At 46.0% G+C, this 115,343-nt stretch carries 107 protein-coding genes (2 of these 107 running past the window's edge); 20 read left to right on the top strand and 87 right to left on the bottom strand.

Annotated elements, in window-relative coordinates:
* The 11 genes from era to rpsU form a co-directional block, all read right to left on the bottom strand.
* Nucleotides 1-430, bottom strand: the start of a protein-coding gene (era, locus tag KNP88_RS06845; RefSeq protein ID WP_029332941.1) for a GTPase Era. The gene continues 479 nt to the left of window position 1, outside the view; 430 of the gene's 909 nt are visible here — the first part of the coding sequence; the start codon lies at nt 428-430; its stop codon lies off the left edge, out of view.
* Complete coding sequence (locus KNP88_RS06840; RefSeq protein ID WP_029332940.1) at nt 423-821, bottom strand: cytidine deaminase; 399 nt, start codon at nt 819-821, stop codon at nt 423-425. The genes era and KNP88_RS06840 overlap by 8 nt, the downstream gene beginning before the upstream one ends.
* A gap of 49 nt (nt 822-870) precedes the next feature.
* The gene (locus tag KNP88_RS06835; RefSeq protein ID WP_088836557.1) at nt 871-1,221 is read right to left on the bottom strand and encodes a diacylglycerol kinase family protein; all 351 of its coding nucleotides are present in this window, start codon (nt 1,219-1,221) and stop codon (nt 871-873) included.
* Nucleotides 1,218-1,694: an rRNA maturation RNase YbeY gene (gene ybeY / locus KNP88_RS06830; protein ID WP_029332938.1), complete on the bottom strand. Its 477-nt coding sequence runs from the start codon at nt 1,692-1,694 to the stop codon at nt 1,218-1,220. Before ybeY ends, KNP88_RS06835 begins: the two co-directional genes overlap by 4 nt.
* Nucleotides 1,691-3,748 carry an HD family phosphohydrolase gene (locus KNP88_RS06825; RefSeq protein ID WP_214765424.1) on the bottom strand — a complete coding sequence of 686 codons (2,058 nt, stop codon included), beginning with the start codon at nt 3,746-3,748 and terminating at the stop codon, nt 1,691-1,693. Before KNP88_RS06825 ends, ybeY begins: the two co-directional genes overlap by 4 nt.
* Before the next feature lie 37 nt (nt 3,749-3,785).
* Nucleotides 3,786-4,748 carry a PhoH family protein gene (locus KNP88_RS06820; protein WP_214765426.1) on the bottom strand — a complete coding sequence of 321 codons (963 nt, stop codon included), beginning with the start codon at nt 4,746-4,748 and terminating at the stop codon, nt 3,786-3,788.
* Between the two features lie 160 nt (nt 4,749-4,908).
* Nucleotides 4,909-5,352: a hypothetical protein gene (locus KNP88_RS06815; RefSeq protein WP_214769899.1), complete on the bottom strand. Its 444-nt coding sequence runs from the start codon at nt 5,350-5,352 to the stop codon at nt 4,909-4,911.
* A gap of 13 nt (nt 5,353-5,365) precedes the next feature.
* Entirely contained in the window at nt 5,366-6,349 is a 984-nt protein-coding gene (floA, locus tag KNP88_RS06810) for a flotillin-like protein FloA (RefSeq protein WP_029332934.1), read from the bottom strand.
* Entirely contained in the window at nt 6,346-6,855 is a 510-nt protein-coding gene (locus tag KNP88_RS06805) for an NfeD family protein (protein ID WP_034801219.1), read from the bottom strand. Before KNP88_RS06805 ends, floA begins: the two co-directional genes overlap by 4 nt.
* Before the next feature lie 192 nt (nt 6,856-7,047).
* Entirely contained in the window at nt 7,048-7,494 is a 447-nt protein-coding gene (locus KNP88_RS06800; RefSeq protein ID WP_029332932.1) for a GatB/YqeY domain-containing protein, read from the bottom strand.
* A gap of 21 nt (nt 7,495-7,515) precedes the next feature.
* Entirely contained in the window at nt 7,516-7,689 is a 174-nt protein-coding gene (rpsU, locus tag KNP88_RS06795) for a 30S ribosomal protein S21 (protein WP_012369719.1), read from the bottom strand.
* A 311-nt stretch (nt 7,690-8,000) separates the two neighbouring features.
* On the opposite strand from rpsU, the gene KNP88_RS06790 reads away from it, so the two are divergent.
* The gene (locus KNP88_RS06790) at nt 8,001-9,254 is read left to right on the top strand and encodes a dicarboxylate/amino acid:cation symporter (protein WP_214893005.1); all 1,254 of its coding nucleotides are present in this window, start codon (nt 8,001-8,003) and stop codon (nt 9,252-9,254) included.
* A gap of 73 nt (nt 9,255-9,327) precedes the next feature.
* Here the strand turns inward: KNP88_RS06790 and pulA are convergent, their stop codons facing one another.
* From pulA to KNP88_RS15815, 13 genes are all read right to left on the bottom strand, one after another.
* Nucleotides 9,328-12,240 carry a type I pullulanase gene (pulA, locus tag KNP88_RS06785; RefSeq protein ID WP_214893003.1) on the bottom strand — a complete coding sequence of 971 codons (2,913 nt, stop codon included), beginning with the start codon at nt 12,238-12,240 and terminating at the stop codon, nt 9,328-9,330.
* 384 nt (nt 12,241-12,624) lie between these two features.
* On the bottom strand, nt 12,625-13,548 hold the full coding sequence (locus tag KNP88_RS06780) for an LCP family protein (protein ID WP_214893000.1): 924 nt from the start codon (nt 13,546-13,548) through the stop codon (nt 12,625-12,627).
* Between the two features lie 11 nt (nt 13,549-13,559).
* Nucleotides 13,560-14,747, bottom strand: a complete 1,188-nt coding sequence (locus KNP88_RS06775) for a DHHW family protein (RefSeq protein ID WP_214892997.1) — start codon at nt 14,745-14,747, stop codon at nt 13,560-13,562.
* Between the two features lie 16 nt (nt 14,748-14,763).
* Nucleotides 14,764-16,152 (bottom strand): MBOAT family O-acyltransferase, encoded by a 1,389-nt coding sequence (locus KNP88_RS06770; RefSeq protein WP_214892994.1) that lies wholly within the window; start codon nt 16,150-16,152, stop codon nt 14,764-14,766.
* Nucleotides 16,142-16,639 (bottom strand): hypothetical protein, encoded by a 498-nt coding sequence (locus KNP88_RS06765; RefSeq protein WP_214892991.1) that lies wholly within the window; start codon nt 16,637-16,639, stop codon nt 16,142-16,144. Before KNP88_RS06765 ends, KNP88_RS06770 begins: the two co-directional genes overlap by 11 nt.
* On the bottom strand, nt 16,636-17,736 hold the full coding sequence (wecB, locus tag KNP88_RS06760) for a non-hydrolyzing UDP-N-acetylglucosamine 2-epimerase (protein WP_214892989.1): 1,101 nt from the start codon (nt 17,734-17,736) through the stop codon (nt 16,636-16,638). The genes KNP88_RS06765 and wecB overlap by 4 nt, the downstream gene beginning before the upstream one ends.
* Nucleotides 17,737-17,759: 23 nt before the next feature.
* On the bottom strand, nt 17,760-18,590 hold the full coding sequence (locus KNP88_RS06755; protein ID WP_214892987.1) for an ABC transporter ATP-binding protein: 831 nt from the start codon (nt 18,588-18,590) through the stop codon (nt 17,760-17,762).
* 11 nt (nt 18,591-18,601) lie between these two features.
* The gene (locus KNP88_RS06750) at nt 18,602-19,402 is read right to left on the bottom strand and encodes an ABC transporter permease (protein ID WP_214892985.1); all 801 of its coding nucleotides are present in this window, start codon (nt 19,400-19,402) and stop codon (nt 18,602-18,604) included.
* The gene (locus KNP88_RS06745; RefSeq protein ID WP_214892983.1) at nt 19,399-20,691 is read right to left on the bottom strand and encodes a nucleotide sugar dehydrogenase; all 1,293 of its coding nucleotides are present in this window, start codon (nt 20,689-20,691) and stop codon (nt 19,399-19,401) included. The genes KNP88_RS06750 and KNP88_RS06745 overlap by 4 nt, the downstream gene beginning before the upstream one ends.
* 276 nt (nt 20,692-20,967) lie before the next feature.
* On the bottom strand, nt 20,968-22,227 hold the full coding sequence (locus tag KNP88_RS06740; protein WP_214892981.1) for a glycosyltransferase: 1,260 nt from the start codon (nt 22,225-22,227) through the stop codon (nt 20,968-20,970).
* Complete coding sequence (locus KNP88_RS06735; RefSeq protein ID WP_251137154.1) at nt 22,224-23,546, bottom strand: glycosyltransferase family 4 protein; 1,323 nt, start codon at nt 23,544-23,546, stop codon at nt 22,224-22,226. Before KNP88_RS06735 ends, KNP88_RS06740 begins: the two co-directional genes overlap by 4 nt.
* On the bottom strand, nt 23,438-24,445 hold the full coding sequence (locus KNP88_RS06730) for a class I SAM-dependent methyltransferase (RefSeq protein WP_214892979.1): 1,008 nt from the start codon (nt 24,443-24,445) through the stop codon (nt 23,438-23,440). Before KNP88_RS06730 ends, KNP88_RS06735 begins: the two co-directional genes overlap by 109 nt.
* Nucleotides 24,442-27,087 (bottom strand): glycosyltransferase, encoded by a 2,646-nt coding sequence (locus KNP88_RS15815; RefSeq protein ID WP_214892976.1) that lies wholly within the window; start codon nt 27,085-27,087, stop codon nt 24,442-24,444. The genes KNP88_RS06730 and KNP88_RS15815 overlap by 4 nt, the downstream gene beginning before the upstream one ends.
* 283 nt (nt 27,088-27,370) lie before the next feature.
* Here KNP88_RS15815 and KNP88_RS06720 point away from each other — a divergent pair, with 283 nt between their 5' ends.
* Entirely contained in the window at nt 27,371-27,532 is a 162-nt protein-coding gene (locus KNP88_RS06720) for a hypothetical protein (RefSeq protein WP_167331095.1), read from the top strand.
* Nucleotides 27,533-27,634: 102 nt separating this feature from the next.
* Here the strand turns inward: KNP88_RS06720 and KNP88_RS06715 are convergent, their stop codons facing one another.
* Complete coding sequence (locus KNP88_RS06715; RefSeq protein ID WP_214892973.1) at nt 27,635-28,627, bottom strand: NADP-dependent oxidoreductase; 993 nt, start codon at nt 28,625-28,627, stop codon at nt 27,635-27,637.
* 155 nt (nt 28,628-28,782) lie between these two features.
* On the opposite strand from KNP88_RS06715, the gene KNP88_RS06710 reads away from it, so the two are divergent.
* Complete coding sequence (locus KNP88_RS06710; RefSeq protein WP_251137153.1) at nt 28,783-29,886, top strand: PTS sugar transporter subunit IIC; 1,104 nt, start codon at nt 28,783-28,785, stop codon at nt 29,884-29,886.
* A gap of 54 nt (nt 29,887-29,940) precedes the next feature.
* Here KNP88_RS06710 and KNP88_RS06705 read toward each other — a convergent pair whose 3' ends face one another.
* The 3 genes from KNP88_RS06705 to KNP88_RS06695 all read right to left on the bottom strand — a co-directional run bounded on the left by KNP88_RS06705 (nt 29,941) and on the right by KNP88_RS06695 (nt 31,720).
* Complete coding sequence (locus KNP88_RS06705; RefSeq protein ID WP_214765444.1) at nt 29,941-30,567, bottom strand: HAD family hydrolase; 627 nt, start codon at nt 30,565-30,567, stop codon at nt 29,941-29,943.
* Between the two features lie 12 nt (nt 30,568-30,579).
* Nucleotides 30,580-31,146, bottom strand: a complete 567-nt coding sequence (locus KNP88_RS06700; RefSeq protein WP_088836538.1) for a DedA family protein — start codon at nt 31,144-31,146, stop codon at nt 30,580-30,582.
* A 139-nt stretch (nt 31,147-31,285) separates the two neighbouring features.
* The gene (locus KNP88_RS06695) at nt 31,286-31,720 is read right to left on the bottom strand and encodes a YkvA family protein (protein ID WP_088836537.1); all 435 of its coding nucleotides are present in this window, start codon (nt 31,718-31,720) and stop codon (nt 31,286-31,288) included.
* Nucleotides 31,721-31,882: 162 nt separating this feature from the next.
* Here KNP88_RS06695 and KNP88_RS06690 point away from each other — a divergent pair, with 162 nt between their 5' ends.
* Nucleotides 31,883-32,623 carry an SDR family NAD(P)-dependent oxidoreductase gene (locus tag KNP88_RS06690; protein ID WP_088836536.1) on the top strand — a complete coding sequence of 247 codons (741 nt, stop codon included), beginning with the start codon at nt 31,883-31,885 and terminating at the stop codon, nt 32,621-32,623.
* Between the two features lie 524 nt (nt 32,624-33,147).
* Nucleotides 33,148-34,341 carry a murein hydrolase activator EnvC family protein gene (locus tag KNP88_RS06685; RefSeq protein WP_239456840.1) on the top strand — a complete coding sequence of 398 codons (1,194 nt, stop codon included), beginning with the start codon at nt 33,148-33,150 and terminating at the stop codon, nt 34,339-34,341.
* Between the two features lie 70 nt (nt 34,342-34,411).
* Here the strand turns inward: KNP88_RS06685 and KNP88_RS06680 are convergent, their stop codons facing one another.
* The 13 genes from KNP88_RS06680 to hrcA form a co-directional block, all read right to left on the bottom strand.
* Nucleotides 34,412-36,061: a methyl-accepting chemotaxis protein gene (locus tag KNP88_RS06680; protein WP_088836534.1), complete on the bottom strand. Its 1,650-nt coding sequence runs from the start codon at nt 36,059-36,061 to the stop codon at nt 34,412-34,414.
* Nucleotides 36,058-37,035, bottom strand: coding sequence for a BMP family lipoprotein (locus tag KNP88_RS06675; RefSeq protein WP_088836533.1), 978 nt, complete (start codon nt 37,033-37,035; stop codon nt 36,058-36,060). Before KNP88_RS06675 ends, KNP88_RS06680 begins: the two co-directional genes overlap by 4 nt.
* A gap of 151 nt (nt 37,036-37,186) precedes the next feature.
* On the bottom strand, nt 37,187-37,852 hold the full coding sequence (gene deoC, locus KNP88_RS06670) for a deoxyribose-phosphate aldolase (RefSeq protein ID WP_029332908.1): 666 nt from the start codon (nt 37,850-37,852) through the stop codon (nt 37,187-37,189).
* A 77-nt stretch (nt 37,853-37,929) separates the two neighbouring features.
* Complete coding sequence (rarD, locus tag KNP88_RS06665; RefSeq protein ID WP_088836531.1) at nt 37,930-38,814, bottom strand: EamA family transporter RarD; 885 nt, start codon at nt 38,812-38,814, stop codon at nt 37,930-37,932.
* A gap of 22 nt (nt 38,815-38,836) precedes the next feature.
* Nucleotides 38,837-39,712 (bottom strand): EamA family transporter RarD, encoded by an 876-nt coding sequence (rarD, locus tag KNP88_RS06660; protein WP_029332906.1) that lies wholly within the window; start codon nt 39,710-39,712, stop codon nt 38,837-38,839.
* 55 nt (nt 39,713-39,767) lie between these two features.
* On the bottom strand, nt 39,768-40,463 hold the full coding sequence (rluF, locus tag KNP88_RS06655; RefSeq protein ID WP_088836530.1) for a 23S rRNA pseudouridine(2604) synthase RluF: 696 nt from the start codon (nt 40,461-40,463) through the stop codon (nt 39,768-39,770).
* A 430-nt stretch (nt 40,464-40,893) separates the two neighbouring features.
* Nucleotides 40,894-42,228 (bottom strand): tRNA (N(6)-L-threonylcarbamoyladenosine(37)-C(2))-methylthiotransferase MtaB, encoded by a 1,335-nt coding sequence (mtaB, locus tag KNP88_RS06650; protein ID WP_088836529.1) that lies wholly within the window; start codon nt 42,226-42,228, stop codon nt 40,894-40,896.
* 5 nt (nt 42,229-42,233) lie between these two features.
* Nucleotides 42,234-42,980: a 16S rRNA (uracil(1498)-N(3))-methyltransferase gene (locus KNP88_RS06645; protein WP_214892970.1), complete on the bottom strand. Its 747-nt coding sequence runs from the start codon at nt 42,978-42,980 to the stop codon at nt 42,234-42,236.
* Nucleotides 42,981-42,984: 4 nt separating this feature from the next.
* Nucleotides 42,985-43,932 carry a 50S ribosomal protein L11 methyltransferase gene (prmA, locus tag KNP88_RS06640; protein ID WP_029332902.1) on the bottom strand — a complete coding sequence of 316 codons (948 nt, stop codon included), beginning with the start codon at nt 43,930-43,932 and terminating at the stop codon, nt 42,985-42,987.
* A 24-nt stretch (nt 43,933-43,956) separates the two neighbouring features.
* Nucleotides 43,957-45,066 carry a molecular chaperone DnaJ gene (gene dnaJ, locus KNP88_RS06635; RefSeq protein ID WP_088836526.1) on the bottom strand — a complete coding sequence of 370 codons (1,110 nt, stop codon included), beginning with the start codon at nt 45,064-45,066 and terminating at the stop codon, nt 43,957-43,959.
* A gap of 135 nt (nt 45,067-45,201) precedes the next feature.
* The gene (gene dnaK, locus KNP88_RS06630) at nt 45,202-47,028 is read right to left on the bottom strand and encodes a molecular chaperone DnaK (RefSeq protein ID WP_088836525.1); all 1,827 of its coding nucleotides are present in this window, start codon (nt 47,026-47,028) and stop codon (nt 45,202-45,204) included.
* 53 nt (nt 47,029-47,081) lie between these two features.
* Nucleotides 47,082-47,642, bottom strand: coding sequence for a nucleotide exchange factor GrpE (gene grpE, locus KNP88_RS06625; protein WP_029332899.1), 561 nt, complete (start codon nt 47,640-47,642; stop codon nt 47,082-47,084).
* Nucleotides 47,643-47,666: 24 nt separating this feature from the next.
* The gene (gene hrcA / locus KNP88_RS06620; protein WP_029332898.1) at nt 47,667-48,704 is read right to left on the bottom strand and encodes a heat-inducible transcriptional repressor HrcA; all 1,038 of its coding nucleotides are present in this window, start codon (nt 48,702-48,704) and stop codon (nt 47,667-47,669) included.
* A gap of 77 nt (nt 48,705-48,781) precedes the next feature.
* Here hrcA and KNP88_RS06615 point away from each other — a divergent pair, with 77 nt between their 5' ends.
* On the top strand, nt 48,782-48,961 hold the full coding sequence (locus tag KNP88_RS06615; RefSeq protein WP_088836524.1) for a hypothetical protein: 180 nt from the start codon (nt 48,782-48,784) through the stop codon (nt 48,959-48,961).
* Between the two features lie 112 nt (nt 48,962-49,073).
* Here the strand turns inward: KNP88_RS06615 and hemW are convergent, their stop codons facing one another.
* Entirely contained in the window at nt 49,074-50,219 is a 1,146-nt protein-coding gene (gene hemW, locus KNP88_RS06610; RefSeq protein ID WP_214892967.1) for a radical SAM family heme chaperone HemW, read from the bottom strand.
* Between the two features lie 60 nt (nt 50,220-50,279).
* Nucleotides 50,280-52,103, bottom strand: a complete 1,824-nt coding sequence (gene lepA, locus KNP88_RS06605; protein WP_214892963.1) for a translation elongation factor 4 — start codon at nt 52,101-52,103, stop codon at nt 50,280-50,282.
* Nucleotides 52,104-52,336: 233 nt separating this feature from the next.
* Between lepA and rpsT the strand changes: the two genes are divergently transcribed.
* Nucleotides 52,337-52,597 carry a 30S ribosomal protein S20 gene (gene rpsT / locus KNP88_RS06600; protein WP_014969761.1) on the top strand — a complete coding sequence of 87 codons (261 nt, stop codon included), beginning with the start codon at nt 52,337-52,339 and terminating at the stop codon, nt 52,595-52,597.
* Nucleotides 52,598-52,732: 135 nt separating this feature from the next.
* On the opposite strand, the gene KNP88_RS06595 is transcribed toward rpsT, so the two are convergent.
* Nucleotides 52,733-53,170, bottom strand: coding sequence for a GNAT family N-acetyltransferase (locus tag KNP88_RS06595; RefSeq protein ID WP_088836521.1), 438 nt, complete (start codon nt 53,168-53,170; stop codon nt 52,733-52,735).
* 15 nt (nt 53,171-53,185) lie between these two features.
* Nucleotides 53,186-54,187, bottom strand: coding sequence for a DNA polymerase III subunit delta (gene holA, locus KNP88_RS06590; protein ID WP_029332893.1), 1,002 nt, complete (start codon nt 54,185-54,187; stop codon nt 53,186-53,188).
* Nucleotides 54,188-54,287: 100 nt separating this feature from the next.
* Between holA and KNP88_RS06585 the strand changes: the two genes are divergently transcribed.
* Nucleotides 54,288-54,449, top strand: a complete 162-nt coding sequence (locus KNP88_RS06585) for a YqzM family protein (RefSeq protein WP_029332892.1) — start codon at nt 54,288-54,290, stop codon at nt 54,447-54,449.
* 35 nt (nt 54,450-54,484) lie between these two features.
* Here KNP88_RS06585 and KNP88_RS06580 read toward each other — a convergent pair whose 3' ends face one another.
* From KNP88_RS06580 to KNP88_RS06515, 14 genes are all read right to left on the bottom strand, one after another.
* Nucleotides 54,485-56,647, bottom strand: a complete 2,163-nt coding sequence (locus KNP88_RS06580) for a DNA internalization-related competence protein ComEC/Rec2 (RefSeq protein WP_214807468.1) — start codon at nt 56,645-56,647, stop codon at nt 54,485-54,487.
* Nucleotides 56,647-57,261, bottom strand: coding sequence for a helix-hairpin-helix domain-containing protein (locus KNP88_RS06575; RefSeq protein WP_214765462.1), 615 nt, complete (start codon nt 57,259-57,261; stop codon nt 56,647-56,649). Before KNP88_RS06575 ends, KNP88_RS06580 begins: the two co-directional genes overlap by 1 nt.
* Before the next feature lie 191 nt (nt 57,262-57,452).
* Nucleotides 57,453-58,181 (bottom strand): class I SAM-dependent DNA methyltransferase, encoded by a 729-nt coding sequence (locus KNP88_RS06570; protein WP_214892961.1) that lies wholly within the window; start codon nt 58,179-58,181, stop codon nt 57,453-57,455.
* Nucleotides 58,181-58,528 carry a ribosome silencing factor gene (gene rsfS / locus KNP88_RS06565; protein ID WP_029332888.1) on the bottom strand — a complete coding sequence of 116 codons (348 nt, stop codon included), beginning with the start codon at nt 58,526-58,528 and terminating at the stop codon, nt 58,181-58,183. Before rsfS ends, KNP88_RS06570 begins: the two co-directional genes overlap by 1 nt.
* The gene (gene yqeK, locus KNP88_RS06560) at nt 58,525-59,100 is read right to left on the bottom strand and encodes a bis(5'-nucleosyl)-tetraphosphatase (symmetrical) YqeK (protein ID WP_214892958.1); all 576 of its coding nucleotides are present in this window, start codon (nt 59,098-59,100) and stop codon (nt 58,525-58,527) included. The genes rsfS and yqeK overlap by 4 nt, the downstream gene beginning before the upstream one ends.
* The gene (locus KNP88_RS06555) at nt 59,090-59,659 is read right to left on the bottom strand and encodes a nicotinate-nucleotide adenylyltransferase (protein WP_088836514.1); all 570 of its coding nucleotides are present in this window, start codon (nt 59,657-59,659) and stop codon (nt 59,090-59,092) included. Before KNP88_RS06555 ends, yqeK begins: the two co-directional genes overlap by 11 nt.
* Nucleotides 59,656-59,949 (bottom strand): ribosome assembly RNA-binding protein YhbY, encoded by a 294-nt coding sequence (yhbY, locus tag KNP88_RS06550; protein WP_088836513.1) that lies wholly within the window; start codon nt 59,947-59,949, stop codon nt 59,656-59,658. The genes KNP88_RS06555 and yhbY overlap by 4 nt, the downstream gene beginning before the upstream one ends.
* A gap of 1 nt (nt 59,950) precedes the next feature.
* The gene (gene aroE / locus KNP88_RS06545; protein WP_214765469.1) at nt 59,951-60,736 is read right to left on the bottom strand and encodes a shikimate dehydrogenase; all 786 of its coding nucleotides are present in this window, start codon (nt 60,734-60,736) and stop codon (nt 59,951-59,953) included.
* Entirely contained in the window at nt 60,736-61,845 is a 1,110-nt protein-coding gene (yqeH, locus tag KNP88_RS06540) for a ribosome biogenesis GTPase YqeH (protein WP_029332883.1), read from the bottom strand. Before yqeH ends, aroE begins: the two co-directional genes overlap by 1 nt.
* A gap of 141 nt (nt 61,846-61,986) precedes the next feature.
* Nucleotides 61,987-62,571: a YqeG family HAD IIIA-type phosphatase gene (locus tag KNP88_RS06535; protein WP_088836511.1), complete on the bottom strand. Its 585-nt coding sequence runs from the start codon at nt 62,569-62,571 to the stop codon at nt 61,987-61,989.
* A 143-nt stretch (nt 62,572-62,714) separates the two neighbouring features.
* The gene (locus tag KNP88_RS06530) at nt 62,715-63,494 is read right to left on the bottom strand and encodes a phosphatidylserine decarboxylase (protein WP_214845804.1); all 780 of its coding nucleotides are present in this window, start codon (nt 63,492-63,494) and stop codon (nt 62,715-62,717) included.
* Nucleotides 63,487-63,978 carry a thioredoxin family protein gene (locus KNP88_RS06525; RefSeq protein WP_214892956.1) on the bottom strand — a complete coding sequence of 164 codons (492 nt, stop codon included), beginning with the start codon at nt 63,976-63,978 and terminating at the stop codon, nt 63,487-63,489. The genes KNP88_RS06530 and KNP88_RS06525 overlap by 8 nt, the downstream gene beginning before the upstream one ends.
* 13 nt (nt 63,979-63,991) lie before the next feature.
* A complete protein-coding gene (iadA, locus tag KNP88_RS06520) occupies nt 63,992-65,125 on the bottom strand; it encodes a beta-aspartyl-peptidase (RefSeq protein WP_214892954.1) in 1,134 nt (377 codons plus the stop codon).
* Between the two features lie 69 nt (nt 65,126-65,194).
* Nucleotides 65,195-65,389, bottom strand: coding sequence for a YjzD family protein (locus KNP88_RS06515; protein WP_012369663.1), 195 nt, complete (start codon nt 65,387-65,389; stop codon nt 65,195-65,197).
* Between the two features lie 196 nt (nt 65,390-65,585).
* Here KNP88_RS06515 and KNP88_RS06510 point away from each other — a divergent pair, with 196 nt between their 5' ends.
* Entirely contained in the window at nt 65,586-66,395 is an 810-nt protein-coding gene (locus tag KNP88_RS06510; protein ID WP_214892952.1) for a Cof-type HAD-IIB family hydrolase, read from the top strand.
* Nucleotides 66,396-66,458: 63 nt separating this feature from the next.
* Here KNP88_RS06510 and KNP88_RS06505 read toward each other — a convergent pair whose 3' ends face one another.
* From KNP88_RS06505 to KNP88_RS06475, 7 genes are all read right to left on the bottom strand, one after another.
* Nucleotides 66,459-67,310 (bottom strand): YitT family protein, encoded by an 852-nt coding sequence (locus KNP88_RS06505; protein WP_029332877.1) that lies wholly within the window; start codon nt 67,308-67,310, stop codon nt 66,459-66,461.
* Between the two features lie 236 nt (nt 67,311-67,546).
* A complete protein-coding gene (locus KNP88_RS06500; protein WP_214892950.1) occupies nt 67,547-69,847 on the bottom strand; it encodes a glycoside hydrolase family 65 protein in 2,301 nt (766 codons plus the stop codon).
* 255 nt (nt 69,848-70,102) lie between these two features.
* The gene (locus KNP88_RS06495; RefSeq protein WP_088836505.1) at nt 70,103-71,134 is read right to left on the bottom strand and encodes a LacI family DNA-binding transcriptional regulator; all 1,032 of its coding nucleotides are present in this window, start codon (nt 71,132-71,134) and stop codon (nt 70,103-70,105) included.
* Between the two features lie 34 nt (nt 71,135-71,168).
* Nucleotides 71,169-72,698 (bottom strand): alpha-amylase family glycosyl hydrolase, encoded by a 1,530-nt coding sequence (locus tag KNP88_RS06490; RefSeq protein ID WP_088836504.1) that lies wholly within the window; start codon nt 72,696-72,698, stop codon nt 71,169-71,171.
* 19 nt (nt 72,699-72,717) lie between these two features.
* A complete protein-coding gene (locus KNP88_RS06485; RefSeq protein ID WP_029332873.1) occupies nt 72,718-73,551 on the bottom strand; it encodes a sugar ABC transporter permease in 834 nt (277 codons plus the stop codon).
* A complete protein-coding gene (locus KNP88_RS06480; protein ID WP_088836503.1) occupies nt 73,551-74,906 on the bottom strand; it encodes a carbohydrate ABC transporter permease in 1,356 nt (451 codons plus the stop codon). Before KNP88_RS06480 ends, KNP88_RS06485 begins: the two co-directional genes overlap by 1 nt.
* Before the next feature lie 126 nt (nt 74,907-75,032).
* A complete protein-coding gene (locus tag KNP88_RS06475; RefSeq protein WP_214893139.1) occupies nt 75,033-76,292 on the bottom strand; it encodes an extracellular solute-binding protein in 1,260 nt (419 codons plus the stop codon).
* A 455-nt stretch (nt 76,293-76,747) separates the two neighbouring features.
* Between KNP88_RS06475 and KNP88_RS06470 the strand changes: the two genes are divergently transcribed.
* Both KNP88_RS06470 and KNP88_RS06465 read left to right on the top strand, forming a co-directional pair.
* Complete coding sequence (locus KNP88_RS06470; RefSeq protein ID WP_214892948.1) at nt 76,748-78,535, top strand: glycoside hydrolase family 13 protein; 1,788 nt, start codon at nt 76,748-76,750, stop codon at nt 78,533-78,535.
* A 303-nt stretch (nt 78,536-78,838) separates the two neighbouring features.
* Complete coding sequence (locus tag KNP88_RS06465) at nt 78,839-79,990, top strand: cation:proton antiporter (RefSeq protein WP_214892946.1); 1,152 nt, start codon at nt 78,839-78,841, stop codon at nt 79,988-79,990.
* A 71-nt stretch (nt 79,991-80,061) separates the two neighbouring features.
* Here the strand turns inward: KNP88_RS06465 and KNP88_RS06460 are convergent, their stop codons facing one another.
* Nucleotides 80,062-80,835, bottom strand: coding sequence for an enoyl-CoA hydratase/isomerase family protein (locus KNP88_RS06460; protein WP_214765482.1), 774 nt, complete (start codon nt 80,833-80,835; stop codon nt 80,062-80,064).
* A 198-nt stretch (nt 80,836-81,033) separates the two neighbouring features.
* Here KNP88_RS06460 and KNP88_RS06455 point away from each other — a divergent pair, with 198 nt between their 5' ends.
* The 7 genes from KNP88_RS06455 (at nt 81,034) to KNP88_RS06425 (ending at nt 88,139) form a co-directional block, all read left to right on the top strand.
* On the top strand, nt 81,034-82,416 hold the full coding sequence (locus tag KNP88_RS06455) for an MATE family efflux transporter (protein ID WP_214892944.1): 1,383 nt from the start codon (nt 81,034-81,036) through the stop codon (nt 82,414-82,416).
* Entirely contained in the window at nt 82,376-82,843 is a 468-nt protein-coding gene (gene ybaK, locus KNP88_RS06450; RefSeq protein WP_214765488.1) for a Cys-tRNA(Pro) deacylase, read from the top strand. The genes KNP88_RS06455 and ybaK overlap by 41 nt, the downstream gene beginning before the upstream one ends.
* 20 nt (nt 82,844-82,863) lie before the next feature.
* The gene (gene pssA / locus KNP88_RS06445; RefSeq protein WP_200872399.1) at nt 82,864-83,601 is read left to right on the top strand and encodes a CDP-diacylglycerol--serine O-phosphatidyltransferase; all 738 of its coding nucleotides are present in this window, start codon (nt 82,864-82,866) and stop codon (nt 83,599-83,601) included.
* Between the two features lie 553 nt (nt 83,602-84,154).
* Entirely contained in the window at nt 84,155-84,910 is a 756-nt protein-coding gene (locus KNP88_RS06440) for a carotenoid biosynthesis protein (protein WP_214892941.1), read from the top strand.
* The gene (locus tag KNP88_RS06435) at nt 84,879-85,577 is read left to right on the top strand and encodes a lysophospholipid acyltransferase family protein (protein WP_088836495.1); all 699 of its coding nucleotides are present in this window, start codon (nt 84,879-84,881) and stop codon (nt 85,575-85,577) included. Before KNP88_RS06440 ends, KNP88_RS06435 begins: the two co-directional genes overlap by 32 nt.
* The gene (locus tag KNP88_RS06430) at nt 85,574-86,650 is read left to right on the top strand and encodes a glycosyltransferase family 2 protein (protein WP_214892938.1); all 1,077 of its coding nucleotides are present in this window, start codon (nt 85,574-85,576) and stop codon (nt 86,648-86,650) included. Before KNP88_RS06435 ends, KNP88_RS06430 begins: the two co-directional genes overlap by 4 nt.
* A 16-nt stretch (nt 86,651-86,666) precedes the next feature.
* On the top strand, nt 86,667-88,139 hold the full coding sequence (locus KNP88_RS06425) for a phytoene desaturase family protein (RefSeq protein WP_214892935.1): 1,473 nt from the start codon (nt 86,667-86,669) through the stop codon (nt 88,137-88,139).
* Between the two features lie 433 nt (nt 88,140-88,572).
* Here KNP88_RS06425 and KNP88_RS06420 read toward each other — a convergent pair whose 3' ends face one another.
* From KNP88_RS06420 to addB, 9 genes are all read right to left on the bottom strand, one after another.
* Nucleotides 88,573-89,400, bottom strand: a complete 828-nt coding sequence (locus tag KNP88_RS06420) for a phytoene/squalene synthase family protein (RefSeq protein ID WP_214892932.1) — start codon at nt 89,398-89,400, stop codon at nt 88,573-88,575.
* Nucleotides 89,366-90,838 carry a phytoene desaturase family protein gene (locus KNP88_RS06415; protein ID WP_214892930.1) on the bottom strand — a complete coding sequence of 491 codons (1,473 nt, stop codon included), beginning with the start codon at nt 90,836-90,838 and terminating at the stop codon, nt 89,366-89,368. Before KNP88_RS06415 ends, KNP88_RS06420 begins: the two co-directional genes overlap by 35 nt.
* Complete coding sequence (locus tag KNP88_RS06410; RefSeq protein ID WP_214892928.1) at nt 90,835-92,325, bottom strand: phytoene desaturase family protein; 1,491 nt, start codon at nt 92,323-92,325, stop codon at nt 90,835-90,837. The genes KNP88_RS06415 and KNP88_RS06410 overlap by 4 nt, the downstream gene beginning before the upstream one ends.
* Before the next feature lie 106 nt (nt 92,326-92,431).
* Nucleotides 92,432-93,430, bottom strand: coding sequence for a class I SAM-dependent methyltransferase (locus KNP88_RS06405; protein WP_088836489.1), 999 nt, complete (start codon nt 93,428-93,430; stop codon nt 92,432-92,434).
* 230 nt (nt 93,431-93,660) lie between these two features.
* A complete protein-coding gene (locus KNP88_RS06400; RefSeq protein WP_088836487.1) occupies nt 93,661-94,041 on the bottom strand; it encodes a DUF1516 family protein in 381 nt (126 codons plus the stop codon).
* Nucleotides 94,042-94,129: 88 nt separating this feature from the next.
* On the bottom strand, nt 94,130-96,670 hold the full coding sequence (locus KNP88_RS06395) for a HAMP domain-containing sensor histidine kinase (protein WP_214892927.1): 2,541 nt from the start codon (nt 96,668-96,670) through the stop codon (nt 94,130-94,132).
* Complete coding sequence (locus KNP88_RS06390) at nt 96,651-97,028, bottom strand: response regulator (RefSeq protein ID WP_029332854.1); 378 nt, start codon at nt 97,026-97,028, stop codon at nt 96,651-96,653. The genes KNP88_RS06395 and KNP88_RS06390 overlap by 20 nt, the downstream gene beginning before the upstream one ends.
* A 454-nt stretch (nt 97,029-97,482) precedes the next feature.
* Complete coding sequence (addA, locus tag KNP88_RS06385) at nt 97,483-101,034, bottom strand: helicase-exonuclease AddAB subunit AddA (protein ID WP_214892926.1); 3,552 nt, start codon at nt 101,032-101,034, stop codon at nt 97,483-97,485.
* Nucleotides 101,031-104,468 carry a helicase-exonuclease AddAB subunit AddB gene (addB, locus tag KNP88_RS06380; protein WP_251137152.1) on the bottom strand — a complete coding sequence of 1,146 codons (3,438 nt, stop codon included), beginning with the start codon at nt 104,466-104,468 and terminating at the stop codon, nt 101,031-101,033. Before addB ends, addA begins: the two co-directional genes overlap by 4 nt.
* 138 nt (nt 104,469-104,606) lie before the next feature.
* Between addB and KNP88_RS06375 the strand changes: the two genes are divergently transcribed.
* Complete coding sequence (locus KNP88_RS06375) at nt 104,607-104,987, top strand: truncated hemoglobin (RefSeq protein ID WP_088836484.1); 381 nt, start codon at nt 104,607-104,609, stop codon at nt 104,985-104,987.
* 59 nt (nt 104,988-105,046) lie between these two features.
* Nucleotides 105,047-105,385 (top strand): hypothetical protein, encoded by a 339-nt coding sequence (locus KNP88_RS06370; RefSeq protein ID WP_029332850.1) that lies wholly within the window; start codon nt 105,047-105,049, stop codon nt 105,383-105,385.
* A 72-nt stretch (nt 105,386-105,457) separates the two neighbouring features.
* Here the strand turns inward: KNP88_RS06370 and KNP88_RS06365 are convergent, their stop codons facing one another.
* The 11 genes from KNP88_RS06365 to KNP88_RS06315 all read right to left on the bottom strand — a co-directional run.
* Nucleotides 105,458-105,868, bottom strand: a complete 411-nt coding sequence (locus tag KNP88_RS06365) for a hypothetical protein (protein ID WP_214892925.1) — start codon at nt 105,866-105,868, stop codon at nt 105,458-105,460.
* Nucleotides 105,869-105,988: 120 nt separating this feature from the next.
* Entirely contained in the window at nt 105,989-106,462 is a 474-nt protein-coding gene (locus tag KNP88_RS06360; protein WP_034801199.1) for a competence protein ComK, read from the bottom strand.
* Between the two features lie 110 nt (nt 106,463-106,572).
* The gene (locus KNP88_RS06355; RefSeq protein WP_251137151.1) at nt 106,573-107,940 is read right to left on the bottom strand and encodes a HAMP domain-containing sensor histidine kinase; all 1,368 of its coding nucleotides are present in this window, start codon (nt 107,938-107,940) and stop codon (nt 106,573-106,575) included.
* Nucleotides 107,941-107,951: 11 nt separating this feature from the next.
* Nucleotides 107,952-108,617, bottom strand: a complete 666-nt coding sequence (locus KNP88_RS06350; RefSeq protein ID WP_088836482.1) for a response regulator transcription factor — start codon at nt 108,615-108,617, stop codon at nt 107,952-107,954.
* Nucleotides 108,618-108,748: 131 nt separating this feature from the next.
* A complete protein-coding gene (locus KNP88_RS06345) occupies nt 108,749-108,904 on the bottom strand; it encodes a hypothetical protein (RefSeq protein WP_167331094.1) in 156 nt (51 codons plus the stop codon).
* 101 nt (nt 108,905-109,005) lie between these two features.
* The gene (locus tag KNP88_RS06340) at nt 109,006-109,437 is read right to left on the bottom strand and encodes a methylglyoxal synthase (protein ID WP_214892923.1); all 432 of its coding nucleotides are present in this window, start codon (nt 109,435-109,437) and stop codon (nt 109,006-109,008) included.
* A 121-nt stretch (nt 109,438-109,558) separates the two neighbouring features.
* On the bottom strand, nt 109,559-111,103 hold the full coding sequence (locus KNP88_RS06335; RefSeq protein ID WP_214845846.1) for a fatty acid--CoA ligase family protein: 1,545 nt from the start codon (nt 111,101-111,103) through the stop codon (nt 109,559-109,561).
* Between the two features lie 125 nt (nt 111,104-111,228).
* Nucleotides 111,229-112,116 carry an SDR family oxidoreductase gene (locus tag KNP88_RS06330; protein WP_159172707.1) on the bottom strand — a complete coding sequence of 296 codons (888 nt, stop codon included), beginning with the start codon at nt 112,114-112,116 and terminating at the stop codon, nt 111,229-111,231.
* Between the two features lie 51 nt (nt 112,117-112,167).
* Nucleotides 112,168-113,157: a lipoate--protein ligase gene (lplA, locus tag KNP88_RS06325; protein WP_029332843.1), complete on the bottom strand. Its 990-nt coding sequence runs from the start codon at nt 113,155-113,157 to the stop codon at nt 112,168-112,170.
* A 33-nt stretch (nt 113,158-113,190) separates the two neighbouring features.
* Nucleotides 113,191-113,874 (bottom strand): DsbA family oxidoreductase, encoded by a 684-nt coding sequence (locus KNP88_RS06320; protein ID WP_214892922.1) that lies wholly within the window; start codon nt 113,872-113,874, stop codon nt 113,191-113,193.
* Between the two features lie 558 nt (nt 113,875-114,432).
* Nucleotides 114,433-115,343, bottom strand: the 3' portion of a protein-coding gene (locus tag KNP88_RS06315) for a glycerol-3-phosphate dehydrogenase/oxidase (protein WP_214892920.1). It continues 763 nt past the right edge of the window; 911 of the gene's 1,674 nt are visible here — the last part of the coding sequence; its start codon lies off the right edge, out of view; its stop codon occupies nt 114,433-114,435.

Below are 115,343 nucleotides of genomic sequence, written 5' to 3'. Positions count from 1 at the left end.
CGTCTTTATACGACTCAATGATTGGCGGAATGTCATTCGGATGAATCAAGTCGACCTTGTTCATGACGAGAATGATTGGCGTATCAAGGCCTTTCAACTTCTCGATGATGAAGTCGTCGCCTTTTCCTTTTGGCTCCGTCACGTTGATCATGAAGAGAATCGCATCGACTTCACGCAAAGCGTTTGTCGCAACTTTCATCATGAAGTCACCGAGCTTATGCTTTGGTTTATGAATTCCTGGCGTATCGATGAAGACCGTCTGCACATCATCCGTTGTGTAAACACCTTGAATCTTGTTTCGTGTCGTCTGTGGCTTATCTGACATGATTGCAATTTTTTGACCGATGACACGGTTCAAAAACGTCGATTTCCCGACATTCGGACGACCGATGATCGAGACGAATCCCGATTTAAATCCTTCTTTAAACATTGAGATCTCCCTTCGTGAACGCACCTGGTAACAATGCGCCAACGGTTGTTTCTGTGACATCACCTGTTAAGTTCGTCAAATAGATTGGCATATCTGCATCACACATTTCGAACAGGACTTGGCGGCATTGTCCGCATGGTGCTACTGGACCTTCCGTGTCTGCTACGACAGCCATCGCTGCATATTCACGTGCATCTTGTGCCCATGCTGAGAAGACGGCTGTCCGCTCTGCACAGTTGCAGAGACCGTAAGCAGCGTTTTCGATGTTACACCCGTGGAAGACTTGTCCGTCTTTTGTTAAGAGAGCAGCTCCGACTTGGAACTTCGAATATGGAACGTACGCTTTTTCGCGTGCAATTTTAGCTTGTTCGAGTAATTGTTCTGTTTTCATGTCATTTTTCCCCTTTTAGCAACTTTGTTGGCCAAAAAAGGCCGGATTCTTATTGTACCAAATATGGGACGAAGATGCATAGTGCAATCACAATTGATGTAAGCGCCAACACTAAAACTGCACCGCTCGCGATGTCTTTTGCCGCCTTGGCTAACGGATGCCACTCTTTCGTCACTAAATCGACCGTTCTTTCAAAAGCTGTATTCAGCATTTCCGCACCTAGAACGGTACCGATCGTTAAAAATAAGATGGCACGTTCAACGGACGAAAGTGGGAAATAAAATGCTGCAATCGTGACGACTAGTCCGAGAACAAAATGAACTTTCATATGTCGTTCTTCTCGAACGGCTTGTCGGATGCCCGCTAGCGCATGGACAAACGGAACCCACCAGGACTTCACAACTCGCCTCGATACAACTCGAAGTGATGTAGAATTTCCTCCTGACGTTTTGTCATGACTTCTTCATCTGCCTTTTCGATGTGGTCATACCCTAACAGATGTAAAAAACCATGGACGGCTAGAAAACCAAGTTCCCGCTCAAACCGATTTCCATATTCAGCCGCTTGTTCCCGACACCGTTCGACGGAAATGATTAAATCACCCAGTACAACGGGTTCGTCTTCTAGTAATTGAAAGTCAATTTCATCTTCTCCGAGCTCATCCATCGCAAACGAAATGACGTCCGTCGCTTGATCTTTCCCACGCCAGTCGCGATTGATTTCTCTGATTTCTTCATTCGTCACGAATGTGACGGACAGCTCACTATTGACTTCGACTTCTTCTTGTTTCGCAGTATAAATAAGAATCGATTCGACTAAGCGCTGCTGTTCCTCGCTCAATAAGTTTCCCTCGTCTGTCATATAAGTATTCATTTCGTTTCCTCTTTCTTTAATTCAGGATATTCAATCCGTTCGTGGAACAATCCCGAAAGCGTATGACACGCACTTTCCCCGACACGATAAATGTCACGTGTCGTAATGTCACATTCCGCGAATTGATCGTCGAGCATCTTCTCTCGAATGATTTTCGAGACAAGATCACGAATCCCCTCTTCAGTCGGAGACTTCATCGAGCGGACAGCTGCTTCAATCGAATCCACAATCATGATGACTGCCGCTTCTCGTGTCTGTGGTTTCGGTCCACTGTAACGGAATTCCGCTTCGTTGACTTCACCTTGCTCCGTTGCTTTTACATAGAAGTAGCGGAGTAACGACGTACCGTGGTGTTCTTGGCAAATCGCGACGATTGCCCCCGGGATTTTTGCTTCTTGTAAGAGTTCTACTCCATCATCCGTATGCGCTAAAATAACACGCGCCGACTCGATTGGTGTCAATCGATCGTGCGGATTACGGCCATGTTGATTTTCGATGAAATAAAGCGGACGGCGGGTTTTCCCAAGGTCATGATAATAAGCACCAACTCGCGCAAGTAACCCATCTGCCCCGATTGCTTCACATGCCGTTTCAGCTAAGTTCGCGACCATCATACTATGATGATACGTTCCTGGTGCTTCGACCAGTAATTTCTTTAATAACGGATGTGTAGGATTTAACAGTTCTAATAACCGTGTCGGAGCCAAGATTCCGAAAGTCATTTCTAAAAATGGTAACAAACCAATCGCGAAGATAGCACTCAATACGCCGCTCGCGATCGCAAATGCCGTTAACGTTAGCGTTTCCTGAAGTTCAAGTTGCCCACTGCGCATCAATAAGAAGGTAAAGAAGACAACGATGTTCGCAGCAGAAATCATTAAACTACTCAAGAAAATCCGTCGTCGTGACAAACTCGATTGTAAAAAGAAGGTCGCGACGAGTCCGCCCACCACTAAGTAAATCGCAATGTTAAAACTAAAGTTTTGGTTCGTGCTATAGAAAAATGTGCCGGCAAGCGCCATAAAGAGTGTGCTGGACAAGGCGATTCGTTCATTCAGCAAATTTCGTAAAACGAGTGCCGCGAATGCCGTCGGTGTCAACAAGTACAGTACAGGATTGATATCCTCTGCCAAAAACGCCATTCCGTATGTCACGACAAGTTGCAAAATCACGACAAGATAGACAAGACCGAACAAACGTACTTTACCCATCTTCGCGTATCGAAGATTTGAACGAGCGATGAATCCATATAACAGCAACGTCATTAAACCACTCAAAAGTAACGTTCCTAACAATGGTTTGAACGACTTCCGGTCAGAGATCAATCCGACAAGCTTAAGCTGACGGTATTCATCTTGCGAAATCACTTCACCACGCTTAACGATAACCTCCCCTTCAGAAATGATGACAGGTTCGACTTTATCGCTCGTTTGATTTCGTAATTGCTCCGTCTTCTCAGGGTCATACACGTAGTTCGTGACAATCAATTGATCGGTCAATGCCTTACTGACCGCTTTTAATGAAAAAGATAATGGTGTTCGGTCGATGTCGAGCCGTGCATTCTCACGCGCTTCTGCTAACTCTCCGTCCTCAGAAGAAATCCGCTGTTTCATTGCTTCTTCAATTGCCGTAATCACCGCGTCACGTGTCGTGCTTCGAACGGACGAAGAAGACGTCGCAAGCAAACGCAATTCATCATCTTTCAATAAATCAGCCGCCTCTGTATTTCGAAGCCGCTGCTTAATCCGTCCGATGTCTTCTGCCTTCGTTATACCTTTTAAGCTCGCAAAGAGTTGTTCCACCTTATCAATTTGTTGCGATGCATATTCTTTTTTGACCGTATACTGACTGTCAATCGCAGCTACGGTATTTTCTTTAATCTGTCTGGTCGCTTCACGGTCTTCGATGGTCAAAGGAGATCGGATATCTTCTTCCGCGATAGAGAAGGCTTCTGCCGCCAAAGCTTCCGGACGAACGGACACATACATCATCGTTGACACGATGATGTAAAATCCAATCGTCAGCAAGCTGATCCACAGTCCTATTTTCCGCATGTCTTAGTCCCCTTCCCCTTACTTTCATGGTTGAGTTTCAGCCGATTTCTTGGCTGTACGCATCAATGATTTTCCGGACAAGTGGATGACGAACGACATCAGCAGAACTGAAGTGTTCAAAATGAATGCCTCGAACATCACCTAACAAATTCAAGGCTTCTTGCAATCCAGAGGCTTTTCCCCGAGGCAAGTCGACTTGCGTCAAATCTCCTGTAACAATCATTTTCGAATGAAATCCGAGTCGCGTCAAAAACATTTTCATTTGTTCTTTTGTCGTATTTTGAGCTTCATCCAAGATGACGAAGGCATGTTCGAGCGTTCGTCCACGCATGTAGGCAAGTGGAGCAATTTCAATCACACCGCGCTCTAATAAGCGCGCCGTATGTTCGACACCTAACACATCATGGAGCGCATCGTATAACGGACGAAGGTAAGGATCGACTTTTTCTTTTAAGTCCCCCGGTAAGAAACCTAGACTTTCACCAGCTTCAACAGCAGGACGTGTAAGGACAAGCCGTTTCACATGCCCCTCTTTCAGGGCTTTCGCCGCCATGACGACAGCTAAATACGTTTTCCCTGTCCCAGCAGGTCCGATTCCGAACGTTAAATCGTATTTCTCAATCCCGCGTACATAACGTGCTTGACCTAGTGTTTTTGCACGTAATGGTTTTCCTTTATGATTCGTATGAACGACGGTGTCATATAATTCAAGTAATTCATCGACTCGATTTTGTCGTGCCAATTGAATTGCACTTGTTGCGTCACGCTCCGTTAAAACTGCCCCACGATTCACGAGCTGTGTGAGAACGCCGATGACTTGCGTCGCCAGTCTAATCGAGTCCTCCATTTCTGCTTGAACAATCAATTCATCACCTCGATGAACGAGCTGAACATCAAGTTCTGCCTCCATTGTTTTAAGCACCGCATCATTTGGTCCAACGAATGCTTGCGTCTGATCTGAATTCGAGAATGCGAATGGAATTCTTTCATTAAATATCACGTTATGATTGGCCTCCTAATGATGGACAACAGTATGTCATCGCCACAAATCTATTCTCTTCTACTTTAGCATTTCCTAATAATAGATGGAAAGAAAAACCCATCTTGTTGAAACACCTAAAAAGGTCAGCTCCCCTTAAAATTAGGAAGCTGACCTGTTCTTATGAATGGGGTGTTTTCGTTTTACGTTTTGAAACGGGTGGACCGAGGACTTCGCTCCAGATGATGGCACGACGTGCTTCTTCTTGCGTCGTTTGCATCCCTGTTTTCTTGACCGCTTTCGTCCCGATTGCTCCTTCGGCGATTGACCCCTTGATTTCTCCGATATTCGTACTCGTTTTAGAAACCAGCTGACGATCCGTATGCCGTTGCATGTCCGTTCGACGATCTTCTAACAACGGACGTTGCTGTTTCTTTTTTACAGCCGGCGGTGCATCATCATTCGTCATCGCTTCCGCCTGCCCCACCATGTTCTTCACATAATCCCCAAACTCTTTTGATGGCGTCCTTGTCGGTTGGTTAGCTTTACTTTTATCTGCCGCTTTAGAAATGACAGAGATGACGCCAAATGCCACCATTAAACCGACCCAGATTAAACTTCCCATCCTACATCATCCTTTATTGTGAGTCATTCGGCGAAGACTGACCACCAATTGCCTGGCGCATCTTCGTATCTGCTGTCACGTTGAGGTAATTCGCATAATCCATCACGCTGAAGTTTCCGTCACGAAGCGCTTCCGAAATCGCAAGTGGGACTTCCGCTTCGGCTGCAACAACTTTCGCACGCATTTCTTCGACACGTGATTTCATTTCTTGTTCGCTCGCAATCGCCATCGCACGACGCTCTTCCGCTTTCGCTTGGGCGATGTTTTTATCCGCTTCCGCTTGATCCGTTTGAAGAACAGCACCGATATTTTTCCCGATATCGATGTCCGCGATATCGATTGATAGAATTTCGAACGCCGTACCGGAATCAAGGCCTTTCGCAAGAACCGTTCGTGAAATCATTTCCGGATTTTCAAGCACTTCTTTTTGATCGTGACACGAACCGATTGTCGAAATGACACCTTCGCCGACACGGGCGATGACTGTTTCTTCACCCGCACCACCGACAAGACGGTCAATGTTAGCCCGGACTGTGATTCTTGCTTTTGCTTTTACTTCAATCCCGTTCATCGCAACACCTGCGATGAATGGTGTTTCGATGACTTTTGGGTTAACTGACATCTGTACTGCTTCAAGCACGTTTCGTCCTGCCAAATCAATCGCGGCCGCACGTTCGAAACTAAGTTCGATGTTTGCACGATGCGCGGCAATCAACGCATTGACAACACGGTCGACGTTACCACCGGCAAGAAAATGACTTTCAAGTTGGTTCGTATTCAAGTTTAAGCCAGCTTTGACGGCTTTGATTAACGGATTGACGATTTTAGATGGTGTGACGCGACGTAAACGCATTCCAACGAGTGTGAAAATCGAGACGCGGACGCCGGCCGCCAAAGAACTAATCCACAGTGGGATTGGAACGAGCGTAAAGAAAATTGCGAGGAAGATTAAGACTCCTCCGGATATGAGTAGGACCGTTAACAGTTCAGGTGTCATGTGATTGACTCCTCCTTCGTAGTTTGGACTCGAACGACGACGCGTCCGTGTGTCACTTCTTTGACGATAATTCGCTCACCAGAGCCGATAAAATTCCCTTCAGTCACTGCATCGATCCGATTCCCATCGATTTCAATCGTTCCAGCAGGTCGTAAAGGCGTCAAACTGATACCTTCCTTGCCATTGAGTTGAACTTTCTCTTCATGTGACAAATATCCTTTTTCCGACGATGTCGAATCCGTCAAAATCAAACCTCTCCATAACAATGACTGGTTGGATTTGATTCTTCGGTATGCCCAGTATCCTGCCGCCAGCGACAAAAATACGGATAGACCTATCGCAAGGCCGACTTGACCGACCGTCGCACCCGCCATGATCAGGCTCGCGAGGACAGCACCGATACCCACAACTCCAAAGATACCGAATCCTGTGACGAATATTTCGATCAGCAACATGACGACACCGACCAAGAAGACCGCTAAAATCATCCCTAAGCTAAAAGACATTACTCCGTTCACCCCTTTTTATCAGAATCAGACGCTTCTCCCCTTCTGAAACACATTTCTTTGTTACTCTTATTATATACGCTTTCACCCATTAAAAGGTTTCACAACTCTTTTAATTTCTAATTATTCCGATAATATGTGTCAAAAAAACAAATAAAAAAAAGGTATCCCAAGGGATACCTTCAAAATTGATCAATTTAATTGTTGTTTAACAAGTCGATTAATCAAAGCACCGTCCGCCTTGCCCTTAAGCTGCGGCATGACGACGCCCATTACTTTCCCCATATCAGAAGGAGCAGAGGCACCCGTCTGTGCAATAGCTGCGTCAACGATTTCCTGAACTTCTTCTTGAGAAAGTTGTTTTGGCATATAAGCTTCGAGCACGATAATCTCTGCTTGAATCTTCTCGACGAGGTCGTGACGATCAGCGCTTTCGAATTCTCGGAGGGAGTCGTTGCGCTGTTTCATCTCACGTGAGAGTATAGTTAGCTCTTCCTCATCAGTTAATTCTTGCTTACCGAGTTTAATCGCTTCATTTTGCAGGGACGACTTCACCATCCGAATCGTCGTCAGACGATCTTTCTCACGCGAACGCATGGCTTCCTTCATATCCGCTGTCAAACGCTCTTGAAGACTCATGAGGATACACCCTCTCTAACGTTAGAACTTCTTACGCTTACGCGCAGCCTCCGATTTAAGCTTACGTTTTACACTTGGCTTTTCGTAGTGTTTACGTTTACGAACTTCAGCAAGCGTACCATCTTTTGAAACACCACGTTTGAAGCGACGAAGTGCGTCTTCAAGTGATTCATTTTTACGTACACGAGTTTCCACTAGTTTTCCCTCCCTCCGATATTACCGACTAAAGGAAACGTGTCAGACACGTCATATAACATTATAGTAGGAATGTACAGAATGGTCAATAGTTGATTGACATGTTCTCATTACATCCTTGATATGTTCCTTTTTGTTCCTTTCTATAGTCTCATGTCGTCCCATTATTTACAACAGATTCATCTGTTTTACCTAAAAAAACGTGGCACTTTTTGTAAGCGTTTTCTTAAAATCGTTAAAATGTTTTGTCAAAACAGTGAATGATGTGTCAAAATATAAACAGTTATCTGAAAAAGGAGTTGGTATTATTTATGAAAGAAGCAAAACGAGTCATCTGGGGTCTTCTCATCGGTATCGCCTTAGGACTTGTCCTAGCCGCTCTACCTGACAAGACGATTTACGAAAAATTAAATATGTATGCCTTACAACCAATCGGGACAATTTTCTTGAACCTGATTAAAATGCTTGTTGTTCCAATCGTCTTCTTCTCAATTTCCCTCGGTGTCATGGGTCTCGGGAACCCAAAAGAATTGGGTCGTGTCGGCGGAAAAGCCATCGGGTTTTTCTTATCGACGACAGCAGTTGCGATCATCATCGCACTTGGTCTTGCCTTATTAATCAAACCGGGCGAACGTGGTACTTTCCCGACTGAAGGACTGCCAAAGGCAACCGGTGAGATTCCTGATACAAGTATCATCAATACAATCGTCGGGATGTTCCCGACAAACCCGATCACGGCGATGGCGGAAGGTAACATGCTCCAAATCATCGTCTTCAGTGTGTTCGTCGGGTTCGGAATTACGTTCTTAGGTAAGAAAGCAGCAACGCTTCGTTCGTTCATCGAACAAGGCAATGACTTGATGACGTACTTAATCACACTCGTCATGAAAATGGCGCCGCTCGGAGCTTTCGCCTTGATCGCTTCAGCCGTTGGTTCATTAGGTCTTAAATCATTACAAGCAATGTTCGCGTATATGTCGATCGTCGTCTTATCATTAATCGTCCATTCATTATTCACATATGGTTCTGCCGTCTCTTTGATCGGAAAAATGAATCCGATCTTCTTCTTCAAGAAGTTTGCACCCGTCATGATGTTCGCCTTCTCGACATCTTCGTCGAACGCAACACTTCCGGTCGCGATGCAAACGGCGCAACGTGAACTTAAAGTACCACGGTCTGTCTCAAGTTTCGTTCAACCGCTTGGTGCGACGATCAACATGGACGGAACAGCAATCATGCAAGGGGTCGCGACCGTCTTCATCGCGCAAGTCTATAATGTCGATTTAACACCAGGACAACTCGCGACGGTCGTCTTGACTGCCGTCCTCGCGTCTGTCGGAACAGCTGGTGTGCCTGGGGTCGGTCTCGTCATGCTGACGATGGTCCTCCAGTCGGTCAACCTTCCCGTCGAAGGAATCGCCTTAATCATCGGGGTCGATCGTCTACTCGACATGATGCGGACTGCCGTCAACGTCACTGGTGACGCTGCTTGTGCCGTCATCGTAGCAAAATCGGAAGAAGGTAACTTAAAAGATAAGGAAGTCGAAGACGAGCGCTACGCGTAAGTTTTCCGCTTGATGAAAAAAGGTCGTCCCTACCGTGAATCACTCATGGTAGGGACGACCTTTTTGTATCTTGTTATTTTTTTAGAACAAATGAACTGAGTGGATCCACCGTGATGCTGCCTGAAACATTTCGAAGTGTTTTCGTCCCTGCTGTTTTACCATCGACGATCAACTTCCACTTTCCTTTCGGAAGCGTCAGCTTGACCGCAGTGCGTTTTGCGTTATGGACAACGAACAACTCTGCTTTTTGATGTGGTGCATCTTCTGAAAGTTGATACGCGACGACTTGCTCCATCGTATCGACAAACGTCAAATACCGTCTGATGTCTTTCGCTGATCCGAGGTGAAGTGCCGGATTTGCTTTCCGGACTTCAATCAAGCCCTTCATGTAATCGACGTCTTGTTGACGATCCATCTTCCGTTTCCAGTCGAGCTGGTTGACGGAGTCCGGTGATTTATACGAATTATGGTCGCCGCCCTTCGTCCGCATGAAATCCTGACCGGCATGAATGAACGTCGTCCCTTGTGACGTCAACAGGATGCTTGACGCCAGGCGGTGCATTTTCGTTTTCGTCGCATCCGTATCGTTCGGGTTCGTTAAGTTCAACTTATCCCATAACGTATGGTTGTCGTGTGCTTCGACATACGTGATGGTTTGATTCGGCTCTGCTGCGAATCCCGTGATGTCTTTGTTGTAAGCAATCTCACCGACGATTCCGCGTTTAATGCGTGTTTCAAGACCTGTTTTCCCGTTAATGAATCCTGCATCCGTATCTTCAAAGACACTTCCTTTAAGCGCATCACGCAAGTTATCGTTGAAGTGAGCGACGCCTGGCATTTGTTTCGCATTTGTCTGATTCGCTTTTTCTGTTTCAGGAAGTGGTGTGTTCAAGCTCCATCCTTCGCCGAAAACAAGGATTGATGGATCAATTTTAGTTGTCGTTTTTTTGACGGCATTCATCGTCTTGACGTCGTGAATCCCCATCAAATCAAACCGGAAACCGTCCCAGTGGTACTCTTTTGCCCAGTATCCGACGGAGTCAACGATCAACTTATGCATCATCTGGCGTTCTGACGCTGTATCATTCCCGACACCCGTCCCGTTCGCTAAATCGCCACCCGCTGTGTAACGGTAATAGTAACCTGGGACGATTTTATCGAGGTTCGATGCTTTGGCGTCGAACATATGGTTGTAGACGACATCCATGACGGCACGTAGCCCGTTGTCATGAAGACCTTGAATCATCTGTTTCATCTCTGTGATTCTGACTTTCGGGTCATATGGATTCGTCGCATATGAACCTTCTGGTGCATTGTAGTTTTTCGGGTCATATCCCCAGTTGTATGATTTTAGCGGATTCGTCTCATCGACGGAAGCCGTATTGAAGTCGTAGACTGGGATGAACTGAACATGTGTGATGCCAAGTTCTTTGAGATGATCAAGTCCTGTCTTCGTTTTCGTTTTCTTGCCATCTTTCATTAAACGTGTTCCACGTTCAACTACTCCGAGGTACTTCCCTTTTTGCTTAATTCCTGAATCATATCCTGAACCGGTCACATCAAACATCGACAAATCACGGACGTGGGTTTCATAGATGATGGCATCTGTCGCTTGTTTAAGCGGCATCTTTGATTTCGTCCAGCGTTTCGGATCCGTCTCCTTTAAATCAACGACAACACCTTGATCTCCATTGACAGCAACAGCTGTCGCATATGGATCGACGGCACGCGTCGTATCTTTTGCATGTTTCACTTCATATGTGTAGCCTGTCCCGTCGAGGTCACCTTTTACAGTGACGGTAAAGACGCCACGATCACCACGTTTCATCTCGATTTCTTGTGTGATGTCTTTTGTTGTTGCTGCTGCTTGTTTTGGTAACTTGTATAACTCGAGTTCGACAGCTTGTGCAGTCGGAGCCCACAAACGGAACGTCGTTTTTGATTTTTTATACGTCACACCTAACTTACCGTCATAGGCATATTTTTGATCAAAGGCATCAGAACGTAAGACCTGTCCCGCTTCAAGCACACCTTCACCGAATACAGGATGTGTCACAGTCACGATCTTTGCTAAATCGATGTCGGACGAAACCGTTACTTCAAGTGTCTTCGCGTCAAGTTGTGTGACGACCGGATTGACGAGTCCCGTGAACGAAAATTGTCCGATATCGTCTGCTGAGACGGGCGCGTTCGTTTTGAGCGTCAGCTTCTTAAAGTCATCTGCGAGGAAACTCGTAATCTTAGGTGTCCGGTCAATTTCCGGTTTTCCGTAGTAGATTGTTTGATCCCCTTCAATTAACCAGATGTCTTTTGCTCCGGCATAGAAGAAACGATCCGCCCCGTCTTTTTCGGACCAGCCTTCGATATGCGGAATGATCCCGACGAGCCGTTGTTTTGTTGTGTTCGCAAGCGAGACTGTCGCGATGGCACCGAATTCATCCTGTTGATTAAATTCGAATCGTTGTCCATCCGCCTCATTCGGCCATGCCCAAACGCCGTATTTTTCATAATCGTTGTCATAACGGTAATAATGGACGTTTGTTTTGATTGATTCGACGTCAGCCCCGCCTGTCGGATTGACCGGTGAGACGTCTTTACTTCCAGACGCAATCCACACTTCCGCGACACCATCTTTAATCATATCTTTCGTGATGAAACGGTCATTTTCAGAACCGACATCTTTATTCCAGTTATCATCACGGACGATCAAGCCGATTTTTTCTGGTTGGTCGACTGGGAATTCATAAGCGGCAATCTTTCCGTACGCATCTTCTCCGTTAAAGGCGTGCGCCTTGTTCGGGAAGTAATCCGGTCCATTCGCCCAGAGCCAGAGATTCCAATCTTTTTCCGACGTTTTATCTTCTTTGTAGTGAATGATGACGAGCGTCGACTTTCCTTTTTCGAGCGCTAATCCGTTCACTGGGAGTAAACTGAAAATTAGTGCAAACGTTAGCACAACTGCACAGACTGATTTCCATCGATTCATGTTCCATCCTCCTTGAATGTATGTAATCGTTTTCATTTCCATTTTCCACACGAATTCCCATACTGTCAAAGTATATTTTAGTTAACTAAAGAAAATAAGCCTTTCGGACCAGAACAAAAAAGGGCTGACTCATAAGTCAGTCCAAAATCAATCCTATATCGATCAAATGCTTATGAAACTTAAAAAGCCTGCATGGGTAGGCTGTTCTGTCACATTTCCCTGTCTCGACTCGTCTTCAAAGCGGCAACCTTACGCGCCGCTTCGCTTCGCTGCAGGGTCGCGTAAAGTTGCTTTTCGCTTTGGAAGCGATTCAAGACGGAAGGCGCTTTTAATTCTCGCCGCTTTGTCTACAAAATGAAGCAAACGACAACACCACAGTCTATGTTATCCCTTCATCAATGCCTCGAGTGCTTGTTTCGTTTCCCGCATCGACGCCTCCGAAGCGAAGAAATACCAAATGCCGTCACTTGCGATATACCCTTCGCCGTCGATTTTCAAGGATTGTAAGTGTTTGAAACCGGTTTGATTCTCTTGTGCCAGTTGGGTCGCTTCAGAAAACGTAATGTTCGTACTGAAATTATCCTCTAAGACCTGACTGAGTTGTTCGAGCTTCGTTAAAATGTTCGGACCTGCAAGTTTCATTCCGACAGACTCGAGAACTTGCCGTTGCCGGATTTGTCGTCCCATATCCCCAAGCGGATCCTGTTTTCGCATCCGGGCGTAACCACTCGCTTCGAGACCGTCCAGCTCAATCTGTCCTTTCTTGTACTCTTTTTGGAGCCGACGGTCGTTCCAACTAAAGGCAGACGGATTATCAACCGTCACACCATCAACGGCGTCAACGAGTTCAATCAGTCCATCCATGTTGATTTTAGCGTAATACGGAATCTCGACGTCAAACGTTTTTTCGACCGTCTGAAGCGTCTCTTCGACACCGCCATAGGCATACGTATGATTAATTTTTGTCGTCTGTCCATCTGCTAACGTGACTTGCATATCGCGCGGAATCGAGAGCGAACTCGCTTGTTTTGTTTTCGGATTAAACGATAACAACATGATTGCATCGGCCCGACCCGGATCATTTTTCCGTTCATCGACCCCGATCAACAAAACATTGACAGGTCGCATGGCTTCAAGTGGTAATTTTTGCTCGCCTTTTAGTGGAGTAATCAATGCATCTGCTGTTCGTTGGAGCTTTAAAAATGCGTATCCGGTCGTCGCACTCGCCACCAAGACAACTAGTAACAAAAGCGCACTCGCGACTCGCAAGAACGGATTCGGTCGTTTTTTCTTCATCCGTGATTCCATCATTAACCTCCTCACAGTTTCTGTTGATACGTCTTCATCAGACCAGTGATATTCGAGTTATGCAAGAAAAGTACACCGTCGACTTGTTGTTGTTTTGCGAATACAGACACGTCAAACGTGGCATTGACATACCGGATATCAACGACTTCGAGATTCGCACTTCGGGCGAGAAACGGCAGGACAGGATTCGCAAAGGAATCCTTCAGGACAAGCAGTTTTGGTCCCTTGACGTCCGACTGCATCGACATGATCCCATGGTTACCGCGTAAAAAGACTTCATACCGGTCAGCATAATCACCTGCTTCCTTGATATAGCTTTCATCGATGACCGGTTGCTGGCACGTGTTGTCGTAGCACACATCAATCCCGTCAAACTGGCTTGCGTCGTAATAGGCAAGTGTATCGCCGGTCGTCGCATAGGCGAGGGTCGTTTTCCGGGCAAGTGATCCATAGTACTCGTGCCCGGATACTTTCCGGGCGTTTGACGCGATGGGTACTTCTTTAATCGATACCTTGTCCGCTTGCAACTGACGAACGATTTGCTGATAGGCAAAATAAGCTCCGTCAATGTTCCAGTGATGATCCGTTTTAAAATAATCGGACAGCTTCAACTCATCGAGCGAAATGTTCGTCATCCCTGCCTCGTCAAACCCTTCTACCATCTTTTTGTACCGGACTGTCGCGTTCGACGCGACATAATCGGGTAAAATCCCGTTCTGCTCAGCGACGACCGTCTTTGAAGGAGCAAGCGCCATGTAGACAGGTCGATCAACGGCTTTGACAAATTTCTTAAAACCGTCCGGAATCGGTGTCACCGGTGCCTGACTCGACTCAATCATGTAGTCATTCGGGGCCGTATAAATGCCATTTCGAAACGGTTGGCGTAAGACGTTTTTTGACAAGCGGGCTTGTGTTTCGACGAGTGTCCCACGAAGCAACAATTGATCGGTAAGATACTTTTCAAGTTCTCCCATGTATGCCCCACTGACGACTGTTGCTGTTGTTGGTGGCGTCAATTTTGCGAGCGAACGATTTTCAAGTTGTGACATGACACGGTCCTGTTTCAAGACCGTCCCAAGACCAACCATCGTCAGGATAACCATGAAACTGACTGCCGTCGCCGCCATCATCAGTCGTTCGAACGAGTACTTCTTTCGTGGCCGCTGGTCCTTGTCTGGTCTGAGTGGCGCATGTGCCATGCTGATTCCTCCTTACTTAAAAACGGAAATAAATGAACGGATTGAAGGTACTCGCGACGAGGGCAGATGTCGCAAGAAACAGTAACAACATCGCATAGCCATACTGAATCGTCTGTCCGACTTTCCCGAGCCGTTCGACGATCCACTGACCCAGTATTTTTGGTAGCGGTGTCGCAGCAAACGCGGCAAGCAGTAAGATGACGCCATTTTGGACGAGCTGGTAACTGGCACGTTCATCCCACACTTCTGTCGGGATAAACATCGCACGCAAGTACTCGAGTGCGTCCGGAAATGTCGTTGCACGGAAAAAGACCCAGCCGACTAACACAAGAATGAGTGTCCAAATCGTCGAAATGACGGGGACACGGCGTAATAATTTCCCGAGAAATGCTTTCTCGAGCATAATCCATATCCCGTAGTAAGCCCCCCAAGCAACGAACGTCCAACTTGCACCATGCCAAAGGCCCGTCAACATCCAGACGACTGCGAGATTTCGATATTGTTTGAGCGGTGAGACACGATTACCACCAAGTGGGATGTAGACGTAGTCACGGAACCATGAGCCGAGCGAAATATGCCAGCGTCGCCAAAACTCCGAGACGGACTTCGCGATGTAGGGATAGTTGAAGTTTTCCAAAAAATGAAACCCGAACATCAAACCAAGTCCGATCGCCATGTCGCTATATCCCGAAAAATCAAAGTAAATTTGTAGCGCATAAGCGATGATGCCGATCCATGCCAGCCCCATCGATAAATCATTCATCTTGAAGATGGCATCTGCCACTTGCCCGCAGCCATTCGCTAAAATCAATTTTTTCGACAACCCGATAATAAAGCGGCGGACACCAAGTGCGAAATCAGGTAAGGTCTCTTGTCGATCGTTGATTTCATTTGCGACCGTCTCGTAGCGGACGATTGGCCCGGCAATCAATTGCGGAAATAACGCGATATACAAAGCTAAATCAAGCGGGTTTTTTTGGACTTTCCCCGCTTCCCGGTAGACATCGATGACGTAACTCATCGCCTGAAACGTAAAGAAGGAAATCCCGATTGGTAACACGACTTCCGGAACAAACAGTTCCACCTGAAACGTTTGATTCAAAGACGCCATGAAAAAGCCACTGTACTTGAACCACCCGAGTAAAGCGAGGTTCGTGATGACCATACTCGCCATGACAGGTTTGATGCCGACACGGTTCCGGTACGTATCGACCATCAGGGCAAACAAGTAGTTGATCAGGATACTCGCGAGCATCAGCAAAACGAACTTCGGTTCTCCCCAAGCGTAAAAGAAAAGGCTCGCTACAAGGAGCCAGCCGTTACGAAAAAATCGTGGCATTAGATGATAGACAAGCAGAACAACCGGTAAGAAGACAAATAAGAAAATCGTCGAACTAAACAGCATAGTGAGGATCCTCCTGTTTCAGTTGAATACGTTCAGCGATCTTCAACTCGGTCAGTTGGATCCGGACGTCACCTGCTACGAGAAATTTAAAGGCAATTTTAAAATACTGTGCCCCTTTGATCCGCTCCAGTTGAATCTGAAGATCGGTTGCCCCGTCGAGCATGACGAACTCCGACTCCGACCCCATGCGTTTTTTATTTCCGTATTGCATCTTAAAGAGTTGGATTTGACAAGGAACATCGGTTTCAAAACGACACGTCACATGAATGATTTCCGCCTGTCCGAAAGCGGCATCTTGGCGATACAGCTTTGACGGCGGATACTGGAAACCTTGATCAAACAATTGGATATACAATTTATCCGCATCCGTCGCCGCCTGGAAATCGAACAACACACCAACCGCTTCGTCTTCTAACAGAATCTTTTCTTGACTTCCCTGCGGAAAAAAATGATAACTTGCTAAATGAAACTTACGTGCTGTTCTCATACCGGGACCTCGCTCATGATCGCGTCAACGATACGTTCCGCCGCATGACCGTCACCGTAAGGATTGGCGGCCTGTGCCATCCCCCGATACATTTCTTCATCCGTCAACAAACGGTGACTCATCTCAAAAATACGTTCCGGATCTGTCCCGACAAGTTTCAATGTCCCGGCTGCAACACCTTCCGGCCGTTCTGTCGTCTCCCGCAGAACAAGTACTGGTACACCAAGCGATGGCGCTTCTTCTTGGATGCCGCCGGAGTCTGTCAAAATAAACGTTGCCCGGGCCGCTAAGTTATGAAAATCAAACACATCGAGCGGATCAATCAAATGAATTCGCGGATGGTGTTTCAATTGTTCCGCCGCTTCGAGCACGATTGGGTTCGGATGGACGGGGTAGACGATTTCAATATCCACATGCGTCTCTGCCAACCGTTCGATGGCATCAAAGATTTGCGACAGCTGGAGGTGATTTTCGCGCCGGTGAACGGTCAGTAAAATTAACTTGCGTCCGCTCGCCTCTAAGTCCGTTAAGACTGGGTGCGTATAGTCGGACGAGACGGTTGTCTTGAGCGCATCGATGACGGTGTTGCCCGTCACGATGATTGGTGTCTGTTTATGCTCGCGTCGGAGATTTTCGGCTGCTTGATCTGTCGGCGCAAAATGAAAATCAGCCAGTACTCCCGTCAATTGACGATTCATCTCTTCCGGGAATGGTGCATATTTTTGGTAGGTCCGTAATCCCGCCTCGACATGTCCGACCGGAATTTGTTGGTAAAACGCAGCGAGCGAAGCAGCGAACGTCGTTGTCGTATCCCCATGGACTAACACGAGATCGGGTTGCTCCTTTTCGAGGACACGACGCATCGCATTCAAAATCCGTGCCGTCATTTCTTCGAGTGTTTGTCGTGGACGCATCAAATCTAAATCGTGGTCGGGAACGATTTGAAATAACTCAAGCACTTGATCAAGCATCTCCCGATGTTGCGCCGTGACGACGACGATCGGCTCGACACCTTCGCGCGCCTCAAGTGCTTTGACGACAGGCGCCATTTTAATCGCTTCCGGTCTCGTTCCAAATACAAGCATGACTTTTTTCATCCATTCCATCCCCTATCCCTTATTCATGATGACAATTCAATCGTCTCGCCACGGACGGACCGTTCGATTTCATCACTTCGTCCTGTCCGTTTTTTTGCCACGTAATGGGCAACTTGCTTTTTCGATAACTGTTTGTGCCAGTAGAGATACTTGTTGTACTCCGCCATCGTCTCATTGGTTGGTCCGAACATCCGGACTTCGCCGTATTCGAGCCATAAGACTTTTGAACAAAAACTTTTGACCTGACTGAGCGAGTGACTGATGAAGAAAATCGTCTTCCCTTGATCACGAAATTCGCGCATCTTATCCAAACATTTTTCCGTAAACGTCTGATCGCCGACCGATAAGGCTTCGTCGATAATCAAGATATCTGGATTGATGTTGATGGAAATCGCAAATCCTAAGCGGGCCCGCATCCCGCTCGAATACGTTTTGACGGGTTGGTCGATGAATTCCCCGATGTCGGCGAATTCTAAAATGTCTGGTGTAATCATTCGGATTTGTTTTTTGTTCAGTCCCATCATCAGCCCCTTGAGCTCGATATTGTCGCGCCCCGTCAACTGATTGTTCAATCCGCTCGAGATGGCGATCAAAGCGGACTTACCACGTAACGTCACCTGCCCGTACGTCGGAGGCGTGACGTTCGCAAGGAGATGTGACAACGTCGATTTCCCGCTTCCGTTGATGCCGACGACACCAACGATTTCACCTTGTTCGACTGAAAACGATACATTCTTTAAGGCATAGAACGGCTTTCCGCTCATCTTGCCAAATAAAACCTCTTTTAACTTATCAATCGGACGCGAATACAAGACGTATCGCTTCGAGACATTTTCAAACACGACATGACTCATCTTCGTTCCTCCTACACATAATCAATGAAATAACGACGGAATCGGATATGGACGGTTGCACCTGTCATTAAAATCACTGCGGTAATGCTCCAAAAATAACAGCCGTACCAAAGATGCTCCATCAAATACCCCGTTCCGATTAACGCTGAACGATACCCTTCGATCAAATAGACGAGTGGATTGATCATCAACAACGTCTTAAAGATGGAATGATCGGGTGGGACCCACATAATCGGCGTCAAATACATCAACATCCGCATGCCTGATGTGACCATGTTTTGGACATCCCGGACCATCGTCGCGAGCGCCGACAACAGGAGCGAGACCGCATATAAGAAAATGATTCCTGCCGGTATGATGTACAACAGTTCGAACGTATGCCACCCCGGAAAATAACCGAAAGCCATTCCTAGAATAATCGTCAGGAGGACCATCGCAATGTGCCGATAAAATTGTGCCAAAATGACATAGGCCGGAATCGTACTCAACGGGAAATGCATCTTCGAGACGAGCGCGACCCGTCCATAGATGGAACGGGACCCGCTTGGAATCGTACTTCCGATAAAGAACCAGGCAATCAATCCACTGACTAACCATAAGACAAACGGAATCCCGTCAACCGGGTGTCCACCTCGAATGCCAAAACCAAAGACAATCCAGTAGACACCGATTTGCAACAACGGCGTCATGATTTCCCAAAACCAGCCGAGGTATTGCATGCTGTATTGGCTTTTTGTCTCATAGAGTGAAAGACGTACGATCAGGTAAAGATGATCTTTCAACTCATTGAGAACAGTACGGACACTGTTCATATCGCTTCAGCGTCTACTTTCATCGTGTTATGTGTATGCAAGTTACCAAAGTTGAGGACCATGATATCTTCAAGCTCTCCGACGACGCCTTTCGTATCGAATAAGACTGGTGTCCGCATTTGGTTTTTCAGACGACGTGAATCAAATGCCTTGAATTCATCGTGATCGACAAGGACAAGGGCAAGGTCAGCTCCTTGGATTGCTTCAATCTCGTCGACTAATGTGAAGCGTGACGAAATCGAGCGTTCGACGTGCGGATCACAGACTGCGACATCGAGTCCACGATCTAGTAATTGTTCGATGACTTCGACTGCCGGACTTTCCCGCATATCATCAACGTTTCCTTTATACGTGACACCGAAGACAGCAATTTTCGGACGGACACGGTTGGCGACGAGGCGTTCTGCTTGATCCGCAACGAAACGGGGCATGTTGACATTCGTATCACGCGCCGTATGGATGATTCGTGCAAGCGACGGCGCCTTCGCGACGATGAAGTACGGATCGACGGCAAGACAATGTCCTCCGACACCCGGTCCCGGATGATGCAAGTTGACGCGTGGGTGCATGTTTGCCATCTCAATGACATCGAGGACGTTAATTTTAAGTTGGTGACACACTTGTGTTAATTCGTTCGCAAGTGCGATGTTGACGTCACGGAATGTATTTTCCATCAACTTTGACATCTCTGCCGTCTTCGCATCCGTCTGGACGATTTCCCCCTGGACGAAAGTCCGGTAGACAGCGGCCCCGGCCTCGGCACACGCTTCCGTCAGTCCCCCAACAATCCGGTTGTTATGAATCAATTCATGAAGAATTTGTCCCGGTAAAACCCGTTCCGGACAATGGACGACGAACACGTCTTCGCCAATCTTAAAGCCCGCTTCTTCAATCAATGGTCGTACATGGTCATCCATCGTCCGTGGTGCGATTGTTGATTCGACGATGACGACGTTCCCTTTTTCTAAGTGTGGCAGCAAATTGCGTACTGCTGAAATGACATATTTCAAGTCACATGATTTGTACGTATCGTCAAGGTTCGGCGTCGGAACGGCAACCAGAAAGACATCAGCTTGTTCCGGCGTTAATGTCGCACGGAACGTACCGTTCGCGACGACTCGTTTGATGACGTCTTCTAAGCCTGGTTCTTCAATATGGATATCTCCTGCATTCAACATTTGAACGATTCGCGGGTCGATATCGACACCGACTACTTCTGTGCCGTGATCTGCGAACATCGCAGAAGAAGGTAATCCAATATATCCAAGTCCGATTGTACAAAGTTTCATTTTGTCATTCCTCCATCTAGTGTGTAGTTCACGTCAAACCTTGCATCGAACATGACGTGGCTGTAACTAGACCATACCGACAATTCCTAGTGTTTCCAATGGTTCTAACCATCTCTTAAACCATTCTTCACAGACCTTACATTCGCCGTATTTTCTGTACTTTACGTAAAGGTTGTAAAGAATCGACGAACACATTGACGAACCTTGTATGATACCGACCATATCCACATCAAACGCTCTCCATTTGTGTGGTTTCACTTGGTATTAGCTGTAACTTCAACTGACTTCAGGTGATGTTCCCGCTGAAACAGCCGCATATACCGCTAAGAGATGTTGTTTTTCCTCGTCCCAGTTGTACCGTCTTCTCGCCTCTTCCGCTCGGCTTTTCATCTGATTACGTAACGAATCATTCGCTATCAAGCGATTGACGGCTTGCGCAATCGATTCCGGCGACTCCACATCGACAATCAAACCGACCTGTTCCGTTTCGACGACCCGGCGAATTTCTGGTAAGTCTGCCGCGACGACCGGGACAAGTGCTGCCATATATTCGAATAATTTATTCGATGAGGCTGAATAATGGTTAAAGCAGACGTTTTGCAGGACTTGGAACCCAATCGTCGCTGCCGCTGTATAACTCGGCAACTGATCAAGTGGTACTTTATCGATGAAATAAATCCGGTCACGCGCTGAAGATTCCGCGGCTAAGCGTTGCAAATGTGTTTTGATTTTACCATCGCCAACAAATAATAAAGTTCCGTTCGTCACGGATGGCATCGCCTCAATCAATCGTTCCAGTCCGCGCCCTTCTTGAATCCCGCCTTGATAAAGCAAAATCGGTTCCGCACGGTCGAGACCGAGTTCTGTGTGCAGCGAACGTGCCGCCGGGATCGTTTCCTGATAAAACGGATAATTATGAAGAACCGTCGGCCGGCTTCCGTACAGTTGCTGGTGATAATCCGCTCTTGTATCATTTTCGACCATCGTCCAATCAACGAAACGCAACAGGATACGCTCAAGGATGCCTTGTCCCTTCCCGTATCCTGTCCGGTCGGTTTGCACTTCGTGTGAATCATAGACGACTTTTGCCTGACGTTTTGCTAAAATCGCTTGCGGTAACGTATTTAAATCATTGGCGTGCATGACATCGTATTGACGCTGTCTTGCGGCACGCGTCATCCGGATGATGCCAAAGCTGTTATAGAGCGCATATCGTAAAAAGCGCCTTTTTTGTAACAGATAGAGCACGAGCAAGACGGGAATCAACCACGGCATCAGTACCAACACTCCGATAGCCGCGACTAGCGTCATTGGTGACCGCTTCCGAAAACGCGACAGCACACCGGCAAGTGGTGGTGTGCGATCAATCCGAAGAATGCGGAAACCTGCTGGATGCTGTTCGATTTTCGGTAACGTTCCGTCATTTAAACAATACAAGTCGACCTGATACGCAGCATCAGCAAGGGCGGTACATTCCCTTAACACACGGGCATCGTTCGTAAAAGTGTTCCAAACAAACATTCCGACACGTTTCATCCCTTCACCTCCACTGTCTGTTGACAAGTTTGACGAATTGCTTCAAACAGTCGCTCTTCATTTTGTTCCCAGTCAAAGTGTGTTTGGACGTAGGAGACGCCAGAGCGTCCCATCAATGCCCGTTCCTCCGGATTGTTTGCGAGATGACGAATCTGCCGGACGATCTCGTCCCGGCTGCGGTCACGCGATACGACACCAGCACCCGATGCTTCAATCACTTTTGCGGCATGTCCGGAAACAGCGCCGACGATGGCACATCCCATCGCCATATAATCGATGATTTTCCCTGGTGTGACCGTGTCGAATGCCGTGCTCTCGACGAGCGTCGCAAAGGCGATGTCACTTTTAGCGAGCTGTTTCAATGCGTCCCAACGCGGCATCGCGTTCATGAAGTGGATGTTCGTCAGTTTCCGCTCTGCAATCAACTTCTCGAATTTTTCCTTATGGTATCCGTAACCAACGACATGGAATTCAATGTTTCTGTCGACCATCAACCGTTCCGCCACATCAAGTAATAAAAAGACATCTTGTGCCAGTCCGATGTTTCCCGTGTAGACAACGCGGACTTGTTCCGAGACATGACGCCGTTTAATCAACCACTCATTTTCTTCAATCGAATTCGGAATGTAGTGAATACGCGATGCGTCAATCCCCTTCTGTTCGATATAGGACCGAAACCCTTCGCTGTTGATGACGATTTGATCCGCTTGATGATACATCCATTTTTCAAGCCAGTACAATGGTTTCAATAACAGGCGTGATTTCGTGATGCCGACACCGACGAGTGATTCCGGCCATAAATCACGGACGTCCAGAATTAGCGGTGCCTGTTTGACATGTTTCGCGACGACACCGACCAGTCCCATAAAAATCGAAGGTGTCGTCGCATAGATGTATTCGTACTGTTTTGGATCTTGCCGCACTTCTTTGACCGCTAAGAAAAACTGTTCGATGAAGAGGTGGAGTCGTTTCCACAAATTAGTCGTCGCCCGGACATCGCGTGGTTGAATCCGTGTGACATGCGCGGCGTCAAGCGTCGGTTCGTCCCAAAACATTGCATCCGTATAGAGTTCCGCCGTCGGATAAAGCGGCTCTGACGTCAAGACATGGACGTCACTGCCCCGTTGTTCCATCCGTTTAAAAATATTTTTCATCCGATTCGCAGCACTTCCGATTTCCGGATAGAAGTTTTGACAAATCATCAACACGTTCATCGACGCCTTGCCTGTCTTCGTGATAGTTTTCGTCTGAGCTTCCAGTAACGGACGACGACTTTTCCTAATTTTGAATTTGCGAGTGACCGGTATTTTGATTTCCATGCTTCATTCGCCTCCAGCACTTCCATGTTCGAAACGAGTGCTTCCTCGTAACGTTTGAGCACTAACGTATATTGGTGCGCAAGTTGTTCCAGCTGTTGATTCATCTCGCTTACTTGGTGTTCCAGTTTCACCTGTTCATTCGATTGTTCCACCATCCGTAATTCAATTTCCGCTACGTGTTGCACTTTTTGTTCCAGTCGCTTGTTGACTTGTTTTAGACGGATGATTTCCGTTAGGTGCATCCGCTCGACAGTCTCAAACGAATCTTCGAGCCAGTCGACTTCTTCTGCAGACAACATCCGGACCGGTTGTACATCTTCCTGAACGACAAGCGTCACGCCAAGCCACTTATCCAACCGTTCGATTTTTTCAATCGTGCCATAAGGTGTTACTTGTTCGACAAGTCGTTTCAAATAATAAGTCCGCTTATGATCGGCGTAATCATTAACGCCGAACGGAACGGTCACGACAAGACGTCCACCTGGTTTGACGAGTGTATATGCCTGCTGAATCACCCGTTCCGGTTCACCGATGTGCTCAAGTACTTCTGTCATCAAAACCGTATCGAATTGCCGGTTTGCTGAAAAAGACATGATGTTCGCTTCACTGAACATGACGACGGATTGGACAGATGCCGCTTCTTCTTTTAATGCAGACGTTGCTTCAGCGATTGCTTCCGGAGAGACGTCGATTCCTGTGACATGTTTCCCTTCGCGTCCGAGTAAAATCGGGACGAGTCCCCCTGAGCACCCGACATCAAGGATGTCTTCTCCCTTCGCCTCACGTATTATCCAGTGGATGCGCGCCCGGACCTTTTTTCCGAACGCGATCCCTAACTGGTCATAATAGGCGGCACGAACTTGATCCTTTGGTCGTTTCATTCCTGCTGTGCCCGTCATGCCGTGACCTCCTCTAATAACAATTCTTGAATCGCATCCGTCTTACCCGCATCCGCTAATTCGACGAACTGCCGGACTAACGGTGCCGTTAGTTGAATCGGTTCATAAAACCCGACAATCGTCCGTAATAAGGCAACACTTGGTCCAAAGTCCTTATCGCTGCATTGGCGCAGCTTGACCAAATACCAGTGTTCGAAGAAATGCTCAAAACGTTTCGTCTTGTATTGGTCGAGCACACCATATTTTGCAAACTTCTCTGCTCGTGCCCGTTCACGGAGGACACTACGTTCGAAGAAGCGGACCGTCAACGAGTTGACCGTCGACCCGGCGACTGCCGCGTAATAATAATGCACGACGCGGTTCACAAGCAGAACACGCTCCGCCCGTAACATCATTTCTTGGAAAAATAACGAGTCTTGACCGACGGCTCCGACGACCTGTTCCAGCTGATGTTTGACGAGGAAGTCGCGCTTGACGACCAATGCTTGAATGCTTTGCACGGCAAAACGATGTTCAAGCAGATAGGCACGGGGGTCTTCACAAACGGTTCGCCCCTTTTTCCGAATCGTCGGCAATGCGATGATGCTCGTCTTCTCCGCTAACTTTTTCATATGACCTACTGCAAAATCGAGCGTCGGATTTTGATCAAGCTCATCTAACAACTCCGCATAACGGTCACTGAGCACTTCATTGTCCGGATCCAAAAAGGCTACCCGGTCGGCACGCGCCAGTTCGACGCCTTTGTTACGAGGACGTGATGCACTTCCGCTCCCGCCTGTTTCAAAGAAGTAAGTCGTCACGTTCCCGTGTCGCCGTCCAATTCGTTCGACGGCTTGAATCGTCCCGAAATCCGTCGACCCGTCGTCGACAAGCACGATTTCCGTTTCGTCAAAACGATTCATCCGCTTCAAGCTCGCAAAACACTTATACATCAAATGAGGGCCGTTGTTATAAATCGGCACGACGACTGACAAGACCGGCGCAAGGAGCGGCTCCGTTTGATACTGTTCATTCCACTCGAAGCGATCCAGCATGAGCGTCCGTCCGGATAACGTTCCGCTGACAAACTGTTCAAACGGGACATGCTCCCGCCAGACCATCGCTCCGGTATCTGCGCCTGACGTCTCAAAGACTTCATAAGCGGCTTGTCCGCTGAGCGATTTCCGGACGATATCGGCATCGGCAAACTTAAAGCCGTTGCGTAAATCTTCGAGGTAATATTCCCCGTACGACTCGCCGCCGTCGAGCAGGGCAACAAGATCGGCTTGTCCATATTCCCTTTCCGTCAACTCGGACAGGTGACAAATAGCATCCGCTTCAATCGATTGCTTGGCAATCATCTGTTCAAGAGCCGGTGTCGGATTGCGTAAGACGACAAGCAGGCGACGCGCCGGTTGCGGTTGATTAAGTTTCAGCATCCGCGCCAATTGATCGACCCGGTCAAACACCGTGTGACTCGACATGACGGAACGAATTCCTTCAGCACGCAATCGCTCAATGTCTTCTTCAGATGTCCGTTCGACGATTGCTTTGATTTCCTGTTGATCGTGAACTGTAAATACGTTTGGAAACAGATTGTTGACGGCGATACTATAATTCGAAATGATTAGATTCCCAAGTGCCTGCGATTCAAAAATCCGGCGCGCACACATCGTTTTACTGTATTTAATGCTATTGAGATTCAACACCCAGTCGTAACATTTGCTCACCTGCTGAAGCGCATCATACGGAATCGCAGGGGCAACCCGTTTGACGTACCGGTCCGGGAAATGATAGTCCGGTAAGCCGAGGTGATAGTTGCGGTCGACGATATCAAGCTGATGCGATGAGCTCATCACCCCATCGAATAGCACTTCCGTATCCTTGACACGTTCTGGATACTTCGCCATCCAGCTCCCGGCGAACAACACATGATTTTTCCGGCTTCGGGTCGCGCCAAGCGGATTATGGATCAGCGGATTCACACCGAACGAGACCGCTTCAATCCGGTCATGGCCACAAAGCACTTGATATTCCGGAAGCATCGCTTCGTCCGATGTCAGCACATAATCGGCTTGTTTTGCCAGCTCACTGAAACGGTCGAAGTTACTCGGGTCTTCCGTTGACTGGAAGACGACCGGAATCCCTTGTTGTTTCACCTCTCGCATCATCTGGAGGAGTAATGTTCTTTTTTTCGATTTCGGTGTCGCGACCCCTTTCCAGTCATCCCCCTGCAAGCCTTTCCATGACGTGATGACTAAAAAGAGATCGATTTTACGACTAAAGACATCCTCAAACGTTTCTGCATTCACATAATGGAGATGGAACGCATCTTGATAATAGGCATGCATGAACTCGGAACAGACGACAGCTACTTCAAGCGGTCGCGGCTCATAGTAACGTGACTGACTCCGAAGCGGAATCGATTGGTAGTCAATCGTATCGAGTAATTGTTGATTACTCTCTTCTTGATAGCGCTTCGTTTTTGTTTCAACCGGCTTGTTTGACGGACGAATCGTCTTAGCAGTTCCCAACGATCCTAACCGTTGTAATGTCTCGAACGCAGTCGAACTCGCTGCTGGTTCCGTCTTCAATCGCTGTTGTTCAGCACGGACCCAACTTAGCTGTTGCGTTACTTTTCTTTTCCACTGTTGTCCATTCACGTTCAAAACACCCTTCCTGCTTGATCTCTTTTCAGTCTACGAGAGCAGTTCAAAGGGCACTTAAATCCCTTGCAAGGTTTTTGTAAAGAGTTGATGAATGTTTTCCAGTATTTCCTTACATTCCAGTTGAGAAGATGACTGATTGGCATGGACTGTAGTTTGTTCGTGACTTACTTTTGAACAAATAGGCAATAAAATATGATGCGCACTTCGTTAGTTTCAGAATCAGATAGACGGGTAAATCTTAAGAAGATTCGAAAAAGAGAAAGGAATGAATTTTACCATGAATGAAAAAAAAGAGAATTTACCAAATGAACAGGCAGACGTCGGTCTTCATCCAGATCCTGAACCGGCTGAAACATCAGACCCCGGCATCAAGCCTGCTGAGACACAACACCCCGATCCAGATTTAGAAGAATTGAAAGACGATCAAAAAAAATCATGACCGACGTTACACGTCGTACCTAAAAAAAAAGCGTCGGACGATTCAATTACGAATCGTCCGACGCTTTTTAGATAGTACGTTTTTACATACGAAGTCTACACTTTACAGTTTCACGAGTAACTTTCCTGTGTTCGAACCATCGAATAGACCCAGGAATGCGTCCGGAACATTTTCGAACCCTTCAAAAATCGTTTCTTCATATTTCAATTCACCGGCACTGACCCATTTCCCTAACTGTTCTGCCGCTTCCTTGAAACGTTTTCCATAATCCCCGACTAAGAAGCCTTGCATCCGCGCCCGTGAAGCAATCAATTTTGATTGTACACGAGGTCCGATGTTCTCTTTTTCATTGTATCCAGAAATCGCGCCGCAGACCGGAATGCGGGCAAACGGATTCAAACGGTCGATGACCGCGTCCCCAATCTCGCCTCCGACATTTTCAAAGTAGACGTCCACTCCACTCGGACACGTGCGGTCAAGTGCTTCGCCGACGTTTTCCGTTTTGTAGTTAATGACTTCATCAAAACCAAGTTGCTCTTTTAGGTAGGTCGTCTTTTCATCGCTTCCCGCGATTCCAACGACACGAGCACCTTTGATTTTGGCGATTTGACCGACGATTGATCCGACAGCCCCGGCCGCAGCCGACACGACAACCGTTTCACCTGGCTGCGGGTTACCAATGTCAAGTAAACCGAAGTAAGCAGTCATCCCTGTCATACCGAGTACGCCAAGCGCTGTCGATACAGGTGCGAGCGACGCATCAATTTTCCGAACAGTTTTTGCATCGACAACAAGTTTCGTTGCCCAGTCGAGCATTCCGACGACGATATCCCCTTCTTTGAGAGCATCACTACGTGACTCGATGACTTTCGCGACGACACCTCCCTGAACCGGTGCGTCCAGTTCAAATGGTTGCGAGTATGAACGTGCATCATTCATCCGCCCGCGCATGTATGGATCAACTGAAATGTAGAGTGTCTCGAGTAAGACTTGTCCCGCGTCTGGTGCGTTTAGTTCGATTGATTCATACCGAAACGTTTCACGTGTCGGACGTCCTTCAGGTCTTTCTGCTAAAACGATTTGTTGTTCTGCCATTTCATTCATCCTCTCTAATATCTTTTACTCTTTTACTCTATCAGTCCTTTTCACGGAGTGCGAACAGAATGCACTCATCAATTCACAGAAAATTCCTATTTCTTCTTGACGTGTTCTTTCCTATCGCGTAAGATAAAAAACAATTCATAGCTTTTATGCTGTTATGCACAAAAGCATTACATAAGGAGTGTATTCCCATCGAATCTTCTACAACACGAATCAATCGTCAGTTCGGTATCCATGTACTGAACGGACTCAGTATCGGAATTTTAGTTGCATTAATCCCAGGTGCTCTGCTCGGCGAACTCGCCAAAGCATTATTACCTTACTTCGCGCCCGCTCAACACATCATCGACTCGACTACGATTGCGATGCGCTTGCTACCGATGGTCATCGGTGTTGCCGTCGCCATGCAATTCAAGACGACTCCGATCGAAACCGCCTCGATTGGTCTAGCGACCGTCGTCGGTTCAGGTGTCGCAACACGGACGGAAACAGCCGGTTTTTTATTCGTCGGTACGGGTGATGTCATCAACGCAGGTGTAACAGCTGCCATCGCAACCGCACTTGTCTTATGGATTGGAAATCGTTTTAAAACCTACACTGTTCTCGTCATGCCGACGTTGATCATTGTCGGTGCAGGTGGGATCGGCGTCCTTACATATCCGTTCGTCACTAAAATCACTGCGGCGATCGGTCAAATGATCACTCAGTTCACTGTTCTGCAACCAATCTTGATGGGCGTCCTGTTAGCGGTCACGTTTTCTGTTTTGATTGTCTCTCCCCTATCGACCGTCGGGATTGCGACAGCCATCAGCCTCTCCGGCATTGCAGCAGGCGCTGCGAACCTCGGTGTCTGTGCAGCTGGATTCGGTCTTGCAATCGCAGGCTGGAAGGCAAATTCTCGCGGAACGTCGATTGCGCATTTTTTAGGATCACCGAAAATTCAGATGGCAAACTTCATTCGAAATCCCATCATGATCGTTCCCGTCATGTGTAGTGCCGCTGTTCTCGGCGGGTTAGCCGGGATTTTAGGGATTCAAGGAACACCGTTTAGCGCCGGCTTCGGTATGTCCGGGTTGATCGGTCCAATCAATGCTTTGCATTTGATGGCAGGTGGATGGACATGGGCAAATGGACTGCTCGTCTTCGGATTATTCATTTTACTCCCGATTGTCCTCTGCTTATCCTTCCATCAGTTATTCCGTCGCTTCCGCCCCTGGACGAACCATGAAGACTACCGACTCGATTTTGAATAATTAAAAGAAGCGGATTGCCGGTACCGGCAATCCGCTTCTTTTAATTATCATACTTTAAACAAACTTTAAGACATCTAACGGTTGTTCAAGCTGGTGGTCTGCGAGTTCCCATTCATCCATCGTCCCGAAACCGAACCGGCAAATCGCAACCGGCATGTCTGCAATTCGTGCTGCTTCGATATCAGACGACCGGTCACCGACCATCAAGTACTCGACGTCTCCAAACTCTGCTCGATGTGCCGCTAAAATATCAGCTTTTTGTTTTCCGTTCACTGAACCTAAACATTTCGGACTCGTGAAAAACGGTCGGATGGCTTGACTGTCGAGGACAAGATTCATGTAGTGGACCCCGCAATTGCTTGCCGTCGAGACAATATGTCCTTGTTCCGTCAAGGTGCGGAGTAAATCCCGAACTCCTTCAAACAACACCTCTTGATCCTTCATTGTCTGTTCTAAATGATGATGACGCTTTTGGCGAATCAACCGAATGTCTTCTTCTGACGCATCCGGAATCGCCTTTTCCCAAAACGCACTTCCCGCCAGTCCGTAACTTGCCCGAACGCGGTCTTTTGATGGCTTTTCAAGATGCGGCATGTCTGCCATCGCAAGATGAATCGCCTCTGTCATCTGATTTGTCGAGTCGATCAATGTCCCATCAATATCAAATAAAATAACTGCCATGAAAACACTCCTCTATTTTTTTAGCATTCTCTTTTTTCTAACATATAGGTAAACCCCGAGAAGAAGCAATAGCCCGACAATCCACGGAGTATACTGGTGAAAATCATGATGTCGTCCATTCATACCATGCCCGAGCTTTTTTCCACCCCAGATGAAAAACGCGGACCACACAAAAAAGGACACCGTCGTTGCGATTGTGAACGTCAAACGAGACACACCTGTCAGACCTGCTCCAACCGCAAAACCCATTCGCCACATCGGTGACAGGAGTAAAATAAATCGTCCGCGCGTCTCCATTTGCTGTTGAAATTGAACCATTCTCGTTTCAGAAATCCGAAACAATTTAAAAACGCGTCCAAGTAGCCGCTCACTTCCGAGTTGACCGATCGTAAAGAAGATGTTCTGGCTGACGACGAAACTGAAGACGGCGACAAGTAACATCAAGACAATATTTGATTGTGCCGTATGCACCAAGTAACCCGCATAGGCGAGCGGAACTTCACTTGGTAAAAACGGAAACATTAATGTCACCATAATCCCTAGATAACCATAGGACTCCATCCATGCATGCCAGGCCATCACATACCTCCTCTTCTCCGTTCGTTTCCTCTTCTTAGTGTAACGAACTTTACGAGTAGCGTACAGAAAACAACTTTTTTCCATTATAAAAGCCTGACACTGAATCAATCAGTGTCAGGCCCAACAATCCGTCTATGTTTCAGTAGGCATCTTCACTTTGGATAGGTTGCGTTCGTGCTTTTTGTTGCTCATCCTGCCAATCACTATATCGCGTCAACTCTTCAAAAATCGTTTTCGTGACGAACAGAATAATCGCGACATCATCTGCGAACCCAAAACCAAGAATAAAATCTGGAATCAAGTCGATTGGTGAAACCAGATAAATCAACGCACCGATTACTTTTAGAATTGTTGTCCGGCGGATATTTCGGTATTCTCCTGATTGATACGAACGTACCATATCAATGAATAAGCGAACCGGCGAAAAGACAAGTGACAGACTTGAATTTTTTTGAATTGAATTGTTCGCTCGTTTTAAAATCGATTTTGTTTTTTTCGGACGATCGATATAGTCCTTTGCTTCTTCCGCATATTGATCTTGTTGTTGTTTTAATTTCTCATTCGATAAATCCATCCGTAAATCCCCCATTCGACGATTTAATGTCTTTAACGTTAATACTATTCCCTCTACACTTGATTGATAATCCTCAACCGTACTTGAAACGTTAGGTTTTAATCAATCCGATTCAGGCTATTCCATTTAGAAGGAAAGTTGCAAAGAAGAGGAGTGAAAGACATGGATTTAGTAAATCAAACGGTCATTATTACTGGTGCTGCAAACGGGATTGGTGCAACGCTTGCTAAAACATATGCAAATGAAGGTGCCGTCGTCATTTTAGCAGATATTGATCAAATGACGGGTGAAGTCATTGCTCAAGAAATCGAAGAAGCTGGTGGAACGGCTTACTTTTACCGGTTGGACGTTCAAGACGAACATGATGTCAACTTACTCATCGAAAAAGCATTAGAACATACAGGTAAAATCGACATCATCATCAATAACGCCGGCATCATCATTCGAAAACCCCTTCTTGAACTCACGCTCGAAGAATGGGACCGCGTCAACCATACGAACTTACGCAGTATCTTTTTGACAACAAAGGCAGCTGCACCACATCTAAAACACGGTGGTCGAATCGTTAACTTGGCTTCGACTCGTGCCTATATGTCGGAGCCTGATACAGAATCGTATGCCGCAACAAAAGGTGGAATCGTCGCTTTGACACATGCTCTTGCCGTTTCGTTAGGTCCCAAAGGCGTTCTCGTCAATGCGATCGCACCAGGGTGGATCGAGACTGGGAATTATCATGAACTTTCCCCGGAGGATCATTCGCAACACCCGTCTGGACGCGTCGGTAAGCCAGAAGATGTCGCTCGTGCCGCCCTGTTCTTAACGAACCCCGAAAATGATTTCTTGACGGGAGAGACACTTGTCCTTGATGGTGGGATGACGCGAAAAATGATTTATGAAGAATGAGTACCGATCGACTGATTGAAAACCATGCGACTACAAGGGTGGGAGTTATTGCATTCTCCCCTCTTTTTTCACGTGACTCCTTCAGGAAAAAGTGTCAACGTATCTTGTCTTGCCGAGCAAAGCGCTAAAAAAAGTAATTCCTTTTTTGTGTCTGACCATTTAGTCCAAAACTAATTTAAATAACCGAATCATTCATATATCAAACCACTTTTTAATAATGAATATAAAATATTACAAAAACATATCAATGGTTTTTTATTGAATTTTATCTTTCTATCACGTCTACCATTCCTTTTTTACCGCTTTACACCAGTCTTTTCATTGTCTTCTTTACGATACTTATCAATTATTTTCATAAAAAGTACATCCTTTCTATCATTATTTTCCTTATTATTTTAAATAAACTGTAACGTCCCTCCGTAAAAATTGTTGTTAGAGTAGTACAAGTATCACTCAACAACAAGGAAGGACTGATCGATTCACTTATGAAAAAATCTTTCATGCACTCAATGGGAATTTCCCTGATGACACTCACACTTCTCACAACACCATTCGTTACATCCGTAGGTGCTGCGACTTCATATAAAGACAAACAACAACAAAACGAACAAAAACAATCAAAACAAAAAGAAGCACTCGACGAAAACAATCAACAATTATCGAAAGCCCAAGAGAAAGTTTACGCGATTGACCAACAAATCAATGGATTGACGCTTCAAGTCGTCGAAAATGAACAAAAGATTGATCAAAACGAACGTCAGTTAACGAAACTTAAACAAAAGATTACAGCTTTACAGAAGAAAATCAAAAAACAAGAAAAAATGCTCGGCGATCGGCTGGCAGTTCGACAAGCTAAATCTGATAAAGATCCATTGCTCGAAGCTGTCTTCGGTGCAGAAGACATTGGTGATATGATCAGTCGCTTCAACGCATTCAATACGATTGCCGAAAGTGATGCTTCATTATTAAAAGATTACGAAACGAGTAAACAAGAGTTGGCAGAAGCAAAACAAGAACTTGAAGATACACGTACCGCACTCATCCATGACCGGAAAGTTCTAAAAAAGAAGCAACACGAGTTGAATGCTGAAAAGGACAAACGAACAGCCTTATTAAAACGCTTGAAGAAACAAAAGCGTTCAATCGAATCAAACATCTTAAGTCTAAAAGAGGCCGCTGCTCAACTTAAGGCACAAGAAGCGGCAGCCAAAGCCGCTGCTCTCGCAGCTAAAAAACAAGCAGCCGCGCAATCGGCGCAACCTGCTTCAATCAGTAAAGCAAGTACGAAAGTTATCTCAAATGCAACCGGAAAATTCATCAAACCTGCGAACGGTTCCATTTCACAAGGTATGGGTGCCGCGAGCGGAAATAATGGCTATGCTTATCATAACGGGACCGATTTCGCTGGACCGGTCAATTCTGCAATCGTCGCATCAGCTGCTGGAACTGTCATTCAAGCAAGCTCCGGTGGTCCGTATGGTAATCATGTCTATATCGCACACAACATCGGTGGTAAGACATATACGACGGTTTATGCGCATATGAATGCCTTGACAGTTAAACAAGGACAACAAGTCAAGCAAGGCCAACAAATCGGAAAACTCGGTAGTACGGGGAATTCAACCGGTCCCCATCTTCACTTCGAGATTCATGAAGGTGGCTACCAATATAATGCGAACGGACGGACAAACGAACTAAACCCAGAAAGTTTCTTTTAAAATGAATAAGCCCCGACACGTCGATTGATGTGTCGGGGCTTATTTTTTATATTGAGAACATGAGAGGTCATTAAATTTTAAATTGATTTGTTTGTTGATCAAGTGATGTTGTTGTCGTCTCGAGCTCTAACATCAATTGATGAATTTGCTCGAACGAAGCTTGTTGATCACGCATCGAAGCTGCGACCTCTTGATTCCCTGCCGCTAACTCTTCCATTACGCCACTAACCGAACTGACCTGATTGACGACATCATTCGCTTGTTCTTTCGAGCGGACAAGCTGTGATGTCACGTAATTGAGCGTTTCAGTGACATCGGCTACATTTTTCCGCGTCTCTTCGAATGCTGATTTGACTTGAGCAAAGTTTGCGACCTGATTCTCTTGTTCTTTTTCAGAACGCAACAATGCTTCTTGCAAGACAGCACCATCTTGGCGAATCGAACGTACGAGTGAGAAGATTGATCGTGTCGCTTGGTGCGTCTCGTCCGCAAGTTTTTTCACTTCGCTTGCGACGACGGCAAAGCCACGTCCTGCTTCTCCGGCTCTTGCCGCTTCAATCGCTGCATTCAAGGATAAGAGGTTTGTCTGCGCCGAGACACCTGAAACAAGTTCTGCCATTTTTTCGATTTGTTGTGTCTGTTCAAGGAAACCTTCTAGCTGACGTCCAAGTTCGCGGTTTTGAACCGTCGACGCAGCGAGTGAGGCTGTTTGTTCTTCCATGACCGAAGCACTCTGCCCCATCGTCGTGTCTGCGACTTGACCTTGGCTTAATGCAAGCTGAGCCCGACGTTCACTTTGGTCGAATGAGGAGCTCATGTCTGTAATCGTACTGACCGTCGTCTGTAAATCATCCGATACTGTCTGTGTTCCGCTCGCCATCTCATTGATCGCATGCGTCATGTTACCAGACACTTCGACGATGTTCGCATTTTCAGACGTTGCCTGTTCACTCATTTGACTGATTGTATTCGAAGTATGACTAATCGTCCCAATCACACCATGTAACGTTTGTTGCATTTGCGCAATCGCTGACTCGAGACGACCAATTTCATCTGCTCGTCCTGACGTCTCCAGTTGCTCCGATAAATCACCGGCCGAAATTTGCTCCGCTGTTTTAACGACACGGCTGATTGGACGCGTAATGCTCCGTGCGAAATACCAATTATATAGTGCTAACGCAATCAATAAAACAAACGTTGCGATTAACACAGTCCGTGTCAAATTGACGGTTTGGTCCTTCGCTTCTTGTTGCAGTACATCATAAAACTCACCGTTTTTTGTATGTAGTGTATACAAATCACTTAGTACACCCTCGATTCGGGCAGCATATGATCGGATTTCAATCGGGTTACGCCCCTCGACCAAATCATTTCGTTCAGCTGATAATGCAGTATATTTTGCTTCTGCCCGGTCCATTTCCGTTTTAAATGCATCAATTAAATACGTTTTTTCAAGCAACTGTAGCGCCTTCTCGTTCTTTTGACTTAAAGCGAGTACTTGCTCGACTTGACTGTCAGACGGTTGAGTTGCAAGACGGTTCCATGCGGCTTGTTCGTACAGTAGTTTTGTTTCAAGTTCCGAGATTTCGACAAGCTGTTTTCCATAATCTTCGTTGTACGATTGAATTTGCCGGAGTTCAACCAACGTCCATCCCATCAAGGCAACGACACTGATGATCGTCACGAGTGTCGAAATTAAAAAGCGTGTTCGTAACGTCATTGTACGTCAACCTTCCCTTCTAATACATCTTGTTTCAGTTGCTCAAGTTGCTTTAAATCTTTCTCTGAAAACGTTACATTTCGAATCGGGGCTAGTTGAATCGCACCTTCTTTGACACCGAGCACGATTTGACCCGACTGTAACCCTTTTTCTTTTACCGTATCGCCAATCGTCGTAATCGCGAGATCGACTTGTTTTAACATCGAGGTCATGACGGCGTCAGGCGCAATTGCCGTCTGATCACTATCGACACCAATCGCTTTATTGCCTTTTGCTTGCGCTGCTTCGAGGACACCACTGCCCGTCAAACCAGCTGCGGCAAATAACACATCTGCTTGTTGTTTCATTTGATCGTTCGCAATCGTCCGTCCTTTTTCGGGTGCTGCAAAGTCTTCTGCATAATCGACTAAAACTTTGATATCCGGATTGACGGCTTTTGCTCCTGCCGTGTATCCTTTTTCAAACTTCTCGATTAAAGGCGACTTCATTCCTCCAACAAACCCAATCGTCTCATTTTCCGATTGAAGCGCAGCAGCAGCTCCTGCAAGATAACTGCCTTCATCTTCTTTAAATGTAACCGATAAGACATTTGGTAGTTCTGATACGGCATCAATCAACGCAAATTGTTGCAATGGATAACGTTTCGCGACTTCTTCTAATTCCGCTTGTCCCATAAAACCTAATCCGACGACGACGGTCGGCTTCTCTTTTGCCAACGTATCAAACGCCACTTTATATGTTTTCGTTTCCCCTAGTTCACGATAATCAATGAACCAATCTTCTTTTTCACGTAGTAAGGCCATCCCACTCATCGCGGCATCACTAAACGATTGATCACCAAGACCGACATCTGATAAGACAACCGCCATTTTTTGACGTTCCTTCACTGCTTGATCTGGATCGTCGATGATACTTCCACAACCTGCTAAACTGATCGTCGTCGCAAGCATTGCTAGTTTCCAGTGTTTCAACATCTCTACACTTCCTTCCAACGTTCTACATCTGATTATCGGAAGTGATGTCTGACTTCTTAATAGCTAGATTAAATTCAGAATTTTCCTGACAACAAAAAACACGCCCCTCCTAACATAGGAAAGACGTGTCTGATGATGTATTTATTGCGAATTAATAATCGCTGTCTGAAGAACCGCCTGTTACGATGGCGATACCAGCAGATGCACCGATACGTGATGCACCAGCATCGATCATCGCTTTAGCGCCTTCGAAGTCACGAACGCCACCTGAAGCTTTTACACCGATGTCAGGTCCCACTGTTTCACGCATGAGGCGAATGTCTTCAACCGTTGCACCACCAGTTGAGAAACCAGTTGATGTTTTAACGAAGTTCGCTCCAGCTTTGACTGAAAGTTCAGCAGCTGTCTTGATCTCTTCTTTTGTTAAGAGGCAGTTTTCAAAAATGACTTTAACGAGCGTACCGTTCGCCGCTTCGACTACTGCACGGATATCACGTTCCACGAGTTCCACGTCACCGTCTTTTAGTGCGCCGATGTTAAGAACCATGTCGATTTCAGTTGCACCGTTTTTGATCGCATCTTTCGTTTCGAAAGCTTTGACTTCTGGTGTGTTCGCACCAAGTGGGAAACCGATTACTGTACAAACTTTAACGTCGTCGTCAGACTTTAAAAGTTCTGCTGCAAGTGCGACATACGTCGGGTTGACACAGACGCTAGCAAATTTGTACTCGAGTGCTTCCTTACAAAGTGTTTCGATTTGGGCGCGTGATGTTTCCGGCTTGAGTGCCGTGTGGTCGATCATAGCTGCTAAGTTCATGATTAGTTTTCCTCCTTAAGGATATCCCTTATACTCTTTTTCTATTCTATCACGCGAGAGGTCAGACTTCTATCTTTTTACGCTACTTTCCGCAGTTGTTTTTTTCGAATCAATAAACTGTTTAACGTAAAGACGAGCGCAGCCGACCAAATAAATGTAAACGCGACCAAGTGTGTGCGTGTAAAGGGTTCATCATACAAGAGAACACCGATGGCAAGTGATAGCGTCGGAGCAACAAACTGTAGAAAACCGACGACCGTATATGGGATCCGTTGGGCACCAAAACCGAATAAAAGTAACGGTACGGCCGTGATTACACCTGTCAACAATAATCCTGCCGTGACGAACGGTGTGTGCGAGAAGGTCGACGTTCCTTGTACACCAAGATAACTGATAAAAAGGAGTGCGAGCGGTAGCGGTGCGAGCGTTTCAAGTGTCAGACTGACCGTCGCTTCGAGCGGACGTTGTTTCTTGACGACACCATAAAAGCCGAAACTAAATGCGAGCGCAAGCGAAATCCAAGGGAACTCGCCATAACCGATTGTTAAAATCAAGACACCGATCGTTGCGAGCAAAATTGCAATCCATTCAATCCGTGACAGTTTCTCTTTAAAGAAGAACACCCCGAACACGATGCTGACGAGCGGATTGATGTAGTAGCCAAGCGAGGCTTCGACGATGAAATTATGGTTGACTGCCCAGATGTAGATAAACCAATTCATACTAATGATGATTCCGTTCAAGAAAAACAATCTTCGTGTCCGTTGATTTTTAAACGCCGTCGTCAATTTAGGTAATGCTTTTTGGAAATACAATAACAGTAATAAAAACAAAAACGACCAGACAATCCGATTGGCGAGTATTGCCTCGCTTGAGACGCTAGCTAACAGCTTCCAATAAATCGGAAGTAATCCCCAAATGACATATGCTCCTAATGTGGCAAACAGGCCAGGTTTATTCATCGTTCCATTCCTCTTTTCTGAATTACGAGACCTTTTTCATCTTCATTCGTCCTGCCGATAAACCACTGATCGTAAACAGTGCGACGGCAATCCAGATGAACAGGAAGGCCACGAAGTGAATCGATGTAAACACATCATTAAACAAAAAGACACCGAGTACTAACGTCAACGTCGGTGCGATGTACTGCAAGATACCGACATATACAAATGGAATCTTCGGCATACCGTACCCAAACAGCATCAACTGAACAGCTGTCGCAACACCAAGCATGATGATGGCAATCAAGGCTCCGGTCGGTAAAGCGAGCGGATTCGCTCCCGTCACACCAAGCGTCAACAACGCGAACGGTAATGTCACTAACGTCTCTAGGAATAACCCTGATAACGGTTCTGCCGCTGCCTTTTTCTTTAACACACCATAAAAAGCAAACGAAACCGCAAGCGAAAAAGCAATGATTGGAAACTTCCCGTAGCCGAATGTCAAAATCAAGACACCGATGATGGCACTGATGATGGCAATCAATTGGGGCCGGTTCAAACGTTCTTGGAAAAATAACAACCCAAACAATACGCTGACGAGCGGATTGATGTAATAGCCGAGCGACGATTCGACGATGTACCCTTCACCGATTGCATAGAGATAGAGCGTCCAATTCCCACCGAGGACAAGACCAGCAGCTAAAACGGTCAGACGTTGTTTTTTATTCCGCCATAATCGACCGACTTGCGTAAATTTGCCGGACAAACGTAATAATAGTGTGACGAAGATGAACGCACTGATGATGCGAATCGACACGACCGTCCATGCCGGAACAGTGTCTGCAAATAATTTGTAAATCGGTAACAACCCGCCAATCACGTATGCGACGAACGTCGCGCTCATTCCCCGTTTATCCACAATGAACCTCCTTATGTATACAAGTAAAGCCGCCATCATCATGGCGACTTTTTCGTTATTCCTGATCGAGCGTCGTAAATAAGGTTTTCATTTCTGACTCCGTCAAGTCACGCCATTCACCAATCGGTAAATCACCTAACTCAATATTCATGATACGGACCCGCTGCAACCGTTTGACGCGGTAACCAAATTCTTTACACATGCGACGAATCTGCCGGTTCAAGCCTTGCGTCAAGACGATTCGGAATGTCCGTGACTCGAGTTGTTCGACGATACATTCTTTCGTTGTCGTTCCAAGGATATCGACGCCGCTCGCCATTCCTTCGATGAACGTCTCTGTGATCGGGGCATCAACCGTTACGATATATTCTTTATCGTGATTATTCTCTGCCCGTAAAATCCGGTTGACGATGTCTCCATCGTTCGTCAAAATGATCAGTCCATCTGAGTCTTTGTCTAAGCGCCCGATCGGGAAAATCCGTTTCGGATGATTGACGAAATCGATGATATTTCCTTCGATGTCGAGTTCGGTCGTACATGTGATGCCGACCGGTTTGTTCAAAATCAAGTACTCAAGCGTCGGTTTTGTTTGGAGCGGCTGTCCATCGATTTCAACGGCATCCGTCGCTTCCGCTTGTGAGCCGAGTTCGGCAACGACACCGTTGATTGTGACGCGACCGGCATCGACCAATTTATCCGCTGCTCGTCTTGAGCAGTATCCTGTTTCACTGATGAATTTATTAATTCGCATAGATTGTCCTCTTTCTCTTGTTAGAATCTTTCCTCAGTGTAGCGTATCCGTTACTTGAAAACAAAACAATTTATTTTGTTCAGCGTGTTATGAAGCGTGAACATGCGATATCGAGAGTCAATCCTTTCGTGCTCCCCTGTCTCTCACCTCGTCTTCAAAGCGGCAGGGTCGCGACCGATTGTATTTTGCGGTTCTAAGGCGATTCAAGACGGAGTGCACTCTAAACCGTCTGCATGCCCGGATTTCCGTCACGGTATTCCCTAAAAAGCGTCACGTTTCGTTGATTCCTGCGGGAAAAGTACGTTTCCAACGCACGTTCAGAGGAAGGAAAGACCGAGGAAAGCAACAAAAAAGACGCTTGATTTCCCGATAGCACGTTGTCTACTCGCTAAAAAAGTTCGTCTCCCTGAAGCAGGAAGACGAACTCATTTCAGATCGCTTGTTCTTTTAATGTCTCCATGATGCGGACGAATTGTCCGTCATTCATTGGATAGCCGGCTTTATTGATTTTGACGCGCACGAGTTGACCAATCAAAGATTCGTCTCCCTCGATCGCGACACGTAAGTAATTGTCCGTGTAACCGACGAGACGACCGCCTGCTTCTTCCGAAAACTCTTCCGGAATGATTTCAAGCAGTTCCCCTTCATATTTTGAAGCATATTCTTTTGCGAGTTGATCCGATAAGGCGATCAAGCGCGCAACACGTTGTTCTTTCATCGACTCTTCCACTTGATCGTCCATCATCGCAGCTGGTGTCCCCGTCCGTTTCGAGTAAGGGAAGACATGCAGCTCACTGAACTTATGATCATTGATGAAGTTGAACGTCTCCATGAACTCTTCTTCCGTCTCACCCGGGAAACCGACGATGACATCTGACGTGATGGCACAGTCCGGTAACACTTCTTTCAGACGCGTGATCCGTTCCCCGAACTCCGCCATCGTGTACTTACGACGCATCCGCCGTAAAACGGTATCCGATGCTGACTGAATCGGGACATGCAAGTGTCGGACGACGATTGGCGAATCCTTTAAGACGTCTAACACTTCATCCGTGATTTGACTCGCTTCGATCGAAGAAATCCGAAGGCGTTCAAGACCTGTGACGGACTCGAGTGCTTTGAGTAACTTCGCTAAGTTATAGTCTTTCAAATCTTCACCGTAGCCACCCGTATGAATCCCCGTCAAGACGATTTCTTTGTAACCGGCATCAACGAGCTGTTGTGCTTGCTTTAAGACATCTTCCGGTTGACGAGAACGCATCAACCCACGTGCCCATGGAATGATGCAGAAGGTACAAAAATTATTGCAGCCTTCTTGAATCTTCAGCGAAGCACGTGTCCGGTCCGTAAACGCTGGAACGTCCAGTTCTTCGTAGACTTTTGCCTTCATGATGTTCCCGACTGCATTAATCGGCATCCGTTCTTCGCGGAACTGTTCGATGTACCCAATCATCTTGTGGCGGTCTTGTGTCCCGACGACGACGTCAACCCCTGGAATCGCCATGATTTCAGCAGGCGATGTCTGTGCATAACAACCCGTTACACAGATGACACTGTCTGGATTTTGACGAATCGCCCGTCGAATGACTTGACGACTTTTTTTATCACCCGTATTCGTAACGGTACATGTATTGACGACGTAGACGTCTGCATGATCTGCAAAATCGACACGCGCGTAACCTGCATCTTTAAACAGCTGCCAGACGGCCTCTGTCTCATAATGATTGACTTTACAGCCAAGCGTTTGAAAGGCAACAGTAGCCATTTCGTTCACCCTTTCAGTTCAAAATGATACGATACGGCGGATAGGACATACAGCGGCGCCGTTTCCGTCCGTAAAATCCGTCGTCCGAGTGATGCCGGTAAGAAGCCGGCATCGGTCAACCGTGTTACCTCCGTCTCCGTCAGTCCACCTTCAGGACCAATCACGACGAGGAGTGAATCCCCCGCCTGCAGTCGCGCCAGAGTCGAGGCAAAAGCCGTAGCTTCGCCTTCTTTCGCTGATTCTTCGTATGCGACTAAACATGCCGTATATTGCGGTGCTTCTTGTAGGACTTCATCATACGTCACATAGTCAACTTGCGGCAAGTGAGCACGGTAGGATTGCTCGGCTGCTTCTTTGATGATTTTTTCAAGACGCTCGATTTTTTTCGGGACCTTTTTCGCATCCCATTTCGAGACCGAACGGGCGGATTCAAAAATGAGTAGTTGATTCATCCCGAGTTCGGTCGCTTTTTGAGCGACGAGCTCGATTTTATCACCTTTCGGCAAGGCATAGGCAAGCGTCACCCGAATCGGTAATTCTGTATCGATTGGTAACGACTCGACAATCCGTGCGACGGCCTGTTGTTTGTCGAGTTCTTCGAGCGCACAACGAAATAGGCCGGTTCCATCAAGGACCAAGATTTCATCCCCGACATCCATTCGCATGACGTTTTTCATATGATGGGCGTCATCCTTTTGCAAGGTAAACCGTTCTCCCGAGCGAGCTGTCTGCTCTACAAAGTATCGTTGCATCGGCTCAGGCCTCGCGTTTCGCGATGATTGCGACCCAGTCTTCCAGTTTTGTTGTTTCAACAATCGTAAAACCAGCCTCGGTCATCGCCTCGACCACCATGTCTTTCTTCTGACTGATGATGCCTGAGGCAATGAAATGCCCGCCTGGTAGTGTCAGCTCGTAGGCATCGTTCACAAACAATAAGATGACCTCAGCTAAGATGTTTGCGACAATCAATTCGACAGGCTCATTTAATGCTTTCATCAAGTCACCTTGACGGACTGTGATCCGGTCACTGACTTGATTGAGTGCCACGTTATCTGTCGCTGATTTAACTGCGACTTCATCTAAATCAAGCGCGAATACATCTTTTGCTCCCAGTTTCGCAGCGGCGATCGCGAGGACACCAGAACCCGTCCCGACATCGACGACGCGGTCTTGCTCTTGCAAGTAGTTTTCAATCGCTTGAATACATAGAACTGTCGTCGGATGCGTTCCTGTCCCAAACGCCATACCCGGGTCAAGTTCGATGATTTTTTCATCCGGTTGTGGTGTATAGTCTTCCCACATCGGAACGACCGTCAAGTGACGGCTGATCTTAACTGGCTTATAAAACTGTTTCCACGAATGGGCCCAATCTTCTTCATCGACTTGTGTGAGCGTGACAGTACCTGAACCGATCGTCAGTCCGAACTGCGTCAGCATCTGGATATCCCGTTCGATTCCTTTAATCATATCCGTCAAATCGCTACTTTCCGCAAGATAAGCTTTGACGAGGACACCTGTATCCGGATATTCGTCTCGTTTTTTCTCATCCCAAATTTCACCGAAGTTGTCTTCACGATGCGACATCATCTCGAAATCTTCGACATCCTCGATGACGACACCACTCGCTCCTGCTTCATGTAAAATATTCGAGACTGCTTCGACTGCTTCTTGTGTCGTATGGACACAAACTTCTGACCATTTCATTTCCTGTCACGCTCCTTTAGCGAATCACCCTTTAAAGAATGTTTTAATGCGGCCAAAGACACCTTCATGCTGCTCTTCGACACCTTTTTCATCACTGATTTCGTTGAATTCACGTAAGATTTCTTTTTGACGATCTGTCAAATGCTTCGGTGTGATGAGGACGACGTTGACATACTGGTCACCATGATGACCTGAACGAACGTTCGGCATCCCTTTACCACGAAGGCGGAACCGTGATCCAGTCTGTGTACCGGCAGGAATCTTTAAGCTAACTTTTCCATGAACGGTCGGCACTTCGATTTCATCCCCGAGTGTCGCTTGAGCGAATGTTAACGGCATGTCCATGACGATATGATCGTCAACCCGTTCGAACAATTCGTGTTCCCGGACACGGACGACGACGTAGAGGTCACCGAACGGTCCGCCGTTGACGCCTGCTTCCCCTTTACCAGCCAGACGAATTTGTTGTCCATTGTCGATCCCTGCTGGAATTTTGACACGAACGTCTTTATTTTTACGGACCCGTCCTGCACCACGACATGTTTCACATGGTTCTTTGACGATTTGTCCACGTCCGTGACATGTCGAACATGTTGTTTGGTTGACGACACGACCGAACATCGTGTTTTGTTCGACGTTGATGTGACCTGATCCAGCACAACGTTTACATGTTTCCGGGTGCGTCCCTGGTTTTGCACCTGATCCATGACACGTTTCGCAATCTTCCTCGATTGGAATCGTGATGACTTTCTCAACACCCGAGAATGCCTCCATGAAATCAATTTCTTCTACGTACTGGAGATCTTGTCCTTTACGCGGTGCATTCGGATCTTGACGGCGTCCACCACCACCAAAGAACATATCAAAGATGTCCCCGAATCCTTCTGCGCCACCGAATCCTGCACCACCTTGCGATGGATCTTGGTGACCGTACTGATCGTAACGTGCTCGTTTATTGTCGTCAGACAAAATTTCGTACGCTTCTGAAATCTCTTTGAATTTTGCATCGGCATCTGATTCTTTATTGACATCCGGATGGTACGTCCGGGCGAGTTTCCGATAAGCTCGTTTAATTTCTGCTGCTGAGGCGTCGCGTGCAACACCTAACACTTCATAATAATCGCGTTTTTCCACGTTCAGTCTCCCTCTCTTTGGCTCCGATTCACTTCATACTGTTTGATTTTACCGAACTTCGTGCGACATGGAAAGAGCCAAAGCGCGGATCACGCTTTGGCTCTCTCTAGCGCCCGAAAAATCGGTCGATTCGAATTATTTGTTGTCTTTATCGTCTACTTCTTCAAATTCTGCGTCCATGACGTTGTCGTCTTGTCCGTCAGCTTGTGCGCCTTCAGCGCCAGCTTGTTGTTGAGCCATGTTTTCGTAGACTTTTTGTGTGAGTTCTTGAACGACTGTTGATAATTCATCTTTCGCCGTACGAATCGCTTCGATGTCTTCTCCAGCAAGAGCCGTTGTTACTTTTTCTTTTGCAGCTTCTGCTTTTTCTTTATCGGCAGCATCGATTTGTTCGCCGAGGTCTTTGATTGCTTTATCTGTCGCGAAGACGAGTTGATCGGCTTCGTTACGAAGTTCAACTTCTTCTTTACGTTTGTTATCTGCATCTGCGTTCGCTTCAGCATCTTTGACCATTTGGTCGATGTCCGCTTCAGTCAAGCCGCTTGATGATTGGATTGTGATCGATTGTTCTTTGTTTGTACCGAGGTCTTTCGCCGATACGTTAACGATTCCGTTTGCATCGATGTCGAATTTAACTTCGATTTGCGGCACGCCGCGTTGTGCTGGTGGAATGTCTGTCAACTGGAAACGACCAAGCGTTTTGTTATCTGTTGCCATCGGACGTTCCCCTTGAAGGACGTGGATGTCTACTGCCGGCTGGTTATCAGCTGCTGTAGAGAAAACTTGTGACTTCGATGTCGGGATCGTCGTGTTACGATCGATCAACTTCGTCATCACGCTACCCATTGTTTCGATTCCGAGTGAGAGTGGTGTTACGTCAAGAAGAACAACGTCTTTGACGTCACCAGTCAATACGCCACCTTGAACTGCTGCACCGAGGGCAACCACTTCGTCCGGGTTAACGCCTTTGAATGATTCTTTACCTGTGAAGTCTTGAACTGCTTTTTGGACTGCAGGAATTCGTGTTGATCCCCCGACAAGAATGATTTTATCGATTTTATCTGGTGACATACCAGCATCGCTAAGGGCACGGCGCGTTGGTTCCATCGTCCGCTCGACGAGGTCAGCAGTCAAATCGTCGAATTTCGCACGTGATAACGTCATTTCAAGGTGAAGTGGACCTGCTGCGCCAGCCGTGATGAACGGAAGGCTGATTTGTGTCGAAGAGACACCTGAAAGGTCTTTCTTCGCTTTTTCAGCAGCATCTTTCAAACGTTGAAGCGCCATTTTATCTTGTGCTAAGTCGATACCATTGTCTTTTTTGAATTCTGCAACAAGGTGATCGATGATTTTTTGGTCAAAATCATCTCCTCCAAGACGGCTGTCACCGGCTGTTGAAACAACTTCAAAGACACCATCACCAAGTTCAAGGATTGAAACGTCGAATGTACCGCCACCAAGGTCATAAATCAAGATTGTGTGGTCTTCGCCTTTTTCAAGTCCGTATGCAAGTGCTGCTGCAGTCGGCTCGTTGATGATCCGTTTTACGTCAAGACCAGCGATTGTACCCGCGTCTTTTGTTGCTTGGCGTTCTGCATCGTTGAAGTAAGCAGGAACTGTGATGACCGCTTCCGTTACTTTTTCACCGAGATAATCTTCAGCTTGCGCTTTCAACTTTTGAAGGATGATGGCTGATACTTCTTGTGGCGTGTAATCTTTTCCTTCAACTTCAACTTTGTAGTCTGTACCCATGTGACGTTTGATCGACATGATTGTATTCGGGTTCGTGATTGCTTGACGTTTCGCGACTTCCCCAACTTGACGCTCTCCGTTTTTAAAAGCGACGACAGATGGTGTCGTACGGTTACCTTCTGCGTTTGCGATAACGACTGGCTCTCCGCCTTCCATTACTGCTACACATGAGTTCGTTGTACCTAAGTCAATACCAATGATTTTTGCCATGATAAATTCCTCACCTTCGATTAGTTAATTGTTGTGTTTCGGATGATTCGAGATTACTCTGCGACTTTGACCATGCTTGGACGAATCACGCGGTCATGTAACTTATACCCTTTTTGGAATTCAGCCGTTACGATGCCCGACTCGAATTCGTCACTTGCTTCCTGAACGACTGCCTGATGCAGATTCGGGTCAAAAGCTTCGCCGACCGCTGGAATTTCAACGACACCTTCGTTTTGAAGGGTTTCGGCTAACTGACGCTTGACCATTTCGACACCCGCTAAGACTGACTTTGTTTCTTCGTTGTCAGACTCAATCTGGAGTGCGCGATCAAGGTTATCGACGAGTGGGAGTAACTTCTCGACGATTGATTGTGATGAATACTTCGCACGATTTTCCGCTTCAATCCGGTTACGGCGCTTGAAGTTATCAAAATCGGCACGCAACCGTAATTCTGATGCTTTTGCTTCTGCAAGTTGTGCTTCAAAATTCGGTGTCGCTTCTTCTTCGACGAGGTCCGCTTGCACGAGTTCCTCTTCTGTTACTTCAACTGTTTCTGCTTGTTGCTCGGTTGTTTCTTCATTACTGAGGTTTTGATTCTGCTCTTTTTCTTCCACTCTGAATCGAGCCCCTTTCTATATTCAATCCAAGCTGTTCTTACGCAGCTCGGTTTGGAATGCTTGCAAAAGATGAATGATCGAATTGATGCCTCGATTATAATCCATCCGTTTTGGACCAATCAGCGCAAGTGTCCCGAGCGAAACGCCATCAACGGAGTAATGGGCACGGATCACGCTACAATCCTTCAGGGCATCGACATTGTTTTCACTTCCGATTGTAATCAAGATTTGATTATCGAGATTCGGACTCAAGAAATCAAACAATGCTTCCTGCTGTTCAATCAATTCTAAGACAGGTCTTAGTTTGGCGACGTCTTGAAATTCCGGTTGGTCGAACATGTTTGCTTTCCCACCCAGATAAATCAAGGGACGCTCATCCTGTTGATCCATCAAAACGATATCGAGTGCTTTCGAAAGTAACGACGTCTGCTCCGAATGTTCGGAACGAAAACGTCTGATTTCTTCCAGCAAACGAATACGAAGATTGCTCAGTGGTGTTCCTCGTAACGTCTTATTCAGACGTTCCATCAGTCGACTCGCTGCCTCACGTGAGAGAGCTTCCGCTAACTGAAGTGTCTTATGCTCAACATGACCTGTCTCCGTTACGAGAACGATTACGACGCGTCCTTCTGCTAACGGGATTAATTCTAAATGGTGGAGCCGTTGTCCTTCTTCTTTAGGACCTAATACAAGTGTCGTGTAATGCGTCAATTCGCTCAACAAGTCCGCCGTATGTCTGATCAAGCGATCATTTTCATTCACGGAATGGGCAAATAATGATTTTAATGCTTTTGCCTCTTGCGGTGAGATGCTTTCCGGACGAATCAGATGATCGACATAAAATCGATATCCAAGCTCAGATGGAATTCGTCCCGCAGAAGTATGCGGTTTTTCAATCAATCCCATCTCTTCGAGGTCCGCCATCTCATTTCGAATGGTCGCGGAACTGAACGTCACGTCGTCTCGTTTCGAGAGCGTCCGTGAGCCGACGGGTTGAGCGGTTTTGATATAATCATCGACGATTGCACGCAAAATCAACAATTGACGATCCGTCAGCACCTTCTTCACCACCTTATTTTGTTAGCACTCACTTTTAACGAGTGCTAATTACATCTTTACTATAAGGAATAGTGGAAATGATGTCAACAGATTTGCTGAACCCTTTGAACAGTTTCCCATTATACGATACAGTGAAACAAATGATGAAAAGGATGATCAAGATGCTTGAGATGTTTGCGATGGCCGGTGTGTTCGTTTGGTTGTTCATTGCCATCATCGGAACGACTGCTTATTTCGCAAGAAAATCTAAAAAATAGACGCGTACGAGGAAAATAACGAGAAAAGACGCTTTTATCTCCCAATAGCACGTTGTCTGTACGCAAAAAACCAATCCCGCTACTGTGGATTGGTTTTTTTGTCGTCCTGAAATCATTCAACTTCCGCTTCACCGATAAACTCGGCGAATACTTCATTCGCAAGCGGGACACCCGCCTCCGTTAATCGTAAGTGTGTGTTCGTCCGTTCGACTAATCCGCGCGGCAACAACTTCGTGATTGTTTTACCAAAAGCAGCATCTAACGCTATACCATACTTTTGCTCAAAGTGTTCGATTGACACCCCTTGCTTCATCCGAAGTCCGAGGAACATCTCTTCTTCCATTCGCTCGACACGTGCCAACGGTGTCTCGTTGCGGACCGGTAAACCTTCCGCCTTGATGTAATGCGGAATCGGTGCGATGTTCGCGCGACGCGTTTGATCGATGTAACTGTGCGAGCCTGCACCGAAACCGTAATACTCATCATTTTCCCAGTAGACCCGGTTATGCCGACTTTCTTTCCCCGGTAACGAAAAGTTCGAGATTTCGTATTGCTTCAAACCACCGGCTTCAATCGTCTCAATCATCAAACGATACATCTCTGCTTCAAGATCTTGTGTCGGTAACGGGAGTTTTCCTTTTCGTTCTTGAATCGCGAACACGGTGTGCGGTTCCAAAATTAACGAGTACGACGAAATATGGGTAATTGGTAAGCGAAGGGCGCGCTCGACATCGTATTTAACTTGCTCAAGCGTTTGATTCGGTAAGCCGAACATCAAATCGACGGAAATGTTATCAAACCGTTTAGCCGCTTCGTCAAGCGTCTCTGCGACTTTCGCTTCCCGGTGCGTCCGACCGATCCGTTCAAGCAATCCGTCGTCAAACGACTGGACACCGAAACTGACACGGTTGACACCACCCGCTTTCATGATATCGAGTTTTTCAGGCGAGACGCCGTCCGGATTCGACTCGACCGTATATTCAAGCGTCTCATCCGTCAGCGGCAAGAGGTGTTTACTGATGATGTCCATCAGACGTTGCATCTGTTGTTCATTTAACGCAGTCGGTGTTCCGCCACCAATGAAAATCGTTTCGAGTCGATCGGTCGGGTATTGTTGTAGTGTCAGTTCGATTTCACGTTCTAACGCATCTAAATATTCCGCAACCGGTTGATTTTTTAAAAATACTTTATTGAAATCACAGTAGTAACAGATATGTTCACAAAACGGAATGTGGACATATGCGGCGCGTGGAGTCATTTCGCCTCATCCTTTCTATATAAACAAGAAAAAGGGTGCGTTAGACGCCCCCTTTTGACTTTAATCTTCATCCATCGACAGAACCGACATGAAGGCTTCTTGAGGTACCTCTACCGAGCCTACCATCTTCATACGCTTCTTACCTTCTTTTTGCTTCTCGAGCAATTTACGTTTCCGTGAGATATCCCCACCATAACATTTTGCGAGAACGTTTTTCCGAAGGGCTTTAATCGTCGAACGCGCAACGATTTTTGTCCCGACCGCAGCTTGAATCGGCACTTCGAATTGCATCCGTGGAATCAATTCTTTTAATTTATCAACGATGACTTTCCCACGTTCGTACGCGAAATCACGGTGAACGATGAAACTCAGGGCATCGACGTTTTCGTTATTCAATAAGATATCCATCTTCACAAGGCGTGATTGTTGGTAGCCAATCAATTCATAATCCAGTGAAGCATATCCTTTTGTACTCGATTTTAATTGATCGAAGAAATCATAAACGATTTCCGAAAGCGGTAACTCATACGTGATTTTAACACGTGTCGTATCGATGTATTCCATGTCGATGAACGTCCCGCGTTTCTTTTGACAAAGCTCCATAATCGCCCCGACATAGTCGTTCGGCGTCATGACAGCTGCCTTGACGAAAGGTTCTTCGATGAACTCGACCTTTTGCTGGTCTGGCATCTTCGACGGGTTGTCGACATGCAAGACTTCGCCGGACGTCGTCGTCACGTTGTAGATAACCGACGGTGCTGTCGTGATCATATCGATGTTGAACTCACGTTCGATTCGCTCTTGAATGATTTCCATGTGCAACATACCTAGGAATCCACAGCGGAAACCGAATCCAAGTGCTTGCGATGTCTCCGGCTCGAACTCGAGTGCCGCATCACTTAACTGGAGACGCTCAAGTGCTTCACGTAAATCATTGTAACGGGCGGCGTCGATTGGGTAGAGTCCACAATACACCATCGGATTCATTTTCCGGTAACCCGGTAACGCTTCGATTGCCGGTTGTTTCGCGAGTGTAATCGTATCCCCTACTCGGACGTCTCCAACGGTCTTAATCGACGCTGACAATGTACCAACATCTCCGACCGTTAATTCTTGTTGACGGAGTGGTTTTGGTGTCGAAACGGCAAGTTCTAAGACTTCGAAATCTTTACCGGTCGACATCATGCGAATTTTATCACCGACTTTGACCGTTCCGTTGACGATTCGGATTGATGCGACAACGCCACGGTACGGATCATAGAACGAATCAAAGATTAACGCTTCGAGCGGTGCCGATGGATCACCGGTTGGTGCAGGCACTTTTTCGACGATTTGTTCAAGAATCTCTTCAATTCCGATTCCTGCTTTTGCTGACGTCGGAACCGCTTCAGATGCATCGAGTCCGATGACATCTTCGATTTCTTGACGAACACGTTCGACATCCGCCGATGGCAAGTCAATTTTATTGATGATCGGTAAAATTTCAAGATCGTTATCTAACGCCAAGTAGACGTTCGCGAGTGTCTGTGCTTCAATCCCTTGCGCCGCATCGACGACGAGAACAGCACCTTCACACGCTGCGAGTGAACGCGAAACTTCATAAGTAAAGTCGACGTGTCCAGGTGTGTCGATCAGATGGAGGATATATTCCTCACCATCTTTTGCTGTATACTTCAATTGGACGGCATTCAACTTGATCGTGATTCCACGTTCCCGCTCGAGATCCATGGCATCAAGCGTTTGGTCTTTCATTTCACGTGACGTCAAAGCGCCTGTTCTTTCTAGAATACGGTCAGCGAGCGTCGATTTCCCGTGGTCGATATGGGCGATAATCGAGAAGTTCCGAATGCTCTTCTGCCGTTTTAAACGGTCTGCATTATTCATGTTTATAGTCACCTTACCTTATATTCAAACGTACATACGCTTCATTATAACAAAAATCAGACGAGCTGTACCATCCCGTTTTGTTTTACCGAAAAACAAAAATCCAAAGAAACCCTAGAGCTGTTATTGCTTTTAAGAAAAACGTTTGCTACAATTGTGTTTGTTCTGTTGAACGATAAATGCAGATATGCGAATATAAATCTCGAATGAGTTTTCTTGGAGGTGAATCATCCATGGCTAACATTAAATCAGCAATCAAGCGTGTTAAAACAGCTGAAAAACGCCGCGTCGCTAACGTACAACGTAAATCGTCAATGCGTTCAGCTATCAAAGCAGTCGAAACTTTCGCTACTGAAGGTAACAAAGAGCAAGCGCTCGTAGCTTTCAACACAGCGTCTAAGAAAATCGACAAAGCTGCTGCTAAAGGTCTTATCCACAGCAACAAAGCTGGTCGTGACAAATCACGTCTCGCTAAACTCGTAAACGCACTTTAATTCTTTCCGAAGAATACGGTGATCGATCGCCACTAGGGGCTTCCCCGGTGGCGATTTTTTTGTGCTTAAAAAAGAGACCGACTCCAAAAGAATGCTTCCTTTCGAGTCAGTCTCAGTTGATTTGAATACTTCGTTTCAATACGTCAATCGATCGACCATCACGTGATGCGGACCAATTCCTTCGATTTCAAATTGCTCACTCGCAATCTTCATTCCAAATCGTTCGTAAAACGGAACTGCGACCAGCCGGGCATTACACCACCAACCAGTAGCTTGCCGTTCCTTTAAGATTCGTCGTGCTTCTTCAAGCAATGCAATCCCGTATCCTTCACCACGTACATCCGGACTCGTCGCCATTCCCCGCAATTGATATGTCAATTCGGGTGCCGTATCATATGACCGTTTTGCAAATGAGCCGATTGCGACAATTTTACCGTCCTTGACGCCTCCAAGGTGAAACGTATCTGTCGCCAAGTCGTCCGGATACGTGCACGCTTCAATCGGTTGATGCGGACGTAAGACGCCATGACGAAGTGGAATCACTTCTGTTGCTTGAATCATTCGAATTTCCATTAGTTCGTCAGCTCCTCACAAAGTCGCTAGTCGGACGATTAGTGAATCAAACAATATTCGCTTATCACCACGCCCAGTCTTCATCCCTTCATCAGTCGTCGTGATGGCGATTAACGCTTGTTCGAGTTGGGCGAACGTAAATCGTTTCCCGGACTGCAATGCTAATTTAATCGCATATGGATGCGCCCCGACCTTTGAAGCAATTTGTCGTTCACCATAACCTTGTTCCGCCAGACGCTTAGACAGTAACATCATTCGGTACTGACGTGCCATCAAACCGAGCAGCGCTAATATTTCCTGACCTTGCTTTTCTAAGTCACGAATCAGGCGAATCGCAGGCTCAAGTTGACGTTTCATTAAGTAATCCGTCAATTGAAAGACATTGTCTTCAAGTGTCCGCGGTACTAACAAATCAACATCCGCCAATTCAATCGTCGGATGATCGCCTGCATAAAGCATCAGCTTATCGAGCTCATGCGCTAGCGTTCCCCACATTTCTCCTGTCAAAAAGATTAACCGTTCAATTGCCGGTCGCTCCATCCGGTATCCTTTGTCATTAACAGTATCCATCGTAAAGCGGAATAATTCTTCCGGAGTCGGCTTTTTTGCTTCGAGGACCGTCGCACGATCTTTCAACCGCTTGACGATTTTTTTTCGTTCATCCAGTTTCTCCGCTTCGACAATTAAAACGACGACTGCATAATCTGCCGGTTGTAAGACATATTCCGCTAATCGATCAACGTTATGCGTTTTTTTATCTTTCGCGCCCGTCAGAAAAGTCGCTGGTTTTGCAACCACGACACGGTAATCACTTAAAAAAGGAACTGTTTCCGCCTCATCTAACACGGCATCGAGAGGCTGATCGTTTAAATCGATCTTCATGTAGTCAAATCGTTCGCCATCTGGTAATGCCGCCTTCACGATTTCACGTTCCCACTCCTCTAAAAGATGACGCTCCGTCCCATATAATAAATAAAGGTTAGCCAACTTTCCGTTGACAAGCCAAGGTGTTTTCATCATTCCCACCACATTTCACAGTTTGTTCTTAACTTCATCATAGATAATCCTCTTTTATTCCGCTATACTAGAAGCGGAATCTATTAAGGGGGAATGCAGCATGGCACATTCAGTACGCCCACCAAGTGAAAATGCGTTTGAAAACGATATTCAATCAAAACGTAATGACGCGCTTGACTCAGCCGTCGGTTTTGGCGCTTCATTTGGTTTCTTCGCCGTTTTATTCATCATTGGCGTTTTAATCAAATTCTTAAGTCTATAATCACTAAAACAGCAACCTTGGGGGGTTGCTGTTTTTTATTTTATCATAGCTTCACAGCCTGCTGAAGAACAAGTTATCATCCCGTCCCTGTCCGTCCGCCAAATCGTCCGCTGATTTCCGATGCGATCTAACACTTCTTCATGCGGGTGACCATAACGATTATTCCGTCCCGCGGAGATGATGACTGTTTCTGGATTCGTTTGTTGCAACAAGTCGAGTCCCGTCGACGTCTTCGAGCCATGATGACCCGCTTTCAAAATATCGATTGGTCCAAGGTTCCAACCTTCTTCTTGTTCAATGCTCGCGTCACCCGTCAACAAAACCCGTTTTCCTGCAACGTCCGCAAGCAACACGATGGAACGGTCATTCTCCTCTGCTTCTGATTCGTCAGGTGCAACAACAGTAAGCCAAGGTCGTATCTCTCGCCCTGCCTTGACGAACTCCACTTTGGTCCCTGTCGCTTCAATCTGCTCCAGCAAACGATGCCGCTTTTCATCCTGATTATCGTATCTTCCGAAATAAATCGTATCGACACGAATTTTCTTTAATAACCCGATGACACCTCCAATATGATCATTGTCAGCATGAGTCAAGATGAGTCCGTCGATTACTGTCTCCGCGCGCGTATGAAGAAAAGGCGCAACGATTTGACTACCAGGGTCGAACGGACGTAACGTGGGACGTTGTGATAACGTAAACGCCCCGCCTGTGTCGATGACGAACGTTTCTCCATCCTTCTCGATTACCGTACTATCGCCTTGACCGACGTCGAGAAATGTCACCTGTTCTTCCGTCCTTAAATCCATCGATACACTTCCAAGAAGGAGAGCACAGACGGGAAGAAGATGCCCCCACCACTTTTGTTCCGCTACATACCATCCGATTAAGACGACGACTATAACGAGCAAAAAGAGTGGTAACGACAATAAGTGGACAGCAACGGTCGGAACAGGTAACTGCTCCGCTTGCGCGAGGGCAAGATCAAGTACACCAACTGCTCGCTCGTGGAGCGTCATGAATGTATCCGTGACTGGGAAAAACAAGAGTAAGCCTACTAGAAAGGAAAGCGGAAGGATGATCCATTCGATCCAGGCTCCAATGACGAGGTTCAACAGAGGCGACCATGGCGAAACTTCCGTTTGTTCCGCCATTTGCAAGACTAGGCTCGTTAAGATTTGCGCCCAGACACTAATTAACAACCAGTTCCAAGGACGTTTTACTTTTTGCCAGATCTTGCGCGACAATAATAAAAAAATCGTTAGTCCGACAGTCAACTGAAAGCCGATATCATAAAGACTCGTATAAGAATAGGCGAGTTGCGCTGCTGCAACATAGGCAACCACGAGGAGCGGGTCTGTCCGTCGTCCGAGACGCTGATAGAGCATCAAGATGAACGCGACGCAGACTGCACGCGTGACCGGCGCACTCCATTCCGTCAGCCAACCATATAACGGTAATAAGACAAGGACGAATTCCGCTCTTCGTTCACGCGTCAATCGGCACTTTTTCAAAATCCATAATATCGTAAAAATCAAAAAGGCGATATGTGAACCTGAAATGACGATTGCGTGTAACAATCCAAACTTCTTGAAGCGATCAAGCGTCAACTGATCCATCAATCGGTCCTCACCTAGCACGAGCGCTTCGATATACAAGGCTTGTTTCGCCGGAAGTCGTTCAATCCGGTCCATCCATGCTTGGCGCATCCTGCGTCCCTGCGCGTCAAATCCAGGTGTATCGGTACACGATCCCCATTCTTTCACTTCGAATTTTCCTGCTAATCGTTCTGTACGCATCCAGCGCGCCTCGTCAAAGCCGCCACGATTGACACGGGGTAAAACCATTTTTTCCGTCAGTTCGACTTGACATCGTCTTCCAATTCGCTCGTAATCGAGATCCTGATGTTCATCTAGCGTCGCCGAAACGATCAACTCCTGTTGATTCGCAGTCGCCAGGTACCGAATCCGATCTCCATTTTGCTTCGCGTCCAAAATATCAATTGTCTGAATCGGTGTCGTATCAACGAAATCTTGTCCGTACACGATGAGCACTACGACCAACAGACTCATCAAGACAAGGCGTGTCGAAGTAAAAGACCAGCTTTTAATGGTCAAAACGAGACAAATCACACCTACGAGCCAAAGTGACTCTTTGATTGCGATCAATACAATCATGAAAAATAACGGGAATAACGGCATCAGTAAACAATCAAATAGGCTCTCAATGTTTCAAGCGTCTTGTCACCAAATCCCTTAACCTCTCCTAAGTCTTCATAACGCGCGAACCCGCCCTTTTCTTCACGATAGGCTAAAATCGCGTTCGCTTTAGCTGGACCGATTCCAGGGATTTCAAGTAACTGTTGCTCCGTCGCAGCATTCAAGTCGAGCAGACCAGTCGGCACATCTGCTTGTGGCACTTCTTCTTTCGGTTGTGTAAGTTTCACTTTTTCTTTTGTCGGAACAATGACTTCCTGACCGTCAATCAACCGTGCCGCGAGATTCATTTCTGTCACATCAGCAGCTTGTGTCAACTCCGCACGAACGACTGCGTCTTTAATCCGGTCGCCTAACTTAAAGGAATAGGGTCCCGGTCGCTTGACTGCCCCTTTCACATCAACCATGATTTTTTTGTTTAAGAGGGTCTGCTCCGTGGACCCTTGATCTTCTGCTTTGGCGTCTTGCTCATGCTTAACGATTGCTGGTTTGTCGACGAGCGCTTCTTTCGAACACGATGGTAACGGGACGAACAGTACGATTATCAGTAACACGACAACAACAACACTCGCGATTTGTTGAATCCGGGGAATAGTCATCGGTCTCCCTCCTCTTGCCTCGACTTTACCAGGCTCGAGTCGTCACGTAGCTTTGAGTAATTCGTTTTTCTCGTGGTGTTAACTGACAAATCAATTCCTCAAGAAATCTTTTTCATGTAAATCGTGTATTTTTCTTTAACATACAGCACAAAAAACCGCTGCGAAAGTTTCCTTTTGCAACGGTCCATCCATTATATTTTTTCAGCTACAAAGAAAATTCGTTCGGCCGTCGGTGTTGGTGCATCACTCGTGAAATCACCTGTTACGGCGAGCGTCCGGAATCCTGCTTCACGAAGCCACGTCACGTATTGTTCCGGCGGATACGTCCGTTGATGATGTGTCTCGTCAACACGGTCGTAACGTCCATCTTCGTCTTCGATGAAGAACGTCAATTCGTGGACGACGGACAGTGGTGCTTCTCCGGGATCGGCAAACCAAATATAAGAACTTTGTTCGGCGTGTGTCGCATATGTTTTCCCGTTAAAGAGTGTTTCCATCTTATGCGGGGAATGCACATCAAACAACAACTTCCCGCCTTCTTTTAACGTCCGTGCCGCATGTTCGAACGTCTGTTGCACATCCGCTTCTGTCTTCAGGTAGTTGAGCGAGTCACACAAAATCGTCAGCGCATCGACTGGAGCAGGCAATTCGATTTCGCGCATGTCTTGACACCAAAAATCGATTTTTTGCTGTTGTCCCATCGCTTTTTCTTGTGCAATTTCAAGCATCTCTTCCGATAGATCGATACCTGTCACGCGGTAATGCTCAGCGAGTAACAACGTCGCCGTTCCTGTCCCACAACCGACGTCAGCAATCGTACTGTTTGCTTCGACGTATTGCGATACCCAGGCGACCCATTCGTCGTAGGGAACATCTTGCATCAACTCGTCATAGACGTATGCAAACTGTTCGTACGCCATCAGTCGATCTCGACTTCTACTTTAGGTGCGTCTGACCAGAGTTTTTCAAGGTTGTAGTAGTCACGGTCATCACGGTGGAAGACATGCACAACAACATTTTCAAGATCGGCGAGTACCCAACGCGCTGCGTCAAGTCCTTCGAGACGTTTGATCGGAAGTTCATTTTTATGCGCAACTTCTTTCACTTCACGTGCGATCGCTTGAACTTGCTTTTCTGATCCACCTTCACAAATCACGAAATAATCTGCGATTGGTGAGATGTTTTTCATATCTAAAACGATGATATCTTCTGCCCGTTTATCATCAATTGCATTTACGATTAATTTTAATTCTTGTTCGACTGTCATAGGACTGTCCCCTTTCGTTTAGCCGTGACGAACGCATTATACGTTTCAATCGTCAACGGAAAAATCACTGTTTGTTTGTTACATAAAAATTGGATGGTATGCGCAAGCGTCGCGATGACGGCGTCCGTTAAATCGACGTCTGCAATTTCACGTAATGTTTCAACGCCTGGATACGTACGATTCGGCTCAATCGCATCGGCGACGAAAATCACTTGATCGAGCAATGGCATATCCGGAGCACCGGTCGTATGATTCGCGATCGCTTGGTAAATCACCGTATCTTTGACGCCAAGTTCACGTTTGACGAGTTCTGCGCCGATTGGCGCGTGCAAGAGCTCATCGTCATAATCGAGCAACTCGAGCTGTCCGAGTTCGCGAGCGAGCGTCCGCATTTCTTCGGTGTCCCGATACTTCGCATAATCGTGCAGCATCGCAGCGAACGCTGCCGTCTCCTCGTCGACACCGTTTCGCCGCGCGAGTTGACGAGCTGTTTCAACAACTCCAAGCGTATGCACATAACGCTTATGCGGGAGTGTTCGTTTAATGATATCGTCTGCTTCTTCAAGTAACATACAATTCCCACTCCTCGATTAGTTGTCGGACAGCTTCAGGAACAAGGTAACGGATACTTTTACCGCGGGCGACACGTTTTCGAATGTCCGTCGAAGACACTTCAAGCGACGGTAAGTCGACTGCTGTCACCTGCGCACCTGCCGGAATCAAATAACGACTGCCTGGACGTGCGACCGCTCCGAATTGAACTGCCTCAAACAGGCGGTCTGCTTGATACCATGTATCAAGGCTCGCAAGCGAGTCTGCCCCGAGTAGAAACACGAACTCGTCTGTCGGATACCGTTTTTTCAATTCGAGAACCGTCTCAAGCGTATACGATTTTTCCTGACGCTCGAACTCAATCGTCGAGACGGAAAACGCATCGTTTGCCTGGACAGCGGCTTCAACGAGCTTCAACCGTTGCGCAGCACTCGTCACGTTCGCCGCTTTATGCGGAGGGACGTTCGCAGGTAAAAACCAAACCGCATCAAGATGCAGTTGTTCCTTTGCTTGTTCCGCTATCAATAAATGACCGATGTGGGGCGGGTCAAACGTTCCGCCCATCAAACCAATCTTCATCGTGGTAATTGTAACGTTTTATTCTCTTTCGATTCTTTGTAGAGAACAACAACTTTACCGATGACTTGAACGAGTTCAGCATTTGTTCCGTCGACGAGTTCAGCCGCTACGTCTTTTGGTGTGTCGGCACAGTTCTGCAAAACTTGGACTTTCAATAATTCACGTTTTTCGAGTGCATCGATCAAATCCGCACACATCGCTTCTCCAACGCCATTTTTCCCTACTTGGAAAATCGGGCTTAAATCATGTGCTGTCGCACGTAAAAATCGTTTTTGTTTACCTGTTAACATATCAATATTCCTCCAATTGCTTTCGAATCACCTGCTCACCAAGCGTAAGATCAGGTGCATGACCGGTGAAGCGTTCAAATGCTTCAGCCGCTTGTAAAACGAACATCGGGACGCCGTCTAGTGTCGCGAGTCCTCGAGCCGAGGCATCACGTAGTAGTTGCGTCGGAGTCGGTCGATAAATAATATCACAAATCAGTGCCGTCGTCTCGGTCAATACGATTGGTGTTGCTTCGATGCGTGGCATCATACCGACCGATGTCGTATTGATGATTGTGTCATACGGCGTTAAATCTGGTGACTCCGACCAGTCGATTGCCTGCGCCTGAAATTCAGCGGCAAGCGCGCGCGCGCGTTGATTCGTCCGGTTCATGAGTGTGACAGTCCCGTCGAGCGCTGCGACGATTCCTCGCGCCGCCCCGCCCGCGCCAATCACAAGAATGTTTTCTGACGATTGTCTTGCGGACAAGGCACGAACGAATCCCGTCCCGTCCGTATTCGCACCGACCAGTTCCGTCCCGTCAAAATAGACCGTATTGACCGCCCCTGCTTTTTCAGCAGAAGGCTCGAGTCGATCAAGAAACGGGATGATTGCCGTCTTATAGGGAATCGTGACGTTAATCCCGTCGAGCTCGCGCATCCGTAATTGCCGGACGACCTGCTCTAAATCGTCTGCTTCGACATCTATCATACTATAACAGCCGAAAAGCCCAGCCGCTTCCAGCCATGCCTCGTGCAGCACGGGTGAAAGTGAATGGGCAATCGGATGACCGATGACAGCGAAACGCATCAGACGAGCGCCTCACGTAAGGAAACAGCAACACCTTTAGGCGCGTAGGCAGCTACTCGTCCACCTTTTCCGTGAACTGCAACCCAACCGAGTCCACTGAAGACGATATCTGTTTTCATGTTGTCACGTAAGCTGAACTCATGACGGACGAGCGGTGGTAACATCTCAAGCGTTTTTTCATTCGGAGGCGATAATAACTCTCCATTATGATTTGCATAAAGATCGTCCGCCTTATCTAACTTCGTCCGGTGAACCTTGAGTTCATTTGACATATAGATGACGAATGAACGTTTGTTCCCTTCCATGTAGTCAAGGCGTGCTAAACCACCAAAGAATAACGTTTGTTGCGGGTGGATTTGGAAGACTTGTGGTTTGATTTCTTTTTTCGGCGTAATCAATTTCAAGTCGCGCGCATCGACATAGTGCGCCATCTGATGATGATTGATGATTCCTGGCGTGTCGTACAGGTTACAGTTGTCATCTAGCGGAATGTCGATCAAATCGAGTGTCGTTCCTGGGAAGTGACTGACGGTGATGACGGCCTCTTCTTCTTCACCAAAACGTTTAATGACTTGGTTGATGAGCGTTGATTTCCCGACGTTCGTACAGCCGACGACGTAAACGTCGCGCCCTTTACGATAGTAGTCAATCTTCTCGGCTAATTCATCGACGCCATGCCCTTTTTTCGCACTAATCAAGTGAACATCTACCGGACGTAAGCCCAGTTCCTTCGATGTTTGGCGCATCCAGTTCATCAAACGATTCGGATTAAGTGATTTCGGCAACAAATCTGCCTTATTCCCGACAAGCAGGACATCATTTTTTCCGACGAAGCGGTGTAATCCTGGTAACCAACTTCCGTTGAAATCAAAAATATCAACGATTTTAACGACGAGTGCATCTTTTTGACCGATTCCGTCTAAAATTTTGACAAAATCATCGTCCGTCAATGCAACGTCTTGAATTTGGTTGTAGTGTTTCAGTTTAAAACAACGTTGGCAAATGACCATTTCACGGTCAAGTGCAGATTTAGGCGCATAACCTGGTGCTTTCGGATCCTCTGTTTGAATCTCGACACCACAGCCGGCGCAATGAATTTCTTCGTTCATATGTGTGTTGAGCCGCATCGGGAACTTTCCCTTCTCTATTCAACGTAGCACCCTGCACGCTACTCCAAGAGCGTAACTTCCGACCTATTGCCGTACATGTTGCGACTACTGCCTATCCTTTCATCTACCGGTATGACAGGGTCATTGTTGCTTATCTTGACGCAGTGACTCGATCTGCCGCTTTTCCGTTTCAGACTCTTCTTTGACACGTTGCGTCAATTTATAGATGCCTTTACGTTTCATGCGACGGAAGACGAGACGTTCCATCAAGCGATTGAATTTAGTGACGACACCGTCTGTTTTAACGACGGGTTGGACGTGAATGACTTCGATGCCTACGGAATTTGCTCCTAGCACATCAGTAAACAGCTGATCCCCAAGAAATACAACTTCTTTTGCATGGTAACCGAATTCCGTTAATGCTCGTTTGAAACCGATTGGTAATGGTTTTCGGGCAGGTGCAATATAGTGAAGTCCGAGTGGATCCGCGAACTTTTTGACACGATCGCCGTTATTATTCGAGACGATGATGACGTCAAATCCGTATTGATTATTCACCATATCCAGCCATGACACCAATTCGTCTGGAGCATCGGCAATATCCCATGCAACAAGCGTGTTATCAAGATCCGTCAAAATTGCTTTGACACCGTTTCGTTTTAACATCTCTAAATCGATATCATAAATGGATGCGACGAAATGTTTCGGATAAAGTCGTTTGAACAAGAATAAAACCTCCAGATAATGGTCTAGCTCTATAGTTAAGTTTAAGAAACAGTTATGTTCTTATCGTTCGATTATAGCACAATCAATGGCGTAGAGCGATGCACAAAAGAAAACGCCCTTTCACTTTAAGGGCGCTTTTGCTTTCATGAATTCCAAATACCAAGTGCTTGTCCCATCAAGACAGGACCAGTTACATCACCTTCTAAATCAAGCGCACCTTTTGGAGCAATTAAAACGACCGTCGAACCGAATGAAAAATACCCGAACTCGTCGCCACGACGAATGTCACGTGCATGATTCGTCTGGACGATCGTGTTGACGTTCAACGCTCCGACCATGACGTGTTCAAGCGCATGTGCACCTTGGACGATTCGCGTCACCCGTCGATAGTTTCGTGTCAGCGGTCGCGTTCCGTAAGCCAATCCAAGATCATTGACCGGTGCAGAATCCCGCCCGAGCGTATAACTCGTCCGAACTGTCCCATCGATTGGAACATGAACGCGATGATAATTTTGTGGGCTGAGATAAAAAATCAGGACACGGCCACCAACGTACGTTGCCGCTTCATGGTGTGAACCAATCAATTCCGCGACTGAATACGTTTGTCCTTTGACCGTGAAGCGACTCTCTTCCGTCAAGTCGTCGACGACAGATAAAACACCGTCGCACGGACTGACGAATGCGTGCTCAGCTTGCGTAATCGGTCGGACTTCTTCTTTTAAGTGACGGACGAACAACTCATGTAGAGTCGGGTACGCGTCGACCGGCTGACTCGCTTCGTCCATTTGTAAATCATACAGCTTAATAAACGGTTTGATGAAAGGCCGGCTCAATTCGCTCATCGCAAAGCGCCGCAATTGACGTGCGACGAACGGGCGTCCATTTAATTCGAATAGATTTTTAAAAAACCATTTTTTAATCATTTAAATCACCCGATGATTCTTCTTTTGAATCCTCAATATCCTTACCTGCGAAAAATTCCTTGTAGCTATCTTCTGTCTGTTCACCTGCGACACGGCTTACTTCTTTCCCATCTTTGAAGTGGACGACAGTTGGTGTTCCTTCGATACCGAATGTATCCCACGCCGACTGTTCGACAGCAAGATCAATTTGTTCAAACGGAATATCCTGTTGCTCGCCGAGCGGTACTAAGTACGGTTTTACTTTTTCACAGTGGACGCACCCTGTCTGATAGAAGTACGTATAGAATTCGTCACCTGACTTTAATTTTTCAGCGACTTGACTCGCTGTTAGATTTCCATCTTTCGTTGCTGAATCTTCATTATCCATGAAGAGTAGCAATGTTGCTCCCAGTATGACGATCAATACGATGACGCCGGCCGTTATCCAATTCGCTTTTGATTGCGACTTTTTCGACGGCTTCACGCGCGTAGACTTTTTCGACAAATCGATCCCTCCATCATTTTGGCATAAACCATTTTTTCTGAATCATTATAGCATGACCACCTGCTAGAATCGTATCGATTTCAAAAGCGTCACTAATCAGTAACAGGTCGGCACGTTCACCCGGTTTGATTGTCCCTCCAGAAATCCCGTAAGCTTCGGCAACGTTTCGTGTGACCGTCTGAATGGCGTCCGTAAACGCTACCCCATGACGAACCGCTTCCTCGACCGCTTGCAACATCGAGGTCGGCTTTCCTGATTCCATTCGTAGAAGTTTACCTGCCGCATCGAACGCCGGCAGACTCGCACCGGCGTCACTCGACATCGTGATCTGCCGTAAGGGAACCCCTGCTTCAAGTGCCCGTTTCAGCGCAAGTCCAGCCGGCACCTCGCCTTCTTCGATGAAGGCTTTTGTCGTACAGGTCGTAAAATCAATCCGTCCCCCTTGTTTCGCCCAAGCAAGACCGGCTCCAAAAATCCGTTCACTTCTATTGATATGTGTCGGTAAAAATTGTTCGATCGGTACATCCGACGTCCGGACGACTTCTTCGAGGAGATGTAACGCTTGTTTCCCGTCTCCAATATGGACGTTCATCGTTCCATTGACCCCTTTGACCATCCCGGCGATGCGCGCCTCAGCTGTGAGTCGCGTCAGCTCCTGAACAGTCGGTTGAGTCGAACGATGATCATTGATCGCAATCTCGCCGAGTCCGATGACTTCATTGATAAGGACGATATCACGACCAATCGTATCCGTAATCGAAACGGGCGGGACAGCGTAGCTGCCCGTTAACAGAAAAGGTCGAATTCCGTGTCGTGCAAACCCGCGGACGTGTGCCAGTAAATCAATCCCGGTCCGGGTCCAACCATCCGTGCCAAGTAATCCGACGACCGTCGTCACACCACCCGTCAAGAAATCACTAGCGACTAACGGAGCCGTCCGAGAAGCAAATCCGCCTTCCCCACCTCCGCCAATCGGATGAACATGACCATCGATCAATCCTGGAACGAGTCGCTTCCCCGTACCGTCAATCGTTTGTTCAAGCAAATCCTGATCGATATTATATGTCCCGATTCCTAGAATCGTTCCACCTCCGACAAGTACATCCGTCGGGATCTCGTTAACAAGTGCTTGTTTAATTAAAATCAAGCCTCTTCCCCCTCACTATAAACGATAAAAAGCGAGCATATCGCCCCGTGACGATACCTCGCTTTCAAGTTATTCTGCCTTTGTCCCTTGACCAAGACCAAGATCTTCGTTGACTGCATCAAGTGCGAAGACAACAAGTGACGTCACGACTGACATCGCTGTCGCAAATCCAAAGTTATACGTAACTGCATCGACCGCTGATACGATGAACACAGCTGTGTTCACGAGTAAGAACGACCAAAAGAATGTAACGAGAAAACGCATTCTTTCCCCTCCATTTCCATAGCTTACTTTTATTAGTCCTACGTCTCGTAGTATATCATTTTTTAAATCATCCGACAGCTTTAATCGGATTTTTTTAAGCGTTTTCCTTTTTGCTCAAAACAGTCACTTCCCTGTTTTCTACCGGTCCATATGCTAAAGTAATGAGGAAAGAATCTAAAGCGAAGTTGGTGAATGTATGAAACGTCATCTTATTGCCGTCGACCTCGACGGTACACTCTTAAAAGACGACAAGACAATCAGTCCTGCAAATATTACCGCACTGCACAAAGCGCGTGAAAATGGTCATGAAGTCGTCATCGCGACAGGTCGTCCGTTTCGCCACGCGAAACGCTACTATGAAGAACTTGGTTTAACGACACCAATCGTTAATTTCAACGGAGGTTTCGTTCATCATCCGAATGATCCCCACTTTCAAGTCAGTCATCATCCGATCCCACTAAAGACCGTCCAGCATATTCTCGAATCCGTTGCTGATACGAAAACACAAAACATCGTCTGTGAAGTGACCGATCATGTCTATTTCCAACGTGATCCGGTCGGGATTTACGAATTTTATACAGACCATGCCTTGTCCGTGACGACTGGTGATTTGCGGAGGCTGCTCCAACATGAACCGACCTCGCTGTTGATTCATGCCAAGGGTGAACACGTTAACGAAATCCGGTCAGAGCTGTCGCATGTTCATGCCGAGACCGTCTTGAACCGTCAGTGGATCAAGCCCGAGTATATGGTCGAAGTCATGCGTAAAGGAACGAGCAAAGCGATTGGTCTTGAGCAAATCGCACGACATCTCGGAATTGAACAGAAACAAATCGTTGCCTTTGGTGACGAAGAAAACGATTTAGAAATGATTGAGTATGCGGGGCACGGTGTTGCGATGGGCAATGCGATCGGACCACTCAAATTACTTGCGAACGGGACGACAAAACGAAATGAAGACGATGGCATCGCCTATTACTTGAAGCATGTCCTCGGACTCGCCTGATGATAAAAAAACGCATCTCCTTGACCGACAAATGTCGTTACTCAAGAAGATGCGTTTTTTGTTCTATCCTTTTCGGAAGTAACCAACGACTGAATCGGTTGGTACGACATTGATAAAGACGGTTTCATCCGCGTCACGGCAAATCCGTTCGATATCCCGCAGTTCATGTCGTTCGATGACCATCATCAGCGTCGATTTCTCGGCCCGTGAATACGTTCCGATCGACGGCATCTGTGTGATTCCACGAATGATATGTTGGTGCAGTGCCATCGTGATATCGTCGGCATGGTTCGTGATGATGAAGATTGTCAGGCGCTGATTGCTCGTATGAATCTCATCGACCACTTTCGACGTCACGTAGATAAAGACAATCGTATAGAGAGCTGTCGACCAACCGAACAATGCGCCGGCAAGGATTGCAATCAAAAAATTCAAAACGAATAAATAAAGACCGACACTTCGGTCCGAGAACCGGGCAAAAATCAAGGCGACGATATCGAAGCCACCGGTCGACGCACCAAATTTAATCGTGATCCCCGTTCCAATCGCAAGCAAGACACCACCAAACACTGCGTTTAATGTTTGGTCACCCGGAATGACAGCATATTGTGGAATCAAACCGATAAAGATCGTTGTCGCTAAAACAGAAATCAGCGTAATGATCGTAAAGCTACGACCGAGCATAATCCACGCTAATATAATCAATGGAATATTAAGGGCTAAAAACCAAACGTTCTCACCGAACGCAAATGCCGTGTCCTGTAAAACCTGAGTCAGGATTTGGGCAAGGCCCGTAAACCCTGTCGAATAAACGCCACTTGGAATCAAGAACCAGTTCATTGCGACCGCAATGACGAACCCACCAATCGAAGCGACCATTACCTTTAAAATATTTTCCTTCACAACTGCTGTCACACCTCGTTCTCCTCTCCTGCTTGAACTATCTTGGAACACTTTAGCACATAACAAATGACAGCGGATAGTCAAGAATGCGAAAGAAATTGATTTCTTTTTTTGGTAGCGCTCTCATGTGTCCGCGCGATGACTGAACGAAAACAACTCGAAAATCCGGACGATTTTCGAGATTCATCAAGAATTTCGAAAATCATCCGGATTTGTGTCAATCATATACACCTGATTCGTTCTAATTTTTAGACCGTCATTGAAGACGGAACCGTGACGCTACCTTCAGCTGGTACGTCAACGACTTGATTATGGAGTGTCAACGAGAATGCTTCACCTGCTGATTGCTCGATCGAGATTTCATTTTGTTTGACGTGAATATGGATATGATGACCGCGCCACTGCATCCGGAACGAATAACTCGTCCAGCCTTGCGGTAACATCGGATTGAAGGATAATACTCCTTCTTGAACACGGAGTCCGGCAAAACCATGCACGATCGACATCCATGATCCGACCATCGACGTGATGTGAAGACCATCTTCCGTATCATTGTTGTAGTTATCCAGATCGAGGCGTGCAGAACGTTGATACAATTCAACTGCCTTTTCTTCATATCCGACTTCAGCGGCAATGATGGAATAGATACAAGGTGAGAGCGACGATTCATGCACCGTACGTGGTTCATAGAAGTCGAAGTTCGCTTTCTTTTGCTCAATCGAGAAACGATCCGTCAAGAAGTAAAGGCCTTGCAAGACGTCTGCTTGTTTAATGAAGACGGACCGGAGGACACGATCCCACGACCAGTTTTGATTGAGTGGCAAGTGTTTCGGATCAAGATCAGCAACCATGATTTGTTCTTTATCCATGAAGCCGTCTTGTTGCATGAAAACTGCCGGCTCCGTCTCATCTTTTGGATAATACATTTTTTGATCGATGTCGGCCCACTGCGCAAGCTCTTCATCCGTCAATGTTAATTGATGCATCAACTCGGCGAGACGGTCCGGCTCGTTGTCCGCTAAATGACGATGGACGGTTTGCGCGTATTCAAGGCACCATGCTGCCATCAAGTTCGTATACCAGTTATTGTTGACGTTATTTTCATATTCATTCGGTCCTGTCACACCGAGGATCATGTAGACGTCTTTTTGCGGGACATAGTTGACACGGCTCGCCCAGTACCGCGCGATTTCGACAAGGACTTCAAACCCGTATTGTCCGAGATATGACGTATCCCCTGTGTAGTTCGTATAGTTATAAATCGCATGCGCAATCGCGCCGTTCCGGTGAATTTCTTCATGGGTGATTTCCCACTCGTTGTGACACTCTTCTCCGTTCATCGTGACCATCGGATAGAGTGCACCTTTCATACCGACGTTCTTGTCTGCATTCTCTTTTGCTTGCGGCAATTGATTATGACGGTATTTCAACAAGTTCCACGCGACGTCAGGTTTTGATGTCGCAAGGTAGAAGTTGAGACAATACGCTTCCGTATCCCAGTAGGTCGCGCCACCATATTTTTCGCCGGTGAATCCTTTTGGTCCGATGTTCAACCGGGAGTCTTCTCCTGTGTAGGTTTGGAACATGTGGAAGATGTTGAAGCGAATCCCTTGTTGCGCTTCGACGTCACCTTCGATTTTAACGTCTGCTTCTTCCCAGTGCTTCAACCAAGCGGCCTCATGCTGTGCGAGGACGGTATCGAATCCCAGTTCGAACGCTTCATTGACACGCTTCATTGCCTGCTCCAGTAAATGTTCGACTTCATAATCACGGTTTGTCACGAGCGCGACTACTTTCTCTACCGTCGCCGCTTCACCTGGTTCGACTTGTTTCGTAAAGCGGTTCGCCACGTATTGTGACGTGCCTTCAACGACTTCACAAAATGCGCCTTCAACATCTGTAATCATCGCCGCCGTTACGTGCCAATCGAGTTTTTTTGTTTTCGACGTGACATATCCGAAACGCTCTTCCGTCCCATGTTCGACCGGGAGCCAGAATTTTTCATCGTAGTTCGAGTCCTCGTTCTCGACATCCGCATCAAGATACGACTCGATGATGATTTCCGCTTCAAAGTTGATCGGTGTGACCGTATAACGGAGTGCTGCGATTTCTTTTGTCACGATTGAGAAGAATCGCGTCGATTCAATCTTCGTCTCTTCGACGCCATTCTTAAGTAACATCGTTCGTGTCAAAACACCATGTTGCATATCGAGTTCACGCTTAAAATCGACGACTTCCCACTCATTCAAATCGACATTCTTACCATTGATCGAAACACGGATACCCATGATATTGACTGCGTTCAATACTTTTGCGAAGTACTCGGGATAGCCATTTTTCCACCAGCCGACACGTGTTTTATCCGGATAATAGACACCTGCCACATACATTCCTTGGTGTGTATCGCCTGAGTAATCTTCCTCGAAATTACCACGCATCCCCATATGGCCATTCCCAATCGAAGTCATCGATTCGGCGAGACGGTTATCCTCAGGATGGAACCCCTGCTCTATAATTTTCCATTCATTCATATCAAATAATCGTTTCATCATCAGTCGCTCCTTTTATCATTGCCGATTTCGAACGTTTTCATCGTCATTTGTAAGCGTTTCAACGTTTCTGTACATTCTTTATTTTACACATAAAACAGCTTAATGCAATCGTTTGCACGAAAATAAATTTCTTTTTGTGAAACCGTTCCTAATAACTTACTTTCCACTTTAGTTTCTTTGTGTTTTTTTGTTCATAGCATAAAAAAAACTTCATCTCGAGCCCCGTTCCGGGCGAGATGAAGTCACTGGTTTTCATTCGTTTTTTGGACCCCCGCAAGACTGACGAACGACGAGGTAATGCGGGACGATGACACGTTTACCATACGGCGTCGCATCTTCATTGATTTGTTCAATCAAACAATTCGTCGCTTCAAATCCTAGACCAAAGATGTTGATTTCGACCGAGGTCAATGGCGGACTCGAAAACTCAGCGATGAACAGGTTATTGAAGCTGACGACCGCCATTTGGTCCGGGACACTAATCCCCATCTCATTCAACGTACTCATGACGCCGAGCGCCATCATATCATCACTGACGACGACGGCAGTCGGCGGATGATCGAGTGACATCAATCGTTTAACGGCGTCAGCCCCACCAGTCGTCATGAATGGTGCACTGACGATATAGTTATCCTCGACCGGAAGACCCTCTTCCATTAAAGCCGTTTTATACCCACCGACGCGTTCTTGCGTGACCGCTAAGTCTTGTGACCCGCCAACGAAGGCAATACATTCATGTCCGAGCTGATGCAAATACTTCGTCACTTCACGACCGGCAAGGTAATTATCCGTATCGACATACGTGACTTGCGATGAGTCACTGAACGGTTTCCCGACGACGACGAAGGGAAACTTCGATTCTTGAAGAAATTGTACGACTTTATCATCGGTTCTTGAATATAAAACGACAACTCCGTCGACGCGACGGCCCTGAACCATCGAGACGACGCCCTCATATACTTCTTCTTCCGACACGCCTGTCGTCATATAAAGCGAGTACCCATTTTGATGCGCTTTCGTACTGATTCCACGGATGACTTCTGAAAAGAATGGGTTTTGAAGTGTTTTCGTCGCTGCGCTCGGCATGACGAGACCAATTGCTTGCGTCGTCCGGTTCGCTAAACTCCGAGCATGGACGTTCGGATAATAACCGAGATCTTCCATTGCTTGTCGAACACGTTCTTTTGTTTTTTGACTGATTCGCGGACTATTCGCGATGACACGTGAGACCGTCGATGGTGCGACGTTCGCTTCCCTAGCGACGTCTTTAATTGTGACTTGCATCCCCTTCACCTCATCATTTCCCTACAAATGTATTTTATTGTTTTTCGTTCGAACGATTGACGCGTCTGCGATGGACCAAGAGAAGAATCAACGCAAGGATTGGGGCAATGGATCCAATCGCAACAAGTGACCACCAGTTCACTTGAGAATCTTCTAAGATATATCCATTCGCACTACTGCCATCCAATGTAATTTCATAGGCATCTCCATCTTGTCGGACGAGATCGGAAAATAATAATCCTCGCAGACGTTGATCATCACCGATTTCAGAAGCTTTAATCCGCATCGTCGTTTTCTTCTCTCCTAGATTGATTGCGTAAATCGCCGTCTGATTTTTTGATTCTCGAGCGTATACGGCCATATGATCCGTCTTTCCTAACAAGCGTTGCTTCCCTGTCGCGAACGCTGGGTAGTCTTGACGCATCTGATTCAACGTTTTTACATACTCCTGCATCTTTTCATTTTTATCAAACTCCATCATCATCCGGTTCCCCGGATCTTCACCACCCGGCATGGCGACTTCCGTTCCTTGATAGACGACCGGCATACCTGGAGCAGCATATAGGGCGAATAACGCGAGGCGTAATTGGCGTTCTTCATCTGAAGTTCCACCGATTTTCGCTTCTGTAATGAATCGTTTCAAATCATGATTATCAATGAATGTCGCGAGCGACATCGCTTTCGGATTAAATGTGATATCTCGATTATAAACTGAATCGAGTTCTTCCGCTGAACCATTTTTGCGGGCAAATTGATCTTTTATCCCGTAATAGAAAGGAAAGTTTGTCACGGAATCAAATCCAAGCTCTGAATAGGTCGCAATCTTTCGCGGATCACCATCGAATACCTCTCCGAGTAAAAATAAGTCCGGATGTTTTTCTTTGACGGCCGGAATGAATTCCTTCCAAAATGCCGGCGGAACATGACGGACCGTATCGAGACGATACCCATCGATTCCTGTCTCATCGACCCAGTAATTCGCGACGTCAACCAAATAATCGACGACTTCTGGATTTTCAGTATTGAAATCTGGCAAATCAAATAACCAGTTGTTTTCGACTTCGACTTGATTGTTCCAATTCATAATCGGTTGTTCTTCATGGAACCAATCCGGCTTTTCTTCGACAAGCGGATGATTTGGTCCGAGATGATTGACAACTAAATCAAGAACAACTTTGATGTCACGCTCGTGTGCTTCGTCGACCAATGTTTTAAATTCTTCTTTTGTTCCGAAATGGGGATCGATTTTATAATAATCCTCCGTCCAGTAACCATGATAGCCATTCGGTCGATTCTTAAAGACCGGTGTCAACCAGATTGACGTGAATCCTTCATCTTTTATGTAATCAAGGCGTTTCGTCACCCCTGCCAAATCACCACCATGATAAGCTTTCGGATCGTCCTTGTTCACATCGATATCATTACTCGTTTTCCCGTTCTCAAACCGGTCGATCATAATAAAATACATTCGTTCCTTTTCCCAATTTGCTGCTTCACTCGTCTGCGGAAAAAGTCCGAAAGACAAGAGAAGCGGCAAGAAGAGAAGCATCACGCCTCGTCTCATGCCGCTAATTCCTCCTTTATTACCCTTTCGTTCCACCTGCCGTCAATCCAGATACGAAGTAGCGCTGGAAGGCGAAGAACAGAAGGACGATTGGGACTGCAGATAAAACGGCACCTGCCGCAAACAACGTGAAGTTGTTATCAAATTGCTCAGAAACCATGTTGTATAATCCGACCGCAAGCGTCTGTTTCTCCGGCGAACGGAGAACAAGTGACGCCAGGATGAAATCATTGAACGGTGCCATGAAATTGAACAAAGCGATGACAGCAACCATTGGTTTAGCAAGCGGAAGGATGATTTGCCAGAAAATCCGAAGATGACCTGCCCCATCCATTCGTGCCGCTTCATCTAGCTCTTTTGGTATTGTATCAAAATATCCTTTGGCGAGATACGTATTCATCGGAATCGCTCCACCAGAGTATAAAAGAATCAACGCAAGATGTGTATCGAACAAATCGAGCATGTTGAGCAACACATAAATCGCGATGATCGCAACGAATTGCGGGACCATCTGCAAGACGAGGAACAAAATCAACGAATTTTTTCGTCCGACGAACCGGTAACGTGAAAAGATATAGCCCGTTAACGTGATCAATGCGACCGAGACGACCATCGTGATGACAGCAATCTTGATTGTATTGAGATACCACATGCCGTAATCCGTTTGTGTCGCATCGAACAGATCGAAGTAATGGATGAGTGTCGGATTACTCGGGAAGATGTCCGAAGTAATGCTTTTCCCCGGGTTGAGCGAAGTCCCGACAACCCAAAGCAGTGGATAGACAATAATAATCGAGGCGATCGTCAAAATGAGGTATGACAACGCCATATTGATTCGGTTTTGTTTTCTCATTAGATCATATCCTCATCTTTGAATGATTTTGAACGTTTAAACTGAATGACGGCAATCGTCATGATGAAGAACGACAGTACGAGTGTAATTGCTGCTGCGAAACCATACTGTGGATTCGAACCGAGCGATAGCTTATAGATCCAGGAGATTAAGATATCGGTTCCACCCGCAGATTGTCCCGGTACAGCCGGTCCACCATTGTTAAAGAGATAAATGATGTTGAAGTTATTGAAGTTAAACGTGTATTGCGTAATTAAGATTGGAGCTGTCGCGAATAAAATCATCGGTAACGTGATCAAACGGAATTTTTCACCTGAAGTCGCCCCGTCAATCGTCGCTGCTTCATATAGATCTTCCGGAATCGACTGTAAGATTCCTGTCGTGAGCGTCATGATGTACGGGAATCCGAGCCACCACTGAATCCCGATCAGTGCGAGACGTGTGTACGTCGGGTCAGTCATCCACTCGACACCACCGCCTATTCCGATCGCCGGGAGCAACGTCGTGTTAAAGACGCCAAATGTTTCATTGAACATTGAACGGAAAATCAAAATCGTGATAAAAGCCGGTACCGCCCACGATAAAATCAAAATTGAACGGAAGAAGCGTTTCCCTTTAAGACCTTTTTGGTTCAAGAGAACAGCCAGACCAATTCCGATTGCGATGACACCTGTCGTCGAAGCAACTGTCCAAACGAGCGTCCAACCTAACACACTGATGAACGTATCACGGAAAATATCGACCGTGAAAATGTTTAAGAAGTTTTGAATGCCAATCCAGTCGACGAGCTTGGCTGGTGGCGAGTTATTGAATTTATAGTTCGTAAAAGCAATCAAGAATGTAAAAATCAACGGTAAAACGACTGTGAAGACGAGTAGTACCAACGATGGAATCAGCATGGCATACGGGAACCCGTTATCACGGAAATTCCGTAGCTGCATCTTCAATGAAGGTACTTCTACATTTAAATCACGCAGTTTACCGATTCGATACGCATCGATAAAGTTCCAGACGTAAATGGCGATACCAAACACAAGTAAAATCAACGCGATGATTCCCTCGACCATTAAGAAAATCGAGTGATCTCCCCTTACGCCTGCTACCTCACCGAGTGTAATCAGACCCCAGATCGCACCGCGATCCCCTGGTCCATTCCCGGCTCCTTTAAAAAACAAATCAAAATTGACTAAAAAATATGACAGGACGACGATAAAGAATATCGCGCCTTTTAAAAATTGTTTATTATACAGTTGCCCTAAACCTGGGACGATTGAAATCAACGAAGCAATTTTGCGGTGATTCGTTTGTAGTTCCGGTGTCGGGTCCGTTTGTTTCGGTGTCGTAATGGCAGCCATCGTCTGTTCTCCTTTCCAAAGGTCATGTCTGACCTCAGGCTTCTCTTCCAACCATAAAGATGAGGGGGAATCAATGATCCCCCTCTCTTTAATTCTTTTTTAGTGATTCAATTGGGAAACGACGACTTATTGATTGTTCGCTTCGATTTGTTGCTTGATTTGTTTGACAGCGTCATCTGCTGATTTTTGAGCATCTTGCTTGTCTGTTGCAACAAGTTGAAGTGCTGCTGCCATTGGTTCCCAAACTTGTCCCATCTCGGCGATGTTCGGCATTGGCACACCGTCTTTAGACTGAGCGAAGACTGCAGCTGCAACTTCGTTATCTTTAATCGATGCATCTTCTTGGAGTGAAGTGACTGGTGGAATCTCGTTGTATTTCTCAAACATCGCTTTCGCGTTTTCTTCACCTGTTAATGTAGCAAGGAATTTCTCAGCCCATTCCGGATTTTTAGAATATGCAGAAACCGCATACGTTTTAACTCCTACGAATGTTTTGATTGCTTCACCGTTTGGAAGCTTCGGAAGCGCCGATGCTCCTAAATTGATGCCTTTTTCTTTATAGCTTGAGACTGCCCATGGTCCGTTCATGACAGCGACTGCTTTCTTGTCACCGAACAATTGATCCATTGCTTGACCGCCGCCACCGCCGATCAACCCTTTCGGGAAGAGACCTTCTTTGTACCATTTGCCGATGTAGTCCATTCCTTCGACAGCACCAGCATTGTTCAAGCCGATGTCTGCAGGATCAAGTTTTCCACCGTTATCTTTAAAGACATATCCACCGTACCCAGCAATCGGACCGTGTGCGAAGTAGAAGTTATCCCAAAGTGCGAGGAAACCATACTTGCCGTCTTTTTTCTGTTCCGTTGATAATTTATAGAGATCATCCATTGAAGCTGGTGCTTCTTTTAACTCATCCTTGTTGAAAAGGAGAATCGGTGTTTCAACAGCTTTTGGATAGCCGTACACTTTACCATCAAATGTGACAGCAGATTTTGCTGTATCGATGAATGGCTCAAGTGCTTTTTCACCATCTTTAAGTTCAGTGATCAACCCTTGGTCAACGACTGTCCCAATCTGGTCGTGCGGAAGAAGAATGATATCAGGTCCTTTATCAGCAGGTCCGTCAAGTGCAACTTTTTTCTGTTGATCTGTCATTTTGACTTCTTTAACTTCAACTTTTACGCCTTCTTTTTCTTCAAACGCTTTTGCCGCTGCTTTTGTTGTTTCGGCTTTTTCAGTATCTTCCCAAATAACGATTTTATCTGGTTTGCCACCATCGCCTGATGTATTCGATGAAGAGTCTGAATCTGTTCCGCCACCACATGCTGCGAGAGCACCGATTGCCATTACCGATACTGAAAGACCTGCTACAAGTTTTTTCATTTCCATGATTGAAAATTCCTCCCCAAGTTAACGTACGAATGATAAGTTCTAATGCACAACGTTTGCATAAAGGCACAACCATTTTCTCATGATAACAACTGAGTAGTTGTAAGCGTTTTATGAAAACGTTTGCATCACCTTTACATTTTTATTATACAATCTAATTCCCTTTTGACAAGTCCTTTTTATTAATTATTTTCCTACATTTTAAAAACATTCTAAAAAAGTATTTAATCGAATAAACTTTCCGAAAATTTTTATTCTCCAAAAAAGAAAACGTTTACATTTAATTTAATTGCGCACTTTAATGCAATCGATTGCATTAAATCATAAAATTATCTTTTGGAATTCTCGTTTTCACCAATTCTAATTGACTTTAAGAAAGCGCTTTACTATTCTTAGTTCGAGGACCATTATATTAGAGTGCAATCGATTGCACTAGAGGAGTGACCATTATGCTCAAAGAAGCCGTATTCCATCGCGCCATGTCTCCGTTCGTCTATAAGTACGACGAAAACTCGATTCATATCCGTCTCCAAACTAAAAAAAATGATGTTGGGCATGTCGAACTGATTTGGGGAGACCCGTATGATTGGCATACTGAAAATCCCGATGATGCGGACTGGAACTTCGATCCATCAAAAACAAATCATTGGAACACATTCGAAACACCAATGAAAAGAAGTGGTTCAGACGAATTATATGATTACTGGTTTATTGATGTCATTCCCCCATTCCGTCGTCTTCGCTATGGTTTCCGGTTACACGATGGGCAAACAACACAAGTTTTCACAGAACGTGGTTGGTTCAATGAAAAACCACTTGATGATACCGGTTACTACTTCTGTGTACCTTACTTAAATAAAATCGATGTCTTCACGTCACCCGATTGGGTCAAAGATACGGTCTGGTACCAAATTTTCCCTGATCGTTTTGCGAATGGTGATCCCTCGAACGACCCTACCGGTACATTGCCTTGGAATAGTACAGAACCGACGACAACGAATCTGTTCGGTGGGGATTTCCAAGGGGTGATTGATCACATCGACTACTTGGTTGAGCTTGGTATTACGGGCATTTATTTCTGTCCTATCTTTAAAGCGAAATCAAATCATAAATACGATACAATCGACTATCTCGAAATCGACCCACAATTCGGAACAAAAGAAAAATTTAAAGAAATGGTCGACCTTCTACATGAAAATGGCATTCGTATCATGCTCGACGCCGTCTTCAATCATGCCGGGTTCCACCACGAAGCCTTCGCTGATATCCGTGAACACGGTAGCAATTCGTCTTACCGTGATTGGTTCCACCTCCGCGACTTCCCACTCGTCACGGAACCGATGCCGAACTATGATACGTTCGCCTTTGTGCCTGAGATGCCGAAATTCAATACAGAAAATGCTGAAGTAAAAGCATACCTTCTTCACGTCGCCCGCTACTGGGTCGAGGAATTCGGAATCGACGGTTGGCGATTAGATGTCGCGAATGAAGTCGACCACGCTTTTTGGCGTGATTTCCGTCGGGTCGTCAAAGAAGCAAATCCTGAAACGTATATACTTGGAGAAATTTGGCATGATTCGCAAGAGTGGTTACTCGGTGATCAATTTGATGCCGTCATGAACTATCCGTTTACGAACGCAGCGTTAAACTTCTTTGCCCTTGATAAAACGAAGGCGACGGCGTATGCCAATGAAATGTCACACGTTCTCTTCTCGAATACGATGAACGTCAACGAAGTGACATTTAACTTAATCGGCTCACATGATACACCGCGCGCCTTGACGCGTGCCGGCCATGACAAAAATAAGATGCGTCTCCTCTTACTATCGATGTTGACGTTTTCCGGTAGTCCCGTCATCTATTATGGCGATGAAATCGGACTCGATGGGGATCAAGATCCGGGTTGCCGTAAATGTATGCCATGGGACGAAGAAGAACAGGACTTAAACCTTTTGATGTATACAAAACATTTACTTCAACTGCGGCAACAGCATAAGACTCTTGCGAATAACGGACACATTTCATTCGTTCATGCGGATGACGAGACGAATTCGATCGTCATGCGTCGAACGAGCGAAGATGGAACTTACTACATCTACTTCAACAACTCGAATCAGCAAGTAACACTTCCCGCACCAGCGGCAGGACAAGGCATGGATTTGTTCTCGAATTCACCACTTCCTTCTTTAGAAGTAACACTTCCACCTTATACAGGAACAATCGTCCAAGTCCTTTAATCAATACGGTATCTGTCTCGTTTCGAGATGGATGCCGTATTTTGACGTGTCGACAAAATAATATTGGACTCGTCCTTTTCGTTACTTTTCTCGGACAAAGCGCAAGCTGTTGCTTCTTAATCCCATTCTTACCTGTTTCTAGCTATGCGGGGACAAGTACTGTCACGGGCAAGTACAGGAAGGAAGAAACAAAATCAGCGAGTTTTCCCTCCTACTTCATTTTCTGTCCCTTGAAGCTCATCTAATAGTTATTTTGATGCTTTTCTAGGGTAAAGGAAAACATAAAAGGAGGACGTGCTCGCTATGGAATTATTTTTTTATGCCGGTCTTATTCTCATCGGCTTATTTGCAATCAGTTATTTGAGTGAACGTTTCCACCTTCCGAGTATCCTCGCTTTCATTTTAATCGGGATTGCCATCGGGCTTTATTACGATGCACCTGAAGAATTGAAGTTAGGCGGTGAAGCGGGAATCATCGTTCTATTTTTTTTGCTGGGACTTAAATTTTCAATTGCTGACTTGCTCAGTCAACTACGCCTTGTCTGGAAAGCCGGATTAATTGATGTTGCGTTATCTTTTGGTGGAACATTCCTCCTGACGCTTGCGTTTGGCTTTTCCATTCCTGAAGCCTTTTTAATCGGCTGCGTTTTATATGCGACGAGTTCTTCGATTTCTGCCCGTTTGCTCGATCGTGAGCCAGACAAACACAAGGACGTTAATCGCTTTGTCTTATCGTTACTTATTTTTGAAGATTTGATTGCCCCGCTTCTCTTGACGACGGCACCGTTTATACTTGGTACAGAACCTTTTACATTTGCCAAAGTAGGGTCCATTTTCGCGGGTTTTCTCTTTCTGTTCAGTGCTTTAATCTTACTAACCGTCTTTATTCGCAGAAAAGAACGAATCATTGGTTCCTTGTACCGGCATCCTGACGCCGGAATTGGAATCATCGGCTTGATTTTAACTTTTTCAGGTGTCGGTATCATGTTCGGTTTATCAGAAGTACTCGGTGCTTTCATCGTCGGGATTTTGTTGACTGAACTAAAGGAAACACGCTACTTGAAGCGGCTCGTCACACCTTTTCAAGATTTACTGCTCCCTCTCTTTTTCATTGCATTCGGGATGTCGTTTGAATTGACGGAAGGACTGCCTTTAAACTGGTTCTTTTTGGCACTCGTCATCTGGGGGCTGTTATCTAAATTTTTGGTCGGATTCTTCGGTGGTCGTTCATTCGGGCTGTCAAACTACCATGCCATCGAATCCGGTTTTTGCTTAGGACCACGCGGAGAATTTTCAATTCTTTTTATTACACTCGCTAGCGGCGCCTTCATCACGCTGACGGGGTTATATATTTTCGTCTCCGCTTTTCTAGGAATTTTACTATTTCGTCTCTCGAGTAGGTTAACCGATCAAACACATGCTACGGCCCAAAAAATCAAACAAAAAATGCGCTAAAACAAGCAGGACCATTTCCGATTACAACGGAAGTGGTCCTGCTTGTTTCACTGATATTAAAATAAGTCGTTTTAACGTCCGGTAAAAACAGGCGGTTTTTTTTCAAGAAATGCTTGAACCGCACGTTGATGGTCTTCCGTTTTACCGGCACGTGATTGGTAGATAATTTCCTGTGCCAACATATCATCGAGCGTCGACTCAAAACTTGCTGATTGAAGTTGTTTAATATACGCAATTACTTTTGTCGGTCGCGCTGCGAGCTGCTGAGCAAAATCCATTACTTCCTCTTCAAACCGGTCAGCTGCGACCGCTTTTGTCACGAGTTGAAACTCGACTGCTTGCTTCCCTGTTATCGTATCACCAAGCAGCGCTAATTCGAGTGCTTTCGCCGAACCGATTAAACGCGGTAAGAAGTATGGTGCTCCAGCATCCGGGACGAGACCGATGTTAATGAAGCCGAGTGACAATTTTGCATCTTCCTGAACAATCCGGAAGTCACATGCGAGTGTCAACGACAGTCCTGCTCCTGCTGCCACACCATTGATTGCTGCGATGATCGGCTTTTTCGATCCGGCTAATGCACGGACAACGGGATGATAATAGCTTTTCAAATAATCGCCATGGTCCATTCCTGGTGAGACCGTCTTTAAATCTTGACCGGCACAAAAGCCGCGTCCTTTTCCAGTCAATACGATGACGCGGACTGCTTCATCTTGATTGGCTTCCTCGATTGAATCTGCTAATTCATTTAAAAGTGTTGATGTTAAGGCATTTAATCGTTCCGGACGAGCTAACGTCACCGTTGCTACGCTCGATGCTACCGTGTACTCTACTTCAGAATTCATCACATTCCCCTACCTTTCAAAAGTGAACAACGATTCATTATGATGTATTCGTGATGTTTTATGAAAATCCTTTTAAATCCCCGTTTTTTTTATGAAAGCTTTGTTTTTCACTTTCATTATGAAAATTGAAGGCGTATAGTTTCCAAAAGATACAGTAAGACAAAATGTTTTAAGGACTTAAAAGGGGAATTTAATTTTATGAAAACTGTAAAACAACCAACATTATTCCAAATCACTTGGCCATTATTCATCGAAATCGCGTTGCATATGAGTTTAGGGATCATCGCGACATTAATCTTAAGTTACTACTCTGACAGTGCAGCAGCCGCTGTCGGTGTCTCGAACCAGGTTTTGAACATCTTCATCATTTTATTTAATATCACATCCGTCGGAGCGACAATCATCATCGGTCAGTACCTGGGTGCAAAACGTGTCCAAGATGCACGTCAAACCGCCCGCTCTGCCTTCTCGATTAATCTTTACATCGGATTAATCATATCTGTACTCGTCGCCCTAACCGGGAAACAATTATTAGGCTTCTTCTCATTAGAAGGACAAACATTAGTTTACGGCGAAACATTCATAAAGATTGTTGGCTTATTCCTATTTTTAGAAGCCATCTCGTTAACACTCGGAGCAATCCTCCGGAGTCATGGTTTCACAAAAAATGCAATGTACGTCACTCTTTTAATGAACTTCGTCAGTGCCTTCGGTAACGTCATCGCCGTACTCGGTCTGTTCGGTATTCCGGTACTCGGCGTCGCAGGTGTCGCGTGGTCGATCGTCATCGCACGTGCTTTCGCCGTCACACTGTTATTCTTTGTCGTTTACCGTAAATTATCACTACGTTTTCGTTTAAAAGATTTAATTCAAATCAACCGTCAAGACATTAAGAGCATCATGAACATCGGAATTCCATCAGCCGGAGAAGGAATTTCTTATCAGTTTTCACAGCTCATCATCACTGGTTTCATCGCAACAATTGGTGAAGCTGCCTTGTCTGCACGCGTTTACGTCTCAAACATCACAATGCTCTGCTTCTTGTTCAGTCTCGCAATTGCCCAAGGAACACAATTGTTAGTCGCCCGCCAAGTTGGAGCACACCAATTTGAACAGGCACATGCACGTGGCATCAAGACATTAAAAATCGCTGTCTTCGCAAGTTTCGTATCAGCCGTCGCAATCGCAGCGTTCGGGACATCCATCATGTCACTCTTTACATCGAGCCCTGAAATCATTGCCATCGGTATTCCGTTGCTTTGGGCAAGTGTCATCCTCGAACCAGGACGCGCGCTGAATATCGTCTTGATGGGAACGTTGAAATCAGCAGGAGACGTCCGCTTCCCGGTCACAATCGGTGTCCTATCGATGTGGGGAATCGCTGTCGTTGTCAGTTATGTACTCGGACTTCAGTTCGGTCTCGGACTTCTCGGTATCTGGATTGCCTTCTCAGCCGACGAATGGTTCCGTGGTATCTTCGCACTGAAACGTTGGAACGGTCGTAAGTGGGTTCAATATTCCCTCACTAAAGGAGAATCTCATGAGCAAAACGAACGCAGAAAGGCTACTGAAGCAGTCTAACGTTTCCTTTGAATCTATTTCTTATCCGGTCGACTTGAGCGATTTGTCCGCTCAAGCCGTCTCTGAAAAAATTAAATTCCCGCTTTCATCGGTTTTTAAAACATTAGTTTTAGAGGACGATCAAAAAAACTACTTGTTCTCTGTCATCTCTGGCGAAGAAGAGGTTAACTTGAAGGCGGTCGCTCGGGCATCTGGTGCGAAGAAAATGTCATTGGTTCCAATGAAGGCACTAGAAAGTCTGACAGGATACGTCCGTGGCGGTGTTTCTCCAATCGGAGCTAAAAAAGCTTTTCCCGTCTTCCTGTCCGACCGTGCCATCGGTCAACCGTTCATCATCATCTCAGCTGGTAAACGGGGACAGCAAATCAAATTGTCTCCGGATGATTTATTGGAATTTACTAGTGGGATTCTCTATCGAAACCGCTGATACGAAAAGCTAGATATGATATGATGAGTAGTATCGAAGAAGTGGCAGGAGGAATCATTTTGTGGAAAGAACGTGTTCGTAACTCAATCCCGAATCTCTTTACATTCGGGAATTTATATTGTGGTTTTCTCGCAATCGTCATGGCAGCGCGGGGAGATTTTCAAAATGCCACATTGTTGATTGTCATCGCCATGATGTTGGATAGTTTAGATGGTCGGATTGCACGGATGCTCGGTGTCGCTGGCGATTTTGGGAAAGAACTTGATTCGCTCGCCGATGTCGTCACATTCGGTGTCGCCCCCGCAATGATGGCATATTACACTTATTTTTACGACTTTGGTGAAATCGGCTTACTCGTTGCCGCTTTGTTCCCTTTATTCGGAGCATTTCGCTTGGCACGATTCAACCTTTCAGCAACAAATGTCGCGTCCACCTACTTCTCAGGTGTACCGATTACAGCAGCAGGTGGGATTTTAGCTGTCGTCACGCTGTTTAGTGGACGAATGAATGATTTAATGGTTCCGCTCGCCTTTACGGGACTTGCCTTCTTGATGGTCAGTCGCGTCAAGATTCCGAGTTTCAAAGATATTCCAGTGCCGCGCCATACATTCGTCATCACGTTCACGTTACTCTATGTCACGTATGTCATGATTGCCCGGAGTAACGAATGGTCGACGTTTTGGTTTATTGCCGTCCCCCTTTATATTGCCTTTTTACTCTTTTCATTCGTCAAACGAAAAAAACAAAAGCAACATTAAACGCTTTACTGCTGAACAGACCGTCTTTTGACGGTCTGTTCAGACTGTAGACAAAGTGCTATCAGGAGAAAAAGCGTCTTTATTCGTTGCTTTCCTCGGGCGAGGCGCAAGCCGTTGCTCCTTGGTCCTTACGGACAACGAGCAGGGTCTTGCCTGCCTCTGCAAGTGCGTTAAAAACGCACTTTTCCCGTAGGAGTCAACGAAACATGACGCTTTTTAGGTAATACCGTGACGGAAAGCCGTGCATAGAGACGGTTTAGAGCGCGATTCGTCTCGAATCGCTTAGAACCGCGAAAAGCAATCGGTCGCGACCCTGCAGCTTTGCTGTAGCGGCGCGGAAGATTGCCGCTTTGAAGACGAGGCGAGACAGGGAAGCGCGAACGGATTGCATCTCGATACCATATGTTTACGCTTTTTAATAGTTTGTCTACACGCTGAACAGACCGTCTTTTGACAGTCTGTTTTTTTGATCTGCCCCTCCATGCTCGCTCGAGTCAGATGGATATGGGTATACTAGTGACATCATGCTAATGAATGGAGGTTTACATACGTCATGGCCATATTTCAGCGCCGCCTTTGGTTATTCTTTACAGTTTGGTTCGTCATCGGGCTCATTTTAGTCGGATTTTCATTATTACCCCCTTGGCTCGAATGGGCAAATGCCGTTTTTTTGTTCGCTTCTGGTCTGTATGCCGCTTGTTACTTATGGGATGTCTTACCGAAAGGACGCTTCATTATTCCTTTTATTTTCTTTGGGTCCATTTTAATCGAATCAATTGGTGTCCACACCGGATGGCCATTCGGGGCCTATCGGTATGAATCGGACTTCGGTGTTCAGTTACTCGGTGTTCCAATCACGATCGGTGCAGCTTGGTTGTCCGTTATGGGGGCAAGTCTTGCATTCTCGAAGCGTTTTCCGTTTCGTTACAACACCCTGATCCTTGTCCCCTTGTTTGCTGTTTGGCTCGACTTGGCCATTGATCCGGTCTCAGCGAACGTCAAATCGTATTGGCTTTGGCAAGATGGGGGTCTGTACTATGATATCCCAACACAAAACTTTATCGGTTGGTACGGAACAGCACTTGTCTTCGCTCTTTTGATGGCACGATTTGAACAAAAGCCAACGTTCACCGAGCTCGAACGAAACAATCAGTACTTATTTTTGATGCTTCATGGTTTATTTGGACTGACTGCTGGTGTCGCAGGCCTTTATGGTGTGACGATAATCAGTAGCCTAGCATTGCTTGTTTACTGGCTGACGAAAGGAGGAGCACTACATGCAAAAGGCGCAAAAAAACAAATTAGCTGAACAAGCCTTTCATCTGTACTTGAAAGAGCGGCTCATCCGCAAACAGTTCCATCGAATATTGTATCGCCCTGATGATTTACCGGTACCTGGTTTGATGCTTGCAACACATGGTTCGTGGTGGGACGGGATGATCTTATTTCATCTCGATCAATCCGTACTCCATCAAAACCCGTACGTCATGATTGATGAACATGGCTTAAAGCGCTTCCCTTTCTTTTCACGACTCGGTGCCTTTTCCATCAACCGGGACTCCTTAAAGGATGTAAAGATGAGCCTCAACTACGCAAAGGAACGTTTGCAGGAAGGCAGTAGTGTTTGGATGTTCCCGCAAGGCGAAGAACGCCATCAAGAAGAACGACCGCTTCAACTCGCGAGCGGCGCGACTTATCTTGCTAAAGCAGCCCGGTCTGTCTCCATTTTTTCATTTTATTATTCGTTCAGTCATGAACAACAACCGGATGTCTACATCCGAACACGCCAAATCGAAATACCACCTGGTCGTACTTCAAACCAGACTGAATTTCTAACAGCAGCAATGACTCGCTTATATGATGATGTCCGGCTTGATGCGATGTCAGAGAATGTCGAGGCTTATCAAGTGTTGACGCAGCGAACAGACCCGCTTCCTGTTAAAACGGAGCGTTGGCTAAAGGCGGTTCGACGATGAGCATGACTTTATTCATATTCTCGCTCCTTGTCTGCCTCTATACGTTCATTAACTTGATGTTTCTCCCTAAACTCGCTGCACCCGTTTCTCCACCGAGTCTCGCAATTTGTATCCCTTTGCGGAACGAGGAACGAAATGTCGTGAAGTTGCTTGATTCGCTCAAACGCGCACTCGGACCGAATATGCATGTCTATCTTTATGAAGATCGCTCAACGGATGAGACACGTAACCTACTGTTGCAACAGACACATCAGGATGACCGCTTTACAATCATTGACGGAATCGAACTCCCCTCAGATTGGGCGGGAAAGGTTCATGCTTGCCATCAACTATCACTTGTCGCAAAGGAAGACTATCTGTTATTTCTTGACGCAGACATTACATTGATGCCGGATACGATTCCTCGACTATATGCGACGATGCGACAGGAAAAAGCTAGCTTTTTATCTGGTTTTCCGTCATTTCCTGTACCGACGTTTTTAGGCAAGTGTTTGATTCCGATGCAACATGTCTTAATTTCGCAACATCTCCCGCTTGCTTTTCGCAAGGTAAAGCACCCTGCTTTTGCCGCTGCGAACGGGATGGTCGTACTCGTTGAACGTGCATCTTATTTACACGTCGGGGGACATCAAGCGATTCAAACGGCACTCGTCGATGATTTAGAGCTCTGTCGGACGTTTAAGCAACACGGTCATACGACGACACTCGTTCATGTCGCCCCTTATGTCAGTTGTGACATGTATGCTACGAACGATGAAGTATGGCAGGGATTTCTCAAAAATGTCTTTCGGGGAATGAACGACTCCTACTTCGTCGGCAGTTACTTCCTGTTGTTCTATCTCGTACAGTTTTCTTTACTACCAGCTGCCCTCCTCTTTCCGTCTTGGGAGACGATTGGTGGACTTGCTCTCTTGTTGCTCGCACGATACAGGATTGATCGGATGGCGCGGATTCGCCATGTTTGGTTGTTGCACCCGTTCGCAACCGGTCTTTATGTCCTCTTACTTGCAACGGCGATGATTCGAAGAGCTCGGAAACGGGAAATCACTTGGAAAGGTCGGGCCTATTCTTAAGGAGGAATTGTTCATTATGAAACATGTCGCTATCATCGGAGCCGGTTTAGGTGGTTTAAGTGCCGCTATTTCACTCGCTTCAAAAGGATTTAAAGTTACTGTCGTTGAACGAAATGATCATATTGGTGGAAAATTGATGCCGCTGATCACGGAAGGACACCGGTTTGATTTCGGTCCAAATACCATCACGATGCCTGAAGTCTTTCAATCTGTCATCCGGGAGTCGGGAGCAGATCCCGATGATTACTTCCAGTTCGAAAAATTAGCACGCCATACCGCCAATCACTTTCCTGACGGGCGGACCTTAACTTTTACGCATGGCCGAGAAGCAATGCGGACGGAAATCGATCGTTTTACGAACGGACAATTAGCAAAAAATGATATCACAGGCTATCAAGAAGAGGCCGCCGAATTATTCCGAATCGCTAAACAGCAATTTTTTATCAATATCGATTCATATTTCAATTTCTCTTTACTACGAGATATGGTCAAAGTTCACCCGTTCAAAACGATCCATTCGCTGCACAAGAGCTATTTCAAGGATCCTCAACTGATTCAGGCACTCGATCGTTACGCGACGTATATTGGTAGTAGTCCTTTTCAGGCGCCCGCGACATTTGCTTTAATCGCTCATCTCGAACTGAATGACGGCGTCTACTTTACTCGTGGCGGAAATACGGCAATCGCAGAAGGGTTCGCACGCCGGGCGCAAGAGATGGGCGTCGTTTTCCGCTTAGGCGAGGAAGTCACACAAATCGAAGTTACGGATGGACTTGCGACAGAAATCGAACTGAACCATGTCGATTACTTACCTGTCGACTTCGTCGTGATGAATGGTGATCTATTGACGCAATACCCGCGTCTCGTTTCGGAAACGATTCGACCCGATTTTAAAAACCCGACACCCAGTCAAATGGAACCTTCGATTTCGGCCTATGTTCGTTGTATCGGGCTCACGCGACGAATTGAAGGGCTTGCCCATCATAACGTCTTCTTCTCATCGGATTATGAAGCAGAATTTCGTGCCCTTTTTAAAGAACACCGTTACGCGGAAGAACCGACCATCTACATTTCGAATTCTTCCGTTACGGCACCTGAGATGGGCGAAGCTGGGGACAACCTCTTTATACTTGTCAACGCACCCGCGACGAATGAAGGCAACGTCATCGACTTCGACACGTATGATCACTTGATTAATCAACGGCTAAAACAGTTCGGAATCGATATCGAATCGGACGTCGTCTTCGAACAACGCATCACACCGACCGATATCGAACAAAAATTTTCTGCGTATCACGGGTCTCTTTATGGACTATCTTCGAATGGTACACGCAATGCGTTCATGCGCCCAAGCAACCGTTCAAAAAATGTTCACAATTTGTTTTTCGCGGGAGGATCGACCCATCCTGGTGGCGGTAGTCCAATGGTGACGCTTTCAGGAAAACTGGCAAGTGAACGAATCGTGTCAAGTGCTGCCCAATCCCTGTGAACGTTATGTGAATTGCAAATCGATTACTTGTACGGACAACTAAGATTTGATAAGATTACTTCGAGTTCAAGAGGTAGTGATTGACCCCACATCCTCAATCAAGCGCAAGGTGACTTCCCCGAGTCAAGAGCGTTTAAGAACTTAACACACTTGCAGCGGTTATTTGATTCATCGTTTAAGACCCACTTAAACGAAGTAGTTCTACGTTTGAACTGTCAGCATGATTTACGACGTTCCCCCTTAGATCGTCTCATCCTGATTGGTTCACAGGCAGCTCGTTGAAATACAGTTCATCCCCGTGAATTGTTGACCTGCCTTGTTAGCAACTGCTCAACTGTTTCAAAAATCGCTCAGAAACGTCTTAGACTCCCCGGTCTAGACGAAACATAAAAAAAGACCTTGGTCCCCGCCAAGGTCTTTTTTTTATGAACTTTTAAATCGTTGCGAGTAACTTCATCTTTTGCCAGCGGCTCACGTACGCCCGCTTCGTAAAAACATCATATTGGTTATCGCGTGCCGCATCCAAAATACCACGATAAAGCAATGCTGCCACTTTTAAGGCCCGTCGACTTTCTTTTGGATAACGCTCGAACGAAGGACTTGCTGCATCATAGAGATGCTCTGCGCGTAGAGCTAATGCCTCCCAAAGACCTACGAAGTCCCCAGACGGTGTTCCTGCGAGCAAAGAATGTGGCGTGACGTCGTATTCATCCATCCATTCTTTCGGCAAATAGATTCGGCCACGCTTTGCATCTTCACCGACGTCCCGTAAAATATTCGTTAATTGCATCGCGATGCCTAACTCAATCGCAGATTGACGGAGTTCTGGTTGACCCGGTGCTAAAATCGGCAGCAGCATCAAGCCGACCGTACTCGCAACATAATAACTGTATTGTTCTGTTTCTTCGAGTGACTGATATCGATTTTTTTCGATGTCCCAACGCATTCCTTCCGCCAGCTCCAGGAAAGGCGTCTCATCCATTTCATACCGTTCAAAGACATCCGTCAATGCAATCCAAAGCGGCTTTTTTATAGGGTATCCTGAACGGAACAAACGAAATTCTTCTAAAAAGGCTTCCAAACTTTTTTTAGGTGTGTCGGATTCATCAACGGCATCATCTAAAAAACGACAGAATGTATAAATGGCATAAACGGCTAATCGATCTTGTTTTGGTAATAACGAAAATGCTTTATAAAAGGTTTTTGATCCGTTCTGAATCGTTTCTTCACACGTTGCGTATGCCTGCGTCACTGTATTCATTTTTCCACCTCATCTCTTGTTCCATACGATTGACAAGTAATGTCGCTCCCATCATGACGATCGGAACGCCTCCACATGGATGGACGGATGCACCTACTGCATATAATCGTTCAATATCAGGATAAGGACGCGCCTGCGTTTTCAAGGCTGCTGATTGGCGAATCGTCGGTGCGATACCAAAGCTTCCGCCTTCATACAATCCAAACTCTTTTGCGTCTTGCGGTGTTCGGATTTGCATCTCTTCGATTTGATTACGGAATCCTGGATGATGATTCTCAATTTTCGTTAAGATGGTTTCAATAAAACCGTGTTGCTCGAACTTCTCCCGATTAAAATTCCGCGGAGAAGGAACTAACGCATAGACGACACTATCCTCACGATCCGTTAGCGAATCGTCAACCTTGCTCGGATTAAACAAATAGACAGCCGGATGTTCTGGTAGTTCATCTTGATGGAAAATCGAGTTCATCAACGGTTCTAGGTCATTCGGCATCAAAAAACGATGAACCGGCAGATTGACTTTTCCTCGCATTTTAAAATACAAGAGTAACGTTCCGCCAGAAGGCGTATAGGCTTTCGGTTTTTTCCCTTCGACAAGGTATTCCATCAATGGAAACTCACCGTTTAAAACAACGTTATCATAATGATATTCTGCATCACCCACTACGATACCTGTCGCTTGCCCGTCCTGAATCGTGACACGTTCGACGGACTGATTGAATTCAAAACGAACACCGCGTTCAACCAATACTTCATACATGCGTTCAGCTAAAGAGAAATAGCCGCCCTTAACGTACCAGACACCTTCTGCTTGCTCACGATATGGAATCAAACCGTAAATCGAGGGAGTTGTGTAAGGATTCCCACCAATGTAAAACGTCGGAAAACTGTAGGCCATTCGCAAGTATTTATTTTTAAAATAGCGCTTCAAATGATCATGCGCTGTCTCAAGTGCATGCATCTTTACTAATGGTTTCAACATGCCTGGCTGTAACAATTCAGATTTACGGAAATAACTCCGCTCTAAAAATTTCGAGACGCTGATGTCATAATCCTTTGATTTTTGATGCATAAATTCAGAAAAGCCACGGCCTTCTCCAAATTGTCGCTCAATCGCAACTGCCTGATCGACGACATCACCTAATTTCGTCACGACCGTCCCATCATCAAAATGTAAATCGTACAGGGGATCGATTCGTAACAATTCGACTCCATCGAGTCCTGCTTCTGCTAACTGTTCCTGTAATTTTCCAGGCATCAAGACAATTGTCGGCCCTTGATCAATCCGACCGCCTGACTCAAAGTCGACAGAAGCGAGTCGACCACCGACCCGCCCTTCCTTTTCGTAGATTGTAATATCAATCTCTGGATAGCGTTTCGTCAATAAGAGCGCCGCATGCAGTGTCCCGACGCCCGCGCCTACAAATCCAATCTTCATTTCGTCACACCTACTTCACCAGTCAACAAATCGGCAGTGATACGAGCGGACTCAAAAATCGTCGGAAGGCCACTACCTGGGTGTGTCCCGCCTCCAACTAGATAGACATGATCTAATTCTTCAAACCGATTGTGTGGTCTAAAATACATCATCTGCGTCAATTGATGTCCTAAGTTGAACGTCGCTCCTTGATGGACCCCCATCGCTTCCCAATCGTCAGGCGTGAACATTTCTTCGACTTCAATTCCCCCTTCCACACCTTTATATGGAGAACGTTCTTCTAGTGCATCGAGGACTTTCCGGCGTAACTTCGGTCCTTCAACTGCCCAATCAAGATCTGAATAATTATTCGGGACTGGGACGAGCACATATAGAGATGACTTGCCTTCAGGAGCAAGCGTTGTGTCAATGATTGAAGGATTTTGAACATAAAACGAAAAGTCTTCTGATAATTCAAGAGTCTGCGTCATCTCACGGACATTTTTTTCGTAGTCTTCCGCAAAATAAATCGTATGATGCGGAGCGTCAAACCGTTTATCGACACCTAAATACAACATGAATGTCGAACATGAGAATTTTTTACGATCGATTTTCGGACGGGACCATTTTTTGAGAACGCCTTCCGGTACGAGATGATTCATCGCATGAGCGAAATCCGCACCTACGACTACATCGTCATATAACACATGTTCTCCCGATTCTAGAATAACACCGGTTGCTTCTTTTCCATCTAAAATCAATTGATCGACTCCAGCATTCAGATGAACTTTCCCGCCTAAGTCCTCAATTGCTTGTTTCATCGCTTCCGGGATGCGGTTCATTCCGCCAATCGGATGATGAACGCCGTAAGCATGTTCCATGTAAGATAGAATTGAAAAGCCGCCTGGACATTCCCAAGCTGACATACCAAGGTATTTTGCTTGGAACGTAAACGAATACTTTAATTCTTCACTTGTAAAGTAGTCCGACAATACATCATATAACGAGCGTCCTAACGATAGCCGAGGTAACGCCGTCAACACACGTGGTGATAAATAATCCGTCAATCGATCATGCTTCGTTTGGAGGATAGGCATCAACTTCCCTAGTTTTAATGCTTGTTCCGCCATAAAGCGATCATACCCTTCTCCATTACCTGGGAACTGGTCTTCAATTGCTTGCTTCATCCGGTCTCGGTCCGTCGTCATCGTGAACTGATCCTTCCCTCCATTGAAATAGAGTGTATACATCGGATCCAATGCCTTTAGTTCCAAATAATCGTGTAAATTCAATCCGATGCTCGTAAATAGATTTTCTAAAATATGGGGCATATTTAAGAAGGTCGGTCCTCGATCAAATTGATAATCACCAACTTGCACACGTGACGTCCGTCCACCTACGACTGCTTGTTTCTCGTACACAGTCACATCTACCCCTCGCCCTGCTAATAACATGGCGCAGGCGAGTCCTCCGGGTCCTGCTCCAATAACGGCTACACGCTGCTTCACACGAATCTCTCCTTTTTCTCTCTGGTCGTTTTAACTATTATACTAATCACATACTATGCCCACAAATCTAAAGTGCCTTCAAACTGTAAAAACGCCAAGCTTCCGATTAGGAAGTGGCGTTTGCAGTGACGATATACCAAGCTCCTTCTTTCAAAAATGGTGTGATCGATACATTTTCAAAACCGGCTGCATGTAATTGTTCAGTCAATTCTTTTTTTCCAGGAAGCGGATATAAATTTTCGTGTAACGTCATGAAGGCGTTAAAGGCAGCTGAGAACGGCGCCCCGTATTCACTATCCCGAAGTGGTGTGACAAGAATAACTGTTCCATCGTCCTTGACGAAGCGACGGACACCTTCGAGGAGACGGAGTCGCTCTTCCTTCGGAAAATAGTAAAGAATGTTGTTCATCATGACACCATCGTATGTTTCCGTTACTTCAAAGGTTTTAATATCTCCGACAACAAAATCAATTTCTCCTGTCGTATCGCGTCGCTTCGCTTCAGCGATGACAGACTCTTCGATATCAATTCCAGCCAAACGGAGTTCCGGTAAGGCTTCATGGATTTTTCGTAAGTATCCTCCGTACGCACATCCGATATCAAGTAAGGACGTGACGTTTTCATTTCGAATGATATGACGTACTGCCGGAAAAGCAACCGTTTCGACAAGTGCGGACGTTTCAGCAACGATGTCCCCGTGTTCCTCTCCATTAAAGGTCTTCTGTTGACCATCCTCTAAAAATTGCGGATAGGAAAATAAAGCCGGCAAATGCAGTTCCATCAGTTCTGATAACATGAAGCCGATACTGCGGTCATCTGATTTCGAGAGTTCTGGAAGGACATGCCGTGTTGCCGTGTACCGTAAATCTTTCTTTTTGAGGTGTCCGACTGCCAGACCAACCTCGAACCAACGCGATAATGCCTCTGTTGTGAGCGGTTGCTTCAGTCGTATTTGGGCTTCTGCTTGTGTTGCGCCAGCACCTAAGACATCGAACAACCCATATTTATAGCCAATATATCCATGCCATAATGGTAAAACCGGTTCCGCTCGTTTCATCCATTTTCTCGCCCGAAAAACCTTTGTCCATTCTTTCAACTGTGCCACAAGCGTTCCCCTCTCTACCACGTAATACATCCCTTTTCCCAAATAACAACAACTTGTAAACAAAAAAAACGCATCAAACTTTTGCTTCAGACTGTGTACAAAGTGCTATCGGGAGATAAAAGCATTTTTTTCGTTGTTTCCTCGATCGAGGCAGGAAAACGCAAAATAAAAAGAGTCGACCATCGCTGTGCCGGAACACAATGATGGTCGACTCTCAACCGGACAGTGAATTAGAAGAACTCCATACCGAATGGTAACGAGTATCCTAAGAAAATCGTCACGAGTATGAGCACCGCAAATCCGAGCAAGAACCCAGAATACGATTTTCCTTTTTTCAGTCGAACTAATGTCAATTCACCCAAGATGAGTGACAATAAACCACCGGTGATTTTTGCATGGTATAAACCGTCCGGATTTTCAGACATCCCCATGATTTGGATATACAGATACAATCCTGTCGCAAACGTTAACACCAATAAGAGGCGAAAGGCCATATGGATTCCTTTAGCTGCAGGCTTCCCCTTCTTATACATTGAAAAGGCGACAAAGAACGCAACGAGTAGTAACACCCATAGTAAAACATGGGTATGAACAAAAGCAGTGATTGGCATGATGATTTCCCCCTTTTTCTAGTTCCTATTTCATGGTAGCTGATTTCCCCTGCTAGATATAGGGTTATTTTCGTAACATATCATTTATTCAAGAAATCGTCACACGTTCTACCAGTAATGGAAGTTTAACCATGAACGCACTTCCATGTTTTTCGATGGACTCGACTTGAATTTCTCCGCCGTGACCCGTGACGATTTCTTTACAGATCGCGAGTCCAAGTCCAGTCCCGCCAATTTTACGGCTATCTGAATTATCGACACGATAAAACTTCTCGAATAAGTGGTTGAGTGCTGCCGCTGGAATACCAATCCCTTGATCACGGACCTCGAACAAGACATGTTGTTCTTCAATCGACAGGGTCACGTCAATGTTTCCACCGAACGGTGAATATTTGACGGCATTGTTCAATAGGTTATTCATCAACTGTTTCATCTTTTCTTCATCTGCTTCTATGAGCGGAAGTGTCTCACTCATCGTCCGGAAAGAAATCGTGTGCTTTTTCGTCGATGCTGCATAAAATTGTGTCGTCTCTTCGAGGAGTAGACGCAAATCAAGCGGCTCTTTTTTATACGACTGTGTCCCCGATTCCATCCGTTGTACGTCAAGAAAATCATTGACGAGATTGGCAAGGCGCTCTGTCTCGGAGTGAATCGTCTGCAAATACTTATCTTGACGGGTCGTATCGATATCTCGATTCAACATCAACTCCGTAAATCCATAGATGGACGATAGCGGTGTCCGTAATTCATGCGAAACCGTCGAAACAAGCTCCGACTTCAGTCGATCCATTTCCGTCTCTTTCGTCACGTCACGCAAGACGAGCATCGTCCCTTTGTGAACACCAAGGATTTCAATCGACTCGACATAAAATTGAATGAAGACCGTTTGTTGTCGGATTGAGAATTGAAGACTTTCTGTCGGGACATCTCCTTCTAGAACGGCTTCAACGTACTGTGAAAATGTCGCTTGGTCATCGACGATGGAATGAATTGCTTCTAGGCAGAAATCAAGTGTCTCGACTTCTTCGTTCGCTCCATAGCGCAACTCTGGAAATAGATCATACAATGGCTGATTGACGAAGACCTCTTCTTTACCGGGTTCGATGTAAATGACCGCTTCACGGATCGAATCGAGAATACGTTCAGTTTTCGTTTTCTCTTTGTTCATCTCATCAAATAACCGCATCCGTAATAGGGAGAGTGACAATTGACGTGAGAACGACATGACATCCCGCATTTGTTCATTCGTAAATTGGTCGCGGTAACGAACGAGATAGATGAAAGCAATCACTTCATCCGATGACGGATCTAAAATCGGTACTGCTGTCTCATACATATAGTACGGGTAGGGCAACGGGTGATTACTCGATACTTGTTTAGACGAATGGACTGCTTTTTTCAAAGTATCTGCTCGCTTCAACAATGAGAAATCGCTACCTAGCAATTGTTCCGTCAATTGTTCCGTCATACCATGCGTGACGACAGAATAACTTTGTCCTTCATCGACGAAAACGAGGGCACCAATTTCTGAATCTGTAATCGTTACAAGTTTTTCGATAATTTCCGGATAGGCTGTCAATGCTTCCCGAGCCGCCAGCGTCTCTGTTAAATCATTTCGGTATTGAAGATGCTGTTCGTTTCGCATCGTCAGTTCTAGCGCTTCTTCCAACTCTTGTTGTTGGGCTTGCAGTTCTTCTTGTTGTGCTTGCAGTTCTTCTTGTTGCGCTTGCAGTTCTTCGTTTTTTGCAAGTAAGTGTTGTTTATTTTCTGAGATTGAACTGGCCATTTGATTGAATGACAAAGCTAGGATTCCGATTTCGTCTTTTCTTTTTGGGACTTGAATGTTCGAAATGTCTTCTCCATTTGCAAGGCGCTGACTATTTTTAACGAGTCCTAAAAGCTCAGAGGTGATTCTTCGAATGAACGGGTAGATAAAGAAAATCAACACAGCAATGACGACGATGATATTCGACAACCAAATCAGTTGTGTCGTTCGAATCTCTTGTCCTAACTGCTGGCTCGTTCTCTCTGCCCACTCATCAAGAAATTCACGGTATCCTCCAAGTGCCAACTCACTTTTATCGATTTCCGAGAGGACATCGATATTGCCTGCGTCATCTAATGAAATTTTTCCATCCGCGACAAGTTCTTTCCCTAATGGAAGATTTGTTAAAGTCGTCCCGCGAAGAAAAGTCTCCGTTACGTCCCCATCTTTTTTACCTTTTACATAGGACTGTACAAGCGGCAAAACCGAATCGAAGTAATAGCTATACAATTCGCGTGAAGATGTCGCATAGACTTTTCCTTGCTCATAAATCGCATTTTTTTCGAACCACCGTGTTTGACGATCAATCGTTGTTTGTTGCGCAGCGATTTTTTCATATAAGGTGGCATCCCCCATTAACGCATAACCACGCATATTAAACTGAAGTTCTTGCCACTCTTCCCATAGTGCACCGGCCCGGGCGCTACGATCCCTGATATCTTCAAGCTTCGCGCGGGTATCTTGTAACCTTGTGTCCGTATAGTTGTAGACGACCAAAGAAGAAATCATCAGCGTAGCTAAAACGACATAAAAGGAAGCCATTAGTTGGCGTCCGATTTTTCGATTAATCCACTTGATGATCACTCAATATCCCTCCTACGACATCAATCAACTCTAACGGACTGAACGGTTTTGAGAAAAAGTAATTCGCCCCGATCTCTTCAGCACGCTCACGGTCAGATTGTTGACTTTTAGCCGTTAACATCATGATCTTTAATTGTTGTTTGTCCGGATGACGTCGTACTTTTTCGATAACTTCGATTCCCGTCATTCCAGGCATCATGTAATCTAGTAATACAAGATCATAATGCTGACTCATGATTTTTTGATAGGCTTCGTCGCCATCCGTCGCTTCATCGATTGTGTACCCTTCATCTTCTAACGTATCAAGGACCAACATCCGTAATACGTCTTCGTCCTCTGCTAATAAAATACGTGCCATCTATAATTCCTCCTAAAATATCTACTCATCTTGGCGGTACTCGCTCCATCCTCACTTATACACATGGATGGAGGAAGTTCAACCATACTTCCTTCATTCTACACAGTTCCTTCATAATAGGAAATGGAAATTACTCGATGACTATTGTTTTTAAATGCGAGTCGTCTCATGCGCCTAGCCGAAAGGAGTTGATTCAAAAAGGAATCAACTCCTTTCACGTGCTTTTTCCTGTAGGAATCGTGTAAGGCGATATGCTTCCTTTTCCTCATATACAAGGGAAGAGGACTTTTGCAGGCACGCCTTAAAGAAACGAACATCAGGATTGGGAAAAATCCACATAGAAATGACCGATGATCCCCCTTTTTCATCGGATCATCGGCCATTTGATTGCGGTAAAGTGGAACCTTCCATCCTCGACGCCTACTGGAAAAGAAATCCTACTCTTGTTTACTCGTTAGATAACTTCAATCACTTGCTCTAAGGAAAATGCATAAATCAATTTTCGAGAGATAGAAATGTTCAAAATGGATTCAAGAGCTTCTTGATACAGGTTCAATTGTGTCGCGTAACGTTCGCAAAGAATCTCAGCTGGCGTTTGGTCAGCGCTCGTCTCGAAGACTTGGTCCGATTTATAGTCGAGAAGAATATAGTCCTCCCCGTCTTGAATTAAACAATCGACAATCCCTTGCATGACTGCTTGATCAACGGGACCATGCCAATCCGTACGAAAACGTGAGGCATCGATTTTGTACGTGAAAGGTAGTTCACGGTAGACGTCTCCCGCCCGTAAACGCTCCTCAAATAATCGTCCGATGCTTGAGGACAGGAATGTCTCGAGCTGATTTTGCGCATCACGCATCGTCAAAGCTTCTTGTTCTGAGATTCGTTCACCTGTCTCCCACTTCGTGATTTGTTCAGCGAGCGGCAGATCCGCTTCATAAAGTTGCATCGCTAAGTGTAAGACAGTCCCACGTTCTGCTCCCGTTAAGACCGGGCCTAAGAACTGTGGGGTCCGGTAATACGTCGCTTGACGTTCTGTCGCTTCAAACGCTGCCCGCTCCAGTTCTTCGGTCCGTTTGAGTTCAGTCACGGTTTGCTTCGCTGCCGTCTCGGTCGCAAGCTGGTGCGCATAGCGATAAGCAAAACTTTCTTCGATTCGCGCTTTGAAAGCGTCATTTTCAGGACGATCAATTTTTTCAAGTGCGCGGACATGTTCCAGTTGTTCAATCATCGTCGAAATTTCTTGGTATGGTGCAATTTCGTTCAGTTCCATGATCCGGAATGCCCATTGTTGCTCTCCTTCTTGTAACATAAAGTTTCGAAGTACAGCTGGTGCTACCCAGTCTGCATACGTTTTCGCATTACGACGGTCGATTTCCGGCAACAATAATTCATCGTGTGGAGCAGCTCGCCATTTTACCAACTGTTCATCTAATCCCTTGATTGAACCGACTAATACCAGCTTTTCTTTTGCTCGGGTCATCGCGACATAAAGAACTCGCATTTCTTCCGCTTTCATTTCACGATCCATCTCACGGCGAATGACCTCTTTTAACAATGTACCTGACCGCAAGCGTTTGATTGGATCAATCGCGTCAAGCGCAATCCCATACGTTTTGTGTAATTGTATGGCTTGGATTTGATCTTGTTTATTAAATTGCTTTCCGAGCTGACTGACAATCGTGACAGGAAACTCGAGCCCTTTCGATTGATGAATCGTCATGATGCGAATGACATCTTCGTCTTCTCCTAGTGAACGAGCTTCGGAAAAGTCTTCACCACGCTCAATCAAACGATTTATCAGTCGTAGGAAACGATACAACCCGCGATACCCTGCTCCTTCATACTGTTTTGCACGTTCGTATAACGCATTCAAATTCGCTTGACGACTTCGTCCTCCTGCGAGACACCCGACGTATTCGAAATACCCGGTTTGATCAAACAGTGAGCGAATGAGTGCAGCAAGTGACTTACCACGGGCTTCTGTCCGCCATTGGTTGACACGTTGTAACGCTTCATCGACTCGAATCCCGAGTGGTGTCGCTTCGCCTGCGACATGGACGGCAGCCTCATAAAAACTCGTATCCTTCGATTTTGCACGAATCCGTCCTAAATCGCGATCGGTCAGACCAAAAATCGGCGACCGGAGCAAACTCGCGAATGGAATGTCCTGTAACGGATTATCAATCGTTTTTAATAATGCCATCATGATTTGAATTTCCGTTGCCTGGAAATAACCGCCTGTCGTATCTGCATAGACGGGTAATTCATATTGCTCGAATACTTCCACAAGCGCTTGAACGCGTTTCCCACGTGAACGAACGAGTACAACGATGTCCCGGTATTCACATTTGCGAAAACGTTTTTGTTTGGCATCGAAGACGAGATAGGGATTGTCGTCATTGACCATCTCGATGATTCGGGTTGCGATGGCACGGGCCTCTAATTCTTCCTTATTTTCATCTTGTTGATCGATTAAAATCAATTCCGGTTCGACTTGTTCTGATTCAAAGTAACCCAGATTCCCGAGCCGTAGATAGGCTGCGTCGTCATAATCGATTTCACCGACGGCGGCATCCATCACTTGTCTGAAAATATGATTCGTCCCATCAAGGACTTCAAGACGACTCCGGAAATTTTTCGTCAAATCGATTCGTGTTCCATAATCTGTTTGCCGGAATCGCTTGAACTTATCAAGAAAAAGTCCCGGCTCAGCATGACGGAATTTATAAATCGATTGTTTAACGTCACCGACCATAAATAAATTACCGGTTTGTTCGTCTGATTGGGAGACTAACGTCAAGATACGTTCTTGCACTTCGTTCGTATCTTGGTATTCATCGACGAGCACTTCGACGAAGCGTTCTTGAAGCAAGCGGGCGACATCGGTCGGTGCCCCGTCTTCTTCTAAAACGGCTAAAGCAAAATGTTCCAAATCGGAAAAATCGACAAGCCCCCGTTCTTGTTTGGCTTCGAGATAGGCTTCAGCAAACTTTCGGACGAGTGTCACGATCATCTCGACATGTCCAAGTTGCGACCGAAGATCTTCGAGGTAGTCGACACCCTCTTTTTGAACGAATAGTTCCTGACGCTTTTTCAACTCACTGACGAGACGCGTCCGTTCCGTTTGAAATGTTTTAATCGCCTCATCCCCACGCGGACTTTTCCAGCGTCCGAACTCGACAGCTTGGAACGTCAGTGCGACCGTCGTCCAACGATCAGTCGCCGGATTAATACGGCGTAACGGTTCAATGTCACGCATTAGGAGCTCCGCCATTTCTGTATAGCCGGACTGATGCAAACGATAGGAGAGCTCAAGGTAACGTTCTAAAAGCGGTGCGATTTTTTGCCATTCTAATTCAAGGAGTCGTGTCAGCAACGAAGATTCATCAGGATCAACCGGCTGGTCGTATTGTGCAAGCAGATGCTCGTAAAAACCGTCTGGATCTGGTAGCGAACGCGAAAACCGGTACAAGTTTGAAATCAGAGAGAGCATTGCCTGATCGTCCCGATCGGAAGTATAACTATCAATCAATTCATAAAATGCCGGATTGGCGGCAGCGTAAAATTCTTCAAAGACCTCTTCCAGTACATCATCTTGTAACAACAATAATTCGGATTCATCCGCAATTCGAAAAGCCGGATCCAGCCCGATTCGATAATAGTTTTCCCGTAAGATTGATAAACAGAAGGAATGGATTGTCGTAATTTGTGCCCGGTTCATCATCTGACGCTGCTTCTTCAAATAAACATCGTCTGGGGCTTCTTTGATTTTCGCTTCGATCGCCTCGATGACACGCGTTTTCATTTCTTTTGCGGCAGCGTTTGTAAACGTCGCGACTAAAATCCGGTCTGCTGTCAGTGGATCTTCCTGATCGATGACGCGTTGCGTCAACCGTTCAACGAGTACGGCGGTCTTCCCTGAACCGGCTGCTGCCGAAACGAGAATGTGTCCTCCGCGCGCATCGATTGCTTGTTGTTGTTCATTCGTCCAATTGACGCTCATTCCTCTTCCTCCTTCAGTCGGTCCAATACTTCTTTTTCAGATAAAGGGTCCAGTTGACGATAACTGTTCCCGAGCGATTCGTCGAATTGACAGACCGAACGGTATTCGCAAAACGTACACGGTGTTCGCTCTTGATAGTCGAACGGATCGATGGCGATATCTCCCGCGTACATCTCGGCACTGCTTGTTTTCAATTCGTCCCAGGCATGATCCATCAACGCGTTCAGTTCCGCTTCTTTGACGACCCCTTTCGTATGTGATTTATGCAGCCCTGTCTTCGTAAACGTCACTTTGACGAGTGGCGATTTTTTCCGTTCATCAAACGCGATTTGATCCATCGCCCGTAACACATCATCATTTTCGACAATCACACCTTGCATCTGGTAGGATTCGAGCAATAAACGATTCCGTTCTTCTTCAGCCGCCGACAAATCACTTCGTAACATCGGATTTTTGACATGGAAGTACAGGGCGCCTGCTGGTTTCGCTTGTTGATTAAATAAGACTTCTGATTGTTCGACGACCGTTTTTAAATAGAGCAACATCTGAATCGCAAGACCATAATAAATTTCAGCAAAATCAAGCGCTCGGGCACTCGACTTGTAATCGACAATCCGGACGTACAATTGGTCACCAATCGTCGCTTGGTCGACTCGATCAATTCGACCAGTGAATTCGATTTCCGTTCCATCCGGCAGTGTAAACCGTAACGGCGGGAACATCGCGTTCCCAAAGCTGATTTCAAATAAATCAGGTTCGAAGTCAGACCGTTCTGCTTGTTTGACGAGCATCTTCGCCGTTTGTTCGACGACATCCGTTAATTTTTTCTGAATGTATCCGAACCGATTCGAACTCATCAAAATAGCATTTTGAATGTCTGGTGTCACTTTTTCCACGGCATTTTTCGCAAGTTCTGTGCACGATGCATCATCTAAATCACGCCATTTTCTGCCGGACTCCTTGATGTTGACGGACAAATCATTTAACGCGCCATGAAATAGATTTCCAATGTCGGGTGCCTCGAATTTATACAGTTTTCGTTCCTTCAAACGTAACCCATACCGTGCGAAGTGCTTATAGGAACACGCATTATATGTCTCAAATCTAGAGACACTCGCCTTGATGCTGTCACCGTAAAGGGAACGTGCTAAGTCGTCTGGAAGTTCATCTGCTCGGTTTTGATAAAATAACGCATCGACGAGTAACGCCATTCGTTCTCGTCCTTGACCATTCTCGAGCAATGCATTGTAAACATCAAACCATGACGATTGAATCGGATACCGGCGCTGTAAACGGCGTAACTCGATTGCGGTCGCAGCCGCCGCTCGGTCGGGATCAGTTACGAAATCGAATTGATCATTTGGTGCATGCTCCCCTGCTTCTGCGAAGTGTGTTTTGACAGGACGGTCTTGCAGTAATTGGTACTTGATTTGTTTCACGATGGAGGCTGGTTGTAATGCCTTCCCGTCCTCATCAACAAGAGCATAACTGATATACAACGCTTCACTCGGTGCCGTCACTCCGTGGTACAGGTAGTATAATTCGTCATCAAAGACATCCAGTGACGCTTTACCGACCGGAACTCCATGATTATGAAGAAAATCATGATCTCCTTCCGACAGTAGTTTCGACTGGTCTTCGACGAACGGAATCATACCATCATTCGCGCCGAGTAAAAATGCGACTTTTACTCGTTGTAAACGCCCCCGGACATAATCCGTCGCGATGACCTGATCGAGCGATGGTGGGACGAGTGAGAAGCGCAGACTCTCAAGTCCGGTTTCGACCATTTGTACGAATAAGTCTGTCGACAGTTCCGTCTCAGGAGCTGCTGCTTCAAGTTGTTCAAGTAAATGTAAGACCGCTTCATATACTTGATCATGTTCCCGGGCATGACTGAGCTCATTGCGCTCGAGCGCTTCTTGTTTCCAACTGAACAGCCGATCTGTCAACTGGTGTTCTTCAAGGAACTGATAAAGCGAACGCGTATGTTCACTCATTGTTTTTGATTTCTTCAACCGGTCTTGTAACGGGGTAATCGCATCAACGACGAATTGACGCATCCGGTTTAACTCATCCTCTTCTTCGAGTTCCTCCGCCGTCAGACTGACTTCATCCGTTAAGCGTCGTTTCAATTGCCACGGCTTTTGCCACATCGTGCCTTTAATGCCACGTTCTAAGACAAACGTCTCTAATCGATCAAGCGCGAGCCGTTGATCATCTGCCGGGAGTGGCATCAATTCCGTTTTCAGCAAACGAAAGACTGCTTCTTCACGGTAACCGGCGACGACGAGCTCTAAAGCAGACTGAATCAATTCAACAATCGGATGATGAATCATCGTTTCCCGCTTATCAAGGAAATACGGAATATCATAGAGCTGAAACGCACGTTCTAAATGATCCGCATATGGTTCAAGATGTCGTACGATAAAAGCAATTTCATTGAACCGGTAACCATGCTCGCGCACGAGTTGGATTGCCTGGCGGACAGCGGCTTCCGTTTCAACTTGGCGATTGACGGCAGCTGTCACCGTGACCCCGTCCACTTCATGATCGACAGGAGGATAGGCAGGACTCATCAATGATTGTTCTAATGTTTGTAGTCCTTCCGACTTGAACTTAATCGTCCGTTCATAATGGACCTCTTCATGCTCGAGCTGTCGGTCTTGCATCTGTTCGAGCAATTGCATATAACAACGTTGGGAGACCCCAAACTCCGTCTGTTTCGCATAGGGATCGCTCACATCGATTGTAAAGCTGATATGCACTTCTTTTGCTAGTTCCATCAATTTAAGCAACACCTGTTGTTCCTGTAACGAAAACTCATAGAAACCATCAATAAAGAATTGCGTATTACCAAGACCTGCTGTCGGTAACAAGTCGAGTAACGTTGTATAGTAATCATCTGCATGAAGCGCTTTATCCACGATGCGTTCTGAGAACCGCTCATAAATCAGAGCTAAATCATGTAGTTTCGGCGAGCGTTCCGGAGAAAGTCCGCTAATTTGACGTAACATGTCTGGAGCGACGAGCGAACGTTTGAACGTAGCGATCAGTTCATCAAGCCCCTTGTAAAACCCGGGCATATTCTTTGTCCGTTTGAAAATCTTTAACTCATTTTCAACTTCTTCGACGACTTGACGTAATAACAACTGTGTCCCTGTCTCGTCTAAAAACGGAATCGCCTGATTGCCATGATCCCGCATGATATGAAAAGCAAAGCGCCGCAAACTCATGACTTCCATCCGTACTAATCCAGATAGGCGGGCATCCGTCGCAATTCGACGTTCCATCTCAAATGACATTTGATCGGGGACGATAAAATAAATCGGCTCTCCAAGTGGTCGCTCCTCGAGCTCATTGATTACAGTCTCTATTAATTTTGTGGTTTTTCCGGTTCCGGCACGACCGAGGTGCATATGATTCATGGTCATCAGTTCCTCCCTTAGCTCGTTTTTGTATACGTCATTATCTCATAAAACACGAACAAACGTCCGTTTTTGAAGCTATATTTTTCTACTTATTTTTGCTACACTGAAGCCAATTAAAATTAGTTAGACAGGAGGAATACCATGCTATATGATGACATCGGAAAACAACCGATGCTTGAACAGCTAGTCGCTCGCTTTTATCAACTTGTTTATGCCGACCCCATACTTCGTCCGATTTTTCCTGATGATCGTCAACGTGTCGAGCAGGCGCAAGTTATTTTTTTGACACACTTAACAGGTGGTCCACGCCAATATGAGTTAGATGATTCGCGGACGAATTTAGCGATGATTCACCGACTCTTACCAATTGAACAGCAACACGCCTTTCGCTGGATGGAGTTGATGGAAGTGGCCATCTATGAGACACTTTCCAATCGAGCTGTAGCTGAACGTTTGATGGAGCGCTTACGAATTGGTGCATTAAACGTCTTACGGATTTGTGAGGCTCATCAGGAACCGTGAGGGATTTTTCTTTCTCATCTGTCCATTTCCATGTAAAATGAAAGATGGAGGCGATAATTATGACTGAAGAACAAGATAAGAAACCTGATTTAGTGAAATCGGCACTCGAACAAGCAGAGGCGAAAACTGCAGAGGAACCGGTTGAAGAAGAAAAGTCTGACGAGCAAAAGAAACTCGAACATATTAAAGGGCTCGTCACATTAGAGCGCGGTTCTGATTACTTCCGTGTCGTCTTTTATGATGACCACAAGCATTTGATTTTCAAGGAACTCGATTATGATCGTGTCGAATTCGTTGGTCGCTTCTATAATGATAGTTTTGACGCGACGAATTTGAAACAGCTCGAAGAAATTGCAGAGAAAGCACTCTCAACTTCGATTCGAAAACGTTTCCTTTAAGATAGGTTATGTATAGAGAAAGCCGCGTCCCTGGATTAAATGAGGGACGCGGCTTTTTTCTTATACGCTTGTTTATTCACTCTCGGGAGTGTTTCTTTTTTTGCGACGAAGTACATATGCGAGTACCCCTCCGGCAACGGCAAGCCCTGTCGCCGCTAAAACGGGAATCAATACTTTCTTCGAAGATAATTTTTGCTTCACTTGCTCTAAGCGAGATTCTGTTACTTCTTTTTGCGCAATCGATGTGCGGCGGTTAATCGTCATATGTTTTGATGCATCTGTGACGACTACTCGCTTTGTCACCCAACGTCGATTTCCTGCCTCGTCGACGATGAGTTGGCGTGTTCGCTTAATATCTTTAATTCGTTTGCCGGGCGTGTTTTCTGGACGGACGATCCGTGAACTAATAAAACGGCGTCCTCCATTAACACCGAAGACCGGCTGTAATTTTCTACGGTTTAACCATTCATATGATTCATTCATCGTGTAGCGACCAGATCGGTCGCTTCACCTCCCCTTCAATGCGCATTCAGTTTCTACTCAAGTTCATTTCGCTCTCATTGGTAACGTTTCCTGTTAGAGTGTTCCACTTTTCTGCACTTGTTAAACGTGTTCATGTCCCGTCCCCTGGAAGCGTCGTTGCATTTCGTAAGCTAATTCTAGGGTTTTAATCCGCTGTCGTTCAATACTATAGGCAGATGCGGCGGTATCAATCCGCTGTCCTGTTTGAAACTCGACTTGCACCTTTCCGCCACTCTTTTTAACGGTCTTCATTTGTTTAAAGTTAATCCAGATGCACTCCGCCTTTTCTTTAGCTGTCGTCGGAAAGAAGATGGTTTGTGCTTGCCAATCAATTAAAACCGGCGTTTTTCGGTTTGGTCCTAAGATATGTCGTGCTGCTTCAATTCTTCCTCGCATCGAAGAACCAAAATACAAACATGATTCTTCAATCAGTTTGATCGGATGTCCTTCGAGCACAAGTTCCGACCGTTCTTTAATAAGTAGTGTTTGCGGTTCCCCGTATTGACCGTACTGAGGAATAAGAGCTAACGTTTCTTCCGTGATGTTATGTGGCATCCTACTATCTCCCTTCTTCTATTACTTTGTTTATATCAAAGAACCCACCTGTACGCCCTCGACTGTTCGATATTTCCCAATATAAAAAACGAGATATCGCTATCTCGTTTTTAAAGTTCTTTCGTTGATTGGTCAATCTCTGGCTTAAAATGACGTGGGAATTTGAAAATCACACGAACTTTATCTTTTCCATTTCCCACTGCTTGGTTCTCGATTGAAACTTCCCCGTCATGACGCTCAACGATACGTTTTACGATATAAAGACCTAGACCAAATTTACCTTCTTTACCACGTGAAAATTGATGAAAAAGTGGTGATGATGAATCGAGTGGCGGACCGTCGTTTTCAATCTCGATTTGAGCTATCTCTTCGGTCCCGGATAAACGAATATCAATCGATGTCTCGGCATATCGCATCGCATTATCAATTACATTTTCAAGTGCAACCCGTAATTGTTCTCCTTCGCCAAGTACAAGACCGGCTTCCCCTGTAATCGTCCACGTGAGCGGCTTTGTACTCGAGAAACGACTTTGTAATAAATGAACCATTCGGTCTAAATCAATCGTATCCCATGTAGAACGATCTAATTCAAAGTAATCCAATTTCGTCACATAAAGCAAGGCAGCGACTTTCTTTTCTAACCGCTCGGCCTCTTCCTCAATCACCGAGACCGAACCCGTCAAATCACCATCCGGATAAATCCCGTCAGAAATGGACTGTGCATAACTGCGAATGACCATGATTGGTGTCTTCAGGTCATGTGAAATATTTTGTAGCAACGCTTTTTGTGCTTTATCCTGCTTTTCTAAATCGACGCGCATGGCATTGACCGATCGTGCCAAACGACCAATTTCATCTCCGCGATCAAGAGGAAGTGGCGTATTCCACTGTTGCGCTGCAATTTTTCCGACTGCACCTTCAATTTCAATCAATGGTTGCGTCAAGCGACGTGCTAACCAAAAAGCGATGAACAATGTCAAGATACTCACGATTACGACGACCCAGCCAATTTTTGAAAACAATTGCGTAATCAGTTCTTGACGATAGGCATCCCAGACATAAGAGACACGATAATACGTCTCCCCTTCCGATTCTATCTTGAGAATGCTGTAATAGACGTCTTCTTTATCAAGTTGTGTCGTATATTTTTCCGTTTCTGCTTTTTGATTGATCGCATCACGATACATCTGATCAATCAATTGTTGCGGGGCTCCCCCATAATAGAGTTTCCCATTTTTCGAAAGCAACAAAATATTAACGGAACGCGACTCCTGTTTTCGACGATCAAATTCAATTGGATTGTCCTGCAACATGTCGATGACAGAAGCATCTTTTGAAAAGAAGACTTCACTGTTTTCTAACGTCGAATAGACCTGTTCATCAATAAAGTTTCCAATCGATGACCGCATGACGACAAGGATAACGATTGAGAGCGTTGCGATGACGAGTAGAAACATCGCCCAAATCTGAAATCCCAAACTCCGATTCTTCATGCAGACACCAACCGGTAGCCAATCCCATAAATCGTCTCTAGTTCAAGTTTGGATAATTTTTTCCGGACTCGTCGAACTAAATCGTCGACGACACGATCGGAACCAAAGTAATCATCACCCCAGACACTGACAAGAATCTGTTCACGGGACATTGGCGTCCCGATTTGTGTCGCGAATAAAATCAACAAATCATACTCTTTTGAGGTCAAATCAATTTCTTGACCATTTTCTTCGATGACTCGTTTTTCAGGATAGATTGTATAATCGCCATACTGAATCACTCCTGTTTTTGGTGTCGCATAGGCGCGCGCTAAGATTTTTTTGACACGAATGACAAGTTCTCTTGGCAAAAACGGTTTCGCGATGTAATCATCCGAGCCCATTTCTAAGCCGATGATTTTGTCGATATCTTCGTCTCGGGCAGAGATGAAAATAACAGGTGTCGTCTCATCATGTGCCTTGATCCGTTTAATCAACTGAAATCCGTCCATATCCGGTAACATAATATCGAGCACCCATAAATCAGGCTTTTCAATAATCGCTGAAGCTGCCGCTTCCCCAGAGGTGAACGATTTCACTTGCCATCCTTCTTGTTCTAAATATTTTACGAGCACGCGGTTCAGATTCACTTCATCATCCACTAAATAAATCGTATGCATCACTGTCACTCCTGACTAAGTCCTTTTTTTGTAGTGTATCAAAGGAATTCCGCACAATTATGTGAGAACACTCCAAATGTGAAAAAAACGCCCTCTTTTATCCAAAAAGAGGCGCGTTTAGTCAGTAACACTATTTATTTTACGAGGCGCAACGATGGGTAGGTTGCACGTTCTACGTTCGTTTTAACATCTGTCGCAATATGACGACGTTCCGTCTTTACAATATGTGCTAAGAAGGTTGCTCCTCCACCGAGTAAGACCGTGACACCTGTCATTAAAATGATTTCCATTGTTTTCGCCGCCCTTTTCTATCGCAATTGATAATCAGTATCATCTTCAATACGACTATAACACGATGAAACGAAAATGAGAAGCGTTCTCAAGCAGTTTGTTACGAAGAAAATTTATCTTGTTCCTCTTCCCGTCGCTTTTGAATAATTTCACGCCATTTAAAATCACCTTGTTCAAGCCCATTAATTAAAATCTCAGCCGTCCCGACATTTGTCGCTAACGGCAAGTCATAGACATCACATAAGCGAATCAAGGCCGATACATCCGGTTCATGAGGCTGTGCCGTCAACGGATCACGTAAAAAGATCACGATGTCAATTTCCCCTCGAGCAACCATCGCGCCAATTTCTTGATCGCCACCAAGTGGTCCAGATTTACAGCGGTGTACGTCGAGCACCGTCGCTTCGACGATCCGCTTCCCTGTCGTCCCCGTCGCGTACAATTGATTCTTTGCTAAATAGTCCTGGTAGGCCCGGGCAAACATGATCATCTCATCTTTTTTCTCGTCATGTGCAATCAATGCAATGTTCATTTTATCGTCCTCCTCTCTAGAGTATATGCACTCAAACGCGCCTTCAAAAACCTCTCATTTTCATGAATAGACTAAAAAACCGACGATGTTCACGCTTGAACGTCGTCGGTTAAGAAGGATGTCATGAATTGGATGGTTGTTTTTTTAACACGGTCCGTAAAATTTTACCAGTCGTATTGCGTGGCAATTGATCAATGAATTCAAGACGTGTCGGACACTTGTATTTTGCGAGTGAAATCGCACAAAAATCGAGAAGTTCTGCTTCTGTGACGCTATCTTTTAACACGATAAATGCCTTGACGGCTTCTCCCATCTCTTCATCTGGTACACCGATCACGGCAGCTTCGACGACCCCTGGATGTTTATAGAGCACTTCTTCGACTTCACGTGGATAGACATTGTAACCACCAACGATAATCATATCTTTTTTCCGATCGACGATATAAAAATACCCATCCTCGTCTCTTCTCGCGAGATCTCCCGTATATAACCAGCCGTCGCGTAGCGTCGCTTGTGTCTCTTCCGGCATCTTATAATAGCCCGTCATGACATTCGGTCCACGGACAATTAACTCTCCGACTTGACCATCCGGTAATTCTTGTCCGAGTTCGTCCACAATTTTATTTTCGACATCGATGATTGACGGACCGATCGACCCCGGCTTTTGGATTCCATTTAACGGATTGAAGCACGTGACGGGTGAGGCTTCTGATAGGCCGTATCCTTCTAGTATGTGACAGTTGAACGTCTTTTCAAATGATTCAAGTAAAGGAACCGGTAAGCTCGCTCCACCGGAAACGAATAATCGGCTCGACGCAAAGTAATCTGCAAAATGCGGGTGGGCTTGAACCGTCTGAAGAAGGAAATTATACATTGTCGGTACGCCGGCAAAAATCGTAACTTGCTCTTTTTTCGCCAGTTCAAACGTTTCTTGGGGTGAAAAACGTGGTGCAATGATGATTGATGCTCCGTGTGCTAACGAAGCGTTAACGACGACCGTCAAGCAAAAGACATGGAACATCGGTAACACAGCGAGCGTCCGGTCGCGCTCTGACACATTTAAGTATTCACCAATCGATTGTGCATTTGATGTTAAGTTACGGTGTGAGAGCATGGCGCCTTTCGGTTTCCCTGTTGTTCCACTCGTATACAAAATGACTGCCGTATCATCGAGTTCATTCATCACGTCTTTGACCGGATGTTCGATGGAAAGCCAGTCTTCTAACGTCGTAAATTCAACATTCCCGATTTTTTCGCTTGGGCCAATTACTCCGTTAAACGGCACCGATACGACAACGGATAAGTTCGGTAAATGAACTAACCGTGCTTTTGCTGCTTCGACGAGCGGAGCGATCCCAAGAATTCCTTTAACGTCCCCATTCATCAAAATGTACCCGATTTCATCCGGTGTATATGTTGGGTTGATTGGAATCGCAATCGCCCCTTGCTTCATGATGGCATAATACCCAACTAAAAACGCTGGACTGTTCCCAAGTATCAATGCAACATGATCTCCTTTGCGAATCCCGTTCGCTTCTAATGCCCCTGCTGCCCGGTGGAACTTCTCGACAAACTCATGATAACTGACTTTCGTGTCTTCGAAGACGTAGGCGACTGCATCCGGACTTCTCCGGGCGGTCTCCTCTACAGAATGAATCAATCCCATCATCATTAACTTCCCCCTTCAAATGAACAACCATTCATTTTTTACGCAAAAAAAATCCATACATAACGCTTGCGTTAGTATGGATAGTATATCATTTTATGGAAACGTTTTCACGTTCTTTATCATTATCCGTTGACGATGACGCCACCATTGAGATGAAGCACTTGTCCTGTCATATAGCTCGAATCGTTACACGCTAAGAACACGTACGCGGATGCCATTTCTGCCGGTTGGCCCGGTCGATCCATCGGTGTATTTTTACCGAATGTTTTTACCGATTCATCGGGGAACGTCTCCGTGATCAACGGTGTCCAAATCGGACCTGGTGCGACAGCATTGACACGAACCCCTTGTTTTGCGAGATTCATGGATAAACTTCGCGTGAAGCTGACGATCGCCCCTTTTGTTGAAGAATAATCAATCAGAAGGGCATTGCCTTCATATGCTGTTGATGATGTTGTATTGATGATGGCAGATCCTTGCTTGAGGTGTGGTAAAGCAGCACGTGCAAGACGCATCATTCCAAAAATATTTGTTTTAAATGTCTTCTCCAGCGACTTGTCTTCAATATCGAGAAGCGAGTCTTCTGGTTTTTGCATACTCGCATTATTGACGACAATATCAAGGCGGCCAAATTTGTCGATTGTTTTTTGAACGAGTTCTTCACAATAAGCTGCGTCTCCAATGTCTCCTTTAGACAGGAGCACTTCCCCACCAAGCTCTTCGACACGCGCTTTCGTTTCTTCCGCGCCCTCTTGGTCGCCATAGAAGGCGATGACGATTTTCGCACCTTCAAGCGTATAGGCAAGCGATACGGCACGTCCGATTCCGGAATTACCACCAGTGATGATTGCGACCTTGCCTTTTAATTTCCCGGCCGCACGATAATCGTCACGTTCATAGTAAGGGAGCGGTTGATTATCCTCTGTTTTTGGTAACCCTTCTGAGACCTGTTCAAAATTGATGAAATCCTCTAACGTACCTTCTAAAAAGTTATCTTTATTGTAGCCCATAAAAAAAGCTCCCCCTATGCAAGTTGATAGAGAGAGTTTTCCCAAAAAAGCTTATGCTAAAACGTCGAGTACTTCGTCTAGTTCGACAGCACCAAAATATTTTTTTAATTCATACTGACTTAATACTTCCCGTAGTGACGCACGGTCGTATCGTTTTCCTTCTAATGCTTGAGCAATTTCCGAGGCGTCCGCGACACCAAAGAAATCTCCATAGATTTTCGCTTCTTGAATGATGCCCTTCGTAACATTAAGCCGGAAATCAATCGTTCCGATCGGGAAACGTTTTTTATGGATGACATCAAACTTCGGAGACTTGCCGAAGTTCCAGTCCCAGTTGCCATACCGTTCTGCTGAAATCGCATTAACCTTTTCCCAGTCTGCTTCCGTCAACGTATAACGCTCGATTTCTTTTCCTTCATAAATCGAAGCGAGCAGATGATCAACGAATTGATCCATCGTCAACGGTTCAGTTAAGAATTCAGAAATATTGGCGACACGACTACGAACTGATTTGATTCCTTTTGATCGCATTTTTTCTTCGCTGACGACTAACGCATTGACGACTTCTTCAATATTCGAATCAAGCATCAATGTCCCGTGGCTAAACATCCGCCCACGGGTCGTAAACTGAGCATTCCCACTAATCTTACGCGTTCCGACATGAATATCGTTTCGCCCAGATAGCTCAGCTTCCACGCCCAGTTTGTGAAGGGCTTGCACGACAGGCTCCGTGAACTTTTTGTAGTTATTAAACGAATCACCATCATCTTTCGTCAAGAAACTGAAGTTCAAGTTTCCTTCGTCGTGATAAACCGCTCCACCACCAGATAGACGACGCACGACGTGAATGCCATGATCCTCGACGTACTTCAAGTTGACTTCTTCATTCGTGTTTTGATTTTTTCCGACGATGATGGAAGGACCATTGATATAAAATAAAAAATAGTCTTCTTCATTGACGTTCAAGTTATTCAAGATGAATTCTTCGACAGCAAGGTTAATCCGCGCATCTCGAATTTCAGGGTGAAAGATAAGTTTCATGTAGGGTACGTTCTCCTTTTGTTAGCCTGGATTTTAGTTACAACCATCGACTCCGCAAGCATCACCATCTGCTACGACTTCAATCTTTTGTTCCGCTTGAATCCGGTCCATCACTTGGCTAAACGCTTCAACGGGTTGCGCCCCTGAAATCGCATATTTACGATCAAATACGAAGAAGGGAACGCCTGTCACACCAAGTTCGCGTGCCATCTCTTCTTCTTCCCGGACTTCAGTTGTTGAAGTATCTGATGCAAGGAATGCCTCAACCTCTTCTGAGTCGAGTCCGACTTCCTGCGCAACGCGCGTCAAGATTGACGGATCGTTCAAGTTCTCCCCTTTCATGAAGTAAGACTGAAAGAGTGCTTCCGATATCTCATCCATTTTACCATGTTTTTTCGCAAGTTGAGTCAAGCGATGAGCTTCAAATGTATTGGCAGGAACGACACGATCCATTTCGTACATTAATCCGTCAGCTTTCGCTGACTCAACGATGCCTTGTGACATATTGCGTGCTTCCTCGACTGTCGTACCGTATTTCGAAGCAAGAATTTCATATAATCCCATCGTCGGTTCAGCCGGTGCATTCGGATCGAGTTCAAAACTTTTAAATTCGACCTCGACATTTTTCATTCCATTCGCTTCAATTGCTTTTTCCAGACGTTTTTTCCCGATATAACAAAATGGACACGCGTAATCTGACCATACTTCTACTTTCATTTCAGTCCAACTCCCTTTGATTTTTCAGTATGGACTAAGCATAATCCTCAGCGACACCGCTTGCAATTAATCTGATTTCAAGTCATGGAAAAATGCCCCCGACGTATCGTCGGGGGCACAGCATGTCGATAAATGCTTATGAAGCGTGAACATGCGATAACGAGAGATAATCCAGTCGCGCTTCCCTGTCTCGCCTCGTCTTCAAAGCGGCAATCTTCCGCGCCGCTACAGCAAAGCTGCAGGGTCGCGACCGATTGCTTTTCGCTTAAAAAGCGATTCGAGACGGATTGCGCTTTAAAACGTCTGCATGCCCGGCTTCCCGTCACGGTATTACCTAAAAAGCGTCACGTTTCGTTGACTCCTACGGGGAAAAGTGCGTTTTTAACGCACTTTCAGAGGCAGGCAAGACCCTGCTTGTTGTCCGGTAGGATCAAGGAGCAACGGCTTGCGCCTCGCCCGAGGAAAGTAACGAAAAAAGACGCTTGATCTCCCGATGGCACTTTGTCTACAGTGTGAAAAGCCCCCGACGACACGTCGGGGGCTTTTCACTTATTTCATTCAGTTAGCAGCAGAAGCTGTTTCAGTAACGAGTGCGTGTGACGCATCGTTAATTTCAATTTCTAATTCTTCTGTATACTGTTTCGTTTGTTCTTCCGTCCAGTTCAAGTGTTGCTTCATCTCTTCGATGACTGCGTCTTTATACTGACGTGCCCAAGCGATATTGAAGAAGACAGCTCCAGTCCGACGAATAAAGAAATCGACTGGACGTGCGACCATTTCTTGCTCAATTCCATAATGGAGCTGTGCATAAACATCACGCGGAAGTTTTGTTTCTACTTGATCGTAAGCTGCCGCATACGTCAATACTTCCGAGATGTTTGATCCGTAACGTTGCGCAAGGAACAAGACTTCTTCTGAAGTGAGTCCGTTTGCTGGTGCTTGCGATTTCAAGAACCGTTCGAAACCTTTTGCTCCGTCGACATGTCCACCTGAGATCGGCATATTTTTTGTTGAACAACGCGCATAGGCACGGTTCGTTTCTTCTTTTAATAGTTTCGCGACCAGGTTGACAACATGCTCTGCCATTTTGCGGTATCCTGTCAATTTACCACCTGCGATTGTGATGAGTCCTGACTCTGACTGCCATACTTCATCTTTCCGTGAAATTTCAGAAGGATCTTTCCCTTCTTCATAAATCAATGGACGAACACCAGCCCAGCTTGACTCGACGTCTTCCGCCGTGACTTTGACTTCTGGGAACATGTAGCGAATCGCGTCTAAGACATAATCTTGATCTTCGACAGTGAATTTCGGATGCGCTGTATCTTTATCGAAGAACGTATCGGTTGTTCCGACATATGCTTTACCGTCACGTGGAATCGCGAAAATCATCCGACCGTCTGGTGTGTCAAAATAGACTGCTTGTTTGAGTGGGAACTTAGATTGGTCGATGACAACGTGAACCCCTT

The sequence above is a fragment of the Exiguobacterium sp. H66 genome (assembly GCF_018618705.1).
Classification (GTDB): domain Bacteria; phylum Bacillota; class Bacilli; order Exiguobacteriales; family Exiguobacteriaceae; genus Exiguobacterium_A; species Exiguobacterium_A oxidotolerans.
Note: the sequence above shows the minus strand (reverse complement) of the source record. Positions and strands in the feature narration are given on the sequence as shown.

Bases quoted from the DNA above. Each gene is read 5' to 3' on its own strand.
- KNP88_RS06840 (WP_029332940.1), bottom strand. From the start codon at position 821: ATGAAAACAGAACAATTACTCGAACAAGCTAAAATTGCACGCGAAAAA.
- ybeY (WP_029332938.1), bottom strand. From the start codon at position 1,694: ATGAATACTTATATGACAGACGAGGGAAACTTATTGAGCGAGGAACAG.
- KNP88_RS06825 (WP_214765424.1), bottom strand. From the start codon at position 3,748: ATGCGGAAAATAGGACTGTGGATCAGCTTGCTGACGATTGGATTTTAC.
- KNP88_RS06815 (WP_214769899.1), bottom strand. From the start codon at position 5,352: ATGGGAAGTTTAATCTGGGTCGGTTTAATGGTGGCATTTGGCGTCATC.
- floA (WP_029332934.1), bottom strand. From the start codon at position 6,349: ATGACACCTGAACTGTTAACGGTCCTACTCATATCCGGAGGAGTCTTA.
- KNP88_RS06805 (WP_034801219.1), bottom strand. From the start codon at position 6,855: ATGTCTTTTAGCTTAGGGATGATTTTAGCGGTCTTCTTGGTCGGTGTC.
- KNP88_RS06800 (WP_029332932.1), bottom strand. From the start codon at position 7,494: ATGAGTCTTCAAGAGCGTTTGACAGCGGATATGAAGGAAGCCATGCGT.
- KNP88_RS06790 (WP_214893005.1), top strand. From the start codon at position 8,001: ATGAAAGAAGCAAAACGAGTCATCTGGGGTCTTCTCATCGGTATCGCC.
- pulA (WP_214893003.1), bottom strand. From the start codon at position 12,240: ATGAATCGATGGAAATCAGTCTGTGCAGTTGTGCTAACGTTTGCACTA.
- KNP88_RS06780 (WP_214893000.1), bottom strand. From the start codon at position 13,548: ATGGAATCACGGATGAAGAAAAAACGACCGAATCCGTTCTTGCGAGTC.
- KNP88_RS06775 (WP_214892997.1), bottom strand. From the start codon at position 14,747: ATGGCACATGCGCCACTCAGACCAGACAAGGACCAGCGGCCACGAAAG.
- KNP88_RS06770 (WP_214892994.1), bottom strand. From the start codon at position 16,152: ATGCTGTTTAGTTCGACGATTTTCTTATTTGTCTTCTTACCGGTTGTT.
- KNP88_RS06765 (WP_214892991.1), bottom strand. From the start codon at position 16,639: ATGAGAACAGCACGTAAGTTTCATTTAGCAAGTTATCATTTTTTTCCG.
- wecB (WP_214892989.1), bottom strand. From the start codon at position 17,736: ATGAAAAAAGTCATGCTTGTATTTGGAACGAGACCGGAAGCGATTAAA.
- KNP88_RS06755 (WP_214892987.1), bottom strand. From the start codon at position 18,590: ATGAGTCATGTCGTGTTTGAAAATGTCTCGAAGCGATACGTCTTGTAT.
- KNP88_RS06750 (WP_214892985.1), bottom strand. From the start codon at position 19,402: ATGAACAGTGTCCGTACTGTTCTCAATGAGTTGAAAGATCATCTTTAC.
- KNP88_RS06745 (WP_214892983.1), bottom strand. From the start codon at position 20,691: ATGAAACTTTGTACAATCGGACTTGGATATATTGGATTACCTTCTTCT.
- KNP88_RS06740 (WP_214892981.1), bottom strand. From the start codon at position 22,227: ATGAAACGTGTCGGAATGTTTGTTTGGAACACTTTTACGAACGATGCC.
- KNP88_RS06735 (WP_251137154.1), bottom strand. From the start codon at position 23,546: ATGGAAATCAAAATACCGGTCACTCGCAAATTCAAAATTAGGAAAAGT.
- KNP88_RS06730 (WP_214892979.1), bottom strand. From the start codon at position 24,445: ATGACGGGCACAGCAGGAATGAAACGACCAAAGGATCAAGTTCGTGCC.
- KNP88_RS06720 (WP_167331095.1), top strand. From the start codon at position 27,371: ATGAATGAAAAAAAAGAGAATTTACCAAATGAACAGGCAGACGTCGGT.
- KNP88_RS06715 (WP_214892973.1), bottom strand. From the start codon at position 28,627: ATGGCAGAACAACAAATCGTTTTAGCAGAAAGACCTGAAGGACGTCCG.
- KNP88_RS06710 (WP_251137153.1), top strand. From the start codon at position 28,783: ATGCTGTTATGCACAAAAGCATTACATAAGGAGTGTATTCCCATCGAA.
- KNP88_RS06705 (WP_214765444.1), bottom strand. From the start codon at position 30,567: ATGGCAGTTATTTTATTTGATATTGATGGGACATTGATCGACTCGACA.
- KNP88_RS06700 (WP_088836538.1), bottom strand. From the start codon at position 31,146: ATGGCCTGGCATGCATGGATGGAGTCCTATGGTTATCTAGGGATTATG.
- KNP88_RS06695 (WP_088836537.1), bottom strand. From the start codon at position 31,720: ATGGATTTATCGAATGAGAAATTAAAACAACAACAAGATCAATATGCG.
- KNP88_RS06690 (WP_088836536.1), top strand. From the start codon at position 31,883: ATGGATTTAGTAAATCAAACGGTCATTATTACTGGTGCTGCAAACGGG.
- KNP88_RS06685 (WP_239456840.1), top strand. From the start codon at position 33,148: ATGACACTCACACTTCTCACAACACCATTCGTTACATCCGTAGGTGCT.
- KNP88_RS06680 (WP_088836534.1), bottom strand. From the start codon at position 36,061: ATGACGTTACGAACACGCTTTTTAATTTCGACACTCGTGACGATCATC.
- KNP88_RS06675 (WP_088836533.1), bottom strand. From the start codon at position 37,035: ATGTTGAAACACTGGAAACTAGCAATGCTTGCGACGACGATCAGTTTA.
- deoC (WP_029332908.1), bottom strand. From the start codon at position 37,852: ATGAACTTAGCAGCTATGATCGACCACACGGCACTCAAGCCGGAAACA.
- rarD (WP_088836531.1), bottom strand. From the start codon at position 38,814: ATGAATAAACCTGGCCTGTTTGCCACATTAGGAGCATATGTCATTTGG.
- rluF (WP_088836530.1), bottom strand. From the start codon at position 40,463: ATGCGAATTAATAAATTCATCAGTGAAACAGGATACTGCTCAAGACGA.
- mtaB (WP_088836529.1), bottom strand. From the start codon at position 42,228: ATGGCTACTGTTGCCTTTCAAACGCTTGGCTGTAAAGTCAATCATTAT.
- KNP88_RS06645 (WP_214892970.1), bottom strand. From the start codon at position 42,980: ATGCAACGATACTTTGTAGAGCAGACAGCTCGCTCGGGAGAACGGTTT.
- prmA (WP_029332902.1), bottom strand. From the start codon at position 43,932: ATGAAATGGTCAGAAGTTTGTGTCCATACGACACAAGAAGCAGTCGAA.
- dnaK (WP_088836525.1), bottom strand. From the start codon at position 47,028: ATGGCAAAAATCATTGGTATTGACTTAGGTACAACGAACTCATGTGTA.
- KNP88_RS06615 (WP_088836524.1), top strand. From the start codon at position 48,782: ATGATGTCAACAGATTTGCTGAACCCTTTGAACAGTTTCCCATTATAC.
- hemW (WP_214892967.1), bottom strand. From the start codon at position 50,219: ATGACTCCACGCGCCGCATATGTCCACATTCCGTTTTGTGAACATATC.
- lepA (WP_214892963.1), bottom strand. From the start codon at position 52,103: ATGAATAATGCAGACCGTTTAAAACGGCAGAAGAGCATTCGGAACTTC.
- rpsT (WP_014969761.1), top strand. From the start codon at position 52,337: ATGGCTAACATTAAATCAGCAATCAAGCGTGTTAAAACAGCTGAAAAA.
- KNP88_RS06595 (WP_088836521.1), bottom strand. From the start codon at position 53,170: ATGGAAATTCGAATGATTCAAGCAACAGAAGTGATTCCACTTCGTCAT.
- holA (WP_029332893.1), bottom strand. From the start codon at position 54,187: ATGAAAACACCTTGGCTTGTCAACGGAAAGTTGGCTAACCTTTATTTA.
- KNP88_RS06585 (WP_029332892.1), top strand. From the start codon at position 54,288: ATGGCACATTCAGTACGCCCACCAAGTGAAAATGCGTTTGAAAACGAT.
- KNP88_RS06580 (WP_214807468.1), bottom strand. From the start codon at position 56,647: ATGCCGTTATTCCCGTTATTTTTCATGATTGTATTGATCGCAATCAAA.
- KNP88_RS06575 (WP_214765462.1), bottom strand. From the start codon at position 57,261: ATGACTATTCCCCGGATTCAACAAATCGCGAGTGTTGTTGTTGTCGTG.
- KNP88_RS06570 (WP_214892961.1), bottom strand. From the start codon at position 58,181: ATGGCGTACGAACAGTTTGCATACGTCTATGACGAGTTGATGCAAGAT.
- rsfS (WP_029332888.1), bottom strand. From the start codon at position 58,528: ATGACAGTCGAACAAGAATTAAAATTAATCGTAAATGCAATTGATGAT.
- yqeK (WP_214892958.1), bottom strand. From the start codon at position 59,100: ATGTTACTTGAAGAAGCAGACGATATCATTAAACGAACACTCCCGCAT.
- KNP88_RS06555 (WP_088836514.1), bottom strand. From the start codon at position 59,659: ATGAAGATTGGTTTGATGGGCGGAACGTTTGACCCGCCCCACATCGGT.
- yhbY (WP_088836513.1), bottom strand. From the start codon at position 59,949: ATGTTAACAGGTAAACAAAAACGATTTTTACGTGCGACAGCACATGAT.
- aroE (WP_214765469.1), bottom strand. From the start codon at position 60,736: ATGCGTTTCGCTGTCATCGGTCATCCGATTGCCCATTCACTTTCACCC.
- yqeH (WP_029332883.1), bottom strand. From the start codon at position 61,845: ATGAACGAAGAAATTCATTGCGCCGGCTGTGGTGTCGAGATTCAAACA.
- KNP88_RS06530 (WP_214845804.1), bottom strand. From the start codon at position 63,494: ATGATTAAAAAATGGTTTTTTAAAAATCTATTCGAATTAAATGGACGC.
- KNP88_RS06515 (WP_012369663.1), bottom strand. From the start codon at position 65,389: ATGCGTTTTCTCGTTACATTCTTTTGGTCGTTCTTACTCGTGAACACA.
- KNP88_RS06510 (WP_214892952.1), top strand. From the start codon at position 65,586: ATGAAACGTCATCTTATTGCCGTCGACCTCGACGGTACACTCTTAAAA.
- KNP88_RS06500 (WP_214892950.1), bottom strand. From the start codon at position 69,847: ATGAAACGATTATTTGATATGAATGAATGGAAAATTATAGAGCAGGGG.
- KNP88_RS06495 (WP_088836505.1), bottom strand. From the start codon at position 71,134: ATGCAAGTCACAATTAAAGACGTCGCTAGGGAAGCGAACGTCGCACCA.
- KNP88_RS06490 (WP_088836504.1), bottom strand. From the start codon at position 72,698: ATGAGACGAGGCGTGATGCTTCTCTTCTTGCCGCTTCTCTTGTCTTTC.
- KNP88_RS06485 (WP_029332873.1), bottom strand. From the start codon at position 73,551: ATGAGAAAACAAAACCGAATCAATATGGCGTTGTCATACCTCATTTTG.
- KNP88_RS06480 (WP_088836503.1), bottom strand. From the start codon at position 74,906: ATGGCTGCCATTACGACACCGAAACAAACGGACCCGACACCGGAACTA.
- KNP88_RS06475 (WP_214893139.1), bottom strand. From the start codon at position 76,292: ATGAAAAAACTTGTAGCAGGTCTTTCAGTATCGGTAATGGCAATCGGT.
- KNP88_RS06470 (WP_214892948.1), top strand. From the start codon at position 76,748: ATGCTCAAAGAAGCCGTATTCCATCGCGCCATGTCTCCGTTCGTCTAT.
- KNP88_RS06465 (WP_214892946.1), top strand. From the start codon at position 78,839: ATGGAATTATTTTTTTATGCCGGTCTTATTCTCATCGGCTTATTTGCA.
- KNP88_RS06460 (WP_214765482.1), bottom strand. From the start codon at position 80,835: ATGAATTCTGAAGTAGAGTACACGGTAGCATCGAGCGTAGCAACGGTG.
- KNP88_RS06455 (WP_214892944.1), top strand. From the start codon at position 81,034: ATGAAAACTGTAAAACAACCAACATTATTCCAAATCACTTGGCCATTA.
- ybaK (WP_214765488.1), top strand. From the start codon at position 82,376: ATGAGCAAAACGAACGCAGAAAGGCTACTGAAGCAGTCTAACGTTTCC.
- pssA (WP_200872399.1), top strand. From the start codon at position 82,864: ATGATGAGTAGTATCGAAGAAGTGGCAGGAGGAATCATTTTGTGGAAA.
- KNP88_RS06440 (WP_214892941.1), top strand. From the start codon at position 84,155: ATGGCCATATTTCAGCGCCGCCTTTGGTTATTCTTTACAGTTTGGTTC.
- KNP88_RS06435 (WP_088836495.1), top strand. From the start codon at position 84,879: ATGCAAAAGGCGCAAAAAAACAAATTAGCTGAACAAGCCTTTCATCTG.
- KNP88_RS06430 (WP_214892938.1), top strand. From the start codon at position 85,574: ATGAGCATGACTTTATTCATATTCTCGCTCCTTGTCTGCCTCTATACG.
- KNP88_RS06425 (WP_214892935.1), top strand. From the start codon at position 86,667: ATGAAACATGTCGCTATCATCGGAGCCGGTTTAGGTGGTTTAAGTGCC.
- KNP88_RS06420 (WP_214892932.1), bottom strand. From the start codon at position 89,400: ATGAATACAGTGACGCAGGCATACGCAACGTGTGAAGAAACGATTCAG.
- KNP88_RS06415 (WP_214892930.1), bottom strand. From the start codon at position 90,838: ATGAAGATTGGATTTGTAGGCGCGGGCGTCGGGACACTGCATGCGGCG.
- KNP88_RS06400 (WP_088836487.1), bottom strand. From the start codon at position 94,041: ATGCCAATCACTGCTTTTGTTCATACCCATGTTTTACTATGGGTGTTA.
- KNP88_RS06390 (WP_029332854.1), bottom strand. From the start codon at position 97,028: ATGGCACGTATTTTATTAGCAGAGGACGAAGACGTATTACGGATGTTG.
- addA (WP_214892926.1), bottom strand. From the start codon at position 101,034: ATGAGCGTCAATTGGACGAATGAACAACAACAAGCAATCGATGCGCGC.
- addB (WP_251137152.1), bottom strand. From the start codon at position 104,468: ATGACCATGAATCATATGCACCTCGGTCGTGCCGGAACCGGAAAAACC.
- KNP88_RS06375 (WP_088836484.1), top strand. From the start codon at position 104,607: ATGCTATATGATGACATCGGAAAACAACCGATGCTTGAACAGCTAGTC.
- KNP88_RS06370 (WP_029332850.1), top strand. From the start codon at position 105,047: ATGACTGAAGAACAAGATAAGAAACCTGATTTAGTGAAATCGGCACTC.
- KNP88_RS06365 (WP_214892925.1), bottom strand. From the start codon at position 105,868: ATGAATGAATCATATGAATGGTTAAACCGTAGAAAATTACAGCCGGTC.
- KNP88_RS06360 (WP_034801199.1), bottom strand. From the start codon at position 106,462: ATGCCACATAACATCACGGAAGAAACGTTAGCTCTTATTCCTCAGTAC.
- KNP88_RS06345 (WP_167331094.1), bottom strand. From the start codon at position 108,904: ATGGAAATCATTTTAATGACAGGTGTCACGGTCTTACTCGGTGGAGGA.
- KNP88_RS06340 (WP_214892923.1), bottom strand. From the start codon at position 109,437: ATGAACATTGCATTGATTGCACATGACGAGAAAAAAGATGAGATGATC.
- KNP88_RS06335 (WP_214845846.1), bottom strand. From the start codon at position 111,103: ATGGGATTGATTCATTCTGTAGAGGAGACCGCCCGGAGAAGTCCGGAT.
- KNP88_RS06330 (WP_159172707.1), bottom strand. From the start codon at position 112,116: ATGGGCTACAATAAAGATAACTTTTTAGAAGGTACGTTAGAGGATTTC.
- lplA (WP_029332843.1), bottom strand. From the start codon at position 113,157: ATGAAACTTATCTTTCACCCTGAAATTCGAGATGCGCGGATTAACCTT.
- KNP88_RS06320 (WP_214892922.1), bottom strand. From the start codon at position 113,874: ATGAAAGTAGAAGTATGGTCAGATTACGCGTGTCCATTTTGTTATATC.